Source organism: Vibrio sp. A37 (assembly GCF_059777565.1).
Genome location: NZ_JBLNLI010000002.1, coordinates 230685 through 346027, shown reverse-complemented (window position 1 = coordinate 346027; position 115343 = coordinate 230685). Strand labels below are relative to the sequence as shown.

Annotated in this window: 93 protein-coding genes, 2 tRNA genes and 1 pseudogene (2 of these 96 cut by a window edge); 30 read left to right on the top strand and 66 right to left on the bottom strand. The window is 40.0% G+C overall.

Annotation, left to right across the window (positions count from 1 at the left end; genetic code table 11):
- Window positions 1-1494, bottom strand: the beginning of a protein-coding gene (locus ACM2FC_RS05150) for an efflux RND transporter permease subunit (protein ID WP_498479792.1). The gene continues 1593 nt to the left of window position 1, outside the view; 1494 of the gene's 3087 nt are visible here — the first part of the coding sequence; it begins with the start codon at window positions 1492-1494; the stop codon falls past the left edge of the window.
- Window positions 1481-2890, bottom strand: a complete 1410-nt coding sequence (locus tag ACM2FC_RS05145) for an efflux RND transporter periplasmic adaptor subunit (RefSeq protein ID WP_498479791.1) — start codon at window positions 2888-2890, stop codon at window positions 1481-1483. The genes ACM2FC_RS05150 and ACM2FC_RS05145 overlap by 14 nt, the downstream gene beginning before the upstream one ends.
- A 625-nt stretch (window positions 2891-3515) precedes the next feature.
- Between ACM2FC_RS05145 and ACM2FC_RS05140 the strand changes: the two genes are divergently transcribed.
- A complete protein-coding gene (locus ACM2FC_RS05140; RefSeq protein ID WP_498479790.1) occupies window positions 3516-5627 on the top strand; it encodes an FUSC family membrane protein in 2112 nt (703 codons plus the stop codon).
- A 22-nt stretch (window positions 5628-5649) separates the two neighbouring features.
- Here ACM2FC_RS05140 and ACM2FC_RS05135 read toward each other — a convergent pair whose 3' ends face one another.
- From ACM2FC_RS05135 to ACM2FC_RS05125, 3 genes are all read right to left on the bottom strand, one after another.
- Window positions 5650-6450: a PhzF family phenazine biosynthesis protein gene (locus tag ACM2FC_RS05135; RefSeq protein WP_498479789.1), complete on the bottom strand. Its 801-nt coding sequence runs from the start codon at window positions 6448-6450 to the stop codon at window positions 5650-5652.
- Entirely contained in the window at window positions 6425-6709 is a 285-nt protein-coding gene (locus tag ACM2FC_RS05130; RefSeq protein ID WP_498479788.1) for a GNAT family N-acetyltransferase, read from the bottom strand. Before ACM2FC_RS05130 ends, ACM2FC_RS05135 begins: the two co-directional genes overlap by 26 nt.
- Window positions 6710-6909: 200 nt before the next feature.
- A complete protein-coding gene (locus ACM2FC_RS05125; RefSeq protein WP_498479787.1) occupies window positions 6910-7206 on the bottom strand; it encodes a DUF6559 family protein in 297 nt (98 codons plus the stop codon).
- A gap of 128 nt (window positions 7207-7334) precedes the next feature.
- Here ACM2FC_RS05125 and ACM2FC_RS05120 point away from each other — a divergent pair, with 128 nt between their 5' ends.
- The 4 genes from ACM2FC_RS05120 (at window position 7335) to ACM2FC_RS05105 (ending at window position 10485) form a co-directional block, all read left to right on the top strand.
- Entirely contained in the window at window positions 7335-8378 is a 1044-nt protein-coding gene (locus ACM2FC_RS05120) for a Gfo/Idh/MocA family oxidoreductase (RefSeq protein ID WP_498479786.1), read from the top strand.
- A gap of 413 nt (window positions 8379-8791) precedes the next feature.
- Window positions 8792-9505 carry an AEC family transporter gene (locus ACM2FC_RS05115; protein ID WP_498479785.1) on the top strand — a complete coding sequence of 238 codons (714 nt, stop codon included), beginning with the start codon at window positions 8792-8794 and terminating at the stop codon, window positions 9503-9505.
- A gap of 125 nt (window positions 9506-9630) precedes the next feature.
- A complete protein-coding gene (locus tag ACM2FC_RS05110) occupies window positions 9631-9855 on the top strand; it encodes a hypothetical protein (protein WP_498479784.1) in 225 nt (74 codons plus the stop codon).
- A 51-nt stretch (window positions 9856-9906) separates the two neighbouring features.
- A complete protein-coding gene (locus tag ACM2FC_RS05105; RefSeq protein WP_498479783.1) occupies window positions 9907-10485 on the top strand; it encodes a thiamine phosphate synthase in 579 nt (192 codons plus the stop codon).
- Window positions 10486-10533: 48 nt separating this feature from the next.
- Here ACM2FC_RS05105 and ACM2FC_RS05100 read toward each other — a convergent pair whose 3' ends face one another.
- Window positions 10534-11913 (bottom strand): NCS2 family permease, encoded by a 1380-nt coding sequence (locus ACM2FC_RS05100; protein ID WP_498479782.1) that lies wholly within the window; start codon window positions 11911-11913, stop codon window positions 10534-10536.
- 588 nt (window positions 11914-12501) lie between these two features.
- Here ACM2FC_RS05100 and ACM2FC_RS05095 point away from each other — a divergent pair.
- Window positions 12502-13320, top strand: a complete 819-nt coding sequence (locus ACM2FC_RS05095) for a 5'-nucleotidase, lipoprotein e(P4) family (RefSeq protein WP_498479781.1) — start codon at window positions 12502-12504, stop codon at window positions 13318-13320.
- A 51-nt stretch (window positions 13321-13371) separates the two neighbouring features.
- Here ACM2FC_RS05095 and ACM2FC_RS05090 read toward each other — a convergent pair whose 3' ends face one another.
- The 7 genes and pseudogenes from ACM2FC_RS05090 to ACM2FC_RS05060 form a co-directional block, all read right to left on the bottom strand.
- Window positions 13372-13542: a DUF2986 domain-containing protein gene (locus tag ACM2FC_RS05090; RefSeq protein WP_498479780.1), complete on the bottom strand. Its 171-nt coding sequence runs from the start codon at window positions 13540-13542 to the stop codon at window positions 13372-13374.
- 114 nt (window positions 13543-13656) lie between these two features.
- A complete protein-coding gene (locus ACM2FC_RS05085; RefSeq protein WP_498479779.1) occupies window positions 13657-14526 on the bottom strand; it encodes an amidohydrolase family protein in 870 nt (289 codons plus the stop codon).
- Between the two features lie 171 nt (window positions 14527-14697).
- Window positions 14698-16146, bottom strand: coding sequence for a Na+/H+ antiporter NhaC (nhaC, locus tag ACM2FC_RS05080; protein WP_498479778.1), 1449 nt, complete (start codon window positions 16144-16146; stop codon window positions 14698-14700).
- A 404-nt stretch (window positions 16147-16550) separates the two neighbouring features.
- Window positions 16551-16907, bottom strand: a pseudogene (locus ACM2FC_RS05075) (transposase).
- A gap of 196 nt (window positions 16908-17103) precedes the next feature.
- Window positions 17104-21858 (bottom strand): beta strand repeat-containing protein, encoded by a 4755-nt coding sequence (locus ACM2FC_RS05070; RefSeq protein ID WP_498479777.1) that lies wholly within the window; start codon window positions 21856-21858, stop codon window positions 17104-17106.
- 521 nt (window positions 21859-22379) lie between these two features.
- Window positions 22380-23648 carry an HlyD family type I secretion periplasmic adaptor subunit gene (locus tag ACM2FC_RS05065; RefSeq protein ID WP_498479776.1) on the bottom strand — a complete coding sequence of 423 codons (1269 nt, stop codon included), beginning with the start codon at window positions 23646-23648 and terminating at the stop codon, window positions 22380-22382.
- A gap of 52 nt (window positions 23649-23700) precedes the next feature.
- A complete protein-coding gene (locus ACM2FC_RS05060) occupies window positions 23701-25413 on the bottom strand; it encodes a type I secretion system permease/ATPase (RefSeq protein WP_498479775.1) in 1713 nt (570 codons plus the stop codon).
- A 702-nt stretch (window positions 25414-26115) separates the two neighbouring features.
- On the opposite strand from ACM2FC_RS05060, the gene ACM2FC_RS05055 reads away from it, so the two are divergent.
- Together ACM2FC_RS05055 and ACM2FC_RS05050 are read left to right on the top strand one after the other, a co-directional pair.
- The gene (locus ACM2FC_RS05055; RefSeq protein ID WP_498479774.1) at window positions 26116-27675 is read left to right on the top strand and encodes a response regulator; all 1560 of its coding nucleotides are present in this window, start codon (window positions 26116-26118) and stop codon (window positions 27673-27675) included.
- A 9-nt stretch (window positions 27676-27684) separates the two neighbouring features.
- Entirely contained in the window at window positions 27685-28032 is a 348-nt protein-coding gene (locus ACM2FC_RS05050; RefSeq protein ID WP_498479773.1) for an Hpt domain-containing protein, read from the top strand.
- Window positions 28033-28118: 86 nt separating this feature from the next.
- Here the strand turns inward: ACM2FC_RS05050 and ACM2FC_RS05045 are convergent, their stop codons facing one another.
- The 11 genes from ACM2FC_RS05045 to ACM2FC_RS04995 form a co-directional block, all read right to left on the bottom strand.
- Window positions 28119-29393, bottom strand: coding sequence for a glycosyltransferase family protein (locus ACM2FC_RS05045; protein ID WP_498479772.1), 1275 nt, complete (start codon window positions 29391-29393; stop codon window positions 28119-28121).
- A 98-nt stretch (window positions 29394-29491) separates the two neighbouring features.
- Window positions 29492-30244: a family 16 glycosylhydrolase gene (locus tag ACM2FC_RS05040; RefSeq protein ID WP_498479771.1), complete on the bottom strand. Its 753-nt coding sequence runs from the start codon at window positions 30242-30244 to the stop codon at window positions 29492-29494.
- Between the two features lie 87 nt (window positions 30245-30331).
- The gene (locus ACM2FC_RS05035; RefSeq protein WP_498479770.1) at window positions 30332-31261 is read right to left on the bottom strand and encodes a hypothetical protein; all 930 of its coding nucleotides are present in this window, start codon (window positions 31259-31261) and stop codon (window positions 30332-30334) included.
- On the bottom strand, window positions 31258-32640 hold the full coding sequence (locus ACM2FC_RS05030; protein ID WP_498479769.1) for a DUF3131 domain-containing protein: 1383 nt from the start codon (window positions 32638-32640) through the stop codon (window positions 31258-31260). The genes ACM2FC_RS05035 and ACM2FC_RS05030 overlap by 4 nt, the downstream gene beginning before the upstream one ends.
- Window positions 32641-32650: 10 nt before the next feature.
- Complete coding sequence (locus ACM2FC_RS05025; protein ID WP_498479768.1) at window positions 32651-34051, bottom strand: DUF3131 domain-containing protein; 1401 nt, start codon at window positions 34049-34051, stop codon at window positions 32651-32653.
- Window positions 34052-34070: 19 nt separating this feature from the next.
- Window positions 34071-35393 (bottom strand): DUF3131 domain-containing protein, encoded by a 1323-nt coding sequence (locus ACM2FC_RS05020; RefSeq protein ID WP_498479767.1) that lies wholly within the window; start codon window positions 35391-35393, stop codon window positions 34071-34073.
- On the bottom strand, window positions 35383-37248 hold the full coding sequence (locus ACM2FC_RS05015) for a glycosyltransferase family 2 protein (protein WP_498479766.1): 1866 nt from the start codon (window positions 37246-37248) through the stop codon (window positions 35383-35385). The genes ACM2FC_RS05020 and ACM2FC_RS05015 overlap by 11 nt, the downstream gene beginning before the upstream one ends.
- Window positions 37249-37295: 47 nt before the next feature.
- Window positions 37296-37790, bottom strand: coding sequence for an ATP-binding protein (locus ACM2FC_RS05010; RefSeq protein ID WP_498479765.1), 495 nt, complete (start codon window positions 37788-37790; stop codon window positions 37296-37298).
- 18 nt (window positions 37791-37808) lie between these two features.
- Window positions 37809-38933: a nucleotidyltransferase family protein gene (locus ACM2FC_RS05005; RefSeq protein WP_498479764.1), complete on the bottom strand. Its 1125-nt coding sequence runs from the start codon at window positions 38931-38933 to the stop codon at window positions 37809-37811.
- A 14-nt stretch (window positions 38934-38947) separates the two neighbouring features.
- A complete protein-coding gene (locus ACM2FC_RS05000; protein WP_498479763.1) occupies window positions 38948-39280 on the bottom strand; it encodes an anti-sigma factor antagonist in 333 nt (110 codons plus the stop codon).
- Window positions 39232-40488 carry a PP2C family protein-serine/threonine phosphatase gene (locus ACM2FC_RS04995; RefSeq protein WP_498479762.1) on the bottom strand — a complete coding sequence of 419 codons (1257 nt, stop codon included), beginning with the start codon at window positions 40486-40488 and terminating at the stop codon, window positions 39232-39234. Before ACM2FC_RS04995 ends, ACM2FC_RS05000 begins: the two co-directional genes overlap by 49 nt.
- A 162-nt stretch (window positions 40489-40650) precedes the next feature.
- Between ACM2FC_RS04995 and ACM2FC_RS04990 the strand changes: the two genes are divergently transcribed.
- The gene (locus ACM2FC_RS04990; RefSeq protein ID WP_498479761.1) at window positions 40651-41679 is read left to right on the top strand and encodes a hypothetical protein; all 1029 of its coding nucleotides are present in this window, start codon (window positions 40651-40653) and stop codon (window positions 41677-41679) included.
- 518 nt (window positions 41680-42197) lie between these two features.
- Here the strand turns inward: ACM2FC_RS04990 and ACM2FC_RS04985 are convergent.
- Complete coding sequence (locus tag ACM2FC_RS04985; protein WP_498479760.1) at window positions 42198-42824, bottom strand: hypothetical protein; 627 nt, start codon at window positions 42822-42824, stop codon at window positions 42198-42200.
- Window positions 42825-43137: 313 nt separating this feature from the next.
- On the opposite strand from ACM2FC_RS04985, the gene ACM2FC_RS04980 reads away from it, so the two are divergent.
- Window positions 43138-44448 carry a DUF3131 domain-containing protein gene (locus tag ACM2FC_RS04980; protein WP_498479759.1) on the top strand — a complete coding sequence of 437 codons (1311 nt, stop codon included), beginning with the start codon at window positions 43138-43140 and terminating at the stop codon, window positions 44446-44448.
- A 12-nt stretch (window positions 44449-44460) separates the two neighbouring features.
- Here ACM2FC_RS04980 and ACM2FC_RS04975 read toward each other — a convergent pair whose 3' ends face one another.
- Both ACM2FC_RS04975 and ACM2FC_RS04970 read right to left on the bottom strand, forming a co-directional pair.
- Window positions 44461-47142, bottom strand: coding sequence for a glycoside hydrolase family 3 protein (locus ACM2FC_RS04975; RefSeq protein WP_498479758.1), 2682 nt, complete (start codon window positions 47140-47142; stop codon window positions 44461-44463).
- Window positions 47143-47352: 210 nt separating this feature from the next.
- Window positions 47353-49377 carry a glycogen debranching protein gene (locus ACM2FC_RS04970; RefSeq protein ID WP_498479757.1) on the bottom strand — a complete coding sequence of 675 codons (2025 nt, stop codon included), beginning with the start codon at window positions 49375-49377 and terminating at the stop codon, window positions 47353-47355.
- 592 nt (window positions 49378-49969) lie between these two features.
- Here ACM2FC_RS04970 and ACM2FC_RS04965 point away from each other — a divergent pair.
- Entirely contained in the window at window positions 49970-50560 is a 591-nt protein-coding gene (locus ACM2FC_RS04965; RefSeq protein WP_498479756.1) for a hypothetical protein, read from the top strand.
- Between the two features lie 528 nt (window positions 50561-51088).
- On the opposite strand, the gene ACM2FC_RS04960 is transcribed toward ACM2FC_RS04965, so the two are convergent.
- The 7 genes from ACM2FC_RS04960 to ACM2FC_RS04930 all read right to left on the bottom strand — a co-directional run bounded on the left by ACM2FC_RS04960 (window position 51089) and on the right by ACM2FC_RS04930 (window position 58357).
- Window positions 51089-51165 (bottom strand) — tRNA-Val (locus ACM2FC_RS04960).
- Between the two features lie 37 nt (window positions 51166-51202).
- A tRNA-Val gene (locus ACM2FC_RS04955) sits at window positions 51203-51279 on the bottom strand.
- A gap of 123 nt (window positions 51280-51402) precedes the next feature.
- The gene (locus ACM2FC_RS04950) at window positions 51403-53367 is read right to left on the bottom strand and encodes an ATP-binding protein (protein WP_498479755.1); all 1965 of its coding nucleotides are present in this window, start codon (window positions 53365-53367) and stop codon (window positions 51403-51405) included.
- A gap of 195 nt (window positions 53368-53562) precedes the next feature.
- A complete protein-coding gene (locus ACM2FC_RS04945; protein ID WP_498479754.1) occupies window positions 53563-55527 on the bottom strand; it encodes a PAS domain-containing sensor histidine kinase in 1965 nt (654 codons plus the stop codon).
- Window positions 55528-55668: 141 nt separating this feature from the next.
- Window positions 55669-56334: a DUF2726 domain-containing protein gene (locus ACM2FC_RS04940; protein ID WP_498479753.1), complete on the bottom strand. Its 666-nt coding sequence runs from the start codon at window positions 56332-56334 to the stop codon at window positions 55669-55671.
- A gap of 256 nt (window positions 56335-56590) precedes the next feature.
- Window positions 56591-57571: a chemotaxis protein gene (locus tag ACM2FC_RS04935; RefSeq protein WP_498479752.1), complete on the bottom strand. Its 981-nt coding sequence runs from the start codon at window positions 57569-57571 to the stop codon at window positions 56591-56593.
- A gap of 9 nt (window positions 57572-57580) precedes the next feature.
- Window positions 57581-58357, bottom strand: coding sequence for a substrate-binding periplasmic protein (locus ACM2FC_RS04930; RefSeq protein ID WP_498479751.1), 777 nt, complete (start codon window positions 58355-58357; stop codon window positions 57581-57583).
- Between the two features lie 341 nt (window positions 58358-58698).
- Between ACM2FC_RS04930 and ACM2FC_RS04925 the strand changes: the two genes are divergently transcribed.
- The 3 genes from ACM2FC_RS04925 to ACM2FC_RS04915 all read left to right on the top strand — a co-directional run bounded on the left by ACM2FC_RS04925 (window position 58699) and on the right by ACM2FC_RS04915 (window position 63912).
- Window positions 58699-58929, top strand: a complete 231-nt coding sequence (locus ACM2FC_RS04925) for a hypothetical protein (RefSeq protein WP_498479749.1) — start codon at window positions 58699-58701, stop codon at window positions 58927-58929.
- A 311-nt stretch (window positions 58930-59240) separates the two neighbouring features.
- Window positions 59241-60278 carry an HD domain-containing phosphohydrolase gene (locus ACM2FC_RS04920; protein WP_498479747.1) on the top strand — a complete coding sequence of 346 codons (1038 nt, stop codon included), beginning with the start codon at window positions 59241-59243 and terminating at the stop codon, window positions 60276-60278.
- A 16-nt stretch (window positions 60279-60294) separates the two neighbouring features.
- Window positions 60295-63912 (top strand): hybrid sensor histidine kinase/response regulator, encoded by a 3618-nt coding sequence (locus ACM2FC_RS04915; RefSeq protein WP_498479746.1) that lies wholly within the window; start codon window positions 60295-60297, stop codon window positions 63910-63912.
- A 50-nt stretch (window positions 63913-63962) separates the two neighbouring features.
- Here the strand turns inward: ACM2FC_RS04915 and ACM2FC_RS04910 are convergent, their stop codons facing one another.
- From ACM2FC_RS04910 to ACM2FC_RS04870, 9 genes are all read right to left on the bottom strand, one after another.
- Window positions 63963-64733: a substrate-binding periplasmic protein gene (locus ACM2FC_RS04910; RefSeq protein ID WP_498479745.1), complete on the bottom strand. Its 771-nt coding sequence runs from the start codon at window positions 64731-64733 to the stop codon at window positions 63963-63965.
- Between the two features lie 144 nt (window positions 64734-64877).
- Window positions 64878-66158, bottom strand: coding sequence for a 4-aminobutyrate--2-oxoglutarate transaminase (gene gabT, locus ACM2FC_RS04905; RefSeq protein ID WP_498479744.1), 1281 nt, complete (start codon window positions 66156-66158; stop codon window positions 64878-64880).
- Window positions 66159-66195: 37 nt separating this feature from the next.
- On the bottom strand, window positions 66196-67623 hold the full coding sequence (locus ACM2FC_RS04900; protein WP_498479743.1) for an NAD-dependent succinate-semialdehyde dehydrogenase: 1428 nt from the start codon (window positions 67621-67623) through the stop codon (window positions 66196-66198).
- Window positions 67624-67654: 31 nt separating this feature from the next.
- Entirely contained in the window at window positions 67655-68737 is a 1083-nt protein-coding gene (gene aguA, locus ACM2FC_RS04895) for an agmatine deiminase (RefSeq protein WP_498479742.1), read from the bottom strand.
- Between the two features lie 13 nt (window positions 68738-68750).
- A complete protein-coding gene (gene aguB, locus ACM2FC_RS04890; RefSeq protein ID WP_498479741.1) occupies window positions 68751-69617 on the bottom strand; it encodes an N-carbamoylputrescine amidase in 867 nt (288 codons plus the stop codon).
- Between the two features lie 90 nt (window positions 69618-69707).
- A complete protein-coding gene (locus ACM2FC_RS04885; protein WP_498479740.1) occupies window positions 69708-70985 on the bottom strand; it encodes an NAD(P)/FAD-dependent oxidoreductase in 1278 nt (425 codons plus the stop codon).
- A gap of 64 nt (window positions 70986-71049) precedes the next feature.
- Window positions 71050-72534, bottom strand: coding sequence for an aldehyde dehydrogenase (locus ACM2FC_RS04880; protein ID WP_498479739.1), 1485 nt, complete (start codon window positions 72532-72534; stop codon window positions 71050-71052).
- A gap of 41 nt (window positions 72535-72575) precedes the next feature.
- The gene (gene puuR, locus ACM2FC_RS04875) at window positions 72576-73133 is read right to left on the bottom strand and encodes an HTH-type transcriptional regulator PuuR (RefSeq protein ID WP_498479738.1); all 558 of its coding nucleotides are present in this window, start codon (window positions 73131-73133) and stop codon (window positions 72576-72578) included.
- Window positions 73134-73142: 9 nt separating this feature from the next.
- Complete coding sequence (locus ACM2FC_RS04870; protein WP_498479737.1) at window positions 73143-73901, bottom strand: gamma-glutamyl-gamma-aminobutyrate hydrolase family protein; 759 nt, start codon at window positions 73899-73901, stop codon at window positions 73143-73145.
- Between the two features lie 293 nt (window positions 73902-74194).
- On the opposite strand from ACM2FC_RS04870, the gene ACM2FC_RS04865 reads away from it, so the two are divergent.
- Both ACM2FC_RS04865 and ACM2FC_RS04860 read left to right on the top strand, forming a co-directional pair.
- The gene (locus tag ACM2FC_RS04865) at window positions 74195-75538 is read left to right on the top strand and encodes a glutamine synthetase family protein (protein ID WP_498479736.1); all 1344 of its coding nucleotides are present in this window, start codon (window positions 74195-74197) and stop codon (window positions 75536-75538) included.
- A gap of 10 nt (window positions 75539-75548) precedes the next feature.
- Window positions 75549-77024 (top strand): Na+/H+ antiporter NhaC family protein, encoded by a 1476-nt coding sequence (locus ACM2FC_RS04860; RefSeq protein WP_498479735.1) that lies wholly within the window; start codon window positions 75549-75551, stop codon window positions 77022-77024.
- Between the two features lie 44 nt (window positions 77025-77068).
- Here the strand turns inward: ACM2FC_RS04860 and ACM2FC_RS04855 are convergent, their stop codons facing one another.
- Window positions 77069-78268 carry a Bcr/CflA family efflux MFS transporter gene (locus ACM2FC_RS04855; protein WP_498479734.1) on the bottom strand — a complete coding sequence of 400 codons (1200 nt, stop codon included), beginning with the start codon at window positions 78266-78268 and terminating at the stop codon, window positions 77069-77071.
- Between the two features lie 395 nt (window positions 78269-78663).
- Here ACM2FC_RS04855 and ACM2FC_RS04850 point away from each other — a divergent pair, with 395 nt between their 5' ends.
- Window positions 78664-78867, top strand: a complete 204-nt coding sequence (locus ACM2FC_RS04850; protein WP_498479733.1) for a hypothetical protein — start codon at window positions 78664-78666, stop codon at window positions 78865-78867.
- On the opposite strand, the gene ACM2FC_RS04845 is transcribed toward ACM2FC_RS04850, so the two are convergent.
- From ACM2FC_RS04845 to ACM2FC_RS04805, 9 genes are all read right to left on the bottom strand, one after another.
- The gene (locus ACM2FC_RS04845) at window positions 78864-80252 is read right to left on the bottom strand and encodes a vWA domain-containing protein (RefSeq protein ID WP_498479732.1); all 1389 of its coding nucleotides are present in this window, start codon (window positions 80250-80252) and stop codon (window positions 78864-78866) included. The two genes, ACM2FC_RS04850 and ACM2FC_RS04845, sit on opposite strands and share 4 nt — an antisense overlap.
- An 11-nt stretch (window positions 80253-80263) precedes the next feature.
- Window positions 80264-80830 carry a TadE/TadG family type IV pilus assembly protein gene (locus ACM2FC_RS04840; protein WP_498479731.1) on the bottom strand — a complete coding sequence of 189 codons (567 nt, stop codon included), beginning with the start codon at window positions 80828-80830 and terminating at the stop codon, window positions 80264-80266.
- A 9-nt stretch (window positions 80831-80839) separates the two neighbouring features.
- Window positions 80840-81427: a TadE family protein gene (locus ACM2FC_RS04835; protein WP_498479730.1), complete on the bottom strand. Its 588-nt coding sequence runs from the start codon at window positions 81425-81427 to the stop codon at window positions 80840-80842.
- A gap of 376 nt (window positions 81428-81803) precedes the next feature.
- Window positions 81804-82970, bottom strand: coding sequence for a tetratricopeptide repeat protein (locus ACM2FC_RS04830; protein WP_498479729.1), 1167 nt, complete (start codon window positions 82968-82970; stop codon window positions 81804-81806).
- A complete protein-coding gene (locus ACM2FC_RS04825; protein WP_498479728.1) occupies window positions 82967-83599 on the bottom strand; it encodes an energy transducer TonB in 633 nt (210 codons plus the stop codon). The genes ACM2FC_RS04830 and ACM2FC_RS04825 overlap by 4 nt, the downstream gene beginning before the upstream one ends.
- A complete protein-coding gene (locus tag ACM2FC_RS04820; protein WP_498479727.1) occupies window positions 83600-84004 on the bottom strand; it encodes an ExbD/TolR family protein in 405 nt (134 codons plus the stop codon). It lies immediately after the preceding gene.
- Window positions 84001-84567: a MotA/TolQ/ExbB proton channel family protein gene (locus ACM2FC_RS04815; RefSeq protein WP_498479726.1), complete on the bottom strand. Its 567-nt coding sequence runs from the start codon at window positions 84565-84567 to the stop codon at window positions 84001-84003. The genes ACM2FC_RS04820 and ACM2FC_RS04815 overlap by 4 nt, the downstream gene beginning before the upstream one ends.
- Window positions 84567-85949, bottom strand: a complete 1383-nt coding sequence (locus tag ACM2FC_RS04810) for a MotA/TolQ/ExbB proton channel family protein (RefSeq protein WP_498479725.1) — start codon at window positions 85947-85949, stop codon at window positions 84567-84569. Before ACM2FC_RS04810 ends, ACM2FC_RS04815 begins: the two co-directional genes overlap by 1 nt.
- Complete coding sequence (locus tag ACM2FC_RS04805; RefSeq protein ID WP_498479723.1) at window positions 85946-86719, bottom strand: DUF3450 domain-containing protein; 774 nt, start codon at window positions 86717-86719, stop codon at window positions 85946-85948. The genes ACM2FC_RS04810 and ACM2FC_RS04805 overlap by 4 nt, the downstream gene beginning before the upstream one ends.
- A 381-nt stretch (window positions 86720-87100) precedes the next feature.
- Here ACM2FC_RS04805 and ACM2FC_RS04800 point away from each other — a divergent pair, with 381 nt between their 5' ends.
- The 5 genes from ACM2FC_RS04800 (at window position 87101) to ACM2FC_RS04780 (ending at window position 93325) form a co-directional block, all read left to right on the top strand.
- On the top strand, window positions 87101-87658 hold the full coding sequence (locus tag ACM2FC_RS04800) for an outer membrane protein (protein ID WP_498479722.1): 558 nt from the start codon (window positions 87101-87103) through the stop codon (window positions 87656-87658).
- Between the two features lie 211 nt (window positions 87659-87869).
- A complete protein-coding gene (locus ACM2FC_RS04795; protein ID WP_498479721.1) occupies window positions 87870-88580 on the top strand; it encodes a glycerophosphodiester phosphodiesterase family protein in 711 nt (236 codons plus the stop codon).
- A gap of 250 nt (window positions 88581-88830) precedes the next feature.
- The gene (gene norR, locus ACM2FC_RS04790; RefSeq protein ID WP_498479719.1) at window positions 88831-90375 is read left to right on the top strand and encodes a nitric oxide reductase transcriptional regulator NorR; all 1545 of its coding nucleotides are present in this window, start codon (window positions 88831-88833) and stop codon (window positions 90373-90375) included.
- 176 nt (window positions 90376-90551) lie between these two features.
- Window positions 90552-92213, top strand: coding sequence for a hydroxylamine reductase (gene hcp, locus ACM2FC_RS04785; protein WP_498479718.1), 1662 nt, complete (start codon window positions 90552-90554; stop codon window positions 92211-92213).
- 59 nt (window positions 92214-92272) lie between these two features.
- Entirely contained in the window at window positions 92273-93325 is a 1053-nt protein-coding gene (locus ACM2FC_RS04780) for an FAD-binding oxidoreductase (protein WP_498479717.1), read from the top strand.
- Window positions 93326-93334: 9 nt separating this feature from the next.
- Here the strand turns inward: ACM2FC_RS04780 and maiA are convergent, their stop codons facing one another.
- The 4 genes from maiA to hppD are packed head-to-tail and all read right to left on the bottom strand — an operon-like array spanning window position 93335 to window position 97255.
- Complete coding sequence (gene maiA / locus ACM2FC_RS04775) at window positions 93335-93985, bottom strand: maleylacetoacetate isomerase (protein ID WP_498479716.1); 651 nt, start codon at window positions 93983-93985, stop codon at window positions 93335-93337.
- A 42-nt stretch (window positions 93986-94027) separates the two neighbouring features.
- The gene (locus ACM2FC_RS04770; protein ID WP_498479715.1) at window positions 94028-95038 is read right to left on the bottom strand and encodes a fumarylacetoacetate hydrolase family protein; all 1011 of its coding nucleotides are present in this window, start codon (window positions 95036-95038) and stop codon (window positions 94028-94030) included.
- 17 nt (window positions 95039-95055) lie between these two features.
- Window positions 95056-96195, bottom strand: coding sequence for a homogentisate 1,2-dioxygenase (locus tag ACM2FC_RS04765; protein WP_498479976.1), 1140 nt, complete (start codon window positions 96193-96195; stop codon window positions 95056-95058).
- Entirely contained in the window at window positions 96188-97255 is a 1068-nt protein-coding gene (gene hppD, locus ACM2FC_RS04760) for a 4-hydroxyphenylpyruvate dioxygenase (RefSeq protein WP_498479974.1), read from the bottom strand. The genes ACM2FC_RS04765 and hppD overlap by 8 nt, the downstream gene beginning before the upstream one ends.
- A gap of 653 nt (window positions 97256-97908) precedes the next feature.
- On the opposite strand from hppD, the gene ribA reads away from it, so the two are divergent.
- Window positions 97909-98961 (top strand): GTP cyclohydrolase II, encoded by a 1053-nt coding sequence (gene ribA, locus ACM2FC_RS04755; protein ID WP_498479714.1) that lies wholly within the window; start codon window positions 97909-97911, stop codon window positions 98959-98961.
- 75 nt (window positions 98962-99036) lie between these two features.
- On the opposite strand, the gene ACM2FC_RS04750 is transcribed toward ribA, so the two are convergent.
- On the bottom strand, window positions 99037-99795 hold the full coding sequence (locus ACM2FC_RS04750) for a substrate-binding periplasmic protein (protein ID WP_498479713.1): 759 nt from the start codon (window positions 99793-99795) through the stop codon (window positions 99037-99039).
- 91 nt (window positions 99796-99886) lie between these two features.
- Here ACM2FC_RS04750 and ACM2FC_RS04745 point away from each other — a divergent pair, with 91 nt between their 5' ends.
- Complete coding sequence (locus ACM2FC_RS04745; RefSeq protein WP_498479712.1) at window positions 99887-101827, top strand: ATP-binding protein; 1941 nt, start codon at window positions 99887-99889, stop codon at window positions 101825-101827.
- A 100-nt stretch (window positions 101828-101927) separates the two neighbouring features.
- Here the strand turns inward: ACM2FC_RS04745 and ACM2FC_RS04740 are convergent, their stop codons facing one another.
- The 4 genes from ACM2FC_RS04740 to hisD form a co-directional block, all read right to left on the bottom strand.
- Window positions 101928-102644: an alpha/beta fold hydrolase gene (locus tag ACM2FC_RS04740; protein ID WP_498479711.1), complete on the bottom strand. Its 717-nt coding sequence runs from the start codon at window positions 102642-102644 to the stop codon at window positions 101928-101930.
- Window positions 102641-103648: a cupin domain-containing protein gene (locus tag ACM2FC_RS04735; protein WP_498479710.1), complete on the bottom strand. Its 1008-nt coding sequence runs from the start codon at window positions 103646-103648 to the stop codon at window positions 102641-102643. Before ACM2FC_RS04735 ends, ACM2FC_RS04740 begins: the two co-directional genes overlap by 4 nt.
- A gap of 62 nt (window positions 103649-103710) precedes the next feature.
- Complete coding sequence (locus ACM2FC_RS04730; RefSeq protein WP_498479709.1) at window positions 103711-104445, bottom strand: SDR family NAD(P)-dependent oxidoreductase; 735 nt, start codon at window positions 104443-104445, stop codon at window positions 103711-103713.
- A complete protein-coding gene (gene hisD, locus ACM2FC_RS04725) occupies window positions 104442-105743 on the bottom strand; it encodes a histidinol dehydrogenase (protein WP_498479708.1) in 1302 nt (433 codons plus the stop codon). Before hisD ends, ACM2FC_RS04730 begins: the two co-directional genes overlap by 4 nt.
- A 158-nt stretch (window positions 105744-105901) precedes the next feature.
- On the opposite strand from hisD, the gene ACM2FC_RS04720 reads away from it, so the two are divergent.
- The 5 genes from ACM2FC_RS04720 (at window position 105902) to ACM2FC_RS04700 (ending at window position 111693) form a co-directional block, all read left to right on the top strand.
- Window positions 105902-106654, top strand: coding sequence for an HpcH/HpaI aldolase family protein (locus ACM2FC_RS04720; RefSeq protein WP_498479706.1), 753 nt, complete (start codon window positions 105902-105904; stop codon window positions 106652-106654).
- 35 nt (window positions 106655-106689) lie between these two features.
- Window positions 106690-107658 carry a LacI family DNA-binding transcriptional regulator gene (locus ACM2FC_RS04715; RefSeq protein WP_498479973.1) on the top strand — a complete coding sequence of 323 codons (969 nt, stop codon included), beginning with the start codon at window positions 106690-106692 and terminating at the stop codon, window positions 107656-107658.
- Between the two features lie 238 nt (window positions 107659-107896).
- Window positions 107897-108871 (top strand): nuclear transport factor 2 family protein, encoded by a 975-nt coding sequence (locus ACM2FC_RS04710; protein WP_498479705.1) that lies wholly within the window; start codon window positions 107897-107899, stop codon window positions 108869-108871.
- A gap of 97 nt (window positions 108872-108968) precedes the next feature.
- Window positions 108969-109964: a nuclear transport factor 2 family protein gene (locus tag ACM2FC_RS04705; protein WP_498479704.1), complete on the top strand. Its 996-nt coding sequence runs from the start codon at window positions 108969-108971 to the stop codon at window positions 109962-109964.
- On the top strand, window positions 109957-111693 hold the full coding sequence (locus tag ACM2FC_RS04700; protein ID WP_498479703.1) for a sodium:solute symporter family transporter: 1737 nt from the start codon (window positions 109957-109959) through the stop codon (window positions 111691-111693). The genes ACM2FC_RS04705 and ACM2FC_RS04700 overlap by 8 nt, the downstream gene beginning before the upstream one ends.
- A 124-nt stretch (window positions 111694-111817) precedes the next feature.
- On the opposite strand, the gene ACM2FC_RS04695 is transcribed toward ACM2FC_RS04700, so the two are convergent.
- The 4 genes from ACM2FC_RS04695 to ACM2FC_RS04680 form a co-directional block, all read right to left on the bottom strand.
- Window positions 111818-112585: a ferredoxin--NADP reductase gene (locus ACM2FC_RS04695; protein ID WP_498479702.1), complete on the bottom strand. Its 768-nt coding sequence runs from the start codon at window positions 112583-112585 to the stop codon at window positions 111818-111820.
- Window positions 112586-112639: 54 nt separating this feature from the next.
- A complete protein-coding gene (locus ACM2FC_RS04690) occupies window positions 112640-113380 on the bottom strand; it encodes a chromosome partitioning protein ParA (RefSeq protein WP_498479701.1) in 741 nt (246 codons plus the stop codon).
- 21 nt (window positions 113381-113401) lie between these two features.
- On the bottom strand, window positions 113402-113560 hold the full coding sequence (locus ACM2FC_RS04685; protein ID WP_498479700.1) for a hypothetical protein: 159 nt from the start codon (window positions 113558-113560) through the stop codon (window positions 113402-113404).
- A gap of 132 nt (window positions 113561-113692) precedes the next feature.
- Window positions 113693-114601, bottom strand: coding sequence for a LysR family transcriptional regulator (locus tag ACM2FC_RS04680; protein ID WP_498479699.1), 909 nt, complete (start codon window positions 114599-114601; stop codon window positions 113693-113695).
- Between the two features lie 104 nt (window positions 114602-114705).
- Between ACM2FC_RS04680 and ACM2FC_RS04675 the strand changes: the two genes are divergently transcribed.
- On the top strand, window positions 114706-115343 hold the 5' portion of the coding sequence (locus ACM2FC_RS04675) for a fumarylacetoacetate hydrolase family protein (protein ID WP_498479697.1). The gene runs 214 nt beyond the window's last position; the window shows 638 of its 852 coding nt (coding positions 1-638); the start codon lies at window positions 114706-114708; its stop codon lies off the right edge, out of view.

Here is a 115343-nt window from a genome sequence, read left to right as displayed (position 1 = left end):
TTCGGTCGGTTTCAGCATGTGAGCACTCATCATCGGTGAAAGTGTTAATGCAACAAAACCAGAAATAATGACCGCAGCAGCAAGTGTAAAGGCAAATTGGTGGAACAAGTCAGCAGTGAGTCCCGACATCAAGCCAATTGGGAAAAACACTGCGGCCAAAGTCAATGTCATTGCTATAACAGGAAACACAATTTCTCTGCTACCCTGAATTGCTGCGTGCAGAGGCTTTTGTCCTTGCTCTATATGACGATAGCAGTTTTCAACCACGACTATGGCATCATCAACCACCAGCCCTATCGCCAATATAATCGCTAAGATTGTCAACACGTTGATGGTAAAGCCCAACGCAGCCATAACAGCAAATACACCAACGACACAGACAGGTATCGTAATCAGAGGAATAGCCGCTACACGGAACGAACCCAAAAACAGCACAACCACCGCTGAAACCAAAACGATGGCTTCAATTAAAGTTTTAAACCCTTCATCGATAGAGGCTTTAATGAAGTTTGATTGGTTGTACACCATTTTCATTTGAATGGTATCGGGCACATTCATTTTAGCCATTGCTTTTTTAACGCGCTCAGCAACAACTACTGGATTAGCACTTTTTAATGGTAGTGTCTGAATTGACATACCTAGCTTGCCGTTCACCCTTAATATAGAGGGAGTCAAGCTGGACTCACCCATTACGACATTCGCAACATCACCAACACGTACAATCTTGCCATTATCGTCGCGAATCACTAGGTTTCTTACACCAGCGACACTATTGACAGGGTTGACTGGGTTAATTGAAAAGTCGCGTGCTTGGCCTTTAATCGTTCCAGCGGTAAATGTCGCGTTATATTTACTTAACGTGCTGACTACATCCGTTGCACTGATCCCTAACGCCGCCATTTTATCGGGTTCCAGCCAAACTCGAACCGACTTACTACTACCACCATATGGTCCCCATACAGCTCCGACTCCTTGGATATGTCTAAACTGTGGGATTAATTGCTGGCTGATAAAATCGTACATTTGCTGCTTAGTTATATCCCCTTTAGCAACAAAGGTAATAATGTTACTTGGCAATGACTTTTGAGAGGAATCATCCGTTACCACGGGTTTGTCGATCATACTGGCAGGAAAGTCGGTAATTGACGCGATTTTACTACGCAAGTTGTTCATCAGACTCGCATATTCTACATCAGATACATTGTCGTCAAAGTAAACCTGTAGAGTACACGACCCTTCTTTACAATCCGTGTTCATACTCTTAACAGAGCTAAGCCCAGTTGCAGCAGAAATCAACTTATTCGCCACGTTATCGGACATAAACTCTGCGCTTGCACCTTGAATATTGGCTGTCACAGTAGCATTAGGAGCACGATGATCTGGGAAATATTGAATTGGTAGATTTTGTATAGCCAAAGCCCCTAGCAGTACAATGGCAATACTAATTACGCTAGCAAAAACTGGATGCTTAATGCATACCTCAGGCAGCTTCATTCTTTACTTCCTTTTTTGCTTTAGCAACAACCTGCTTCGTTTTTTTGTTTTCTACTTTGGCTTTATGATCAGTTTCCGTTACTGGTTTCGTCACCTTCTCTGAAGGTTTCTTGTCTACTGGAGGCTGAACTTTAGCGTCTTTTATCTTACTAGTTGAATCTTGTTTAGCTTTTGGTGCTTGAGTCTTATCGGGTTGAGCTGTGCTACTCACCTTCGGAACGCTTGCCTCACTTGGCGCTTTGGTTGGAGGAGTATTCACCAAAGGAGTTTGCTCAGCGGCTGCGACACTAGGTTTGACAGCTGGACTTGTTTCTTTTTCAGTCGCAATACTTGTTTCTTGGCTTGGGTGGTCATATTTAACAACACCTTGCACTTTCACTAAAGAGCCAATTTTTAGATTTTGTTGCCCTGCTACTACAACTTTATCACCGATACTTAACCCTTTCTTTATAATCACGTATCCGTCATTGGTGTTTTCACCCAATGTCACTGGTTGCTGCTTAACGCCAGTCCCGGTGTACACCCACACATAACGTTGGTCCCCATTAACAACAACTGCATTTTGAGAAACAATTGGATACGTTACTTTCTCTGAAGAATATTGTGTCACGTTGGCAAACATACCCGGCACTAATAACTTATGTTCATTTTTAATGCTTGCATGAACTTCTATCCGACCTGACTGATTATCAACTTGGGGCGCAATATAATTTACGTATCCGGTAAATGTTTTGTTTTTAAACGCATCAACTTGAACGGTCACTTTCTGATTGAGTTTTGCTTCACCCAGTTCTTTTTGGCCAATTGAATAGTTAACTTGAACCGGATCGGCTTTGATGATTGAAACTACGACATCTGAGCTATCCAAGCGACTGCCTATAGAGTAGTTGAAGCTAGTAAGACGACCGTCAAAAGGTGCGATTAACTGATAGTTTTGCATATCCGCTTTTTTCTGCTCAACGTTCACTTTAGCGAGGTTGGTTTGCAGCTTCTGATTTTCAATATCTTGCTTGGAAATAGAATCAGGTTGCTTCTTAACAAGAGCGAGCATACGAGTGAGTTTCGACTGATCTATCGCATACTGAGTTTCTGCTTTATCTAGCTCACCTTTTGCTTGTGTATTATCGAGCTCTGCAATCAAATCGCCTTTTTTCACGTAGGCGCCATCTTTAAAACATTTTGTTTTTAGCTTGTCTGATGCACTAAATGTTAGAGCCGTTGAATCTACAGGAATAATTTTTCCTACTTCTTGCAGCTGATCGGTAAATTCTCGGTTTGCAACAATTTGAACCTTTATTGGTATCGCTGTTTTTTGCGGTTCTTGCGCCCAAGAGGCAGGAGCAATTAGGAAAGGTATTCCCAAGATAACCAACAAAGCTTTAAGTTTAAAATTCATGACAACACTCTACTAGGGCAATTCTAGACGCTATAGTAGTCATATAAAGCTAGCAAGCGTTAGTATATTGTCAGATCTATGTATATTTCCTCTCAATCAGACATTTTTTATCCATATACAGATTAAGTTGTCTTAAAAATGATATTTTTTCAATCTTATTTGACTCTAATAAATCAATCTTGTCATCTTAATCATAAGGTTAGTGGCATTACTCTAAAAAACAAAAATTAAACAGGTATATGCTTCGAAAGCTCTAAAAACAGACCAATAACATACTTATATTTCCCTATTAATATCTATTTGTTATACATAAATGAAGATTTATAACCAAAGCGGAATTCCATACTGTATTTCTATTATACCTATCTAGACAGGCAATAATTTTTAGACGAAAATTCTCTATTAAATCAATTGCGTAATCTTACCCAGCAGCATATTTGGTTTATTCAGATCCATATGCACCTCACGTCGTTCGTTCCGCTTTCAATACTGCACAATCCCTTGTAGCTAAGAGTAAGCGAGATATCGAACGATCACATATTGGGGTATCTCGATATGAGAATTGAGTATAAGCTACCTGTATACCCACTGCTTTTATCCAGTAATGCTTTCTTAAGGTGTGTGAATGTCCGGTTATACTAACCCAACAGCTTTTCAAAAATTTACTCATTTATTTCATAGACTTACCCTACTTAATAAGCCAAACTTGAATTACGGCTTTAAATCCGGATTGTCACTGCTAATACTTCTATTTGGCAGCTTATTGATTGGCCACAGTGCGCTTGGGCTCACAGCAGCATTGGGTATGTTTGCTTCCCTCATTAGCGGTGCAGATGAACCGAGGCAAAACTTTTTGTTTGTAGCTGTCACACATACACTTCACTTTTTTGCCACGACATTACTGCTTTTAATCTTATTTCAGTTAAATACACCATACCTTTTAGTGATCAGCTTTTTTACTTTTGTTTTCGCTATGTATTCTGCGTTTGGCATTAGCGCATCAAGGCTTGGCGTTGCAAGCCTTTTACTCGTTATACTGACGCATCAAAATGATTTGCAACATGGTCTTTGGCAAACACCGCTACTCTACTTGCTGGGCTCAACCCTTCATTTAATAGTGTCACGTACTTGGATAAGTATATGGCCCTATAGAGGACTTAGAGAAAACTTAGCTGCGTACTATTTGAACCTTGCGAAGTATGTTGAGTTAAAGTCTAAACTAATGACAAGTAAGCCTTTTGATAATCGAGAATTATTGCCATTGCAACAAACACTTACAACTCTCATTTTAGAAGGTGAAAAGCTCGTAAAATCAATCAAAAGTCCAGTCAAAGATGAACTCGTTCAACTACGCGAGTTATATTTTTTAGGCAAAGAACTACATGAGTTATTTAGCTCCACAACCCACGCTCCGCAAAAGCTTTATCCAATATTTCATGACAATAAAGTAAAACCGATATTTGCGTCTTTAATGAGTTCGTACGCAACCCAATTAAGAGAAATTGGAGAAGCGACAATTAACCATCGCACTCCTAAGCATGTCATTGATAGTAAACTAATTTTAGAGTTGCGAGTGCAATTTTTTCTCACTCCTACCCCTCATTGTGAATTGGTACAGCTTGCAAATGAGCACTTTACAAAACTTACCACTAGATTGGCCAGTCTTAAACCGCACCACCACCATGACATACCTAAAACACCTCAAAACCGTTGGCAAGATAAATTGAAAGCAAGCCTCTCTTGGCAGTCAACAGTTCTTCGGCATGCAGCCCGTTATACCCTTTGCATGGCAATTGGCTATGGTATCGGAAAATTACTTAATTTAGACAATAGCTATTGGATACTCATGACAATCTCTATCGTCATGCAAAGCGACTACGTATCAACTCGTGCGAAAGCATTAAGCCGAGTCACTGGGACAGTCGTCGGACTTGTCGCCGCTTACATCATTCTGTCATTGTCCCCAGAAGAATGGGTAATGCTTCTAATGTTAGTCATAGTCGTACCAGGATTATTTTGCTTCATTAAAAGTAACTATTCCATCGCCGTGATTGGTATTACTATATTTGTCATATTAGAATTTCAGATGCTCGCGCACTCTGGAATTAGCGCTATTGTCCCACGGCTATGGGATACACTCATCGCATGCTCTATCGCGCTCGTAGCAAATATAATTCTTTGGCCACAATGGAGTACCAATCGAATTGGCCAACAAATTAAGATAACTCTTTCCAGTTTTGATCACTTATTTACCACTCTATTGGAAAGTTATTCCATAAAACACAACACTAATAGCGACCAAGTTGACGCTGTTCGTGTTGCTGCTTACCAAAGCCAGCATGAATTAATCAATAGGTATCAACAAGCATTACGTGAACCACTACATAGTGAAGAATACTTGGAGCTAGTCAAATCAGTGCGTCAAAGCACTCATACCCTGTTAAATCAAGCAACGAATCTATCCGTGTTAGCCAAGCAAGAGACCGTTTTACCAGAAGAGCTGATAGGTGAATTTGAGCGAATAAAGGACGTTGTATTTCAGTCCTGTTATCAACTCTTAGAAGGTAAGGATTTGTCATGGCCTGCTCCATTAGTAGAAGCCTCATTTATGGACAAAATGAGACTATGCGAGCCGAAACAAAAGCAGGTAGCTCATCAGTTTATTGTCATTATGCAAATGCTAGGACAAGTTTTTGACCAATTGAAGACTATCAATTCACGGTATCGTCGGTCCTAGTGGAACATCGGAGCAACTCATTTCAATACGTCATCGTTGCATCCAAGGTTGTCACTGCAGTTCCTATAAGTTTAACCCGACAATTAGGTAAGACTTCTAACTGCATGTGCCCCCCTCGCTTTGAAGCTTGGTATGCACTAAGCCTATTCTTTTCAAACTGCTTCTGCCAGTAAACGGCTAAACCACAATGTGCAGACCCTGTCACAGGATCTTCGTCAATTCCAACCCATGGCGCGAAGTAACGTGTTACGTAATCCAACTCTGTTGCATCACTTTTCGCCGTCACTGCAATACCTCTCCCCTCACAGCCTAATAACCCACTATAATTGGGTGACAAAGATGAAACTATGGCCTCATTTTGGACTTCGATAACAAACTTTGAATCAAAGCTAGCGATACATTTTACGTCGCTGTCGCGAACACCTAAGTGCTTAAGAAGTTGAGAATCAAACTGAGGGTTATAGTCTAAGTCTGGAGTTGGGAAATCCATTTCAAAATTGTGTTCACCTATCAAAGCCTTCAACTCACCAGAGAGGGTGTTGAATGTAACCGTTTGTCCCACCTCGACCAATCCTGATTCTTTCAAAATATGAACAACCGCCAACGTGCCATGCCCGCACAACTCGACTTCGACTTTGGGAGTAAACCATCTCAGGTTATAGTCCTTCAAACACAAAAACGCAGTTTGGGAGACAGCCATTTCATCGGCAATCGACAACATCAAAGCTCTTTCCATAGGTTCATCCAAAATGCATACTCCGGCAGGATTACCTTTAAAAGGTTCACTCGTAAACGAATCAACTTGATATATCTTTATCTTCATTTGAACTCTCCAATGTGCGGTACAAGCTAAAAAAGTGAGAATCTTCAGATACTATCTTATATTCCAATCGCTTATAAAATGAAACGGCTATATTGTCCTGTTTGAAACAACTTAGAGTGACATTGTCACACCCAAGCTTCGCTGCATAAAGGTGAATCTGAGTAACAATCGCCTTTCCGAATCCTTTATTTTGAAACTTAGGAAATACGATGAGGTAATGTAGATGCAAGGTACGGGCTGAGTATTTATAACAAATCAATCCTACTTTTGTTGAGCCTCAATATACCCAATAAAACCATTCGACTTGATAACTTGAATTAAACCTTTCTCGTTGAAATTGCTCATCCCAGCCAAAGGCTAGCGATATCTGAGAGTAAGTGGCGAGCTTGACGATCTCAAATATCTCGCCGACATCACTACCTTTAACGGTCACGAAGAAGAACTTATGTCCCATGTAGTTTATGAGTTTGTAGGAAAGTGACCAAACCTTTTAGGTCGACTGGATTTTTTTGAAAGGTATCTTTTTAAGCCAAGCTGGCGAAGCGACACTGAACGACGATCGTCACTACAGAATATTGCGTACGCGAGTTCTTTATATTTATCTTTGATTTTTGTGCGCTCTAAAGCGTAATCAACATCTTGTTTACTATACACCGACTTTTCACCGTTAATTTTAAGCCAAGGTGTTAACTTTGATGCAATTTGCTTAGTTTTTCGCTCGAGATACCATTGGGTTATTTTTTGTTTAAGGTCCATCTAATCCCCTGATTTTTATTCCTTTGACTAGCCTTACAATTTCGCTCTCTAAACCAAGTTTAAGCGCAGCCATCTGATAGTATTGTGACACCAAATAGATGGGTTCGAAAGTATTGTAAGGAAAGTTCATGAAAATTGCATTCATTGGTTTTGGAAAAAGCGCTCATCGTTATCACCTGCCATTTATTGACCATTGTGATGAATTTGATGTTATTGGCTACTACAACCGTAATGGGCTTACATTCGAAATGCCCTACCCAAAGTATAAAGACATTAAACGCTTTGATGATATAGATAGCTTACTCACAAGTGATGCCGACATCATATGTGTCACGACGCCGGCACACTCTCACTTTGAGTATGCAAAATTAGCCTTGCTCGCTGGCAAACACGTTATTGTAGAGAAACCATTTTGCAACTCCCTTTCGCAAGCAACCGAGTTATATGATTTGGCCGCAGAGAAAAACCTCAAAATTACGCCCTATCAGAATCGGCGTTACGACAGCGACTTTCTGACTGTAAAAGAAATTTTAAATACTCCGGAAATTGGCCCTTTGCTTGAAATAGAGTCGAATCACACACATTTTCGACCAGATAAAGCACTTGTTCGAGGTAGCCGTGTGGATGGTAGTGTTTTTGGCCATGCTGTACATTTCATTGACCAAATCGTTGCCTTATTTGGTCAACCCGACCAAGTTATTTCTGATGTGTGTAACCAAGTAAACTATCTACTCGGTGATGGCAAAGGAATGGACGACACACACCCTGAAGATTACTACGATCTAAAATTCATCTATGGCAATACCCGTATTCGTATTCGTCATTCACAACTCATCGTGAACGACCCACCGCGTTGGATTATCAACGCATTAAATGCGACTGCGGTTAAGTTCGATATCGATCAGCAAGAAAGATATCTAAAAAAAGGCATTTACCCAAACAACAAAAATTTCGCTAATGAAACTGAAGATCGTTTATTTAAGATTTATTTTACAAATAAGACAGAGCGAATAAAGCCAATAAATAAATACTACACTCAATTTTATATTGATTTTAAAGATTGGCTCAATGGTGACGCAGCTGAACCTGTAACAAGAGAGCAAACTTTATCTGTGATCCACCTATTAGAAACCATTGCTAACAAATCAACATATAAAAAATTGACTTTTTAGCTTTAAAAGCCATACATAAAATGAATAAGATTGAAAAAATTCGTGTTATTTGCTATAAACTACCTCATCCCTATATTTCCCCTCCCACCTAACTTTTCGTTAGAAAAACTAACCAACTCGTAAGTTTAACTAACTGGACAGAATCAGCACGACTCTTTAGCCTAAACGATATTTTGTATCGACAATTTAGCTTATTGGTCATGCGACCGATGCCGTAAGTATTTAGACATGGGCTTTTTATGGAACATATTTTCTATCATATTCTAAACATTATATTACCTGTCCTATTATGTATTCTTGTAGGTTTTTTACTCGGAAAATTTAATAAGCCTTTTGATACAAAAGTTGTCACAAGTATCATGGCAAATGTTGGCTACCCTTCGCTCATACTTGCTCATCTGGTCGGAAAGAATGTGGATTTAGACATTTTTTTTAAAATGTTATTGTCTGGTGTTTGGGTCATTTTCGTCTTTTTAGCTCTTACTGCAATATTATTAAAGTGCACAAACCTATCATTTCGAACCTACCTATCACCACTTAGTTTAAGTAATGTGGGCAACACAGGACTGCCAATTTGCGCATTGGTTTATGGCCCAAAAGGTTTGATATATGGGCTTGCACTTGTTGTCGCAGTGACGGTATTTAACTTTACAGTTGGACGATGGATTAGCTCTGGTAACTTTACATTAAAACAACTACTTACTAGCCCAGTGATTTATTCGGTTGTTATTTCTGTCGCTATGTTACTAACCAATACGCATTTTCCTAAGCCTATAGCTTCAGGGCTTAATATATTAAGCGGACTTGCTATCCCTTTAATGCTACTGACGCTCGGTCACAGCCTATCGACAATGAAGCTGGGAAACTTAAAGCTGGGAGCTGGACTGGCGATCTATCACTTAATTGCGGGCATCTTTATTACTTGGATTTCATTGCCGATATTTGGATTTGAAGGGATCGCCAGAGGAGTATTTATACTGGAAGGTTTGATGCCCGTAGCTGCTAGCACTTATTTATGGGTTTCGATCTACCGAAAAGAAGAAGCCCCAAATGTAGCCAGTGTAATATTGATTTCTACCCTAATGACCATCATTGTCATTCCGGTTGCATTAACGTATTGGGTATAATCATTAATTAATCACTTACTCACCATACAAACTACTTATTTAACCTCAGTATCGAGCATATATATACTCTTGGGCTCCGACAGAAATACTTCTTCATAAGGAGCCCGTCATGACACCTTTATCGAGTGTTCAATCAGTCATGGAAAAACTATGCGCCTTTTCCTACTGCTTACTGTGACTGTGAACAACATTGGGCTTCCGAAGCATTTACAGAGCTCGTTGAGCAAATTGAAAGTATGGTAGACAAACAAATTCATCATTTAATAGACATTGAACTGCCCCAAAACACTTTTCTTCAAGTATTAAAGCATGAGATGCATTGCTGGGAAGCGGCAAGCAGTTTAAGCTAGCGCTTTAAGTGATAATCAAAAAATGTAATCGTTACTCAAAGTAGGCTAGCTATGACATACGATAAGCTCAATCTTTATTTAATCACACCAGATTTTGAGTCAGATTTGGATCAGTATCTGAAAGGGTTAGAAAATAGTTTGAACCATGGAATCAAATTGATTCAGCTACGTTCAAAAAATCTTTCTATAGACAAATATCTGACACTTGCCCATCCAGTCATAGAGCTTGCTCATCGTTATGATGCTAAAGTTCTTCTTAATGGCTCAGTGGATTTACTAGAGACAACTAGGGCAGATGGAATTCACCTTCCAAGCTTTGAAGCTGAAAAATACTCCTCTCGGCCAATAGAGGGTGACAAGTTACTTTCTATCGCCTGCCATACTGAGTCACAATTAGCGAAGGCAGAAAGCCTATCTGCTGACATAGCAATAGTTTGCCCGATATTTAAAACCCCAAGCAGTCCACGCGGAATACCAATGGGTTGGCGCACTTTTTCGAAATTTGCAAGCCAAACTCATTTGCCAGTTTACGCATTGGGCGGGTTAGATATTAGTCACTATCAAGACGCATTAAGTAATGGTGCACACGGTGTCGCTGCAAAAAGAGCATTTTGGAATATAGCCGGATAAAAAAGCCCACAGGATTCTGTGGGCGATAGGTTAAGTCAAGTGGTTGGCTTAAATTGCCCAACCACCTGCATAAAATGCAACTAGAACAATGGCGATGATAACGGTGCCAACATTGAGTTTCTTCCACTCACCAGCAATAACACGACCAATCACTAGTGAACCAAACCCTAACATGATACCAGTTACAATATTGCAGGTTAGGACAATAAACACCGCGCAAATTAGGCCAGACAAAGCGTCCACTGAATCTGACATGTCTAGCTTGGTGACATTGCCTAACATTAACAGTCCAACATACATTAAGGCGGGTGCCGTAGCGTAACTAGGGACTAAATAGCTAACAGGTGATAAAAACAGCATAAACAAAAATAGTACGCCGACTACGGTTGCTGTTAAGCCTGTTTTACCACCAGCTGCAGTTCCAGCAGCAGATTCAATGTAAACTGCAGCAGGAGCACCACCGACAAGCCCCGCGACAACACTTGTCATGGAGTCTGAAGTAAGAGCTTTCCCACCATCAATGATTTGCCCATTTTTGTCTAATAGATTCGCTTGGCCAGCGACAGCGCGAATCGTACCTGTTGCATCAAAAATAGCAGTGGTAACCAAAGCGAGTACACTTGGAATAACCACCGGCGATAAAGCGCCCATGATATCCAGCTTACCAAATAAAGAATCTTTTCCACCAAATGTTGGCATTGCGAACAAACCCTTATAAACCACATTTGGATCAAATATTAGCCCTACAATCGAAATCGCAATTATCACAAGCAAAATACCACCAGGCACTTTACGTTTTTCTAGACCAATGATCGCCGCTAGCCCAACAATCGACATGATGACAGGGAATGACGTGAAATGACCTAGTGAGACTGGCAAGCCAGCTTCTGTGTTTTTGATTACTAGACCAACCCCATTAGCCGCGATCAACAGTAAGAATAAGCCGATACCAATTCCTGTTCCATGCGCGACCCCAAAAGGTAAGTTCTTCAAAATCCATTGTCTAATGCCGGTAACGGTAATAATGGTGAAGACAATACCCATTAGGAAAACCGCGCCCAAAGCAACAGGAACACTGACGCCCTGCCCTAAAACTAAGCTAAAGGCAGTAAAGGCCGTCAGCGAAATTGCACAACCAATTGCCATCGGCAAACGTGCCCACAACCCCATGACTAAAGAACCAAATGCTGCAATTAAGCAAGTAGCAATAAATACTGCACCTTGGTTAAAGCCCGCTGCACCCAGCATATTCGGAACGACTATAACCGAGTAAACCATCGCTAAAAACGTAGTCAACCCAGCAACAAACTCTTGTTTTACGTTACTACCACGTTGGGTAATTTTAAAAAACTTATCAAAACCACTAATGTGATTTTCGCTGCCACCCTGTGAAGCTTGCTTTTGGGTGAATGAGGTCTTTTCAGACATGTTGATAGTTCCTTAGGAATACCTGTTCAATTTATTTGTGAAGTGGATATGTTGGGTGTTGATAAAACTGATTATCAAACTTAATTCACATACATTTAACCATTCACAAAACGTATAAGATTTTAGAGCGGCACAGCATACAGCAAACGTTTGCGTTTGTAATACTTTAGATCAAAGATTATCGAGATTTAATTCTGTGAATTTAACTCGCATTTTTTATCTATTTGTTTTAAAAACAATTAATCAAAATTGCCGGTTCGTATGATTTTTTAAATAACTCACCAATTTTTTCACTCACCTTTAGGCCATATCGCTTTACCATCCATCAAATAAATGGCTCCACATCTCAGATAGTTGCAACATGTGCAACCTTTACTCTCATGAGATCGTGATCTCAATTGCGAAAACCCGTTTGAAGTCGTGCTTGCAGTTCGGAATGGAGTTAATCGACAATGCACACGTAATATTTGATAACGAAATATTACGTTTATATATATTTTTTACTTTGAATGGGCATTTATCTCATTAGATTAACCCATACTCAGGTTTACTTGGGACGATCCTCGACGTTATTTACGGGAGTGTAAAATGAAAAAAACAGCTTTGGCCGTTATTGCTACAGCAATAATTTCTGCTACTTCATGGCAAGTTGCAGCCAAAGAGCAGCCAGTGACAAGTGCTCAACTACAAAATCAAGCAGTATTAGCCGTCGATTGGGTGCAACAATCTGGAGAATATCAGGCGCTAGCCTACCAAGCTTTTAACGTAGCTAGAATGTCATTCGACCATTTTAAAGAAGAAGCTAAGCCAAACGAAAAGCTTGCTGTTGTCGTTGATCTCGACGAAACCATGATAAATAACAGCGCTTATGCGGCATGGCAAATTAAAAATGGTGAGGGATACTCCTCTAAAACTTGGAGTAAATGGGAAAACGCTGGCAAAGCAAAAGCCATTCCTGGCGCTGTAGCATTCTCAAAGTATGTGGACTCTCACGGTGGCACAGTATTTTATGTTAGCAACCGTTCTGAATCTAGCCTAACAGAAACCATGAAAAACCTCGAAAAACTTGGCTTCGCGGGAGTAAACAAAAAAACGGTACTTTTAAAAACCACGACCTCAGACAAGAAAGCCCGCCGTAACATAATTACAGGCGAAGGCTATAAGATTGTAATGCTCATAGGTGATAACCTAGACGACTTTGATTCTCAAGTCATACACAAATCAAATAAAGATCGTCGTGAACATGTAAAAGATGATCAATTGCTGTATGGCACTCGCTACATTGTTCTACCAAACCCAACCTATGGCGGATGGGAAGGCGGTATGGCGAAAAACTACTTCAAATTAGATAATGCAGGCAAAAGTAAAGTACGTCACGATGCACTACACGCATGGGATGGCAAATAAAATCGTTTCTTTGCGTTAGTCACACTCAGTCAAAGGAGGTCACTCCTTTGACTATTCAACACTTTCTTCACTATTCCCATTTTCAACATTTTCTTGCTCCAATGCCATCTTCTCACGCTCAGCTTTCGAGATATATTTAGGCTTATTGCTTTTATGCAGCTTCGCATTTTTCTTTTTCTGCTTACTCTTAAGAATTTGATTTATCTTCTTTTTTCTATTCATATGTAGACAGCCACATATTGTTAAAAATGGCCAACGAGGATATAGAGTTTTCTCAAGGATCGCAAATTTAACGGCAATTCACTCTTCTTGGTAACGACGTTGTGCGCAATAAAATTAAAATCCGTAAAGTCGACTCGGGTTATCAACAAGTATCTTCTGATACAATGCCGGATCCCTCAACCAATGCCACAAACTATCAAGTAAGTCCCCATCATTAGGCATTCTTGACTTTACTCGTGGATGAGGCCAATTGGAGCCCCATACACATTGTTCGTGATTGGCTTCAAGCAAAGCGTGAACAAAAGGTATCACCTCCTCGTACGGAGGAGCTTGCATGCAGAGCTCATATGGAGCAGACAATTTCGTCCAAACCTTACCCTCACACATGAGCTTTAGTAGCTCTTGAAAGCCTAAGTCGCTCACCTTTCTTTCAGTTGTTAGTTGACCAAAGTGATCAATCACCACGGGGACAGGTAGCGCTTTAAGCTTCTGATATAACCCATTGAATCTCGATACATCGATGAGGCATTGCAGATGCCAACTACGCTCAGCGAGGCGAGGAGCTAACTTTTCGATTTCTCGCCAATCGAGCCCTCCTTTAAACATGAGATTCATTCGTACTCCACAAAAACCAGCAGATTGCAACTCATCTAAAGTTCGCTCTGATACATTCGCGTCAACAACAGCAACACCTTTATAGTTATAGCCATTGTTATTCAAATAACGAAGTGCATCTAAATGCAATCGGTTGTCGTTGCCATAAACGCTTGGTTGAACAATCACACCATGCTCAATGCCTAAACGTTTATGTAAATGTAAATAAGCTCCAACACTTGCTTCGAGTGGGTTATATGTACGGTTATCAACATATGGGTATCGAGAGGAGAACAAATGCGCATGGCAATCGACTGCACCATGAGGCGTCAGCGTTTTTGGGTTGTTGACAAATGGATCATAAGGTTCAGCTGAAGGTAGTATTGTCATAGTGTTGCCCTGCACGCGTAAAATACTTGATACTCAATAAGTAAGAGCAAAGATTCTATGTAACAGAGGGGCTAAAGGTAAATGACCTTGACCACATTTTTCAATATTGTATTACAATATCGTTCAAATACGTATTGTATCCTCATCTCAATCTGATTCAAAACAGACTCTTTATAGATTTTCGGCTTTGTGTATTTTTGAAGCCTTTTCTGCTTTTGCTGATCTTGTATTCACTTTAAATAACGCAATACCTAGATAGGCGAAAACTATAGAGAGAATTGGGTTAATCCAGTTCAGTAAAGCCCAAGGAGCGTAGTCGAATACGTTCACCCCTAACGCCGATGCAAAAAAAGCTCCACCAGTCGTCCACGGAATCAGTGCGGTAGTTAACGTTGCACCCTCTTCTAAAGAGCGAGACATTACAGAACGGTCGATTCCATGCTCATCATAAGCGTCTCCAAACAACTGCCCTCCTAAAATAATGGACATGTAAGCTTCACCCATACTCATATTACCCACTAAACAAGAGACGATAGTTGCTGTAACAAGACTAGCTCCTCGTTTAACCACACGTAAGATTCTAGTAATGATTGCGCGTAAGAAACCAAAATTGTTTAATATCCCACCAAGCGCAAGCGCCATTAACGCCAAAGAAAGCGTCCACATCATTGAAGATATGCCGCCACGACCGAGCAAAGAATCCAGTGAATCTACGCCTGTTTCGAAAGTCCCACCGCTATACAATGCATTTAACACCGACGTGAAATTAGCACCTTGTAATGTGACCGCAATAACCACAGCAACGATTGCTGCACTGAACATTGACACTTCAGCACTGACTTTTTTAAAGCTCAATACCAGCATCACGGCAAATGGCAACAAACACACTGGATTAATAGTGAACGTATTGTGTATGCCAGTTAACAATGTTTGTAGTTCTTGAACGGGTATTGATACTTCGGTGTAACTTAGCCCAACAATGGAAAAAATAACGAGAGAAATTATGTAGCTCGGACCGGATGTATACAGCATACTTTTTATATGGCTATATAAATCAGTATCTGAGGCCATAGACGCCAAATTAGTCGTATCTGATACAGGAGACATCTTGTCACCAAAGCATGCACCAGATATCACAACTCCCGCAATCAAAGGGGACGGAATGCCAATTAGATTGCCAATACCCATGAGTACCACACCAGCCGTACCCACCGTTGCCCAACTTGTGCCAGTCGCAAGTGACATAAAAGTGCAGAGTAGTAAACTGGCGGGTAAGAAGATGCTTGGGGAAATGATCTCAATACCGTAGTAAATCAGCGCGCCAATCGTACCACTTTGTATGAACGAAGCGATTAGAACACCGATTAAGATAAAAATGTAAATAGCAGGTAACGCACCACTGATGCCACTATTCATAGCGTTGCGGATTGACTTAAATCCGTTTTCACTTAATTTCCAAGCACTAGTGCCCGCGATTAGTAGGCAAATCAACAACAAACTATGTAAACTTGCTTGGAGATAAAAAATCCCCACACCAATAACCGTTATTATTGACACAAAAGTTAGCAAAGATTGTAGAAAGGTAGGGAGTGGCCTACATTGCTTTTTTACGATATCCATATTCTTGATAATTGTATCTATTTAACCTGAGCTCGAGATAAGAAAGTCGACAAAATCTAAATATTCAATAGATTAATCCATTAAAAATATCAGTGCCGATATTTTAGATGGATAACTAGGCAAAACCAACGCAATAGCGAGTCTATTGCGTTGGTTTTAAGGACGTTAGACGCTAAAATAACGGTGCTGATAGGCTTAAATTATCCCGAGCTCAGGTTATTTAATTGATATTAAAAACAAATTAACAGGTAAAGTGCTTTCAATCCATTCCAACTTTGTAATAGTGCCATCAGATCACGCAGTTTGCGTAAATGGCAACTACAAATAACGACGTACCCAACAGGATAAAGGCTGATAAATCGATTAAGGAAGTGTCGTATTTATTGAAGAGACTAAATTTATTTCTAGGTGCAAATAACCTTCCTGCAAATGATTTTCTCGTTCATATCTAACGAGTCTACGAAATGCCTGCAGTGACAAAATGGTTTCCCCAGAGCTTCTTCTTTATTAATACGGAAATTAAACCTTCTAATCGCTGTTCAGCCTTTAAAACAAAGCCTTATATTTCGAAATACTCAAGCGATGAGGCAACCTCACGACTAAGTTGACATGATTCTACTTGCACATTCAACTCTATGACTTTACAACTTTTCATATTACTGAAAATGTAAATACTACGACAACGCTCTTTACCCAATTTTCAATATCTTTAAACGATGTTTAAGCGTCCATCCTATATGGTACTGACACCGATAATACACATGCGACGCGAATTAATATTTGCTCATGTTCTTTTTTCCCCTCATTTGCTAGCTATAAAATGGGACGATTTTAAACATAGGCGTCCTTCAAGCATAACCGCTACTAGACTACCATCACCTTCCTAGAAGGAGGTGGTTTAGGAATAGAAAAGAAAATACCCGCATCATAGGCGGGTATTTTCTTTAAAACTACGAATCAGACATCAGATGAGTCTGGGAACTGCATACCACCGCTATCTAAGTCACTCCAAATAACAACTTCTTGTCCAGAAGCATTTTCGAATCGATAACCTAGTAACGAACCAGTATCAATATTGCTGGCTTGGTAAATTTCTTGTAAATCAGAGTTCATCTCAACATGGCTTTCAGTGAGCTGCCAGCCCCACCCAGTAACATCGATGCTGCTTGCACCAGTACAAACAAACTGTCCAGCGGTATCACCGGCCGTGTTATTCGCCGCTATCTTATCAAGTGCAAGGGATAAAGCGGTATCACTCGAGCTAATTTTAACACCTTCCAACTCTTGAAACGTGTTTCGAGTCATGTCAATCATCTGAGTCTGGTTATCGTTATTGACCAACAGAACGTCAAAGTCAGAACCTCCGCTAAAGTGAACCAAGTTGTCTTCACCCGTGTTAAGTTCGCTAGAATCGAACACTAACTGGTCATTACCTGCTCCACCATACAGTCTGTCAACTCCTTCACCACCATCCAAGACATCATTTCCAAGTTGACCGTATAAGGTATCGTCTCCTGAATTACCCCAAAGCTGATCATTCCCAGTACCGCCATCCAGGGTATCCGAATTATCATTGCCACTCAGTGAATCGTTGCCTTCACCACCAGAAATATAGTCTTCGCCACTACCTCCTGATATCGAGTCATTTCCTTCTTCACCATAAACCATATCATTGCCTCCGTTTCCTGATAACAGATCGTCACCCTTTTCCCCAAATAGGATGTCGTTGCCGCTTCCACCTTGAAGGGTATCATCACCATCTCCCCCGAAAAGCGTATCTTGGCCTGAATCGCCTTTTAATGTATCGTTACCATGGTCACCGTACAGCTTATCATTACCAGACCCTCCTGATAGGTAGTCATTGTCATCGCCACCTTCGAGGTTGTCATCACCTATGCCACCAGAAAGCTTATCCTTGCCCAATCCTCCAAACAGGCTATCATCACCAGAGCCTGCAATTATGGTGTCATTGCCCTCATCTCCATGGAGTGTATCCGAACCACTTCCCGCTGTAATTTTGTCATCACCTTCGTTACCAAAAACGGTGTTGGATCCAGAATCAACAGTAATCACGTCGTTGCCGAGGCCACCACGTATATTATTTAGGCTACCTACAGCATTGATGGTGTCATTACCTTCGCCGCCATCCACTTTGTTATTCATTCCTGTTAAGTCGATAGTGTCGTTATCACCGTCTCCACTTATGATATTAAAGTCAGAGTCTTCTATTTTAATTAGATCTTCGCCGCTACCGCCATGAACTGTATTATTAGTTCCAGCGAGTTTTATTATGTCATCGCCTTCACCACCGTCAATACTGTTAGAATCAGAGGTGTCTTCGATATAGTCAGATCCGGCTCCTCCTAATATGGTATCAGCACCTTCACCTCCAAGAAGGATATCGTTACCCATTTCCCCTGATAACGTATTTGTACCTCCTTCAGCCGTTATCTTATCGTTTCCTTCCCCGCCTGATAAAGTGTCGTTTCCGCTACCTGAATAAAGCAGGTCATCACCTTTATCCCCTGTGATTGTATCGTCACCAGCACCACCAAAAATTAGGTCATTGTCATCGCCACCAGAGACTGTATCGTTACCTTGACCAGCGTCGATGAAGTCTTCACCTTCGCCTCCTGACAAGTCGTCATTACCTTCCGCACCATAGAGCGTATCAGCTCCTTCTCCACCAGTAACGGTATCCGATCCTAAACCACCATAAAGCGTGTCTTCACCATCACCTAGAGATATTTGATTAGCTCCAGCCTCACCGTAGACAATATCGTCGCCTGAACCTGCATTTACGGTATCATTACCCGAGCCTGCATATAAAGTGTCCTCACCTTCTGCGCCAGAAATCGTATCATTGCCAGCACCGCCATAAAGCGTATCACTTGCGTTGCTACCTATGATGCTATCGTTACCTTCGCCGCCAAAAATATTGTGGCTACCTGTTGCTGCAGCAACTAACGTGTCGTTGCCCGCTTCTCCCAGTATCGTATCTTGCCCATCATCAACTATGATATCGTCACCTTCACCTCCAGCTATAAAGTCGTAGCCCTCACCACCAATTAATTCATCGTCACCCGCACCACCAAAAAGGGAATCGTCTCCAGCTCCACCTTTGACAATGTCATCTCCAGCCCCGGCATCAATATGGTCATCTCCAGCTCCAGCATCTATGTTATCTTTGCCGTCTCCTGAGAATGCTTTATCATTTCCAGCGCCGAGGGTGATCGTATCAGTATTAATACCGCCATAGACAGTATCATCGCCTAGACCTGTTGAAATTGTGTTTGAACCTGATTCTCCGTAAACAGTGTCTGAACCTTCACCTGTTTCAATCCTATCGTCGCCTGAACCGGCAAACACAATGTCGTCTCCTTGCCCAGAAGTAATTGTGTCGTCACCTGAACCACCAGAAAGTAAGTCATCCTGAAGAGCTCCAATGATATTATCGTTACCATCTCCGCCGTAAATTTCACTGCGACCAGTACCACCATCTAAGAGATCGTTACCTTTTCCACCGATTAGAATATCGTCCCCAGCATCACCTAGTAGTACGTCATCCCCTGAATCACCAATAAGTGTATCGTTACCTTCACCGCCAGAAATATGATCGTGACCTAACCCGCCAAATGCGACATCATGACCGAGACCCAAATTAATGCGATCATCACCGTCATTGCCTTCGACAACATCATCTCCAGCATTCGCATTGATGATGTCATTGTCACTACCACCATAGATTTTATCACTCTCAACTGAACCAACTAGGGTATCTTCACCAGCTCCCCCGAAAAGCTCACTGGAGTTCAATCCAGCTGTAATTGTGTCGTTTCCTTCTTCACCAAAAAGCAGATTGTTTCCTGAGTTACCATATATAGTGTCATCGCCATCGCCAGCATAAACCTGGTCATTTCCTGCTCCTGACGTAATAGTGTCGTTGCCACTGCCAGTAAAAGCTTTGTCATGACCTTCCCCTAGTTCAACTTTATCTTCCCCACTACCAGAAAATACTGTGTCGTGATCGATACCTGTTTCGATCGAGTTGTTGCCATCACCAGCATAGACAGTATCGTGACCTTCAGCTGACTCAATTGTGTCGTTATCGGATCCACTGTAAATGAGGTCATTACCTGCACCAGATAAAACTTTGTTTTCACCGTCGCCAGCATAAATAGTGTCATCTCCGGTACCAGCATCGACATAGTCATTTCCAGCATCGGTATAAATGGTGTCATTATCAGCACCTGCTGATATCGTATTGTCGCCAGATTCTCCGTAGATAGTATCAGCACCTTCACCAGTGTCGATGATGTCATCTCCTGAACCAGCGAAAACTTGATCGTCTCCTAGACCTGTTGTGATTTTATCAAGGCCTTCATTCGCATGAACAATATCATCACCTTCGCCACCATGGATCGTATCATCACCTTCACCACCGAACAGTTGGTCATTTCCCGATCCTCCAATTAGCGAATCATTACCAGAGTCGCCAAACAAGGTATCGTTGCCATCTCCACCAGAAAGTGTATCGTCTCCTAATTCACCAACGAGAACGTCGTTATCTTCACCACCAATTAGATCGTCATTACCATCACCACCTAGGAGTAAGTCTTTACCTTGGGCACCAGAAATTGAATCGTTGCCTGCGCCGCCGAGCACCAAATCATCACCTTCGCCTCCAAGTATATTGTCATCACCTTCTTCTCCGTGAATCTCATCATCACCAACATTTCCTTCGATATTATCGCTTCCTTTACCACCAAAAAGCTTATCTTGGCCTTCCCCGCCGAAAAGTTGGTCGTGACCATCATCCCCTAAGAGTACATCATCGCCTATACCACCATGCAAAGTGTCGTTACCAAGCTCACCCATAAGGAGGTCATCCCCTTGACCACCATATACCTCATCATCCCCATCAGAACCCAGAAGAGTATCGTTTCCGGCATCACCAGCTAATAAGTCATTTCCGCTACCTCCGATCAGAGTGTCATCTCCAGTGCCACCATGTAAGTTATCGTCATTGATATCTCCATCTAAGAAATCATTACCTTCTCCACCATAAATTGTATCGTTGCCTTGTTGTCCTTTTAAAATGTCATCACCCTTACCACCATCAATTGTATCGTCATAAATATTTCTTACAGCAACACTCATTTCATCGATTTCGTTGATGGGAGTATTATGAGCGTCTAAAAAGGTGATGGTAACTTCGCCATTGTCTCCAATAGAAGACTCTTCAATATTGATATCTACGTTAATGGCTCCGTTACTTTCAACTTTCACTACTTGAGAAGAGATGATGTTCCCGTCATCATCCTTAAGCTGAACCGTAATAGAGCTGTTTGGCGAAAATCCCGATGCGGATGTGGTGGTACTCACAGATTGATTGACAACGAAATTATTGAGCTTAATAGAGTGAGCGGTCTGGCTATCATTGTTCTCGTTAACAAACTCGTAAACGGTTTGAGAAGTTCCCCAGGAATGATCCGAAGGATCCTGATTTGGATTTGCTTCTGTAAGCTCATATTCGACATCACCTAACACCGTATCAGCACCGTCACCAGCTAGGACATTATCGTTACCTTCACCAGCAACAACAAAATCATCTCCTGAACGGGTTTCAATGACATCGTTTCCAGAGCGACTGTTTACTGCATCGTTATTATCTGTTCCAACAATAACATCGTCTAGCTTTGAACCTTCCATTAGTTTTCTCCGTTGCTAAAGTAAGTTTATAAAACTAACAATATTTGAAATATCAACATTAATGCGCTTTGTTTCATATTAATCTTGTAGTAAAAGCGTAGCACTTTTGGAAAGAAATACCATTATGGTTGGCTATTTAGTAAATGCTTCATGAAGCCAAAAAGCAATTACTAGTATATGAAGTTCCATAGCAGCAGAGCATCGATATCAGGCTCTGTTTTTTCTGGTTTTTCTTAACGTACTAGATCATGTCATCATAGAAGCTAAGACCGTTGCCTTTCTCTGTCTCACCATATTGTAAAGCGTGTAAGAATGAGAAAATAATTCTCAGGAATGTCAGACATCAATATCGTGTGAGATGAGAAAGGGAGAAGAGCACCAGATGCTTTTACAGCTAGAAAGCTAACATTAAGCCCCTTATAGGGGCAATTCAAAGCTTCTTTGTACTTGATTCAACCTTGTCGAACTCGTTATATCAAGCTTCTGACACCAACACAGCAGAACTAAGAATGCATGCCCTATCACTGTTCTCTCATTGCTTTTCCTATACTAGTTGAAATTGGGTCTATGAGATAATCCCAAAGCGTTCGACGTTCAACCAATATAAGTACTTCGGCAAGCATTCCTGGATACAATTCAATATTTTTAGAAGCTTTAATTTTTTTTAAGTTATCAGGGTCAAAACGGATTTTTACCAGATACCCTTTATCGGATTGCTCAACATCACCACCTTGAACAACTCTATCCGCTGAAACACTTACTACCTCACCAACTACCGGTGGCACTTCTCTAGTGCTATATGCTGTCAAACGAACCCTAGCTTGTTGCCCTTTTCTCACAACATCGATGTCTTTTGGTGGAACAACTGCTTCAACAATTAACTCGTCGCTTTCTGGGACAATTTCCATCAAAACTTGGCCAGGTTTTACAACACCACCCACGCTTGATATATTTAAGCCCACTACTGTCCCGGCAAACTCACTGCGTATTTGAATCCTATCACGAGCATCTTGAACTCTATTCATGATTTGCTCAATATCCCGTAACTCATCGTTAATCTCTTTCAATTGGTTAGAATAGTCACGTTTTATCTCAAGCAATTGGCTTTCATGCGTTTTACCCAGTGTTTCAAGCTCTCTTCTCGCTACATCTATAGTTACGTTAATTTCTGCCAATTCCGCTTCAATACGGGCATAGTGACGTTGTAACTCCAACATTCTAGTTCTAGTTACATATCCTTTTTCAACTAGCCCTTTCGTCATGTTGATCTCTTGCTCTATTAAATCTCTTTGTGATGTAATCGCTTTTCTTTGAAATTGATTTCCTTGAATTTTTTCTTTATACAAAGATGTTTTTTGTTCATAAAGTGAATGAACTAATTGTTGACGGATAAGGCTTTGTTGATACTGCAAAAGTTCACTATTTAGAATAGGTGAGACGATTAGAAGGTCATCTTCTTCCACGTTCAGTTCCTTAGGCCAAACTAAATCTTTACCGTTTAGTAAAGCGTTCAGTCGGACCTTTTGAGCCAGCAGGGAGTACTTTCTGTATAAATATCTCTTGTAATCAGATTCTGTCTTAGCGTCGGAAAGCTCAAGAAGCAACTGTCCAACCTGCACTTTTTCGCCATCGGTAACAAAAACTTGTTTCACCCACCCCCCTTGCAAGTGTTGGATTTGCTTTCTTTTACTTTTGACAACCAAATGTCCTTGTGTCACCGAAGCAGAGCTTAAAGGCGTAGTCATGGACCAGAAAAGAAAACCTCCCACAACCAGAACCATCACTAACATTCCTGCCACAATTAATTTGTTAGTATTAAACGTAGTATTCATAGGCCTCCAGCTATGCACGATGTTTATCTGCCAATGACTCAGCAGAAATTGGATTTGGCGCAGAATTATTACTAGCATTCAAACCTAAAAATTGCTCACATTTCCCTGCTTTATCGATGCGACCATCTTTGAGACTAATTACCCAATCCATTTGTCTTAAAAATCCCGGCCGATGAGAAATCATTACGACGGTAATTAGGTTTTCTTTGCAATACTGTAAAACTATTGCCAAAGCAGACTCACCTTCCGGATCGAGGTTTGAATTTGGTTCATCCAATACAAGTACTTTTGGGTTCGAATAAATCGCTCTAGCTAAACCGATTCTTTGTTTTTGACCACCAGATAATAGTACCCCACCCTCTCCGATGTAGGTCTCGTAGCCATCAGGTAATCCCATAATAAGTTCGTGTATGCAAGCAAGTTTGGCAGCGGCAATGACTTCATCGTCATTAGCCTCGGTGAAACGCGATATGTTTTGTTTTACAGTTCCGGCAAGCAAGCCGACATGTTGTGGTAAGTAACCTATGTATTTTCCAAATTGAACATGATCCCATTTTTCAACCGTGGCACCGTCTATCTTAATCTCACCTACTGTGGCTTTGTGGATTCCCATCAACAGAGATGCAAGACTTGATTTCCCAGAACCAGAATTCCCCATTATCGCAAGAGCGTTACCAGCACCGAGCTTAAAGTTTATGTTTTGCAATATAGGTGCCTGGGATCCAGGAAATTTGAGAGCTACGTTATTAAATTCAATATCGCCTTTAGGTGTTGGCAACATTGTTCTTTTGCCGCCACTTTTATCCGCATATTCCTTACTTAACCTATTCCAAGCCTGATAGGCGCTATACCATGTTTTCCATCCGCTTACAGCACTTTCAAAAGGGCTTAATACACGCCCTATTAGTATCGTACTTGCAATCACTGCCCCTAGGCCTATCTGTTGTTGCAAAGCTAAGTAAACACCACAAGTCAACACTACGATTTGCAACAGTGTCCTAAAGTAACGACTGAGCGACATCAGCAGCCCAACTCTTGAGTTGACAAGCCACTGAAGCTTCAAAACAGAGTGATTCTTATTCTCCCAGAGATTTCCTATACTCTGGCTCATACCCATAGCTTTTAATGTAGGAGCATTACGTAAATAGTCATTGAGTTCCATCGCTACACGGCTACTTTCTTCTTGAGCAAGAGTATTAAGTTTACGTCCACCTAACATCATAGCCAAAGTTAGCAATGAAAAAATCACTGCGCCAATCAATGCAACAAACCCTATGTATGGATGCAGAAAGAAAAGTAGGAGAAGAAAAAAGGGTGTAAATGGTAAATCTAATATAGAGAGAGTCGAAGGTGAAACTAAAAAGTTTCGTATAGTAGTCAGATCTTGAAGGGGTTGCTTTTCTACTCTATTGGTTTGGCATGAACTTCCGATACTTGCGGAGAGCAAGCGACCACTCAATGTGGTATCTAATTTAAGAGCCGATCGCTGAAGTAACAACGTTCTAATGTACTCTAGTACAGCCTGTGACGTAACGAGAAATAAAGTAATAACTAGAAGTGCTATTAAAGTATCTATACTGGCGCTATTCATAACACGATCAAAAAGCTGAAGACTGTAAACAGGTACAGTGAGCACCAACAGGTTTATCCCAACGCTAAACCAGAGAGCCGAGGAAACTTCTTTGCGGACCGCTGTAAACGGCCCATCACGCATAATAAACATAACAACACATAACAACTTGTTTCATATAAATATAGTAGCAAGTATAGATGGGGTTCTGTCTAATTTATTTAGTAATTCACCATGAGCTTCACATTTCTTAAGATAAAATTTTCTCCTTCACCAAGTAAATATAACCAAGGTAGAAGGAATGAAAATCGTGGCAAAAATCCACTATTATTGTCACAATTTTGGGCGGAATGAGCTGTTTAGATAAAACTAACTAACATGCCAGTGACGCTTTTTTTAGATATAGCGCGAAAAACACGACCTGCTTTCAGTAATATGTATAAATGAGGTTCAGGCGCACTATTGTTCCCGCCATAAATTGTACCTTATAGATAAAGTGTGAAATTTCTTATGTAGGACGACAACGCTCAGTGATTACGGCAGATGAAATTACTAACAAGTTACATCATGTAAAAATGCTAACACGCTCTCACCGTATTCGCTCTACCTTAAAAATTGAAACCTCAAGCTTTAAAGTTAGAATATTCTACTTTCCTATTTTTGACATTTACAGCTCAGCCAACCAAAGCAGAGTATCTAAAATCACATATTTCTAATTACTGCAATAACATAGGTATACTTTTCGTAACGTTATGCAATGTCAATCACACGATGTAAAGTCAAACAATAGAATGTTCTATTGCACATGAATAACTAACCACCTATGATTAAGACGCTAGGTATGGAAATTTAATCATGAAAAAATGTATCAGTGAATTAAGTATTTTAATTATTGATGATTCCAGTACATCTATATTATTTATCAAAAGTCAGCTTATATCTCTAGGCTTTAATCGGGAGAATATTATAGGGAAAAATAGTATTGCAACTGCTATTGAGTCTATTGAGAATAACTGTTTTGACATATTGATAGTCGATTATCACTTGGAAGAATCGATCACAGGCTTCAACTTAGTTTCAGTATTAAATGTAACTAGGCTAATAGGCCGTAAGACTGGCATATTGTTTATATCAGGTGATACTAGACCAGAAACGGTCTTGACAGCTTTATCTGGTAATACAGGGTATTTCATTTCTAAACCAATTCAAACAAAGCTACTTGGTGATAAGCTTGAATACTTGCAGGATGATTTATATAAAAAAGACGCTCTTTCTGCACTATTTCCTATAACTGACCAAGGAAAACTTGATATAGCTATAAAGATTATCAATGAATATCGAACATCTATCGAAGCTGAAAGTTTTGTATTACATCATTTAATTTCCTGCGGTCAATGGAGCCTTTTGGGCGCACTGATATCCTTCTCAGGTAGTAATACTCACCCAAACAAAGCTATCGCTATGTCAGTTTATTTTGACAATAACGATAGCAAAGACGAGGCTCTAGAAGCATTACATACATATCTAATTGAATCACCTTTATCCACAATAGTAATTGACCAATTGAGCCTCTTATATTTCAAGTATGGAAACTTAAAAAAATCTTTCCATTATGCGATAAAAGTCTTTGAGTTAACTCCAAGCATTAGTAAAAGAGCACTATTTGCTAGTAGTTTAGCAGTCAAACTTGGACATAAAGACGCTCTCGTTAAAATTGGCTACACATATGCTTATAACGTAAACTCAATTGAAGTCAATTGGATAGAAACTATTAGCTCTTACTTCTTAGACCTAGAGGAGTTATATCTTGCCAGTTCACAAACTAACACTCGCAGCTTTTTATTGAAACACCTAAACAGCTTTAATATACTGATAAGTAGGAAGTTAAGTCGCCAAAGGATTTTGCACTTAAAGGCATTAATAACCTTATTTCAATGTCATATTTTGATTCACGAAGGAAATGATCAAAAAGCACATATCAAACTCTTTTCTGGTATTTCCCTCTTGTATGATAAATTTTCAGACATTCCTTCTACATTATTATATAATTATTTACCTGCATTACATTACTTTGGTGAATACACTATAATAAACTTAATTGAATTTTCACTAAAAAAGGGTAATAGGGATTTTATCTTTCCCAAAAACATAAGAAGATTATTTAATTATAGTAGAGAATACTATAATCCTTCCAATTATATTGATATAGAGAGCTACCTAATTAAATTTCCATACTCAATTTGCGCAAAAATTCATTTTCTTTATTATCTAGAAAACTATTCTAGCAATTCAAAAAAAATTGATAAATATATAGATGACTTATCTAGTTACAAATTACCAGATAGCTGGAGTAATTGGTTAATAGAATCAAAAACAAAAGGGTTCAAAGCATCACCCCTCCCCCCATTAATGTAGGATTAAAATATGTTTAAGATAGGAAATATTTCTCATTACCTAGGAAATGATAAAGAATTAATATTAACCGTATTAGAAACATATATTCAAGAACACTCAAATACCACAAAAAAAATGGCAGCCTTATATAGCAAACAAGACTGGGATGGACTATACAAAGAAACACATTTGTTAAAAGGTGTATTATCTAACTTTGGAATTTTTGACTTATTAAAAAGACTAGAAAACTTAGAGCTGCAATTATCTGATCACAAGAAACCTGATCTTGGAATATTTATAGGAACATTAAAGAAAATAAACATAATGAATAGTGAAATGAAGGTATATATAGAATCAAATGAAGAAAAACAGAGTTAACAATAGTGAGCCTTAATATTTTCGTATAGAAATCAATATTAACTCCTAATCATTTCTATACGAAAAAAATCAACATATAAATTTATTTACTTTAATATAGATTTTTCGTCCAGTAATTTTAAATTTCTAATCCATTTTTTTAAAGAATGAGGCGACATTATCATTGGGTTTCCTAAATCCTTATCCTTTGCCATAGTGAGCTCCGGTGGTAATACGTCAATGATAAGCTCTAGATCTTTGTGTGACATTATTTCACTTTTAAAAACTTGCGCCATTTCTTCGCTATATTTGATATTTCTAGCTTTAGCAGATTTTACAAGCCCATCAATAAGTACATACCATGTTGTCATTGGCCCTTGAACTATAGAGGCTGACTCGGCGGCTGAATCTATAAAAGCGAATGGGATAGATTCAATAGCCTGATTGAGTTCTAGTGCTGCAAAAATCCAATCTGTATCAAAAGAAAAGTCAAAAACAGTAGGAGCCTTCAATATTTTTTCTAGCACGCCCTTACCATAACATTTAAAAGCAGCTTGAGTATCATTAATTCCACGATCAAAAATAGACTTTCCAATCATACGTTGCATATGTCTTAAAGTTTTGATTCCTATACCCCAGCGCTCCTCTTGTTTAATTAATATTGAGTCTTTATGTTTTCTATTCCCAAGAACTACTTGCACTTTTCGATTACAAAATGGTTCAAGAATTAGCCCAAGTTGCCCTAAGTGAACAGAGTTGTCGGCATCTGTATATACGATACAATCGCAACCATTATCTAGAGCACTTTGCGCACCGTATATAATCGCCCCTCCTTTCCTAGAGTCTTCTGAAGATTTTAATTGCTTTAACGGGCCATCATTTGTTGGCAAAACACTATTTAACTCTAAAATCGAAACCTTATTTTTTATCTCTTTTGCCAATGTATCCAGAATATTACTTGCAATGCTGGCGCTTCCATAAGGGCAACCATCATCAACCGCATATAAATGCCAATCTACATTAGTCCCTTTAGTAACCCAATTAAGTTGAGAAATTTTTGTTCTTAAAGAATCTTCACCGTTGATATTAGAGTCGGATTTAGGTAGTAACCGATTCTGCTCTCCCCACATAGCATAAACAATGCCCACCTTGGTCGAATTTTTGAAAGATTTCATAAGCCTACGAGATTTAACGAGTTTAATTGCTAACTTAAATTCCAAAGGAGCATTAAATATATCAGCTAGTTTATCTAACTCTTCATTTTCCATGTCTTTAAAGCTAATAAGTTTGTCAGACAAAGAAATAAGACTTTCTTGGTGGCTTGCGTTTGTTAGGTCAAACTTTTTATTCGATTCTTTTAATAAACTTAAAACGTTGTCCATCGATGATTCCATAATGCCTTCCTCTGACAATTGCATAGCTAAATAAACACTAGTATGTAATCAATAGCATATCAATAAATATCATATTAATATGCGAGTTAACCCTCACTACAGTTTTTGTAAGCCTTATAATTGAAATTGCGATAGTGCGCTGAGTATGTTATTTTGCTTTGCGTATCAAATTTACCCGCCCAGTTTGAAATTTGAGGGTCTGTAGCCCAAAGGTTTGCCATAACTCGCAATTTGGAATTTAACGCGCTAGGGATAGGGTCATACTTGTTATCAAGTATTTTAAGGATTGACTTGCCATCAATATACCATTCAATACGATCTTCCCCCCAATATATACCGTACCGATGAAATTTCTTAGATGCATCGAAGTTCAAAAAGATCAAAGTTTCATGACTGTTAGTATATGAATCATCATCAGTCCAAAAATTAAGTTGAACCATATTCGTGTTTGAACCTAAAAACTCGATATCTATTTCGTTATGTAAACCACTATCACCACTCGCCTTGTCCTCGGGACCCGAGAATAAGAAAAACGAACTCACTACACCAGGAGCTTTGACTGGCTTAATATCTATTTCAAAACAACCGTATGAAAAAAAGTCTATACTTCTCAGCTCTCCCGAATATAAGGACAATTCTCCATTATTTTTTCTATAAGAATCGGGGGTCAAAGATATGGTCATTCCATATCGATCAAATGTTACCGCTCCACTTTCCCAACGGTTTAGAAAAGGATAGCCATTTTCCCATCCATCAGACAGCCACCATTTATCCGATTGCAATGTGGTCAAATCATCTGAAAAACTTTTCACAGAGTCTGAATATATAAGTGTTAGCATAAAGCTAAGAATCGTTCGGCATATCTTTATCATATTGACTATATCAATCGTGTTTCTATGTCACTTCCGCATTTTATCTAATTCAAATCATTTTTCTTTACTATCAATTGGTGAAAAAGATCTACGTTGAGTCGCTTCGACTGGTTCAGCCAAGTTAGATTCAACGTTCCCCCTTGATATTATTTTTGGCGTATGAGTTTCATTTTGATCAGATATTTCATCAACTTTTCCCTCCTTAATATTAGACAAATCACTTAATGGAGTAATTTCGACAATGCTTTCATTAAAGGTTTCTTTATTATCCGGTGGAATAGATTTGATATTAGAATTTCCATTCAGCTTTTCCTCAACTGTTACTTCGGGTATATCAGTAGGAGTCACTATAAATGATTGAGTTTCGGAAAAATTAGAACTTATGTTTAGTTTTTTATTAGGAGTATAACTTTTATATTCTTTATCTATGTTATTTTTACCATTTTGACCATGGCTATTTTTTTTTGTATTACTTCCCAAATTATGGCTAGGTGAATCATATTCAAAAATCTTTAATTTGCTATCCCATATACCTATGAGAGAATAAAGTTGCATCCAAGTTTCATCAACATCGAAGCCTACACTTGCATTTGTTCCTACCGCAGACATTCTGTAGTTAGATTTTTCGAACTCCTTTCTGAGATTAGATTTCATCTTTTCCCAAGATGTACCTCCCATCAAAAAGTATCGAACACTATTAGCCCAGTATTCGTATGCGATAGAGTCACCTTGTTTCTCGGCAGACAATGAAGCAAGCACCTCTAACAATCCTGCAGTACGCCACATTGTTTGGGTACCTAGAGAACGTTCTAGAGTAAGAGTCTTGTTTGCTTGTAAATGGAAAACATTTGAGCTCTGACTAAATCTCCCTTGAGACAATAATAAGGTGGGAGGATTAAATAGGTCAATTGAAGCTTTTTCAAATGCATTTAAAGGTAACGCCACGCAAACGACTAAGAAAAGAAAACTTATAGTTTTTTTCATCTAAAAGTCTCCACAAAACATTTTCCTGGATGTTCAAATCTAGAATTAAATTTTACGTCTCTATATTCCTTATTACTGGAAGACTTATATAATTTACCTCTAACTTTATATAATAAAGCCTCTAAAACACCAGCGTTAGTTTTTAAAGTTATACTTTTCTCGTAAGAACTTGATAATTCATACCTACCTTCATACCACCCACGATCTGAATCATAAAGCTCCTTCACTAATGTTAAAAGTCTACTGGTATAATTAGTTTTCCATAAAACCCACATTTGAAATGCAACCCTAGTGGAAACTAAAGCAAGAGAGTCATGTGACGACCCATCTTCTGCTAATGTTATCCATGGCGTACCAAGCCCATATATTGTGTCATACACAAAATACGGACTCTTAGAAGAAACATGCTCTCCTCTGGCAGTATATATTCTGTCATTTTGCCATCTTTTTTCTTGTACTAAATAAATTGCATCTGCCATTGCCGCCATAACTGCATTTGAATGAACAGCATCAGAAGTAGACTCGTCGTCTATTTTGTCCCAATTAAATTCTAACCCCATTCTTAAAAAAGGCGTGCTATATATTGGTCTTAATACGTTATAGACTCTTGGATCCCTAGCATCAAAAAGTAAATCAACCCCATAAATAGTGACAACCTGATAAGGATCAATATCCATTGCTTTATAAGGCACTATATGCCAATCTAAATAACCATAGGAAGTATACTCTTCGACACCTAAACGCCCCTCTTTATAACGAACTAACTTACCTTGCTCAATAGTAGAACCAAATAACTCTCCATCTTGAGTAACTAACTCACAAAAATTCCACCTCAGAACCGCTTTGTCGACATATTCAGAAAATTCTGGGGATTCTTGCTTAACGATAGCCAACGCTATTAATAATCTGCCAACATCGATAGAAGACCAACCGATATCTTCAGGTTGGTTCGCATAATTAACCATTTTACCACTTATAGTGCTATATACTTTATTGGGTGCAACGCCATAGCTTAGATCCATTTTATTTAGAAACCCCAAAACCAAACTAAGCCTCTCATCGTATTGCTTATTGTCTATAAAGTGTAAATCTTTTGCAGCAACAAGAGATATTAAATAGTCGGCAATACCGGACATATTTGTAGTAGGAAAGCCATCTAGGTTATTTACTAGGCCGGTTACCTCTTGTGTGTTGTTTTCAATATATTTCCAAGCAACTTTTCCCCAAAAAATTTCCTGTTCTGTTAAATCACCGTACTGACCTTGCCTAAAAAGTTGAGATTGATTTAGTGTGCTGAAACCATCATTTACCCCTCTATAGATGACACCACAGGAAGAAATTAAGATTGAAATCACTACAACGCTTAGCGCTTTTAGCATTATTTAACCTTTATTTTTTTAGGGCAAAGTTTTTACGTGGCAAACATTGCCCCTCATAGCCAAAAGGTGATTCCAAAGCCTTTTCCCAGATACTAGGGGCAACATCCTCTTTATAAGTCAACAACTTACCTTCTTTTTTATATAAAAGTATCTCAAGAGTAATACCATTATTGTTAGAAGTGAATGTATTTATAAGGCCAGTACCGTTTTCGAAAATGCCTTCATAGAAGCCTTTATCCCTATCGTAGGCAGTGGAAACATAGTCAAACAATAAATCTGTATAAGGCGTGTCCCAAAGTACCCACATCCCCATCGCTCCTTTGACTGCTACTGCCGAAAATTGAGGTAGAAATTCACCATTTTCTGAGATAGTATTCCAAGCGAAACCGTCAGTATAAATTGTGTCATATACAAAATAAGGCGCACCAGCCAATTGGTGTTCAGTTCGAGCAGTAATAATGCCTGTTTTTTTATAACGTTCCTCCTGAACTCTATAAATTTGCAATGCAAACTCTGCCATCCAATCATTAGAGTAGCTTTGATTGTGCCCTGAACGATCAGATGCAAGATCCCAACCTAATTCAATACCGTCTAGGACATAACTTTCTGTGACTACATAGCTATGCGCTTTCAGTTTTCTTGGGTCTCGGGTATCGTATGGCACGTCGTAGCCATACAAATTTATCGTCGCATATGGTTCAGGCATGGCTGCCTGTTTAGTGTTGAATCCCCACAGCTCGAAGCCTTTGGCCGCATACTCTTCATAACCTAATCGGCCCTCTTGTAAATATTGAACTTCTTTTCCCTTCTCCAAAAGTGCACCGAACATTGTTCCATTTTTGTCAATTACGTTACAAAAGTTCCAACGCAAAACGGCTTTATCAATACTATTTGCAAATTCTGGATATCGATGTTTTATTATGTAGAGCCAAATAAGCAACCTACCTAAGTCTAATGCAGAATAGCCAATTTCCCCTGGCTGGTTTGCGTAGTCCACTTCTGCAGCTGTAATTGTATTGTATGCTTTATTAGGCAATTCATTCATGAAAAGATCTATCGTATTTAACGTCGTCAAAAATCTCACCATGCGCCTATCAAATTCTTCTTTATTTATAATTCCGAGCTCATAAGCACTTGTCATTCCTGCTAAATAAGATGCAGCATCCCACCATGTAACTGACGGATAGTTGTTGACTGCATTGACAAGTCCCGTAGCTGCTTGATAATTATTTTCGAAATATTTCCAAGCAATTCGGGCCATATCCATTTCTTTTTCAGTTAAATCCCCATGTCGAGCTTTTGGGATAGTCCAATGTGTATTTCTATCTACAATATTGTCTGAAAAATGATTATATTTATTTCCACAGCCGACTAAGGACAAAGTTATGAGTCCAACACTAATTAATTTCATACGTCATTCTTCCCAGCTACTAATTTTGTTGGCCAATAGTCAGTAATGGACCATTTTCTAAATAAGCCAATGACTCTAATACAATTCCATTTGTGTTTGCGGTTATCGCTTTGTTAATGCGTCCATCTGACTCATAGCGCCCTGAGTACCAACCCTTTTTGTTTGACATCAACTTGGATGCATCATTAATTAGGAGCTTCGTATAACTGGTATTGTATAGTGCATACCATCCAAAAGCCGCCTTTGTAGATAGTGTTTTCAGATGAGACTGATCTTTCCCGTCATCAGAAATTGCGTTCCATTTTTTACCATCCGAAAATACGGTGTTGTAAACAAAATACGGTGGTTCATCAACATTATCTTCACTGACGGCTGTTAACATACCAGTCTTGTCATAACGGTTTTCTTGTGCCTTATAAACACGATATGCAAACTCTTTGGATACACTGTCAGAGCCAAACTCGATACCATCTAAAATATAAGATTCACTTACAACATAGTTGTGCGCATGATATTTTGCTGGGTCACGACGATCTGTTGGGATTTTAACCCCGTAAATATCAACCATTTGCAAATAATCAATATATTTCATAGAGTTAAAAACATCTCGCCCCATCAAAGCCAGAGATTTTGCCGCATATTCTTCGTAGCCTATTCTTCCCTCTTGAACCAACTCCATAAAATTATCGCTAGGAGCTGGACGAGCCCCAAATAAGTAGCCGTTCTTAATCATGTCACTTATTTTCCAGTGATTTAAAATGGAGTTAACTTGATGATTAAACTGAGGATAATGCCAAACTAAAATGTTCAAAGGGACTAAAATTCTACCGATATCTATCGCCGACCAGCCAATACCATTTTTTTTAGGATTATTAGAGTAGTCAACCATCTCCAGCGTTTGGGTGTTATATGCTTTATTTGGTAGTTTTCCGTCGACTAAAGGTAGTCGTGCCAATGTTTTTAGCACTTTCTCCATTCTTTGGTTAAATAACTCCTCAGTAATAATATTGAGTTTTTCTGCAGAAAGCAGTCCCATCAAATATGACGCGGTATCCCACATAGTTGTAGATGGATAGCCATCTACAGAATTTACTAAGCCCGTATTTTCTTGATAATTGTTTTGAAAATATTGCCAAGCTATTTTAGCCCAACTAAATTCTTCTTCAGATAATACTCGCGACTTTCTATAGGGAATATTATCTGATGGAGTGATATCTAATACGCCTAGTTTGTGATCTATTTGACGATGTTCGATAGAAAATGCAATGAATAGAGCAGTCGCTAGCCCGAGAATAAATACGATATGATGCCGAGCTTTGACTAATGATGTTTTAAACCCCATACTTTAATCCCTCCGGGTTTTCTCCTTGAGTGCTTGTTTCCTCAGAATTAGTCGGTTTCCAGAACGCCGCGGACATCATACCCCACATAGCCAAAATATTATTTAGAATCCAAAACGTGTTTAATACTAATCCACCAAAAGAGTAACTTCCCCAGTAACCTGAGTAATAACCTAGCCAAGCAAAAACCAAACTAAAAATACTAAGCAAAAAAATGACTAACTGAGGTATAACAAGTTTAATAAAATTCCCCTTCTGCCTTTCTTTCGGAGTTGTAGGAAAGCTTATTTTTTTACCTCTCAAAACAGTTATTAGTGCTCTAAGATTAACTGGAAAAAAAGATAAAAAATTGGTTTTTCCTTTATAACCTGCTACTCCCCATGTTCCTATCATCATTGCGATTTCCGCTGTTAATACATACGGTAAGAAATGAAGATAAAAATCTACATCGTATGCTTGTACAGGAGCTATAGATGTTAAGAAATATACAATAGGACATAATAAGAAGATAATATTCCAAATAGCGGAAAGGTTCGACCAAAAACTTGCTCCGTACATTAGTTTCTGTTTGAATGTTAAACCTTTTCTAAAAACTGGGTTATCATTCATAAATATATCAATGGAGCCTCCTGAATATTTAAAACGCTGAACTGTCCACGTTTGTAAATCCTGTGGTGACAACATTTTACTTTCTACTTTAGGATGCATGACTGAACGCCAGTTTTTATCTTTATCTGAATGTAAAACAATAGATGTATATAAGTCTTCGGAAACATGAAATTTATATGGTGTGAACTCTGTATCGAACAGAATTTCATCCCTCAGATTGTCAGAAATACTCTTGTCGAGAGATTTCTCTCTAGTCATTCTTAATATTTGTTTCTCGACTTCGTCTTGCTCTTTTGTTATCTGTTCTGCGTAAGCTCTCAAGGCTGCTTCCATTACAGCTTCACGCCGATGAATAGATCCTGCTCCACAACAAAATGATGCGTTAACCCAGTTGCGACGCCTCTGGATAACGTCGTAGAACATTTGGGGGTCGTTAACAAATGGGTCTTCCCCGAAAGTGATTGGGCCATAAACTTTTTCCACACATCTGCCAAATATCCTTGACCACCTTCCTAGTTTTTTCTCTAGCAAATCTGGTAGCCTTGTACCCTCTGGAATATCAAAAAACCATTGTGGTGTTTGAACCCAAGCAACCTCTGGATCACGGAAATACCCTAAAGTATTTTCGAGAATAGATGGGAAAGGTCTCGTGTCTGCATCACATATGACTACGAAGTCCCCACTAGTTTTCTCCATAGCATTGCGTAGGTTTCCTGCTTTGTAGCCAATGTTATTATCTCTAGTAATGTAACCAACGTCCATTTCCTTCGCCATTATTTCCATCTCATGACGATTTCCATCATCTAGAATATATATGTTGATGTCTATTGGGTGAGGATATTTTATTTTCTTCGCATCTAATATACTTAATTTTACAAGATCTGGTTCCTCATCATAGCTAGGAAAAAACACATCAACACTTATTGGTCTATCTTCATAGTGAGAGTTTTCAGGGGTGCATTCTTTTATTTTAAATGGTGGTGGCTTTTGTGGCTCATCTTTTGTTTTCCATAGATTAAACGTAAATAAAATAGAACCAACAAATGCACACGACTCTGCAAATGCGAGTGGAAGAGAAAACCAAAGTGCGTCGTAGTTCAAAGCATATACCCAACGCCAAACTAAATACCACAATCCTAAAGTTAAATTACAAGTAGCAAAATATTGATAAAGTAACTCTCGAGATATACTGTGAGGCACAGGTTCCGGTGGGACGCGGCTTTCATATTTTAGAAAATAATTATCCATCCTTTGGTTTCCCTAATTTCTAAATAATACTATGTAAGCTAATTAAATTAGTGACTTAAATCACTATCTAAAAGATCATTACTATTTAAAACCTTTGTCAAAATAAAGCAGTTTTCATTTCCATTTCGCTTCAATGTAATATCATCCATTAAACTACTCACGATTAAAAAGCCCCGTCCTGAAGTTTCCCAGGTGCTTTCATCACTAGGATCGGCCTCCATAAAGTCGTTAGACAATGCCAAGGTAAGTTCTTTAGGAGACATTGTTTCTCCAAAATCTATTATCTCTATCTGAACTATATTTTCACCAGATCGACATTCTAACTTACATCTAACAACAATTTTACGCCCGACCTCCTCTTTATATGCATGCAGAAATGTATTATTAACCATTTCAACAACACATAATTCTAACTGAGTGATTAAGCCTGGAGATATTCCGATTTCGTTCCAAAAAGTGTTCAACTTTTCAGCCGCATATCTGGAAGAATCTAAAGAACTTGAATAGGAAAACTCAAATTCTTTGCGCTCTGTCGTCGTCATTTGGGAGTCTCCTAATTATTAAATCGCCTTGTATAATTCGGACATGTTATTTCGCTCAATAGGAGCTCGTAAATTTTGCCAATCCAAATTGTTATTCTGAGTGCCATCATGACCAATACAATAGCGACCAAATATTGTCTGACTTTCTACATAGCTACCAGACTTTATGTGCGTATAGTCGAAAATGAGCGAGCGATCTACAGTAGCGTTAGAATCAATATGGCAGTTAGCTCCAATGAGAGCCGGTCCGCTAAGCTTTGCGCCTGGTTCAATTTTGCTACCACTTCCAATGACAATAGGAGGAGTAATATCACAGCTCGCAAGGTCTATAGAAGTATTAATACCTACCCAAACCCCTTTTTTGATTTGAGTACCTGGCATACAATACCCTGGTACCTTCCCATCTAATATTTCCTTGGTTACGCTCCAAATATCACTAATATTGCCCACATCAAGCCACTGGAATTTCATCTCTACTGCAAAAAACGGAACATTTTCCTCCACGAGCTTAGGAAACAACTCGCTACCGATATCAAAAGAACCACTTTTGGGGATAAAGTCAAATATCGCTGGCTCAAAAACGTATATCCCAGTATTGATTTGAGTAGACAGAGCCTCATCAATGGATGGTTTCTCTTGAAAACTAGTCACTTGACCTTTAGCATTCGTGACAACTACGCCATATTTTTCGACGTCTTCTGGCGCTACATTTTTGGTTATAATTGTAGCTATTCCACCTTTTTTCTTATGTTGCCTAATTGCCTCAGATAAATCTGCGTCAACCCAAGCATCTCCACACACAACAACAAATGTCTCATCAAAAAAACCAGAAAATTGCTGTATCTTTTGCATACCTCCTGCAGAGCCCAATGCTTTACTTTCAGCTTTTCCATTTACATATTCGGCTTCATATGAATATGACAGCTGTACGTTGAAATGATGACCGTCGCCAAAGTAGTCTTCTATCACCTCAGCTAAATGACTCGTATTTATAACTATTTTATTAATGTTATGCTGAGCAAAAAGTTCGATCATCGACTCCATAACTGGCTTACCCAAGATGGGTATCATAGGCTTGGGAATCATTTGTGTTATAGGACGTACTCGCGTCCCTTTACCTGCTGCTAAAATCATTCCTTTCATCTTCTAGTCCTTTTTTACGCAGTAGTCACTACAGCCTCTTCAACTGTGGGATAATTTTTAATTAGCCTGTCCATTCGAGTAAGTTTAAATAGGTCAAGTACGGGCTTTTGGGCATTAGCAACACAAATATTTTTATCTCGTAGTAACTTGTAAACACCCATAACAGAGCCCAGTCCACTGCTATCCATAAATTTCACAAATTCAATGTCTAGTATTATCTTCTCTGATAACTGAGGCATTAACGCCTCAATTTCGGCTCTAAACTCTGGCGCCAATTTCGCATCAAATCTTTCTTCCTTTATCTGAAGAATTGTGCTGTTGCCTTGTTGACTAAGTTCATATTGCATTGTTCATCTCCTGTGTTACTTGATCCTTTCCACTCAGCTACCAGTACACTGACATCGTCTTCAAATTCATCTGAGTTTTGCCAGTTTCGGACCTTATTAACGAGAAGCTCAGTCTGAAGCTCTGTTTTATATGGTCCCAATACTTCGATCGCTTCTTTCAAACCATTTTCTGAAAATTGCTGTTTGCCATTATCTGCCTCTGTTATCCCATCAGAATAAAACCAAACTTTATCGCCTGGATTAAGTTGAATATTAGCGGACTGGTATTCAATGTTTTCAAAAGCACCAACAACAAAATTGTCGTGGCCAACTAACTCTGCTTCACTGTCTGCACTATGAAACCAAATAAAAGGGGGGTGCCCAGCGCAGCAGTAGGAAAGCTTGCCTGTTGTAGTATTTAAAATCGCATAAATCATAGTAAAATACATGATGTTACTACCTGAACTCATATACATCTCATTCAAACGCGCGACAACTTCCTCAGGGCTGGATATTTGTTTATTACCATCGCTGTTATTTAAAACTATTGATGAGGAGCTATTTAATACAGATAAACTTGTTTGAATCGAGAAAGACATAAGTGCTGAAGAAACGCCATGCCCCGCAACATCTAGCAGATAGAATGCGATATTTTGAGAATCTAGCTGCATATACCCTAACATATCTCCACCAATTTGAGCGCTAGGCAGCGAGAAGTAACTGAGCTCTACATAGGTAAAAGATTTGTCCTTTGGAAGTATATGTCTAATTAGTTCACCAGCTGAGTCCAAATCCCTACGTATCGTGTCATAGGCCTTGTCTAAAGCGGTATTTTTTTTCAGCAAGTCATTGTGGAGATTCAATGTCCTGAATCCAGCTCTAATTCTAGCATCGAGCTCTTCTACTGAAGTTTTCTTATCCACAAAGTCATCGGCCCCAGAATCTATGCCTTGGATTATCGAACTTTGATCATTTTTTGTGGATAGTAGTACGAAGAAAATGTAACGATTGTAATCTGTTGCTTTTAATGTCATACATAATTCAACTCCGGTCATTTCAGGCATCATCCAATCGCTTAATACAAACTGGATATCTTGCGACGCTTCAAGTATGTCTAAAGCTTCACGCCCATTTTTTGCAATCAAGACTTCGTAGCCGCGTTTCGCTAACACAGAGCTCATGTAAGTGAGGGTGGTGAGACTATCGTCCACCAATAATATTTTACGCATTTCTAGCCTTTAAAACCGTTTTACTGACGCTACTTCACAAATCATGACTACCGTTTCGAATCGCGGCTTTTGAAATGACTTGTATTAGAATAGATTAGATTCAACATGTAGCATTGCAAGTAATTTCTTATTGTTTTTTAATTGTCTCTGGTGAAATGTGGTTTGATTATCATTATGTTGTATTGTGTTTTAAATTTTTCTTTAAGTATTGGGATTGTAATAGTTTCATTGATGTTCTCCATCAAAACTTATGCCGATAGTTATACAGCGAATACGGCTCCTTACGCACCAAAAATACTTTCCCACAAATCGCTTTCAGATAATGACCATTATAGTGATGAAGCAAACGGGAATGTTTCCAATAATGAAGAAAATGAAATTTGGAAAGGCGTTAAAAGTTCCTTCGACTTTCCTTATAAAGAATGGGAAAAGAAAGGCCTTTTAGACGGCCTTAGTGGGAATATCGGTTACAATTATCCTTTAGCGCAAACTGAATCTACCAATAGCCCAGCAGGAAGCACTCAAGGGCCTACTAATTACAATAAAACTTCTACCCTTTCGTTAAAATATACAGTTGCAGGAAGTTGGTTTATTTCAGGTACCGCATACTACTATTGGGACCAAAATCAACAACAGGCTTGGAACCCAGATTTTACGTATGTATTTGGCTACAGCGACTGGCGCCCTTACACATTTAGTTTGGTTTATTCTAATTATGGTGGAAATAGGTTTTCACCTGACCCAGGACAAAGAAGAACAGAGTTTTCACAAGGCACTTGGGCATTCGGGTGGAAATTTCCTATAAAAGAACCTTTAATTGATTGGTTAAGTGCCACCAAAAGTGGCGCAATTGGATGTCAAATAGACTACAACCTAACACCAACATATTTTGATTTAGAATCGACAACATATAAATCAAACCAGCAAACTGTAAGTTTAGGGTGTAAGTATTCTATCTGGGGAAACTGGTATGTAAATGCGACTGGTTTTTATTATTTAGATAAATCTCAACAACAACCGTGGAACCCTGATTATACATATGGTTTTGGATATTTTGATTGGCGACCAGGAACTATTACAGTACAGTACAATAACTATTCGGGTAACCGTTGGAGAAGTTCAGAGCGAGGAGAAAATACGGGAAGATTCAAAGATGGGAGTATAACAATCTCATATAGTTTTGCCTTCTAAAAGTGCTCAAATAAAGTCGAGGTTATAGTTAAATTTATTCAAGCCTTTAATAAAAATTTACTTCAACACAAAGCTATTCATTTTCTTTTTGTATATAAATTACAAAACACAATATTTAAATAAATTCTAAATTACTTTCCCATAACATTTACATTTGCACTTACAACATAAATATGATTTTTTAGGTATTTTTGAAAAACAATTTGGACATTTCCCATATTTTCGATCGAAACTTAGCAATAAAATCAGTAGTCCAATAGGACCAAGAACGTACCCTAATAAAACACCTGCAATCAAATTATTTTTCCTATATCCGACTATAACAGTTAGTATCAAAAAAATAATATAGAAGCTTAACCAAAATAGTAGCTCATTATCCAACATACTTGATTGCCTTTCTTCGTGCTATCCACTTATGCAGAACATACGAGGCAGTCTAGGATAAAAGCAATTTATTAAAAAGTAATAGCTATAAATAAATACTAGTTAATCACAGTTTCTAAAAAACTCTTTGAAATTTACATCAAATTAAACCTTTCACTTATTTCATATCCAGACGCTTCTTCTCGAAAACTTTCCTTTATTATCCAGTTGATTGGGTTTCTTACCCACGGTTGCGGATCATAAAATGCAAACTCATCGACACCTCTGTATGCGACTACATTGAAGCCCAAACGCTGACACTCTTCAATACAACGTAATGCATGCCATGATTGAGCAACAACAACTAAGTTACAAGGTCGTTGGAGCTCTAACATCGTCACTGCAACATCTGATGTTGTTTGGTACGACTCAGATTGTATGACTGTTGAGTTTTTTATCTGTATATGTTCTCCAACTTCCTTCTGTAAAAAGCAACGAACATTTGTTTGGCACAGATGTATGCTTTCAATCTCAAATGCTAGCTTTCTATTGACACAATGACTGTCACCAAATGAAAACGCTATGGCTGCATCGGCCACATCCAATTTACCGAAATTTGGTTGTTTCAAAAATCGAGTTAATAGATAGTCGCGAACTCGATGTTCAGCAGCACCATTTAGGTTATAGAGCTGTTTAACTAACGGTAGGTATTTAAGGTTAGAAGTGAAGTCTAAATTTGGGAAAGAGTCTAAATCAGGTAAGTCACAACGAAAGTCAAGCATATATCCCCTCGAACATAAATCAAAGTAAATATAGCCAAACAACGTAATCGTTTTTTCATCATTTTAACAGCACTCAACGCAACAGGCCAATTAAATTTTTTGAAATGGTTCGATTTATTTCTTCAAACTCTGTGCTACTTCATCGATTCTGTATTACTATGAGTTTAATAAAATTTGAATTAACTACCTAAATTTGTTTGTAAAAACCTATAATAAGCATTGCTTTCATCACTACTTTTTGGCCTTAGGAATCGTCTATTCAAGCTTCTCATTAGCAGATGATGGACCAAGTTTTTATGGCCAAAGGAATATAGTGTCAGAAGATAATAAGCAAGTTGCCGAACTAAAGTACCAAAGAAGAGCAATAAGCCCTGTCATAAACAGAACAGAAAAGATAGAGCAAAAAATTGAACCTAGTCTCCCCTTGTTACCTTCCCCTGTGAGAACGGAAACTTTTGCTAAAGAGCAAACTATAGTTAAGTTAACCAGAAATGAAATGCTTTTAGCTAAAAAAGCAAAGCTTTACTTTACGAAAAACTTTATAAAAAAAACAGGGCTGTGGAACTCAGTTCAAGGTTATCCGCACTCTACAATGTGGGATATTGCTAGTGGAATCGCTGCTACCTTAGCGATGGAAGCACTGGGAATAAAAACCAAGGAGCGAAGTTTATTTGAACTAGAAAAAACACTACACACGTTAAAAGTAATGCCTCTCTATAACGAGACCTTACCTAATAGGGAATACAGCACTCACACTGGCATGCCTTCAGGCAAACTCAGTTCTACAAAAACTAACGGAAACGGATGGTCTGCTCTAGATATAGGACGATTACTCATTTGGCTCAAAATTCTTTCTCAGCAACACCCTCAATTTGAAGCAAAAATTCAGGGGATCATAAATAAATGGAAATTAGACAAGGCTGTACACAACGGGACTCTTTATGGAACAAAGTTTCAAGATGGCAACGAGTTTTATCGCCAAGAAGGTCGTAATGGTTATTTACAATATGCTGCTGAAGGCTTTAGACTTTATGGCTATGATGTGGAACTTCCCGATTTAAATAAGTATCTTGCTACTGTAGAGATTAATGAGATAGAAATACAAATTGACACAAGAAACGTTCCTTTTCTAACTAGCGACCCCTATGTATTATCTGGATTAGAATACGGTGTGGACTGTAATTGGAATCAAGTGAATGCAGTTTACAATTTACACAAATCGTTATGGCTTAAAAAAAATATATTAACGAGCTATGCTGAAGACGCTATGAATAAAAACCCGTGGTTCGCATATAATAATATACAATATTATGGAAAGCCTTGGACTAGTGTCAGCCCTTCTGGACTGCCAATAGAAAACCCACAAATATTCAGTAACAAGGTAGCTTTCGCTTTCAGCGTATTATTTGATGATGAATTTAGTGAAGTACTGTATAACACTGTTTTAGAAAGTAGTATTCAATATAGAAACATTCCAACCGGTATTTACGAAAATGGAGCAATGAATTCAGCCTTCAACATTAATACTAATTCTTTAGTACTCGTCGCGCTTTGGTTTAAACACAGAGGCTATATTCCAATATTATCAAGATACAATTGCCCTATTCGTAAAGACTCAAGCTAAATAAGTTAAGAGCTATTTAAGGTTTCTAAATAACTCACAGTCCATCACATTTATTTGAGTCGTTGTAGGGGGAACATAACTAACCCTCCCGATATCAAACATAAAACTTTCATCTGAATAAATAAGAAATGGTGTATTTACCTTAGTAAAATCAACACCATGCTCAGCTAGACACTTCAATGGAACAGATATAGTTATCCAATCAGTACCTTGGTTTGGCTTGGCTTGGCTTAAAGCACCACCTATATTGGCCACTGAACCGCAGGGATAAGTACAATGAGACGAAAGCTTCAATGACTTAGGAATAGTTCCTTTCGGCTTAATATCAAATTCTAGAGAATAATTTCCATGTAAAAAACGGCTCAAGTTTTTTCCAGATTTGTCTGGAGTTTGAATATAAAATTGCATAGGAAATTTATTACCAAAATCAATATCTAACGCATCATGCTGGTGTTTATAGTTAATCGGAGTTATGTGTGCATTTCCTATTGACACACTTTCCTGTTTGTTTACGAAGATCTCCTTCCATTTATTTATTTTACCACTAAACTTTGGCACAAATAACGTTGTTGCACCTTTCCCGAACAAATCAAATTTTACAGTAGGTATTTCCCCTATCACACTCTCGCCACAACCAACTAGCCTTTTATCTAACGTTAATTTAGTCAACTCTGGTAGTTTATCTTTATAAGATAGACCGTACCCATATGGAAATAATACGTTTGAATTCAAGTACTCATCTTCAAAATCAGGTCTGATATAGTTTGGAATATTTAAACTTGCACTATTTATGGAAGATGCACATTTTTTATTTGGCCAAGAGTACGACAGCTTGCCTTTAAAGTCGTAGTTATTTATCGAAAATAACACATCGATAATACCCTCTCCTTGCGTACCAGGTAACCATGCTGCCACAAAAGCATCGGATAAATTAAGTTCTTCATTAACATATAAGGGTCTTCCCGAGAAAAGTATTGTTACTGTTTTAAAGCCTCTATTTTTTAGCTCCTTTAAAATAGATAAATCTTTTTTATCGTTTAGTTCTGCATAGCTCAAAGTTTGATACGCTTTTATATCACCGTACATTTCTGCATACGGTTCCTCTCCCATAACGACAATCGCTACTGCATCACGAGGAGCTTTATCCATATCTGTATAAACATTTTTTTTACCCACATGCTTTTGAAATGCTTGTAAAACTGTGGATGAATGATCGAAGTCACTATTATTAACATCACTCCCTTGCCACGTTATAGTCCAACCACCAGTCTGCTTCTTCAGCTCATTTACCGCACTTCCTACTAACAAATAACTTTGGCTTTTACTTTTCAATGGTAATAAATTCTTATTATTTTTTAGTAAAACAAGTGACTCCCTAACTGCTTGCCTAGCAAGTTTTCTATGCGGTTCAGCACCTAATACTTCTTGAATGCCTGCGAGAGCTCGGTATGATGGACGAGGTTTCTCCCATAAACCTGCTCTCATTTTTACGCGTAATATTCTCGTGACAGCATCATTAATACGAGACATTGGAATTAAGCCTGAATTTACTTGTTTGATTACATTGTAATAAAAGTTCTTCCAATCTTTATTATCAGTTACCATAAATAAATCGTTACCAGCATTTACCGCTTGAACGCAATTAGAAGCAGTACACCCTTTAACTTCCCCATGTCCATTCCAGTCAGTAATTACAATGCCATCAAACTTCATTTTATCTTTCAGAACTTCTTGAATTAAGTATTTACTTCCATGCAGTTTTTCTTCACTTATTTGGACATTTTTTTCTCTACTCCTTAAAGAGTTGTTTAACCAAGAGTTAAATGAAGTCATGACAACTTGGGCTCCTGCATCTAGAGCTGAATAATATCCCAGTGCATGTATATTTCTAATATAATCTTCAGTATACTTGGTAACCCCTCTATCTATACCTTTAAAAGTTCCGCCATCCCCTACCCAATGTTTTACGGTTGCTAAAACTTTATACTCGGATCTTAATTGTTTTGCGTCCCCTTGTAGTCCTCGGACAATCGAGTTGGCATATTTGTAAACAATATCTGGTCTTTCTGAATAACCTTCATAGACTCTACCCCACCGGTAATCTCGGGGAACAGAAACCGCTGGCGCGAAAGTCAAATCAATGCCAGTTGCAACAACCTCTGTGGCAGTTGCTTGACCAATCTTATAAATAAGTTCAGGGTCGTTTGCCGCCCCTAAACCGATATTGTGAGGAAACATTGTCGCGCCATGTACGTTATTATGCCCATGAACTGCATCAGTAGCCCACATAAAAGGTATTCGAAAACCTCGCCCTGCATAAGCCTCATCTAAAGCAAGCCAATATTTGTCCGAAGTTTTTGCCCACTCGAGTGCTGTTGAGTTTCTATTTTTATTTGGCCAGCTCCCACCTCCATTAAGTACAGAGCCAATTTTGAATTGTTTTGCTTCGTCTGGACTAATTTGATTAAACTCAGGCATAATCATTTGTCCAACTTTTTCTCCCAACGTCATTTTTGACACAATGTCTGCCACACGTTCCTCTATGTATGCCTGCTTTTCAATTTTACTATTTACAGCTTTCCACTCTTTTAAATAAGGCAAGGAATTCGATTCTGAATCAACGATCGGCTTTTCACTGAAAGCAATAGAAGAGCTACCTAAGAAACACGAAATAAACAAAATAAGTTTTTTCATTCCGAAACCCTCTATAAAATCGCCATATTCTAATTCATCAATCTAATAAAATTTCTTTAGTATAGAATAGGCTGTCTTTACTGTTTTTATGTTGTTCAAGACAACCATAGTTTTGAAAAAGTGAAGCAGGTTCGTTTATTAAGTAATGTACTATATTGTATACATAGAAAACTAACCAAAGAAGTGATCATTTTTCGTATCAAACAATATCTACTTTTCGACCAAAACGAATACACTTCTGGCTTTAACAATCAAGTCCGTAGTTAACACTTTTTTCGCATCTTCTAGAGAAAAGTTACTCTCTGAACTCGTATCTATTAAACCATACCACTCACCATCGGTAGGTTTAGGAATTTGGAAAGAAAGATCTTCCCAGTAAGCATTAAAGGCAACGTAAATACGCAAGTTTAGTATTGGGTGATATAGTGAAAGTGCTATAGAATGAGAAAAGGTCGATGTATCTGGCTCATATGGTTTTACCCCATGCCACATTATGTCTGCATTTCTGACCGTATCATGCAATGAAACATGCGTATTCCACTCTACAGATGGAGTTCTAATGCGCAACATAATTAAACTTTTGACAAAAGAGTACAATTCTTTGTATTCATCAAGGTTTTTCCAGTTCACCCAACTTATCATATTATCTTGACAATAAGCGTTATTGTTACCCATTTGCGTCCTTCTAAATTCATCTCCCATATTTAGCATTGGAGTTCCTAGCGATAGAAATAAAGTAACTAATATATTTTTACATTGTTGATTTCTAATCCCCTCAACAATTGGGTCACATGTTGGTCCTTCTACACCATAATTGCAGGATAGGTTATGCTGCTCTCCATCTCTGTTTGATTCACCATTATCAAGATTACGTTTTGCGTTGTAACTTACCAAGTCATTCAACGTAAACCCATCATGAGCGCAAACAAAATTAATAGATCTATTCTCACTGTGAGTTACTTCTTGGTAGATATCTGGAGAACCAATAAAACGTTGCACAAATGACTCAACACTACCTTCATCACCCTTCCAAAACGCTCGGACATCGTCTCTAAATTTACCATTCCATTCTACCCAGCGTTCTCCAACAAAACTTCCAACTTGGTACAATCCACCGGCATCCCATGCTTCAGCAATAATTTTTATTCCAGAAAGTATCGGGTCAGAATCTATAGACAACAAAAGGGGTGGCTCTAACATCGGAAACCCATTACTATCTCTGGACAATACCGAGGCTAAGTCAAAACGAAATCCATCAACGTGCATCTCAGAAACCCAGTAATGTAAAGCATCCATGATCATTCTACGAGTTACACTGTTATTTGCATTAACTGTATTTCCACAGCCGCTATAATTACAATGGCCGTTAGTATCCATTATGTAGTATGAATCAGGTGCGAAACCTTTCATATTCAATGTTGGACCTTTTTCTCCCCCTTCCGCTGTATGATTAAATACTACATCTAAAATGACTTCTATATCTGCTTTATGTAATGCTTTAACTAAGGTTTTGAATTCATGAATACCAGTTTCTGCCTTACCATCACTGGCATATCCAGCATGAATTGCAAAAAAGTTTATTGGGCTATAGCCCCAATAGTTGTATCTATCATTTGGTGCATCTAGTGAGTCAAATTGTTGGACTGGTAAAAGCTCAACTGCCGTAACTCCTAGGTTTTTCAAGTAGCCTATTTTTTCTATCAACCCCAAGTAGCTGCCGCGGAGCTTTTCACTTACCTTAGAAGTCTCATGCTTAGTAAAGCCTGCAACATGAAGTTCGTATATAACACTTTTTTTGTATGGATGACGCGGGGGTATGTCATCATCCCAGTCAAATAACGAGTCGTCTATGACTTGGCTTTTAATAGAATCAAGGTGAGTCTTAGATGTGCGGTTATAACCTTTTGGTATGACCATTGCCTTAGCATATGGGTCCACTAAAGAACAACACAGCTCGTTTGGGCAATCTTCATGAACGACACTAAAGCTATATAGTTGACCATGCGTTACATTTGATACCCATATACACCAGTAGTCTCCCTGCTTATGAATTGCAGTATCCAATTCAAGCCGGTGACTAGGGTTAATATCGTATTCGGAGTCATATAAATTTAAAATAACCTTAGTAGCAGACTTTGAATAAACACTAAAGTTTGTTCCTTGTCCTTTTACCGACGCACCTAAAGGATAAGGACTACCAACCCATGTATACAATTCTAACGCTTCACAATCCATGCTAAAACCCAACCGTTAATAATTTTCAATCTATGTTTAAAATAACACATTGCTAAGTTTTGTATTTCCCTCAGTTAACACTTTAATTACTTTCAATTAAAATATGTGGTTCATATAATAAAAGCAGCAAATACTATAAACAATATAGTTAATATTGATGTGCACTAGCCAGAGGTTTGATTTTCTCGGTCGCAAAGTTCAAAGATAAGTAGGTTCTCTCGGAATACATAAACACCTTGGAGTAAATGATCTTTTTCATCCGTTAAAAACTAAAGGCAATGACTCCTATCAGCTTAGTTTATAACAGATGTTGCGCTTAAAGCGACGGAGGACTCTCAATTGTAAAGGGTTTTCTTTTCATTCATCGTCAAGGTTAATCGGTTCTTTTCCTATAAAACTGCCATTTTTCTTTCAGAAATAAAAAATTAATAATTATATTATATATTACAAGAAATATCTTAAGTTTCATTATCAACCTATAAATTTATTATATTTATGATGCAAAAATTGTTAGGCATTTTATGTTTAATTAATGAATGATATTTAAGATATTAATTGACCGATTGAATTTTAAACTAATTGAGCCCAAACTATGAGTGAAGAAAAAAACCAAGCTCCCGGCGTAGAAATTACCACATCTGAAGGGATCAGCACGCAGTCTTCAGAGTGGATAAGTACAGTTATAGGGAATAAATCTGAAGTGACACTTGGGAATTACTTTAGCGTAGCATTTCCGTGTACAAATAAAATATATGCTTCAGAGTATACCCAGTATTATCCTGGTTATAAATTGGACGTTATATATAAGACAGATAAGTATGAGGGCTGGAAAAACACTTTGACAGGATGGTCAGATGACTTCTATCTTAGACGCTTTAAAGCTGCACAATCTGAATTGAAACTAAGCCAGTCTAAACTTGAAGCATGTCAGTCAGATGTAAAAGCTAAACAGCTGGCGGTAGAAGCACATGATACTGAAGTCAATCAAAGAGCATTACATGCAGCAAATTGGGAGTTATTTACAGCAAATAAACGTGTCGAGACTTCAAAATCTGAAATAGCTGTAGAGTACGACAACGTTAAACAAAGTATTTCTAAAGCCAAACTAAAAAAAATAGATGCATACATTGAAAAATCTAGTATTAAAATTATGAATGATATTATAAGTATTGGTTCAATCTAGACCTAATATTTCAGCTTAAAATGATGCCAGTCATACCAGACTCTTTTCAATTTCTATGGTATCGAACCAGTTCTTTCCGTGCTTTGATCGGATGAACATTAGCTGCTCCAGCTAGACTGGACACTGAACTTAGCGACATTTTGCTTTTCAAAGTCAATTGGGCTTAAACAGTTGTTTAGCGGGAGCAGCACCCACGCTTGAGAGTTTCTGCTTTCAATTTAGGAGAATGGAAAGTACGTTTTTCTTGTTTATCATAGTGTACTTCGTTGGTGATTTTACTCACTTAACTCAGTTCAATAAACTTATTCTGTGAATCAGATGGTTACAACCAAATTAACTTAACATAACTTCAGACTATAACCACTTTGCCTGTTTAGCCTCCCAGAGCATGGTCATACAAAACTATTATATAAAGTGGAATAGATATTCAATTCAAATTTTAGAATTCAAAGAAGAAAAACGAAGTAAATTTAAAAGGATTCCAGATACAACAAAGCCAAGCTAAACGCTTGGCTTTGTTGTTAAATTTGGTGGGTCCGGGCGAACTCGAATCGCCGACCCCCGCCATGTCAAGGCGATACTCTAACCAACTGAGCTACGGACCCAAATTTTTGTTCTTTTGCATAAGTATGCGTTAAGGAGTGGTGGGTCCGGGCGAACTCGAATCGCCGACCCCTACCATGTCAAGGTAGTACTCTAACCAACTGAGCTACGGACCCATTCCTTAAGAACGAGGAGGATATTAACGATTGTTTGGTGGCGGTGCAAGTACAATTTCTTGAATTATGAACCAACTGGTGAACATATCACCGAGCTGGGTATTTTTCGATCTTTCTATGCGATTATGGCGTATATGGAATAACAATATGGAAGCGCACGCCTTCATTGACTGCAGCATCACAATCTATTTTGCCGCGTAGCAATTGAACAACTAAATTATAAACGACATGTGTACCTAACCCACTCCCTCCAAGTCCTCTTTTGGACGTAACAAAAGGATCAAAAATGCGGTCGGCTATATCAACATCGAGTCCCCGTCCAGTATCTCGGTAATCAATATACACATTGTCACCGTTACGTTTGATCGTGATATAGATTTTCTTCTCACCTTCCCAGTCCTCGAAGCCATGAATAATCGAGTTAATAATCAAGTTCGAATAAATTTGAACGAAGCTTCCAGGGAAGCTAGTCATATTTAAACCTTTCTCACATTCAACAACCACTTCACAACGTGCTTTTTTCAATTTGTGATGCAGTGAAGCAATAACCTGCCCCAAATTTTCTGCCATATTAAAGTTGTAACTAGCCTCACTCGATTGATCAACCGCAACTTGTTTAAAGCTTTTAATTAATTCAGATGCTCTATTAAGGCTATTAGATAAGATATCAGAGGAATCATTTAAACATTCGATGAATCCTTGTACATCATTTTCGGTTAGTTTTTCATCTTTAAATTGTTGGTCAAAAATATCGGTTTGCTCTTTTAAAAACGAAGCCGCAGTGACACAAACGCCTATCGGAGTATTAACTTCATGAGCAACGCCAGCAACTAATTCACCTAAGCTCGCCATTTTTTCAGACTCAACCAGTATATCCTGAGTTTGCTTTAACTCGGTGACTGCTTTTGTAAGCTGCAAATTACTCTCTTCCAAGCTTGCTGTCCGTTCACGCACTTTTTGTTCAAGTTGTTCATTGAGTAACTTAAACTCCATTTGCATTTCTTTTAAGTCAGTTACATCGTAACCAAACCCAATGTAGTACTCTAACTGCTCATTTTTATGAAATGGAACGAAACTCCATACGACCGTACTAAGTTGACCTGCATGGTCGATCATGACAATTTCCAGATCTTTTATCTTCCCACTGTAGCGAATCTTATCAACTATACCTTGCTTGTTGTCGTCTCGAGCAAACAGATTTAGCCAATTCCTACCTAGCAGTTGCTTAGATGATAGACCTGTGATCGTTTCACCACTGGGATTAATGGTTTCTATCGTCATGTCTTCGTTAAGGCAACAGATGATCGTGCTGGAAGTTTTAATTATCGTATCGGAAAAATCTCGTTCTTGTTGGAGTTGTATATTTGATAGTTTCTTCGCTTCGAGTTCATCGATGATCTTTTCTCGCATATTATTAATGGTATCAGCTAACATATCGAGCTCGTCAGATACCCTTTTTGAGTTTGATCGTCCTTCTAGCAGCAAGGGTTTACCACTCGGTGTTAAGTCTAAGTGCTTGGTATAGTGAGCAAGCTTATTAATATGACGAATCACAATCATATAAATGAGCCAGAGAATGACTATAGATACGACAAATGTTTTAATTGCTTGGCTAACTAAAATGATTAGAGATTTATTTAAAATACGGTCATATACTTCGTCCAAGGTTGCTGCGACAAACAATTTCCCAACCATTTGACCTTGATAAACTAAATCAAACTCTCTACTAATGTCATAACTCTTTTGTAGTTTTCCTCGCTCAATAAGTGGCACTAAAGCATCACCCAATATCTCCTTTACAACCACGTACTGCATATTAGGTAATCGCATAATACCATCGAGCTGTACTTCGACCTGCGCTTGATCCAAGTTCCAATAGCTCGTTGCGATAGATTCTAAAAAGCTGATTTCAATCTGATCGATACTATTTTCAATTTGACCAACGTCTTGACGATAGTCCCAAAATAGCTGGATCGCAGTAATAAGCACGGCGAGTAAGCTACTGCAAAGGAGTATGTATGAAAGTAGGCGGAATGAAAGGCTATGCTGACCAGCGATTTTTTTGAAGCTGGGCTTGAATCTAGGCATCCACATTATCCTTGCTAAGGAACATCATTCTTTTCCCTTTATGGGTTTCGGCCATAAGTAAAATCCACTACTAACAAAGTATGGACTGAGGTAGAAAAATTGCCAATTTTGTCCATCCATTTCCTCCTACAAACCTTTAAATTTTCAACCAAATAACAATAGTTACGTGCCAAATATAAAATTCAACATCTTGTATTAGGCTTTATATGGTAAATCAATCAAAAATCTGACACCTTCAGACACATTTGATTCACAGACAATGTTTCCTTTAAGTAGCTGTACCACTAAGTTATATATTACGTGTGTGCCCAACCCGCTTCCTCCGGCACCCCGCTTGGTGGTAACAAACGGATCGAAAATTCTATCAGCCATTTCTTTGTCAACACCTTTCCCGGTGTCCCGATAATCTATAAACAGGCGATCTTGCTTTTGCTCTATGGAAATATAGATTTTTCTATCTCCCTCCCAGTTATCAAATCCATGAATAAGCGAGTTAATGACTAAATTAGAGTAAATCTGCGCAAAGCTTCCTGGGAAACTTGTTATCGTAATGTCTGGGTTGCAGTCTGTGATAACTTCTGCATTAGACTTTTTCAGTTTGTGATTTAGAGAAGTAAGAACTTGCTGTAAATTATCCGCAACGTTATATCGATAACAAGCTTCACTTGACTGATCGACAGCAACTTGTTTAAAGCTACGAACGAGTTGCGAAGCTCTATTTAAGCTACCAATTAAAAGATCGGTAGACTCATTTATTCCAGCGGTAAAATCTTCAATATCAGCATCAGTTAGATCTCGACTTTCAGACACTCTTGAAAGGTCTTTTGATTGATCACGTAAAAACGAAGCCGCCGTCAAACTGATTCCTAAAGGGGTATTTATTTCGTGAGCAATACCCGCTACCAAGCTACCTAAACTCGCCATCTTTTCTGACTCAACGAGTATTGACTGAGTTTGTTTCAGCTGTTCAAAGGCTTCTGCCAAGCGTTTATTACTGTTTTCTAAGCTTTCCGTTCTTTCCGCGACCTTAGTTTCCAAACTTTCGTTAAGAGTATTAAGCTCATTTTGGATTCTCTTCATAGAAGTGACATTGTAACCAAAAGCAATATACTGCTGTAATTGGCCTTGCTGATAGAATGGGACGAAACTCCAAATCAATGTATTAATGCACTGGTCAGGCGTCTGCATGTCAAGTTCTTGCTCGTGTAAACTCGCCGTGTTTTGGATTTGAGAAGCAAGCAAGTCGGCGTCAACATCAACAGTAAATATTTCAATCCAGTTCTTACCACTCAATTTATCCCTAGATAGACCTGTCAGCTTTTCTCCTGCGCTATTTATTGTCCGAATAGAAAGTTCTTTATCTACACAACAAATGACGGTGCTTGAAGACTCTATGACGGTTTCAGAAAACTCCTTTTCTGTACTAAGCTGCTGGTTCGCTGATTTGCGTTCATCAAGCTCAGTATGAATTTTTTCACGCATTCTATTTATGGTTGACGTTAAAACGTCTAACTCATCACGGTCTTTCTTTTCCGAATCCCTACCCTTAAGCTTTAAAGGCTTACCAAGCTCCTCAAAATCCAAGGCATAAGTGTAATTCGCCATTCGGTTTAGATGACGAATAAGAATTAAGTAAATAATCCATAAAATCGCTACTGAAACAATGAATGTTTTTATCATTTGGCTGATTAATAGCAGCGCGGACTTTTCTATTAAACGTTTGTAAACTTCATCTAGTGACGCGGCCACTAGCAACCGACCAACAACCTCCCCTTCAAAAATCAGCTCGAACTCTCGCTGAATATCAAAGCTATCGGTCAGTGTCCCTCTCTCAATCAAAGGCGCATCACTTTCTTCAGTCCCCTCAGAAACCATTACGTAAGTCATATTGGGGAAGTTCATGATTCCTTCGACTTGCACTCGGATTTGGTCTTCATCCAAACTCCAATAGCTGGCCGCAATAGGCTCGATAAAGCTAGCTTCAATCTGATCGATGTTATTCCGAATACGCTTAACGTCGTGCTGATAATCCCACAGCAGTTGAATTCCAGTAATGACAAGTGCTAGGACTGTACTACAAAGCAAAATATAAAACAGAATCCTATTGGACAGGCTTCTTCGGTTAAATATTTTGTTGGACTTAGCCAATAATCCCCACATCAAATAATCATCCTTGGGCTTTCCAGAGCATTACCTTTTTGCTTTATTCAGTATGGCTGTAAGGTTCAGAATTTCCAGTTATATTGGTTGATAGGCAAACAGCTTAATACTAGTGTAGCTACTACTTTATTCCCTCTAAACCTAATAGTCTCCTTCATCACTCTCATAAACTACGTTGTAGTTTTCGGTGTACGTACATTGAGGCTGACGGCTACAGGTGAAAAATCGTCGTCCTTTAAACTCCCCCGCACTAGCTGTTCTCACCACCATTGGGCTACCACATTTTTTGCAAAACCTAATATCTGCATCTTCCTCTATGAGATCGATATGAGCTGCCAACAACCTTCGAAGCCTACTAACCTGATAGCTATGTTTAATTGAGGTACCAATAAGAGGAATATTGGCGGATTTACATACATGCATAAGTAGTTTTTCACGCTCAACCTTCCCTTTATTTAGCTCTAATCCGTTGTCTAGCTCGATAACGACTCGAACTTCCATAGTGCGAGGGTCACACACTACAAAGTCAAAATAGCTTTTGGCTATCCGCTGATTTGCAACAAACCATTGTTTCTTGCTTCTTGCTTCTGGCCCAATAACGCTTGTCATGGCGACCTTCGTCATAACTACCCCATTTTCCCCTACAGCCGTTGTTAATGCGTTATAAAAAGCACCTTGTTTTAAGTTGAGTAACGGGCCTTTCTTTTTGTAATTACACTCATTGAGAGTATCTTGTTTAACCAGCTTCTTTTGCGCCAAAATAAAAAATATGACCAACAGGACAAAAATTATAATTACGCTTTCCATCTATTCGCCTGATATTTAACAAATTTCAACTAGTATATACACAAATGATATGAAGAGGCAGAATCCGAGGTAAAGTCGACTGATTCTGTTCTAGGAAGTCTGTATAAATCACAAATCTGGATCTACGCACATTTATTCTTTATATAAGCCCTGTTCACTCACTTTGAAACTTCGTTGAAGCGCAAGAATAGGTATTTAAGGTAAAAAAACGTTGCAAATCGAACAAGCTCCTACCAAGAAAAGAAAATAAACATTGTCACTCTTCACCAAAGATATAGTTATCCATCATTGCCACAATTTTACCAATTTCCGGCTTGGTAATCGTATCGTTGGCACCTAGAGCCAAAGCTTTTGCTCTATTGTCTTCACTCATTAACGAAGAAAACATAACTATCGGTAAATCGGTATAAACTTCATTATCACGCAACCTTTTAACAAGATGCATGCCGTCCATTTTCGGCATTTCTACGTCAGTCACTACGGCATTGATTATTTCTGAAATTGGAACATTTTCTTCCTCAGATACTTTCTGTATCTCAAGAAGTTTTTCATGAGCTTCTCCACCATCTTTACAAGCGATAATGTTAAAACCAGCCGATGACAGAGTGTCTTGAATTAAGCTACGAATGAAAGCAGAGTCATCAACTACCATAATGGTTTTAGCATTTCGTTTAGCCACCATTTTTTGATTAAGATCGACCGAGCGGTCAACAGTGATGTCATATTTTTCCATGCTCAATTCTGGGTTGATATCAGCAATAATTTTTTCAAAATCAAGAATCATAATGAGGTTTTCGTCTTTTCTCACGACGGCAACGACACAGTCTTGCTCCCCGGCTTCAAGAAATTGACTTGGAGATTCAACATCGTTCCAAGAAATTCTATGAATGCGGCTAATGCTGTCTATCAAAAAACCGTTGGTCATCTTGTTAAAGTCCGTCACTATCACAAACTTTTTCTCAATGTCTTTTGGGGTTGGAACACCAAGCCAACCACCTAAATCAACCAATGGAGTTAAAATGTCTCGCGAGGAAAACACACCAATCATATGGGGTTGAGCATTCGGATAGTCCGTTGTTTCCGGCACTTGAATCACTTCTCTAACCTTAGCTACATTGATACCGTAGTAACAAATTTTGGTTCCACCATCAGGTAGCTGCTTTTTTAAGTGAAACTCAATTATTTCTAACTCATTTGTGCCGCTTTCGGTCAATATTGTGCTGCTTGAAGTTGTCATAAAGTTTCTTCACCGGTATTTATTCAAAATCACTTGGTATTCCGTTAATCCGTTTTGACCAACATTCTCTTTGATGATATTCAGTGCTCGTTGTAGCTTATTAATCAAAACGCTATCTATATTCCTATTAAAAGCGTAGTACAATTCACCTTCCTGTAGCAGATAGACACTTTCGAAGTCTTGCTGCTCATAACCAGACTTTTCTAACCACCACCGAGCAACATTTTCTTCATAGGCCCAGAGGTCAATACGACCTTTTTTTAAGGATTTAGCTAAGGCTTGCGCATTATTGCGCTCTTGCATTGACTCCCTTGGTACTCCAAGTTCTAACAAGAGTTGTTCGCCCACATCGTCACGAATCACACCAATGGAGTAATTCATCAACTGCTCGGGAGAACTAATTGTGATGCCTTGTTCTTTTCTAGCCATAACGACAATCCGAGTTTTTCCAATAGGCCCTACCCATTGAAACAACGTCTCTCTAAGCTTAGTTCTTGTTGTCGAGAATAAAACGGTATTCTTGTTAACCAACGCCTCACGATACGCGCTCGACCATGCCAAGATTGAAATGCTTGATTTAGATATGGAATCACCAGAAATCTCAGAAGCTCTAAGTAACAAGTCAACTGCAATACCTGATAGCTCGTTACCAGAGGTGTAGTTGTAAGGAGGGTACTCTTCGGTCACATAACTTAACTTATCTAGTGAACTTGAGTGGCTGGCATCAACTAAGGTGGCACAGAAAACTAAGCCCACAGCTAACGCTGAACGGAGACCCCAATCCATTTGCACCTCAAATAACTACTAATCCATTTATCATTAAAATGTAGGAGCCCATTCAGTAATAGTCTAGCTCTCAGTCAGATATCACTCAGCTAGCAGGCAAATTTAATAGTCAGTAATTCATATAGTTTCATACATCAAGTTTTATGCACTACCTCACACAACAGACTGTACAATATTTGTGCAAGCGCAATTTCAAGGAGGTATAATCAGTATGTATCTAGTGAAAAATTATTAAGACTCTGTGTGGCGTTCGCGAGCAATAAAATACAATCATAATGCCGTGTTCCACACGTATAAAAAGTCAAAGGAACAAAAGTATGGCAAGGTTAAAGGAAAAAATAATGACACGCGACGTTTTTGGCATTTGCCTTTCAAAAGCAATGCTGTCAGAACGTCTAAGTGATACATTCACGCATATACGTGTTTATCGGGGCAACGCTCAGAACAAAGAGATGCAAATTATCGATTCGTACCCCCAGATGTCAGGGAAAGAGGTACTTAGCACGATGAAATGCTGTGGAGCTAGGAAGGTCCTTTGGCGAGCTGAATTTTGTTGTCCTTCGTTAAAATAATTTTATCAGAGGGTGCCAAAAGTATTTAGCCCCTCTGATTTTAATTCTCTTCTTACGTTAAGCCAGTAGTACTGTTTTCTAACTTGGCTTTGGTTTTGTGTTTTCTTCAGTTTCATCCCACCCCTGCCCTCCAAATATGGATCAAACGCAAATTATTCTATTTATGGATATAAACTCCATGATTAACTCACATCTCACCCAATAAAACATGGCATAAACGCCAGACAAAACTATCTTTCATAAAGACTTAGTCAAACTTTAAACGAACACACTTAATTAGTTACGGCGTCACTCAATGCGGAGGTTTTAGGATGCAACAAGAACAAAAAGAAAAACCTATCGTACTTATTGTTGATGATATCCCGGATAATATACATACCCTTTCCGGTATTCTTTCGGATGATTTCAGAATTAAGGCTGCGACAAATGGGCCAAAAGCAATACAAATAGCGAATACCATACCTAAACCACATCTAATTTTACTCGATATCATGATGCCAGAAATGGATGGGTATGAAGTATCGCAAAAGCTTAAGTCCAATCCATTTACAGAGAATATCCCGATAATATTTGTCACAGCAAAAACAGATACGGTAGATGAGCAGAAAGGATTTGAACTTGGGGCCGTAGATTATATTACAAAACCTGTGAGCCCACCGATTGTACTCGCTCGCGTTAAAACACATATTTCCTTGTATGACCAAAATTTAGCGCTTTCTAGTCAAGTTAGACTTAGGACAGAGCAACTAGAAAAAAGCCGTTTAGAAATTATTCAACGGTTGGGCCGAGCTGCCGAATATAAAGACAACGAGACAGGAATGCATGTAGTAAGAATGAGTCACTATTCGATGCTTTTAGCCCAACAACTAGACGTGAGTGCAGATTGGATAGAGCTACTATTTCATGCTTCTCCTATGCACGATATCGGCAAGATTGGCATCCCAGACCACATTTTAAGAAAACCTGGAAAATTAGATCCTGAAGAGTGGGAAGTGATGCAACAACACGTTCAAATTGGCGGAGATATTATCGGCAATAGTGATTCTGAGTTACTGCAAATGGCCCAAGAGATCGCTCTTTATCATCATGAAAAATGGGACGGCAGCGGATACCCTCACGGAACTGCAGGAGACGAAATTCCTTTGAGTGCTCGTATAGTGGCCATCGCAGACGTTTTTGATGCCTTGACCAGTGGACGACCATACAAGCCAGCTTGGCGCATTGAGGATGCAAAATCCTTTCTTAGTGAACAAGCTGGCAAACATTTCGATCCAGACTTAGTGTCCATTTTTCTCAGCAAAATGAGTGAAATTATAAAAATAAAAGAGTCTTTTAAGGACGACGTATAAAGGATTTCCCAATAATATGAAGCAACCCGTCAATTACTCGATCGATTCTAAGAGAATACTTTCTGGATTTATATTGGCCTCCGTCCTGCTAATTGTAGCAGGTGCCATCGCTTGGGGAAGCCTGAGCAACCGGTTTGATACGGTCGACCAATACGCCCACAATGCGCAAATTTTGTCCTCGATAGACAAAATGAAACTGCTTGAACAAAGCTACGTTAACCTTCCAAATACAGACACAGCAAACAAGATGTTAGCTGAAATTGCACAAGCTAAAAACCTAGCTCAGCTTACACCTTCAATTGAACGCGACAAAGTTGAATTATATCTAGATGAATATTCGACAGAATACAAAAAGTATGTCTCAACAGATACGCTCGCAGTTTCAATTCGAGCCAAAATGTTTGAGGCTGCGGAAGTCGTTGCAACAACTATTCATGAGATTCAACTTAAGCATAAACAATTGGTCGAAGAAGGCATCGCCCAAGTCAACCAAACAAGGGCTTATTTAGACTCAATTACCCAAAACACTCTTGAGTCACAAAAAATTATTGAGCATATCCATAATGCAACACGCTATTTAAAATCTTATATGGGGACAGGTCAACTTCGTGCATTTTCTCAATATCAACACGAGCTTTCGTACATTAACCTCATCATTAGCCAACTATTAAAAAAAACAGATGATGCTGAAACCAAGAGTAAAATTCTGCTGGTAAGAAACTCTGTCAATCGATACCTTACAACCAGCATACAATTGAAACACCTCGCTAAATTTTCGAACTCCCAAAAACGTCATATAACTCAAATAGTGGAAAGTTCAGGTGATGAACTCACTCGTTCCACATTGAGCTTAAAGGATTTTTATCAACAAAAAATCGTTGATATACAGGGAAAGCTAGCTCTTCAGCAACAGAATATAAGTGACGAGCTGACTTTCGGGACAATTTTGCTAACACTGCACACCTATATTAGCTCTGCTCAACAGTTAGATAGAGACTATTTCATTTCAACGTCACCTGTGCAACAAAAGCAACTGGCCGAAGAAGTCCTAGATCAACTAGATAATGCACTCAAATCAGTTCAGTTATTGAGTGAGCAAAAAGTGTCGCAAACTGAAGAAATATCGATCGAAAAAATCACTTTCAACAGTAGTCGATATCTGTCACTTTTTGAAGAACTGGTACGCAAAAAAACAGCGATTAACTCTCAGCTCGCTCAACTCGATAGCTCATACGAAACAATGGTTAATTATATAAAGCCAACCTATGACAAGCAGTTAGATATTGTCGAAAATTCAGGTGGTTTTATTAAATATATTGCTGTTGGTGGTTTGATGTTCGTTATCACCTTATTGCTGCTTGGTATCTTGGCAAATAAGTCTCACAACGCTTTAGAAAAATTTGCCAAACAATTAGCGAAAGCTAGAGACGAAGCTGATTCTGCAAACCAAGCTAAATCAGATTTTTTGGCCAATATGAGTCACGAAATTCGTACACCAATGAACGCGATTATTGGCATGAGCTACTTGGCATTAAAAACTGAGCTTTCGAAAACCCAGAGAAACTATATTAACAAGGTTAAGCTTTCAGCAGATAGCTTACTAGGTTTAATCAATGACATTTTAGACTTTTCCAAGATTGAAGCAGGTAAGCTTGATATAGAGTCGGTAGACTTTAATTTAGAAAATGTTTTGGATAATGTCTCAAACTTAGTCGGATTAAGGGCATCAGAACGAGGCCTAGAGCTTCTTATACATATTGAAAATGATGTACCGACAGCTCTAGTTGGCGATCCACTTAGACTAGGGCAAATCATCATCAACCTCGCTAACAATGCCGTCAAATTTACCGAAAAGGGCGAAGTTAAGATTCATATTGCTTTAGATGAAAAGGTCAATGATCACGTTACTTTACGGTGCAGTGTATCTGATAGTGGCATTGGGATGTCGCCCGAACAATGCTCAAAGCTATTTAATAAATTTACCCAAGCTGATACTTCAACAACAAGAAAATATGGTGGCACCGGACTAGGTTTAGCGATTAGTAAAGAGCTAAGCCTTCTTATGGGAGGAGATATATCGGTAACAAGTGAGCTTGGAAAAGGTTCCACATTTACATTCACGACTAAGGCCAAAATTAGTCAAGCGTTAAACCAATCGAACTCAATAGCTTCGGAAGAGCTTAAGAAGTTAACGGCGTTGATCGTCGATGATAATGCCAGTGCTCGTTTAATTGTGTCTGATATCCTTGACTCGATCGGTATGAAGAACGCCAGTGTTGATAGCGTTGATAAAGCCTTACAACTTTTTGAACAGAAAATAGACGAATCATCCCCTTACGACTTACTCATCGTCGATTGGCAAATGCCCAAAAAAAATGGTGTTGACTTAATTGCGCACCTACAAAAACGATACACACTTTCGGGGTATGGAAAAGTGATTATGATGACTGCACATGGCAGAGAAGAGCTGTCAGAAGCAATGCACAAGAGGGACTTACCCACTCCTTATATTGTCGATAAACCAGTTATCCACTCTAATCTATATAGCGCTATTGCCAATCTATTTGATGTAGAAACATCTCACATAAGCCAAAATGAACAAGATGAGCACGATTTAGTAGAGAACGTTAAAAAGCTCGCAGGTGCAAATGTACTCTTAGTTGAAGACAATGAAATTAATCAAGAAGTGGCCATTGAACTACTAGAGGGACAGCACATCCAAGTGACAGTGGCAGAAAATGGCAAAGTAGCTATCGACTTATATCAGCAAAATCCATTCGATGGAATCCTTATGGACTGCCAGATGCCAGTTATGGATGGTTACGAAGCAACTGAATACATACGCTCTGAGCTTTCTGATACCGAAATACCTATCATAGCAATGACGGCCAACGTGATGGAAAAAGACAGGGAAAATATTATCCAAGTTGGTATGAATGATATGATCGCCAAGCCAATTGATGTTAGCAGTATGTTCAGCACTCTAGCTAAATGGATAACTCCAAAAAATCCGATTTCCATCAGTGACACTGTTGACCATACCTCTGAGCAAGAAATTGAAATTCAAATTGACGGAATAGATACTGCCGAGGGCCTTAAGCGTACAAACGGTAATCTAGATCTATACATTAAACTAGTAAAACGATTCTTATCGAGTTACAAAGACATAGACCAAGTTAAAGGATTACTCAACAACCAAGATATATCTGCTAGAAAGATATATGTTCACACGTTAAAAGGCGTTGCTGGAAACTTAGGTGCGAATCAACTGCATGAAATATGTCAGCGCTACGAACAAAATCTTGAAGACCTACAGACCCAATTGCAATTAGTTTCTTCACTAGAGGTAGTTATCCAGAGTATAACTTCTCATCCAGATTTCAGACAAAGTGAAAGCACTCCAACAGTTGGAGATAACACAGACGCTCATATCAACTATGATCCAAATATATACTCAACATTATTTGAACTAATCAAACAAAGTGACACCAGCGCACTCAGTTACATTAGCACAATAAACAATAGCCAAATCATTGGTGTGAGCGACTCTGAGTTAAAAAGTATCAGCCATGCTTTAGAGGAATTCGATTTTGACTGCGCTCTGAAAATTTTACAAACCTCGCCCAAGAAATAAACAAGCCTACTCTCTAAAAGAGTAGGCCAAATGTCGCTCTATAGTTGAGCTTAATTTGAATCATTTAAGCTATACCTAGAAACAATTTCTGCATATTGATCTGAAGCTAGGAATTGCTTAATTTCCTGATTTATTTCAGGCATTTTATTAAGGTATTTAGATTTATTGGAGACCATGATTTTCATTAAATACGGATCAAAACCAACTTTAGTTTGAACTATCTTATCTTCCAAATTATGTTGTTTAACTTGGTAGTTAGCCACGATATCTCCACCAATATACAAATCCGCTCTTTTCGTTGCTAAGAATTGAATTGCAGGGGTAATATTATTGAGGTACGTTGTATTAATTTTATATTCAGAAAAATTCTTTTTGTACCAACCATTTCCCAAATATGTAACAACGGTAAAGTTATTAGTCGCAACATCTTTCGGCTCTTTAATACCATTTATTGCATCTAGTTTCTTGTTTCCTTTATAGGTATAAACACTGTTGTACATATCGTACACAGAGTAATCAGTGGCCGTAGAATATTTAGTCCGATCAGGAGTCTTAGTCGTTATCATAAAGTCAACTGTGCCAAGCTCTACATATGACTGACAGCGTTTCCACGGAAGTTGCACATATTCCACTTCCATGCCTAAGTTTTTTACGAACATCACATCGACTAAATCTATAAATAATCCGATAGGTTTACCCGTCCCATCTAGAGAATGAACGGGAGGCCATGGGTCAAAACAAAAAGATATTTTCTCTTTTTCAGCGTATGCGTAATTTACCCAAAGAACAGAAGCAATTAGAGCAATAATAAACTTTTTCATCGTGAATAATCACCGTAATTTCCTTTTACGTTTTTTAAATGTAGCACTTTCTTGAGGGTTGGTTCTAAAAAAGAAATAACCCTTACAACATATTATCGCAAGGGTTACCATTAACTACTGATAAATTAATAAGTTATGTATTTTTTAATAATTCATTGTCAATGATAAAATAATCTGCTCCAATCTACTTAGACCTTCGATTAAAACTTCATGCTCAATCGTTAACGGAGGCAATAGCCTAATAACGTTAGACTTTATACCGCAAGAAAGTAATATCAGACCTGAATCTTGAGCTTTAGCAATGACATCTTTAGTTAATTGCTGTAACGGCTCCCCTGTTTCGGCATCAGTGAACTCTATCGCTATCATTGCACCAATCGCTCGAACATCACCAATAACCGCGACCTTATGCTTTAAGTCAAGCATACGCTTGTTTACTTGCTCACCTATACTCAGGGCTGCATTGCAAAGTTGGTCCTGCTCGATGATTTTCAATACTTCTAATCCCGCTACACAGCCTAATGGTGAACCAGCATAGGTTCCACCTAAACCACCCACACCGGCCGAGTCCATGACTTCAGCTTTACCCACAACGGCTGAAATAGGAAAACCACCAGCAATACCTTTGGCCATGGTCATCATATCAGGTTCGATATTTAGATATTCAGTCGCGAACATTTTTCCCGTTCGAGCAAAACCAGTCTGTATTTCATCTGAAATCATCATAATACCGTGCTTATCACAAATCGCACGAACTGCCTGTGCCCATTCAGCTGGAGCTTGATAAAACCCTCCCTCCCCCTGGACTGGTTCGAAAATTATCGCTGCTACACGGCTTGGTTCTATGTCACAGGTAAATATATCCTCTAATGCGCTTACACTTCGCTCAACTGATACGTCGTGAAACGCGTTCGGATATGGCGCATGGTAGATTTCACCCGGAAACGGTCCAAAGCCAGCCTTATAGGGAGCAACCTTCCCAGTTAATCCCATGGCCAAATTAGTCCGGCCATGAAACCCGCCTTTAAATGCAATAACGCCACTGCGCTTTGTATGAGCGCGGGCTATTTTCACCGCGTTTTCGACAGCTTCGGCACCGGTCGTGAGAAAGATAGCTTTTTTAGCCGACTTGCCTGGCGCTATCTCTGTTAGCTTTTCTGCCAGCTCAACAAAGGATGGATAAGGCGTAACCATCGCACAAGTGTGCGAAAATTGATCGAGCTGATTCTTTACTGCTTCCGTAATGCGAGAGTTATTATGTCCTGTATTGGTAACAGCTATGCCTGCCGCAAAATCGATATATTGATTTCCTTCAATATCCCAAACGTGGGCATTATTTGCTTTAGCGACATAAAGTGGATAGGCAGCTCCCATACCATTTGCAATAACTTGACTTCTTCTTTCATGCCATGAGTTGTTTGTCATTGATTTCTTCCTCGCCGTTATAGTTTTACCAACCACTTTACATGCCACCAAAACATAGATATTTCACATCCATGTATTCTTCCAATCCTTGTTTCGCCCCTTCTCGGCCTATTCCTGATTGTTTGACACCACCAAAAGGGGCAACCTCTGTCGAAATCATGCCTTCGTTAATACCAACCATGCCATACTTTAATGCCTCGGCAACTTTCCAAACACGGTGAATATTCTGACTATAAAAGTAAGACGCTAAACCATAGATTGTGTCGTTGGCCATATCGATAAGCTCTTCGTCAGTCGAAAACTGAATGACAGGAGCGACAGGACCAAAGATCTCGGATTGCACCCCTTTCATTCCGTGCTTAACATCCTTCAGTATCACTGGATTCATAAACTGACCATCTAGATGCTTAAGCGAAGAAACAGGGGAAGCACCTTGCTCAATGAAACAATCAATTATTGCTTGTATATTCTCTTTCGCTTTAACGCTTATAATTGGACCAATATCCACATCGTTTTCTAAACCATTGCCTACCTTCAGCTTCTTCACTTCAGTATCGAATTTGGTAACGAATTTATCGTAAACACTGGAATGGACATAAAATCGATTGGCACAAACACACGTTTGCCCTGCATTTCTAAACTTGGAAGCAATAGCACCTTGAACCGCTTGTTCGATATCGGCATCTTCAAACACAATAAACGGCGCATTGCCACCCAATTCCATTGAAGTTCGCTTGATATCACCCGCACACTGTTTCATCAATATACTGCCAACGCGCGTTGAACCAGTAAAAGACAGCTTCCGTACCAAAGGATGTGTGGAGAAAATTTCGCCAATGGATTCTGGTGTCTCTCCCAGGACAACTTGCAGAATGTCGCGTTCTATCCCCGCTTGATAGGCAAGTTCTGCAATAGCAAATGCAGACATGGGAGTGAGTTCAGAAGGCTTAACAATAAAGCTGCATCCAGCAGCCAATGCAGGCGCAGCTTTACGTGTAATCATTGCGATTGGAAAGTTCCAAGGCGTAATAGCGCACGCCACACCAATAGGCTGATTGATGGTGACAATTCTTTTGTCTTGCGTCGGCGCGGGAATTGATTCGCCATAACTTCGCTTCGCCTCTTCGGCAAACCATTGGATAAAGCTTGCGCCATATAAGACTTCACCGCGAGCTTCTGATAATGGTTTTCCTTGCTCGCTCGTCAAAATTCTAGCTAAATCTTCTTGGTTTTCAATAATTAACTGATACCACTTATTCAGTTTTTCTGACCGTAATTTTGCAGGTAATTCAGACCAAGTGCGTTGAGCATTGTGGGAGCGCTCTATCGCATCGATAATGCCGTTTTCACTCTGAAAGGGTACATAACCGACGACTTCACCATTCGCAGGGTTAGATACTTGTATAGTTTGATTGGTTTCTTCTGTTAATACTGCTAGCAAACTAGAGTTGTTGATATCTTTCATGGGTGCAACCTTTTGTTATTAGTCTCAAAAGCTACGCGGGAATATGCTGTGTGATGCAATGGATATTCCCTCCTCCTAGTAAAACTTCTCGCGAAGGAATAGGTACTATTTCATATTCTGGTAAAGAAGATGACAAAATTTCGACAGCTTTCCGATCATATTTATCCCCAAATTGAGGCAAAAATATATGTTTGTTAACCATCAAAAAATTTGCGTATGAAGCACTTAACCTTTCACCTTCAGTTCTTTGCATACCGTCAGAGTGCGATATCGATTGTACTTCTTCACAGCTATAATAAAGTGGGCCCGGCAGGGGCAATTTGATCACTTCTATTTGTCTTCCGTTAGCATCCGTTTGTTTCTGTAGTTCTTGAAGCGTGAGCAAAGAACGCTGATATTGAGGGTCATTCAAATCATCTGTCCAACTCAACACCACTTTAGCTGGCCCAATAATGTGAATAAGGTTGTCAATGTGACCATCGGTTTCATCGTTGTACAAGCCATGAGTTAACCAAACGACTTTGCGTACGCCTAGGTACTCTTTTAAATACCCTTCAATCTGTTCAATGGATAGATCAGGGTTTCTACCCGAACTGAGTAAGCACTCCTTTGTAGTATAGAGTGTGCCCTCTCCATCAGAATGAATCGCACCTCCCTCCAGCACAAATGGCGCTTGGTAATAATCCATCCCTAACAAGTCGCAAACCTGTGATGCAACGAGGTTATCCTTTGTCCAATCTGAATAAAGTCCGTTGAATTCACCACCCCAAGCGTTAAACTGCCAGCTAACACCACGCTTGTTACCCAAATTATCAGTTAAAACCGTTGGGCCGATATCTCTCATCCATGCATCGTTATAAGACATCTCTACAATTTCAATACCGCTATCAAGTAATCTGCGTGCATTGAACATTTGTTCTCTACTTACAGCCACGGACACCGCTGTCACTCTGGCTATTTCATTAGCTACTCGAGCGAAATTCTTTTGTGCAGGTAGCGCATTTTCTCTCCAATTATCTGGACGCTCTGGCCAAGCCAACCAGACGTTAGAAATAGGAGAGAATTCTGCCGGAAAGGTAAATCCGTCTAGTTTTGGGGTTGAATCCAACTTCATACCACCTCCGGTCTTAAACGGACAATTTCATGATATCAGTGTACAGATCAGGTCTACGATCTCTAAATATCCCCCAAGACTGGCGTGCTTGTCTTGCTTCATCTAGATCTAATTTGGCGTAAATAATTTCTTCTTGATCTCGGCTTGCTTCGGTGATTTTTTCACCCAAATGGTTTGTGATAAATGACGAGCCATAGAAAGTTGTTTCTATTCCGTCATCTACTTCAGTTCCTGTACGATTTGACGCAAGTACCGGCACTAAGTTTGCCGCTGAATGACCTTGCATGGTTCTTTGCCAGTGGTCCCGAGAATCTAAGCTCGCATCTTGTGGCTCAGAGCCAATGGCCGTTGGGTAGAATATCGCCTCAGCGCCATTTAACACTAAACTTCTGGCCAGTTCTGGAAACCATTGATCCCAACAAATACCAGCGCCAAATTTGCCAAATTTAGTTTCCCACACCTTAAACCCTGTATCTCCAGGGCTAAAATAAAACTTCTCACTATAACCGGGGCCATCCGGGATATGTGACTTGCGATAATTTTCTAACACTGTTCCATCGGCATCAATCATGACTAGCGAGTTAAAAAATGTATTCCCACTGCGTTCAAAATAACTCACTGGAATCACCACATTGAGCTCTTTAGCCAACGCACTCATATGTTCAATGAGCTTGCTATTGTCACAAGATTCCGCCAATTCAAAATACTTAGCTTCTTGCTTCTTACAAAAATATGGCGCGGCAAATAGCTCCTGAGGTAGGATAACGTTCGCGCCATTCTTGGCAGCAGTGCGAATCGCTTCAGAGAATTTTTTTAAGTTATCTTGTAAATCCCAAGTGACTGAAAACTGGAGTACTGCGAAAGTAACGATTTTACTCATGAGAATTTCCTTATTTGTCGCACAGCGGCCTAGCCAAGCTTAAAACTCGGCTTCACCGGATAATCAATTAATGGAGTATTTAACGGAATATTAAACTGCTAACTTATCTCGCAAGTTGTAGTACGCAGCGCCCAATGCTGTTAGTGGAACTTGAAAATGCCTACCGCCAGGGAATGAGTAATGTTTTAGGGAAGCAAATGCATCGAATCGCTCAGAATGACCGGATAACGTTTCAGCGAGTAACTTTCCTGCCAAGTGAGAGCAGGTCACCCCATGCCCGCTATACCCTTGTAAATAATAAAAGTTGTTATCATAAGCACCGAATTGAGGCATACGGGAGTAAGTCAGCAAGAAATTTCCCGTCCAAGCGTAATCCACTCGCACACCTTTCAGTTGAGGGAATACTTTTTCCATTTTCGGGCGAATCATCGCTTCTACATTCTTCGGGTCCCGAGCTCCGTATACGACTCCCCCACCAAATAGCAACCGTTTATCGGCGGTGAGTCGGAAGTAATCGAGCAGATAATTGCAGTCTTCTACACAATAATTTGTCGGAAGGATTGTTTCTAATTGTTGGTCAGATAACGGTTCGGTCGCAACAATTTGTGTGCCACATGGGATAGCCTTATTGCTAATTTTTGGCTCAATACCTCCGAGATAAGCATTGCCAGCCATGACTACAAATTTAGCCTTCACTTGACCATGTTCTGTATGTACAACGGGGTGCATGCCCTTGTCTAATTTGACAACTTTTGAATGTTCAAATATTTGTCCTCCCAAAGAAACCATCGCTTTCGCTTCACCTAGCGCGAGTTTTAAGGGATGTATATGCCCACCACGCATATCGAGCATTGCGCCAACGTAAACTTGGCTACCAACCATTTTTGAAACTTCGTTAGCGTCTAATAAACTCAGCTCACTATGACCAAACCGTTCCCAGTTAAGCTTCTGATCTTCAAGCCCTTTAAGCTGCTTGTTATTAAGTGCCGCAAATAGTGCTCCAGCTTTGAAATCGCAGTCCACATTATATCGTTTGATAATATCGCGAATAATATCGCCACCTTCAAAGATCATGCTACAAAGCGCATTGGCCGTGTCAGCACTATAGCGATTTTCTAGTACATCTACGTCTCGACTATAGCTATTTACGATTTGACCACCATTTCTTCCAGTTGCACCAAACCCTACTTTCGTTGCCTCTAGAACAACAACTTTATAACCTTTTTCGCTCAGGTGAAGAGCGGACGACAAACCACTGAAACCAGCGCCAACAACGCAGACATCACATTCGATATTGTCTCGTAATTGAGGGTATTCAGGCATATCAACGACTGAGTCTGCGTAATAGGAACTAGTATGGGTATTCATCGTCTTCTCCTTTGCGTAATTACCGTTGTTTATGTTCTCTCACTTACTATAAAGAAGCCTTTCTCTACGGCTGTAGTCGAATCCAAGTGGTTTTTACTTCCGTAAATTTCTCGATAGCATGAATCGATTTATCCCGACCGTTACCACTCATTTTGAATCCACCAAACGGCACCGTCATGTCACCTTCGTTGTAGTTATTGACCCAAACCGTCCCTGCCGCTAGCTTTTTCGCCACTCGGTGAGCACGATTAATATTGTCGGTCCATATCGCGGCTCCGAGCCCATATATGGAGTCATTCGCTATTTCGATAGCTTGCTGCTCAGTTTTGAAAGAGATAACGCATAACACTGGACCAAATATTTCTTCTTGTGCAACACGCATACTGTTGTCAACATCATCAAGAATACAAGGTGATAAGAAAGCGCCCACTTCTAAAGTGTCTTCTCCACCTTTCACTGTGGCTCCTTCTTCAACACCTAACTTAATGTATTGAAGAACTTTATCTTTGTGTTCTTGGTCTATCAAAGCCCCCATACTTGAGCTGGGGTTTAACGGATCTTTAGGTTGGAATTGTTGCGCTGCAGAGAGAACTTTGTCGACAAACTCATCTTTGATGTTTTCATGAACTAAAAGCCTCGTTGCTGCAACACACACTTCGCCTTGGTTGTAGAAACAACCTGCTGCCGCAGCTTCAGCAGCGCGATCAAGATCGTGATAGTCTTCAAAGATGATATTCGCGTTTTTACCGCCAGCTTCAGCCCATACACGTTTTAGGTTGCTCTCTCCCGAACTTATCATCAACTGGCGAGCAACTTTCGTCGAACCAGTAAATGTAATGCAATTCACGTCAGGGTGTTTAGCTAGCACGTCACCCACTTCGTGCCCGAAACCGGTGATAACTTGGAAAACACCTTGAGGAATACCGGCTTGATTGGCAAGTTTACCGAGATATATAGCGGTCAAAGAAGATTTTTCAGATGGCTTTAACACCACACTACATCCAGCAGCTAAGGCTGGGCCTAGCTTCCAGCAAGCAATCCACAATGGAAAATTCCAAGGTACAACGGCAGCCACGACGCCAATCGCTTGATGTTCAATAAAGGCGTGGACATCTTTCTCGGTTGGCGCAACCTCGCCGTAACACTTATCAATCGCTTCTGCGTACCATCGGATAGCATTTGCAGAACCGGGGATATCCGTAGAATAGCTGTGTGCAATGGGCTTACCTGTATCTAGCGTTTCCAATAAAGCGAGCTCTTCTTTATGCGAATCAATTAAATCAGCAAACTTAGCTAAAACGTGTTTACGGTGGCTTGGCGAGGAATCACTCCATTCCCCTAAATCAAACGCTTCACGAGCATACTTAACTGCATCATTTACGTCTTCAGAAGTGCACCTAGTCACTTCTGCAATAATTTCGCCAGTGGCTGGGTTTACAGCCGAAAAGCGCTTACCCGCTTTAGCTTGACAATACTCACCATTGATAAACGCATTTGATTCAATTTTTAACCGATTTTTTGCTTCTAACCACTCTTGCTGAGTTTTCATATTGGTCCCCAAGTCTTCAGACATTAATTAACCGCAAAACATCAGAACGATGTCGGAGTATGTGCACTAATCAACTTGCACGGTTTATCAGTTCGATTGGTAAATTTATGAGGTAAAGTGGTGTCAATAATATAGGACTCTCCAGCTTTTAGCTGAAAAGTATCGCCATTATATTCGAGCTCAAGTTCACCTTGTAATATGGTGCCCACTTCCTCTCCTTCATGTTCGATTTGTTCCGTTCCAGTTGAACTATGTGGTGCATATTCTTCGATTAAAAAGCCAATAATTTGTGATTTATTCCCGCAACTTACCAGCTTCATTGACACCGCATCATTACCAATTTCAATAAGTTCTTCTGGTTTGACGACAACTTTCGCTTCGTCATTTTGTTCATGCTCAATGGTAAAAAACTCAGAAAGAGATAAAGAAAACACGTTCACTATCTTTTGCAACGAACTCACCGAAGGGCTTACTTTGCCATTCTCAATAGAAGAAATGGCGCTATGAGTAATTCCAGCTTTATCCGCTAACTCCCTTTGGGAAAGACCGTGCTCTTTTCTTAACCTACTAATACTTTTACCTATTTGTTCATTTTCCATGCAACTGCCCTAGTTATTATTAGAAGCAGCCATAATAAAATTTTTGAACAAAAGCTGAGAGAACGAATTGTGAATAGCGTTCCATTCTGGGTGCCACTGCACACCGATAAAATATTTGTGATCGGGAAGGCTAAAAGCTTCCACAAGTCCATCAAATGCTTTGGCTTCAATTGATAAGTTTGATGCCAAGTGTTTCACACCTTGAAAGTGCAACGAATTGACTTCGAGTAAACGACTATCCGAATCTAACTTGCTAGATTCAGATAACCAATTCGCCATCATGCTTTTTTCTTCGACAACAACAGAGTGCGATGACGCATATTTTTCGCTGAAATCTTCAGTCGCGCGTTCTCTGTGGTCACCATAACCAGCCTCGTGAACAAAAGGCTCTAAAGTTCCACCAAGTGCGACATTCATTTCCTGAAAACCCCGGCATATCCCTAAACAAGGTTTGTTCGCATCAAGAGCCATTCTTATTAGATTAAGGGATAGTTCATCTCTATCTCTATCGAGATACGTCTCTTCATGAGATGCGCCATAACGACTAGGCTCTACATTTGAATGGCTACCAGGAAACAGTAATCCATCACATAAATCAGCGTACGCTTTAACGTGAGCACTCTCAGTGCCACTGGGTAGCAATATCGGCAGTCCACCAAATTGTTTAATCGCGTCAATATAGAACTCATTTACAGCTTGAATATCATAGCCAGCCAACGTTTTAGAACACGTGACAATGCCGATTACCGGTGAAACATTAGCGTCCATCAAAATAACCCAATGACATTTTTATTTAACAAAAACACTACAACTCATGTTCGATATATTCAACATAATATTTTAAAAATAAGATTTTTAGAGACTTATGTCACATTTAATTGAACTGGCTTGATGAGAAATGGAATATATATTGAGCATTAACCATTCAAATGTTACTAGTTAGTTAAATTTAATGTTAGATATATCGAACACGATTACAAATTTTCATGACCTGAACGTGTACTTAATTGCTCAAAGCACGCTCACACATTTCGTTAGTTGATACGGCAAAGGAGAGATTCGTGGATTCGTTCTTAAAGGAAGTGGCAACTTTTAAAGAGAAGTGGCCAAACCGACAACATATTGATTTAGTTTTTACCGACATTAATGCTACTCCAAGAGGAAAAAGAATCCCAATTAGCGCGCTTACCAAACTCTCCAAAGGCGTTGCTTTACCCTTATCGACAATATCTCTAGACACGAAAGGGAATGTGGTTGAATCTGCGGGTTTAGGAGAAAAGTTAGGTGAGCCAGATCATCTTTGTTTTCCCATTCCAAATACGCTTATTCCTTCCACTAGCCCGAATACTGGTCAAGTACTCCTCACGATGACCAATGACAATACCTCAACTTCACACCCTTTATTTGCTCGAACTATTGTGGAAAACATGCTTCAAGAGTTGCACAACAAGGGGCAGTATCCTGTCATAGCGCTTGAACTTGAGTTTTATTTGGTAGATAAGAAAAGAGGGGTAAACGGTGAATTGCAAACAGCAATAAACCCGACAAAGCAAACCCGAGAAACAGAAACAGAGGTGTATCATCTTGACGGACTAGACGATTACTCTGAATTCTTGCAAGACCTAAATCAATTAGCCGATGTACAAGGTTTGAACACCTCTGGTGCACTTTCTGAGTCGGCTCCCGGGCAATTTGAAATTAACTTTAACCACTCTAGTAACGTATTAAAAGCTTGTGATGACATCATTTATGCGAAACGTTTAATCCGACAAGTTGCCCACCAACACGGCTTTGATGCAACGTTTATGGCGAAGCCATTTCATGATCAGGCAGGAAATGGACAACATGTACACCTAAGTTTGCTTGATAGCGAAGGCATCAACCTATTTTCACAGGCGGACGGCTCGGAAAGTGATCTGTTCTACCAAACGTTAGCGGCAATGCTGGCTCAAGCTAGCGCAACAATGGCATTACTCTGCCCCAATGTGAACTCTTATAGACGGTTTACCCCTGGAGCCTATGTTCCGACCGCTGCCAACTGGGGTGAGAACCACCGCGGTGTCGCTTTTCGTGTACCAATTAGCGATCCTAAAAATCGTCGTATTGAGCACCGAATAGCGGGTGCTGACGTAAACCCATATTTGTTAGTTGCAACAGTTTTGAGCGGAGTTCTATCTAGCTCTGTGTTTAGCGCTACAGATTGCCCCCCTCCATTAAACGAACCCACACAACCATTACCCATACGTATGTCTGAAGCTCTCCATGAGCTCGATAATAGTGAGTTGCCCAAGCAGTTTTCTCGCGACTTCATTGATTTGTATCTAGCCTGCAAACGCAGCGAACTTGCCGACTTCGAGCGAGTCGTTACACCACTAGAGATCGACTGGATGCTTCACTCTGCTTAAGGAGAACACTATGAACACTCTAATCTCGGTGCTAAATACACCGGATAAGTATCTCAATAGACACGCTATGCTAGTTTTGGCGGTTTTACTGACCTTCAGCTTATTCACCTATATCGGCTTTACTCATCCAAAAGGAGAAGAGTATGGCTGGCTTAGCCTGCTACCAACCGCTCTAGTTCTGATATTCGCCCTGACTACTCACCGGACCGTGGAAGCACTTTTCTGTGGAACGATCGTCGGAGCCTTGATGCTCAATCCTGACAACGCTGTTAAACAAATCGTCGATATTTCTATGGAAGTGATGGTTAACGATACCATCGCTTGGATTATTTTGGTTTGTGGCCTGATGGGCGGACTTATTGCAATTCTCGAAAAAGGGGGAAGTATTTTAAGCTTTAGTAACGTTCTTGTAACTAAAATCAAAAGCCGAAAGCAATCTTTACTCATGACCTTTATATTAGGCATTGTTATTTTCATTGATGACTACTTAAACGCTATTGCAATCTCGTCTTCAATGAAAAAAGTCACTGATAACTACAAAGTGTCTCGAGAAAAGCTGGCCTATTTAGTCGATTCTACCGCCGCCCCAATCTGCATCATTGTACCAATATCAACTTGGGCAGTATTTTTCAGCTCTCTTCTAGAGGCCAACGGTGTCGCCGCCTCCGGGCAAGGTATCAACGAATACATAAAGTCGATACCTTTTATGGCCTATGGCTGGGTAACGCTTATTGTGGTGTTTTTGGTCGCGACTGAAAAACTACCCGACCTAGGAGCAATGAAAATAGCAGAGCGTCGAGCGAGAGCTGGAAAACCAAAGCCAGACGGTGCTAAAGATATTGATTTTGGTTCGGATATTAAGGCACATTCGAACTCTACCATGGGATTAATCAACTTCTTGCTACCAATGGTTGTTCTTGTCTTGGCAAGTTGGTACTTCGATATTGATTTGCTCGCTGGGGTTTTTGTCGCGATAGCATTTACTATTTGTTTTTATGGCGTCCAAAAGTTGATCACCATGAATGAGATGTTTGATGCTATCTATGACGGAATAAAGGTAATGTTATTACCATTGGCTACTGTCATTGGTGGCTTCATGCTCAAACACGTCAACGATTCACTAGGCATAACACAATATGTAATAGAAACCGTCGGGCCACACTTATCAGCACAGTTTTTTCCAGCGGTGATCTTTTTGGTCACAGGCGCTTTGGTTTTCGCTACCGCGTCTTCTTGGGGCGTGTTTGCAGTAGCAATGCCAATCGTGTTCCCGCTCGCTGCACACCTTAATGTACCGTTACATCTGACAATAGGAGCGCTGCTTTCCGCTTCTGCTGCTGGCAGCCACTCCTGCTTCTTTAGTGATTCAACCGTTATCTCAGCACAAGGATCAGGTTGTACTGCCATGCAACATGCCATCACTCAGTTTCCATACGTAATCGTTGCACTTGTGGTTACCACTCTGTTTTTTCTAGTTGCAGCATAATCAAAGTCTCTCATTCGCAAAGAGCGTTCAATTATATGAGCGCTCTACCCTCGACACTCTGTATGTGCAACCGTTTTCTTCTCAATCCAAATAAACATGACAATTGCGAACAAGGTATTGATAAGTAGTAGAAATAAAAACGGCACAACACTATGCACGTTTAACATTCCCGCTAAGTAACTCAGTAGACCACTCATAAACCAAGACACAGAAAAGACGATTGAATTTGCAGTGGCTGCGATATGACCGTAAGGTGAGATCAACTCGCCCAAATAGATTGGAAACAGTATTGCGGCAGAAAAAATTACGACAACAAGTGGTGCTACCAATACAAATAGATTTAAAGTGCCACCGTAAGTCAAATAAGCAATGACGCCAATAACCGACAATAACGAAACCAAAAAACAACCGATCGTTTTTGTTACTCTAGATACATGAAATAATGCACGACTTAGTAAGTTACCAAGAAACCAACTCGCTCCAAGCAGCAAAGCAATTCTGCCGTAGTCTAGCGCAGACAGATGCATGACATCTTGGATAAGGAAAGGACCGATAGTATTGAATGCTGGCAATGAACTACTGAACGTTCCAGCCATCAACATCATTAGTACAAAACGCTTATGGGTAAACAATTCGATGTAATTGTTCTTTACATTACTCACGAGCAAAGTCGCATTGTCAGATTTAGTTTCGGGTACAACAAAGTAAATAAGTAAGCCCGCAATCAACACATAGACAAATAAAAACCAAAATACAGAGTGCCAACCAAGATAAACTGTTAATAAGCTACCTAAAAAAGGCGATAAAATCATGCCCATCGCAAAAGTCGTCGTCACCCAATTCATAGCTTTCTTAAATTGGTCGCCACTATATATATCTTTTATAATTGCTCGAGCAGGTATACATATTAAAGCGATTGATAGACCCTGAATTGCTCTTAGAAAAATAAATAGGTGTATATTACTTGCATAAACTAAGGCCAAAAAAAGAATAAGCTGAATGACTATTCCTGTTAGTATTATTTTTCGCCTGCCATAAATATCTGATAATGGACCAGATATTAGCTGCCCCAAACCAAAACCAAGGATGGCAACGGTAAATGTCCATTGGGTAAGGTTAGTTGTAGTGTGTAGAAATACTTTAATGTCCGGCAAAGCAGGGACATACATATCTATTATCATTCCCCCAAGAGGATTAACTATATATACAATTAACGCTATGAATATTTTTTTACTATCTGTCATCTTAGTTCGCCAAATAACGTCATATAGAGACGAAGATAATATCAAACTTGCTTAATTTGGGTAGCTAATAATATTAACTTAAGATCTTTACTGAAAAAGTTACATCAAAGAAAACTGAATCGAAGATTTAGGTAACTACCCTGAACAAATAATTATTCGACAATATGGAAAATAGACTTTTGACACCCGCTGTGGCTTTGCAGCAAAATCTCAGTTCTGACAGAACAATCACTAGTTGTCGCCTCTTCTCAAGACCACGTTGACGTGAGAAATAAAACTAAAATATCTATTGCTAAATATGAAATCAGTTTGTTATCGTTAGCAAAATACACTAGCTTATAAATATACTTTTTATCACTTTTAAATAGTCTTATAGACTCACTAGGATTTTTGACATGAAGTCAGACTCTCTCACTGAATTTGAAAGGTTAAAGCAGGACTTGGTGAATTTGGTAGATACCTTTAACAAGATTACTACCAATCAAGAAGATGTAGAATCCCAAGTAGAAGTGATTTGCGAAGACATTTTAGTACTTGAAGGAAATATCAGAAAGTACTTCATCAAATATTCAAACGCCAACAAAGGTAAGAAAAGTTAGAGTGTTAGTCTTATTATCACATCTAACATTTCATCGAAACAAGGCCCTAGTGCATCTTCATTGACCGCATGACAGTATACTCCCTGCAATTGATTCGCATCGAAATCAGCAGCCAAACCCGCATCGTCCAACATCGCAGGGTCATTCGCCATCCGTAGCAGTAAATCCTCACCTTGTTCATTATCAGGGCCAGATGCAGACGTTAACGAGGATCCTAATCCAAGAGTAAATACATAGATCCCCTCAGTTCTAGCGGCTTCCGCCATATCTTCAACCAAGTTGCGGGCAACGCGGTTCACTCTGGTGTATAAATCATTGGCTGAATGAGTAAAGCGATTATACTGGCTAACCGGTCTTGTTGGATGAAATGGATTTAAGACATTAAATTCGGTGGCGCCAGTATCATGCGCAGTATAATAATCTGGTAATGCTTCCAAGTTATCGTCAATATTACTACCGTGATAACCACTACCTGATAACCGTGTAGCTATGCTGTCGTGTTCCCATAAACCTCTTGGAGTCCCGCTTGAGCCATCACTTGAACGAATCGCACCAGCATAAGTATTGCTGTCGGTAAACTCGAAGTTCGAAGCAAACGTGTTTGGAGCGCCATCGGTAAAAAAGATAATGACCTGTAAATTAGCTGGATTAGTGACATTTCTTAATTGTTCCAACGCCAAATACAAGCCTTCGGAAGCATTGGTGTACTGGGGATTTGAAAGATCACCAAACTCAAACGCATCTATCTCCGTCGTAATTTGGTTTCGGTCATGACCTCTCGCAACCGTAAACCCCACAGGTACTTCAGCACCAAATGCGTATTTAACCAGTGAAATTCTATCGAAACCTTGGTGAAATTTGCCAATAAAGTCTTTTGAACGCTCTACCACATCGTCCGTAACATCCCCTATAGCCCCCAACCTTAAAGAAGTCGTGTTATCGACAACCAGAACTAAATCGACTGGCCTTCGAACAACTTGAGCCTGAGCAGCCAAATTAAATGAGCTGTAGCCAACGAAGCTTAAAAACGTGTTAGACATATTTGAAGAAGCGGAAATATCGATAGAAATATTGCCATCCGCATCATTAGTAAAACCAATTGTTTCTATTTGAGCACTACTTTTATGGAAACCACTGGGCATGTTTGCATTAAAATATTTTGTCGCTGCTGCGGCTGCGGCAGATTCACTATCCGCGACCGCTCTGGCGGCAGCAATACTAGCTGCATCAACTGCAGCGAACAATTTAGCTTGAACCAAATATGCTCGTCCCGTATCTATAGCCATCCCAGTGACTAATACAAGAAATGGCATAGCAACTACCGATGCTATCGCGACTAAGCCTTTGTTTTTGAGGGTTCTGAAGGTTTTCAATTTCTTAGTCATTTTAGAATCCCTCACAAGTAAGTAGTATCGCGAATAACAAAGTTGCTTTCATACACCCAATTAGAAAACGGAATATAGTCATAAAAAACTTCAACGACGTATGCCGTCTCACCATCTGCTAAGTCGATTGGGAAATCAGAAAGTATTGGCTTGCTTGCTACTTCGTCAGGCAGTTCACACTCACCTTCATCGTCCCAGCTAGAACACCCGCCCCACACACCGCTCGTTGAATTTAGGCCGAAATCTAACCATCGATGTTGAGCATTCAAGTAAGGATCAGCATCTGCCTGCCCAATGACTTGACTAATATAAATGATTCCATTTGAGTCGAGATCTAGCGGACTTGACGTCGTTGCAATGATGGTCATGACTTCCTGCGGTGTCTCAGAGCTGCTGCGAGCGACTAGGTTTGCCCCTTCACGACTTATGCTGGTTATGATGCTGTTTGCCTGAATCATTTCAGTCAGCTCCCACACGCCAACTAAATAAAGAAATATGACTGGTGTAACGAATGTCATCTCAACGGCAGCCATACCTTTTTGGCTTTTCTTTAAGGTTTTGTATTTGTAATTATTCATAACGTCACCTTAAAATGCCTCATTTTTCATGGCTGCACTGACGGTAAACTGATAGTGTCCCCCAGTAACCATCGGGTAAATAAACGGGCTTGCTGTCGGCCAAGTACAATCGATATGAATGGCTACAATCTCCCCTGCTGCACCAAAACCCGCAACCGCGTTGCCATGAATATCCTCCACCCGAATATCATCTTGATCACTAACTTTAGCTAAATATCCATTTGAAGAGTTAGAGATCTTTTCTAGTATCGCCGCAGATCGGTCATTGGTTCCGTCTGGGTCGAGGTCAGAACGTCCGGTTATTGCGTATCTTGCGCCTTCTCGAACCGCGTGTTGCATCGTAAGTTTTACATAACCGAAATAGGCAAGGTCGATGGCTGTCATAAGAGTTAGAAAAAAGACATTGGCGACAATAGCGAATTCTACAATCGTTGCCCCGTAAACCTTTTTACGGCAGATAGAGCGAGAAATATTTAGATGTTGAGTAGCGTGCAAGCTCCCTCTTTTCAGGTAAATACCATTCACAGGCGAATGAGAGATTTCACCCTTTAAGTAGCTTGTTCTATTCGGCGATTTGAGCCTTTTTATTCTGTCCATGGGGCTATCCACCTAATCATCAATTTCCCATACGCGGTTGATTGATAAAGAGATAAAGTCTCGCAATTTCTAAAAATCATTAAATGTCAATAACAAAACCAAATAATAACAATTTATTTACATTTAATTTACAATCTAGATATAGCCGCTTGAGTGATGGTTATCAAAGTTTTTTATGATATAAGCTAATTTCCAATTGATATAAAGAGAGGTTGGTCATGGCACAAATCTCTCCCTACCCATAGTTGCTTATTGCTTTACGAAGTGAGCTGTGGGGATAACCTTAAGATTAAATTAGAGTTATTGTACAATTGCTACGCGGAATTTGAGTATATACTGCCACACTACTTATTCATTCGATTCAAGGTATTTCCTATTACATATTAACTTGAGCAGACAAGTATTTTATCCAACTGCGAGCTTTCTCACTACCTTTCAATTTTTCCGAACGTTTCGCTTCTACTAACGCCAGTTTTAACTCATCCAGTCGGTAATAGGCTTGAGCCTTAACTAACGCCACTTTCGCTTGCTGATGGGAATCAGTTACCTTATCAAGCTCCGATATTGCTTCTTTGTCTTTACCTTGTTGAATCAGTATCTGGATAGCATTCCAACGATATTTATCGTCTTTGCGTGCAGCTAAAAGCCAAGCTTTTTCCGCTCTATTCCAATCTTTAGCAAGCTGCCAGTAGGTCGCTTGTTGGGTAAGAAGGTTTATATTTGAATCAAGCTCTTTAAGCTGCTGTAAGGTTTGGGCGGCTCGCAAAGGAATACCCACTTGCACATACAGTTGAGCTAGCAACTGTATGTCTTTCTGACTCAATGGTAGTCCTTTCAACTGAGCCAACGCCAATGTGCTCAATGCAGCTTTAGCGTTATTCTGTCTAAGCTGAATAGCCACTAGTTGGCGCCACCAATTAAGACTCGCTGGCTCTAAAGAAATCAGCCCTTTAGCACTCGTTTCAGCTCCACCCCACTGCTTGAGCTGCACCTGCGCGCCAAGTTTGAGTGACAACGGTGAAACGGCTGGCTGGGAACCATAGTCATCATAACGCTTCATAGCAATTAACACCTCGCTCCAACGGCTTAGCTGATAATTCGCTTGCGCGATTCTCAGCCATAACTCTTCTCCGCTCTCTTGCTTTGGAATGCTATTCGTTAGTGCATAGTAATACTGTAGAGACTTGCTATATTCGTGTTGCATCAAAAGAAGATCAGCCAACATTTTTTCTGTTGTCCAAGCTTCAGAATCTTGTAAGGCTTTGCTATTTACTGCATAAGTCAGTTGCTCGATTGCTAACTTAGTCTGGTTATTTTGCCAATAAAAGACACCCAACATTCTTGCAACATACGCTTTATCATACTTACGAGTTAACGCTAGTTTACTCAGCAGCTTAATCGCTTCAGGATATTTTTTTTCACCTGCCAAATGGTTCGCTTGCTGAACGTTATTGATTGTATATTGGCTTAGGGTTTCAGCGTAAACATTCGCGCATAGGCCCAAGGTTAACGTAAGAAGAAAGAAAACTAGCGGTTTTTTCATTTTGATATTTTGTACTCAAATTTTTGAGTGAGTCCCACTCGTTCGACAGGGTGTCCATCTACCAGCTTTGGTTGAAATTTCCACTTGCTAAGGGCTTGAATAGATCTTCTATCAAAGATTCGTTTTGGGTTCGCTTCTATTATTTTAATATCAGCTGTTCTTCCCTCTTTATCAATGCTATAGCTCAACACTACATAACCCTCCATCTTTCTTTTTCGAGCTTCCGTAGGATAAACCGGCTCTATTCGATAAATAGGCATTGCTTGTTGGTTACCGCCAATTCCTCCTAAAGCCGGTGCATTGATGCTAATTCCGTCAATTGAGCTCGTAATACCAGCAACTGCGAACGAAGGGGATGACAACGCTGGCTGAGATAAATGTTGATTGGGTGCACCGACTGACATTGATGTTTCTTTTGGTGGCGCAGGCGCAGCTTTTGGCGGTTTGGGCAAAGTTCTCTGCCGTCTTTGTACATGCTCTTCCTGCTGAGTCATAAATAGATTGAACTGCAGACTATCACTTTTCTTGGGGGCTCGATGGCCCCCATCATTGACCATCCATGCCATAAAACTAAACAAGCCAATAGCGACAACAATGGCTAGCGGAAATGCTATGATCCACCTAGACATTTAGGGTTTCTCCGCGGCCAAAGCAATGTTCTTTATTCCCGCTCCTTTCGCCGCATCCATCACTTCAACAACGGTGCCATTGTAGGCATGCTTATCTGCCTGTATTACCAAGGATGCATTGGGTTTATCGATAATTAGGTTTTCTATGGTTGCCTGAACTCTTTCTGGATCAATGATTCGCTTATCAATATAGATATCGTTAGAAGACGTTATCGCGACGAAAATACTGGAGCTTTTTTGATTGACGGCGTGAGACGCTTTGGGAGCGTTAACTTCCACCCCAGATTCTCGGACAAATGAGCTCGTAACGATAAAGAAAATCAACATGATAAAGACGATGTCTAGCATAGACGTTAGATCGATTTGCGCTTCATCGGTTTTATGATGACGTCGACCAAGTCTCATTGACGACTCCTTAAAGATTTTTCTAATTTAAGCTCTAACATACGACATTTTTTAGACAGACGAGCGTGCACGAACATGCCAGCAAGTGCTGCGACCATTCCCGCTAAGGTTGGTAGCGTTGCCAACGAAATTCCAGACGCCATTAATTTAGGATCGCTACTTCCTTGAGTAGCCATTACGTCAAAGACAGAGATCATTCCTGTTACTGTTCCAAGTAAACCTAACATTGGGCAAAGAGAAACAAGTACTTTTATGATGCTTAGGTTTTGCTGCAACTGAATATGTGCTTTACCTAGCCAACCATCACGAATAGACGTTGCGTACCAAGAACTATGATCTTCTCTGGCCAACCAAGCATTAATCCATACCTGCCTTTCCTTGGGAAAATTCAACAAAATATACAAATAGCGTTCAAGAATGAGTAGCCAGCAAACGAACACAACACCAGCTAGCCACCACAATACTTGACCACCTTGCTGCATAAAGTGATGCAAAGATTCTAGCCAAGGGTTTGATAGCAAATCGGAGCTAGCTAACCATTGAAAGAAGGTGGAAAAATTCATTATGCGACATTCCCAACGGAGTTTTCAGAGTTCTCTACATTCTCCAGATTGTCACCGTTTTTATCTAACTCTGCTTGCTCAGCAACAATACCAATACCTTGCTTTTCTAGTATCGTGCGGACTTTTTCAGCTTGTGAACTCAGCACGTTGTGCGCCAACAGAAGCGGAATAGCAGACACCAAACCGAGTACAGTCGTTACGAGAGCCATCGAGATACCACCAGCCATTACCTTCGGATCACCATTACCAAACTGAGTAATCACTTGGAATGTTTCTATCATACCTGCCACTGTTCCTAGTAAACCCAACATTGGAGCGATCGCTGCCAATAACTTTAACATCGACAAACCCTTCTCCAAATGGGCTTGCTCATCAACAATAGCTTCTAGCAGCCTGAGTTCTAACGCTTCAACGGAACGATTCGGTTCTTGATAGTAAACATTCAACACTCGACCAAGCGGATTGTCTGCAGGAGTTTTTAGGTTTTTTAGCTGGCTACGAATTTGTTTTTGCACTTTGAAAAGATACACACCTCGAACACCCGCAATAATTAACCCAATAGCGAGCAATACAAGAATGATTTCTCCGACGACCCCACCTTGTTGTAGCCTCTGCATTAAACTCGGCACATCGCCCAACTGATTTAAGATTTCACCTTTCGAAGGATCGATGACAACGTTCTCTATTTTGCCATTTGATAGTGCTGCGAGAGACGAAAGTGTTGGGCCGTTTTCGGGTTGTTTTGTGTAGTCCCTCGCTTCTTGCGAAGCTTCATTCCAGCTTACATATCCTTTATCAGTCACTAGGCCAAACGCACCGAGCCGAATGGCTGGAACCGTTTTCACCTCACCGCTACCCTCAATGTAAGGTACTTGAACATTTGCCAGCTGGCCACTCGCAACAATTTGCTCTTCGAAACTTTTCCACAATCCGGTTAGCTGATCGATTGAAGGCAAGGTTTTAGCCGCAACAATTTGACTGACCACTGTAGAATATTTATTTGCATCAATACTCGTCACGGAGTGTTTCAGATCAGAGTCTAACTCTTTGGCATTTTGTCTAACCACACCAAAAAGTTCACCTAAGCTGCCTGACTGCAACCTCAATGTATCTGATAATTTTGCCAGCTTTGTTTCATTAGAGCTAAACTGTTTGGTTAACTTGTCAGTTTGCTGCTGAAGCGTGTTCCTCTTTCTGAGTAGCTCAACTTTTTCCTGACGCAAAGCAAGTTCTGTTTGTTTGAATTCAACTTGACGCTTTTCGTCTAGAGCTTTTTGCTGCTGATTTTCGAGCTTAGCTTTGGATACCAGACTATCGCTTGCAAAAGATTGGAAAGAAGTAGCAACAAGGCTGAGGAGCAAAAACGTTTTCATCAGTCTCATTTCGTCTCTCCTTTTGCTACGTTGAGGGATACTGGCAACTCTAGCAGACTCGGCGTTTCTTGCTTATTCGCCACTAAATACGCCTGATTTAGCTTTTGAGAAATTGAACTATCAGCAGGCGTCCAGCTTTGTGTTGCATCACTCCACACCCAATATTGAGAGTGGTCAGGATTGCGTGCGATAAGGGAAACTCGACCTAAATGCAAAATTTGCGCTTCTATTTTTTTACCGGTAGGTAGCGTTATTTGAGATGAATACTGTTGTAGCTTATTCCCGTAGTCCAGCTCAATTTGGTACGCCTCTATGATTTGGCGATACTTTTCTGCATCGCTCACATCGGCTTGTGACATCAATGTTTGCAGCTTTTTAACGCGTGCTTCTCGTTGCTCGATTTGAATCGGTTTGCTCGAGGCAATAATTTGCTTTAAACCATCGATCATTTTGTACATCAAAGGCACTAAACCTTGGCGTGTTTGGTTAATTTCGCCAATTTGAGTATTAATACTTTTCATTTCTTGCTGTTGGCTTGCAATCATTGCAGATAAATGGTCTCTATAGATCGTCATATTATTTACTTGCTGCTTTAATTGCTCGATTTCAGCTCTCAGCTTGATGGATGCATCTGCACTAGAATCAACTTTTTGTTGGCTTTGAACAGAGTGAGTATTGGTTTGGTTTTGAATTGCTTGAGCAGAGTTAAACTCGTCGGCATAAGCGGTAGAAAACATGATGGTCATCCCGACCAACACTGCAGATTTGAAAAGTCTCATAATAGCAATCAATTACTCTAAATCTAAAAGACGTATGTTGAATGAGAACCAAGCTTAATGATAAAAGCTCTCATTATCAAGTAGAAAGTCATTGTAACTACATTAGCGATTGGAAACAGAGCAAAATCACTGAAATTTAACATAGAAAAGTATCTGCAATTTCTATGACATAAGGATTCAATAGCTCACGAAGATACAATGACTTACCCATATACTAACATAGATATTTTTCATTGAGTTTTCATAGAATTTACAATGAGTTATTTCGAATTCTATGCGCAAGATTTAAGCCTATTGAACTTTTCTCATTCCACTCTAATATCCTTTTAGAGCTGTCAGCAATGGTGTCGATAGTTCCTAATACAACACAAAGAGTGAAACATGAAAAAAGCATTAATCGTAGGTCTTGCAGTTGCTAGTTTCGGCGCCAACGCCGCAGAGTTTACTCCATACGTCAATGGTCATATTGGTGTTACCAACAATGACAGTGTTTTCTATAATGGCGGTTATTCCACCAGCACTGATGATACCGCTCTCGGTGTTTCTGTCGGTGCTCTCACCGAAACAGCTCCTCAAGTCCACGCAGGCTTTGAAGGCTCTATCAACTATTTAGGTAGTTCGAATATTCGAAATAGCAACAACACAGTGTACGCGACCGTTGATAACTATGGTTATGATGCAGCTGGCGTGGTGAAATTCGATCTAAATCCAGCGTTTTACTTATTAGGAAAAGCAGGCCTATCGTATCAAGTGATGCAAGACGCCAACTTTGGCGGAAGCAACACTGATCTCGTACCGTTGCTTGCCGCTGGCTTTGGTGTCAATCTAGCCCCACAAACCTCGCTTAACCTAACCGCCACAAAATACTTTGGTGACAATGGAACAGGAGGTACAGGCGACATCACTTCCTTGATGGCTGGCCTGCAGTATCGTTTTTAATTGAACCATAGTTCGTCTAACAGCAATTAGAAAGAAGTCAGCATCCCTGCATAGCTGTTGACTTCTTTTGCTCTTTCCATATCGATTTCATTGAAATGACATTTTTGTCCGATAGTATCCGCAGTTTAATACGCACAACGTTGATTTCGCATCATATAGACAAGTGTGCTGTAATATAAATCTAGGAAGTTTATATACTTAAGGTAAATCTATGTCACCATTAATTGTTGGCCACAGAGGTGCTGCGGGCACGCACCCAGAAAATACGAAGGCCAGTATTCAAGCAGCAGCAAGTATGGGAATTACTTGGGTCGAAATTGATGTACAACCAACAAAAGATCACGTGTTGGTTGTCAATCATGACCATACCATTGATCGTTGCAGTAACGGGCATGGTAGAGTGGATAGCCACACCTTAGAAGAGCTACGTCAACTCGACTTTGGTGGTTGGTTTGACGCAGAATTTACCAACGAACGAATCCTTACTCTCGACGAAATGTTGCAGCTAGTTGAAGAGAAAAACCTAGCCATAAACATTGAGATTAAGATTGATACTCAAAATACCAAAATGGTTGTCGACAAAGTGGTAGAAGCGCTCAACAAGAGCACATTAAATAAAGAGAATATCCTCTTGTCCAGTTTTAACCATGAAGTGATGCGTTTATTACACACCCATTGTCCAGGATATAAATTGGGCGTTATCGGGAAAAGACTTTCCGCATGTGTCTGGTCATTACTTGAAGAGGTTAACGCATTTAGCTGCCATCTCTATTATCGTTGGACAAGCGCAACACATATACAAAAGCTACAAGAAGCCGGCTATCAGGTTTGGTGCTTTACAGTTAACACGCCTAAGCAATTCAAGCATCTAAATAAAGTCGATGCTATTTTCAGTAACTTTCCTACTCGGTTTATCAACTGATAGCAACCAAGGGGAGCGTGGCCAGCTCCTCTTAATTCAAAAACGATTTTAGGAATATCTAATACAGCAATAAGTGCAAAGTTGCCCAATTTATTAGTACTTAATGCTATTGAATTCTATATAGATTTAAGCTCTACTTAACTAAGAATTGACTGTAGTCAATTAAACATCAATTATCTTTTCAACACGATGTACATCCGACAGCATCTTGTTAGTATTTTTTCCACTGCTTACAACCGTGGAAAGAATCATGAAAGTTGATTTTCAGCAAGTCTATCTAGATATATTGTCAAACCTGTCTTCCAACTTCTCTTGTGAAAAACAATACCAAAACCTTGTAGACGGTATCAGTAAAGTTTTTCCATGTGATGCAAGCGCTATTTTTATCTTTGATAAAAATGGTTTTTTAACCCCAGTTGCTGTCAAAGGGCTACCACACACAGTTTTAGGAAGACGTTTTTACCCTAAAGCGCACCCTCGCCTTGCTGCAATCATTGAAAGCGATAAACCCGTTCGGTTCGATGCTGATTGCGACTTACCCGATCCTTTTGATGGTGTTCTTGTCAGCGAGGAGAATTCGTTAGCTGTACACGACTGTATGGGAAGTAGCCTTTACGTTGAAGGTCAGCTGGTCGGAATCATCACGTTGGATTCCCTCACCGTGGGTGCCTTTGATGCTATAGAACCTTTTGCAATTCAAACCTTTACAGCATTAGCAGCAGCTTCACTACGCAATATCGGTCAAATAAAATCTCTGAAAGAGTTGAATAAAAGACAAAAAACGGTCAATCAAGCGTTAATTCAACAAGCTCGGTCATCTAAGGGAGAAATGATTGGCCTTAGCCCGCAGGTGACTCAACTAAGAACCAATATTTCTACGGTAGCTAAATCTGACTATGCGGTACTGATTACTGGTGAAACCGGTACAGGTAAAGAGCTGGTGGCTCACAACATTCACGCACAGTCGAATAGAAGTGACAAGCCAATGATTTATGTCAACTGCGCAGCCTTGCCAGAAACATTGGCGGAAAGTGAATTATTTGGTCATGTAAAAGGTGCTTTTACTGGAGCAAATAGCCATCGTACCGGGAAATTTGAATTGGCAGATGGCGGTACTTTGTTCTTGGATGAGCTCGGTGAGCTACCTTTATCATTACAAGCGAAACTACTTCGTGTGATACAGCAGGGTGAAATTCAACGAGTCGGCAGCGATAAACATCATATTGTAGACGTCAGGCTTATTGCAGCGACCAATAGAGACTTAGAAAAAGAAGTCGAACAAGGCGGTTTTCGAGCTGATTTATATCATCGCTTAAACGTTTTCCCTATTGCTGTACCACCACTAAGAAACCGGGAAGGTGACATTCCAGTATTGGCTGGGTACTTACTAGAAAAAGTTCGCCATCAATTCAACGTACCGAACCTGCACATCAACCCAAAAGCACTGTCAGCACTAGAACAATTCCCATGGCTGGGCAATATACGCGAACTAGAACATACATTAACCCGCGCCGCGCTTAGAGCGATTCAAGATGATAGCCATACTATTCAACGTGCGCATTTTGATTCACTAAAAACCAGCAATGATGTTAAAAAAACATCGAAACTTTTCCCTAAACAAAGCCAAAGTATGCGAGTTCTTGTTGAAGAATATCAAAAGAGCTTAATCAATCATGCGCTTGATAAGTCAGGGGGGATCTGGTCAAAAGCCGCTCAATTCTTACAAGTGGATAGAGGTAATTTGTATCGAATGGGTAAAAAGCTCGGTGTCAAAAGTAACAAAGAAAAACTTTGAAGACATGAAAGTGTTGTGTTTATAACAACAATCATGATGTTTAAACAACATCTAGTGCTAATTCAAGACAAACAAAAACCATTAAATATCAACAAGTTAAACTTTGGCACACTACCTGCAAGTTAGCCTTAACTATCTAATTCAAATAGAAAAACACTAACACTGGAGAATCTCTTATGTTCTGTATTCAATGTGAACAGACTATTCAAACAGCATTCGGCAAAGGTTGTTCTTACACGCAAGGTATGTGCGGAAAGACGGCTGAAGTGTCGGATCTACAAGATGTACTTGTTTACTGTCTTCAGGGTGTCTCATACTGGGCGAATTTAGCGAACGATATAGATATCATTGATGATGAAGTAAACCAATGGGCTCCAAAAGCATTCTTTTCTACTCTAACCAACGTAAACTTTGACCCAGAAAAAATCATCGAATTTGCAAAACAAGCAAGCGTATTTAAATTGCGTCTGCGCGAAAAAGTCATCGCAGCATACAAATTATCTGACAAAGCGCTGCCAGAGCTTCCTGCTGTCGCATTATTTGAATTACCAGAGACTGCAGAAGAAATCTTAGAGCTTGCTCCTCAAGTAGCTGTTAACCGCGGAAAAGAGACTCTTTCTGAAGACGTAATTGGACTAAGACTTCTTTGTTTATACGGTCTTAAAGGCGCTGCAGCTTATATGGAACACGCGCGTGTTCTACATCAAACAAACAATGACGTTTTTGCTGAATACCACCAAATTATGGCTTGGTTAGGAACTGATCCCGTTGAGTTGACTGAGCTTCTTGATTGTTCAATGCAAATTGGCCTGATGAACTACAAAGTGATGGAGATGCTTGACCACGGTGAAACCAGCACGTTTGGTCACCCAGAACCAACTCAAGTAAACGTAAAAGCCGTTGAAGGTAAATGTATTCTCGTATCTGGCCACGACTTGCATGACTTAGAGAAAATTCTTCAACAAACAGAAGGCAAAGGTATCAATGTTTATACAAACGGGGAAATGCTTCCTGCACACGCATACCCAGAGTTGAAAAAATATCCTCATCTAGTCGGTAACTACGGTAGCGCATGGCAAAATCAACAAAGTGAGTTTGCTCGTTTCCCGGGTGCTATCGTAATGACTTCTAACTGTCTACTGAATCCAAATATTGGTCAGTATGGAGATCGTATCTTTACTCGTAGCATTGTTGGTTGGCCAGGTGTTACACATATCGAAGGTGACGACTTCAGCGAAGTAATTGAGTGTGCATTAAACCAAAAAGGTTTCCCGTTCTCAGAGATCGAGCACAACATTACTGTAGGTTTTGGCCGCAATGCTTTAATGGCTGCTGCTCCAGCTGTTATTGAGCAAGTAAAAGAAGGCAACATTAAGCACTTCTTCCTAGTTGGTGGCTGTGACGGTGACAAAGAAGAACGTAATTACTACACTGACTTCGCGACAGAAGCACCAGATGATACTGTGATCCTTACTCTCGCATGTGGTAAATACCGCTTCAACAAAAAAGAATTCGGCGACATCAACGGCATCCCTCGCCTACTAGATATCGGTCAATGTAACGACGCTTACTCAGCTATTCAGTTAGCTCTTGCTCTTGCAAAAGAGTTCGACTGCGATATCAATGAGCTACCGCTAACACTTGTTCTATCTTGGTTCGAGCAAAAAGCAATCGTCATTCTTCTTACCCTGTTTGCTCTAGGTGTAAAAGGTATTTACACAGGCCCAACTGCGCCTGCTTTCTTAACTGATAATCTATTGGCTATCATTCAAGAAAAATTTGATATGCGTCCAATCTCTACTGTCGACGCTGACATGAAAGCTATTTTAGCCGCTTAATCTAGCGTTATGGCTCTCCACTATACGTGGAGAGCTTGTTTTCTAAGAGTATTGGCCTTATGCAAGAATCTTCTATTTTCTCTAATAACAATAGTTTTAAATGCGTCGACAAATGGCATGAAACACCCGATGCCGTAAGCGTCAAAATTGCCTGTAGTGACAAAACTGATGCTGGTTTTGACTTTAAACCGGGTCAGTTTATATCACTTGGTATTGAGATAAATGGTAAAACTGAATATCGCTCTTATTCGCTAAGCTCAACACCGAATGACGACTATCTTCAGCTAACGATAAAAAAAGTACCTAACGGTCTTATGTCGAACTATGTTGTCGACCAACTCAATATTGGTGACTCTGTATCAGTGTTAAAGCCCGCTGGAGAGTTTAACTGTATCGACCATCCACCAGTGACATTCTTTGGTCGGAAAAAAGCGCTAATGCTAAGTGCAGGGTGTGGCATCACTCCAGTCTACTCCATGGCAAAACACTTACTCAAAACCAGTGACGTTGACATCACTTTTTTGCACACTGCGCAAGATTTGACGAACACTATTTACTTTGATGAGCTTGAGACATTAAACAGTCACTATGAGAATTTCCATTTACAGCTGTTGTTACAAGATGCAGGAAATAGTGATTATCATGAAGGCTGGCTAGATCAAAATTGGCTTGAAATGCTTGTCCCAGATATTCGTGAGCGCAGCATATATCTTTGTGGCCCGAGCCAATTCATGCTCGACGTTAAGTCATATTTGCAAAATATGGCCGTTGACATGAGTCTATTTCACCAAGAAAGCTTTACTCCAGCAACGAACTCGTCACAAAACATTCCAGAAGTAAAAGAACGTAAAGTAACTGTTTCCATACCTAAATTTGGTGCTAACCTTTCAGCCGATGAAAACAGTCTTTTGGGGGATTCTCTCGAGCAAGCTGGGCTACCCGTGATTTTAGCCTGTCGCAGCGGTATATGTGGTTCATGCAAATGCAAAGTGATCAAAGGGAAAGTGACGAGTACTAGCCAAGCTCCACTAACTGCATCAGAAATTGAAGCTGGCTACGTGTTAGCTTGTTCTTCAACCCTCGACAGCGACGTAGAAGTCGAGCTCGGTTAATCAACAATTTTAAGAATTAGCATCCGGCGCCCTTTCGGGGGCAGCCTCTTCAAAAGCCGGATGCTTCCTTAATTTAGTAACAATCTGCGAAATTCTAGGAAACCTGTCCATATCTAGGTCAAATCTCTCGGCATTGTATACCTGTGGGACCAAGCAAACGTCCGCAAGTGAAATTGAGTCGCCAACACAATATTTTCCTGCCACTTTCGATACTTTCTTCTCAAATGCTTGAAAGCCGACATCTATCCAATGTCGATACCAATTCCCTTTTTCAGCGTCTGCAACATCAAGCTTTCCCGTTAAATACTGAAGTACACGTAGATTGTTTATCGGGTGGATATCCACCGCGATATCTTGAGCTAACGCTTTAACTAAATATTTTTGTTGCATATCATCCGGTATCAGCTCATGTCCTGAGTATCTATCTTCCAAGTAATCAATGATCACTAAAGATTGATTTAAAGTGATATCTCCATCAACTAAAACTGGCACTAACTCACTAGCATTTAATGCACCAAACTCCATAGAATGCTGCTCCCCACCATTTTTAACCAAATGAACGGGAACAGTGTCATAATCGAGATCTTTTAGGTTTAGCGCTATCCGAACTCGATATGCCGCCGATGAACGCCAGTAGCTGTAGAGTTTGATGTTTGCCATTTTTATTCCTTATTAGTTGTAGGACTAGAACGTGTGTATGGTCTAATACTTAACAAGCTTTTGGTCTATAGCTCCAAACAAGCTATGTCCTTGCAAATCAAACATTTCTAGTTTGATGGTATCGCCGAATTGCATAAATTGTGTGCTCGGTTTCCCATCGCGAATAGTTTCAATCATTCTGACTTCTGCGATACAAGAATACCCTACACCACCTTCGTCAATTGCCGTTCCATACTCAGTTCCCTGCTTATTTGAAACCGTTCCAGACCCGATAATTGAGCCTGCTGATAAAGGCCGTGTTTTAGCAGCATGAGAAATCAGTTTGGGAAATTCAAACGTCATATCAACGCCTGCGTTTGGGCAGCCGAATGGCTTTTCATTGTAGGTAGAAACAAGCGGTAAGTTGACCTTACCACCATCCCACGCATCTCCTAGTTCATCTGGAGTAATGGCTACAGGTGAAAACGAGGAAGAAGGCTTAGATTGAAAAAAACCAAACCCTTTACCCAGTTCGTTTGGAATTAATCCTCTAAGTGATACATCGTTAACAAGCATAAGTAAACGAATCGATGGTGCAGCTTGCTCTTCAGATACGCCCATTGGCACATCACCAGTTATAACAGCAACTTCACCCTCAAAGTCTATACCCCAACTTTCGTCCTCCATTCGAATCTCATCACGTGGGCCAATAAAAGTATCCGATCCACCTTGATACATCAAAGGATCTGTCCAAAAACTTGGCGGCATTTCAGCTCCACGAGCTTTGCGAACTAACTCAACATGATTAACGTAAGCTGAACCGTCAGCCCACTGGTACGCCCTAGGCAGTGGAGATTCACATTCGAAGGAATCAAACGCTTTCTCGTTGGCAACACTTCCATCATTCAGTGCGTGGTAGATCTCTTGTAATTGAGATTCAACATACTTCCAATTATCCAGCGCTTGCTGAAGTGTCTCGGCAATGTTCGTAACCGCTACATAGCGAGATAAATCTCGACTCACAACGACCAATTGCCCATCTCTTTGACCATTTTTTAACGTTGCTAATTTCATATCCTTTCCTTCAATATCTATTCTGCTTTTTGCTCACGCCAGCTATACACATATTGATCATTTTCTACTTTTTCAGCCTGCTGGGTAAATGAAAGCGCATTGCGTGTATCAATCATCACCGCAACTTCGTCTGTAAACTTTTTCTTATACTCTCTACCCGCTTGAAAAGCTTTAGGGTGAGGCCCGTGAGTAAACCCTGCAGGGTGGAAAGTCACCATTCCAGCTTCGATATTGTCTCGACTGAAGAAGTCACCAGCGTGATAAAAAAGCACCTCATCGAAATCATCGTTGTTGTGATAAAACGGGACTTTCAACGCACCTGGATCACTTTCAATGGGTCTTGGAACAAACGTACACACCACAAACCCTTCACCAACAAACGTAGTGTGCGCAGAAGGTGGGACATGATATCGGTGCGACATTAATGGGCGAATATCTCTCCAATTGAGTTTGACTACCGATAAATCACCATGCCAACCCACTGTATCTAGTGGGTTAAATGGGTAAGTCACTACGTTTACTTTTCCACCCCGTTTTAGGTGAACTTGTGTATCATTTTCAGAGTATTGTGCTTTGAACTGTTTATTAATATCTGGCACTTCTAGCACAGCAGGGTCGAAAACAGCATGATTGCCAACAATGCCTTTCTCTGGCAACGAATAACTCGCATTGGTATTTTCAATCATGAGTACGAACATTTTCTCATGTGGTTCCAATCGCCAATTAGTAGAACGAGGGATCAACACGTAATCGCCTTCCCCCACTTCCAAGTGGCCATAATCGCAATACAAATCCGCTTTACCCTGATGGATAAACAACAGCTCATCGCCATCTGCGTTGCGCACCAAAAACTCCATTTTCTGATCTATCTTCCATACTCGGATTTTACATTCCGCGTTATGCAAAAGGTTAGGCACCGACCAAGGAGAAAGCTGCGAAGCTGTCTCGACCAAATTAAAGTTAAACGCACGTGGGCGCAGTTCTCCTTCCCATTCACTCCAACCAGTCGGAGCATGCTGATGATGAAAGTGGGTCGCTGGACCAAAGAAGCCACTGCGCCCGACTTCTCTTTCATAAATCGCTCGTTCAGGAAAGTCCGCATGCGCTTGTCGAGAGCACTCGCCAACCCTTAGAGGGAAAGAAATGGACTTACGCATCATTCAACACCCCTCTACGAATTTGGTCTTCTTCTATCGACTCAAACAACGCTTTAAAGTTACCTTCGCCAAAGCCTTCATTTCCTTTGCGCTGAATGATCTCGAAAAATACTGGACCAATCACAGTCTGGGTAAAGATTTGTAGCAAGATACCGTCTTTCTCTGGCGCTCCATCAATGAGAATTCGTAGCTTTTTCAATTGCTCAAGTTCCTCACCATGGCCTTCCACTCTGCTATCGACTTTTTCGTAGTAGGTATCCGGTGTTGGCATGAAATCCATACCTCGATTGCGAAGCGTTTCTACTGTTTTATAAATGTCGTCTGTGGTTAGCGCGATGTGTTGAATACCTTCACCATTGTACTCTCGGATAAATTCCTCGATTTGAGATTTGTCGTCAGAAGATTCATTGATAGGGATGCGAATTTTCCCACAAGGTGCGGTCATCGCACGGCTCACGAGACCGGTCAACTTGCCTTCAATATCAAAGTAACGGATCTCTTTGAAGTTTCCAATACGCTCATAAAAACCAGCCCATGTGTCCATATGACCACGTTGCACATTGTGAGTAAGATGATCGATTTCATATAAACCGACGTCTTTTTCTTCTAACCTCTGTTTCGCATCATCATAAAAACGGAAGTCAACATCGTAAATGCTTTGACTGCCATATCTATCCACAAAATAAATTAAGCTTCCGCCTATGCCATAAATAGCGGGGATACTCAGCTCCATCGGGCCTATTTCAGTGACATAGCGTTTAGCATCTTGGCACATTGCGTGGTCAAGTGCTTGGGCTGCGTCATAGACACGAAACGCCATGCCACATACTGAAGGACCGTGGACTTTAGCGAATTCTTCCGCTTGGCTATGTGGCTGAGCATTGACAATAAAACTGATGTCTCCTTGTCGATATAACCAAGCATCTTTGGAGCGGTGTTTAGCTACCTCAGCAAACCCGAGTGAACTAAAAAGTGATTTTAATTGCTCTATTCCTTCAGCTGTCGCCGCCGTATATTCAACAAACTCAAATCCATCTGTCCCGAGTGGATTGCCTTTCATGTTTGGTAACGCTGACTGATTCATTTTTTTCTCCTTGTCACTACTACGTATGCTTGGAAATGTACTTACTTTTAAAATGTGCAACAGAATGACAAGAAGTTGTATATTTCAACGAAAATAAGAATAGTTCTCAACAACAAGTTAGCTGTAACCTTTTCGTTACATGTACAACATACTGAAAACAAATCTTCTGCTATCGCTTGAGTAATATGAACTATATAGCTGTAAACAAAGGACAAATAACCTAGAAACCCACCTTATTATAGATTAATTGATTATCTGTATATTTAGTTGAAAGATAGCTACTGAGTACGCTAAATTTGTTAGCTCCAGTAGTAAAAATTAAGCTTCAAAACATCCATTTCTAGTCGCAATTTGCAACAGCTCAGGCTTACAAATTTATTTATAAAATTGATATTTATTTTTGCTCATAATATGGAATTGGTTCCAAAACAATTCCATATTAATTACAAGGTATTAGTCTTTTCCTCACTTCTTATTGAAAACATTTCCCGACTTAAAGACACGACATTGATTCAGTTTGTGGTTTGACTAAGAAATATTGACTGGCTAAATTTATTCTTGTAGATGCATAGTAATTTGATGATGTGAAATCTAATGCATGCCTACATTTCTGCGTCAGGAGCTAAATTATGGACAATCCAATTCTTTTTTATGAACCATTTGAATCTCATGGATTTTTATCCAATTTTTACCCTGTGGATATTGAAATTTCAGGAGTGACTTGGCCAACGAGCGAACATTATTACCAAGCTCAGAAATTCCCTTGTTCGATCATTCAGCAAGAGATACTCAACGCCACAACCCCGGATATCGCATTCGCATTAAGTAGAAAATACGAAGAGCGTGCCCGTCCTGATTGGTATGACATTCGCGTCAGCGTTATGGAATCTATCGTAAAAGAAAAATTTATCCAAAACCCTAATTTGGCTCATCAGTTGGTCAACACTGGTCGAATAGAGCTAAAAGAACATTCACATAAAGATGCTTTCTGGGGGGATGGGGGAAATGGAAAAGGAAAAAATATCCTTGGGAGAATACTAATGGATGTACGTGAAACCTTACAACAAACCAAACCATATAATTTAGTTAGCTTTATTGATGCCTGTAAATTGCCCACTCAATGGGGTGAGTTTCAAATGAACGCTTTCATTGAACATGCAACGCAAAAAGAACACCTAGCGCTAGTATATGGTGACATTAACAATGTTAAGGCCCCATTAATCCGTCTTCACTCCGAATGTCTAACAGGGGATGCTCTATTTAGTGCAAGGTGTGATTGTGGATTCCAACTTTCAAAAGCGCTGAAGAATATTTCCGAAGAAGGTGCTGGAGTTCTGTTGTATCTTCGCCAAGAAGGCCGAGGCATTGGCCTATCCAATAAAGTGAGAGCTTATCACCTTCAAGATGAAGGGGCTGATACCGTACAAGCAAATGAACAACTCGGTTTTGCTGCAGACATGAGAAATTATGAGTTTTGCCAAGGGATTTTAGGCTACTTAGGGATCGAGCAAGTTCGCTTGATGACTAATAACCCTAGAAAGGTTAAAGCGCTACAAAGAGCCAATATTAATGTCGTAGAGCGAGTACCACTTCAAGAAGGCAATAACCCCCACAATCGCAACTATCTGCAAACGAAAGCCTCTAAATTAGGCCATATGTTTGATTCTACTTTCATAAAGTAATCATCCAATGAGTACCAAAAAAGGAGCTTGATATCTCAAGCTCCTTTTTATTTCATTTAAGACTGCCAAGTTTAGCTAGATATATTTGCTCACAATCGAATCAATTTCACCTGATTGAGTCATTTCTGCTAAACGTTGATTGATAAAAGCTTGGATTCTAGGATCCATATTTTTATCAAATGCTAGATAGATTTTATAATCGGGTATAATTGAACTAAAACCCTGAATATCATAGTCTTTTTCATTCAAACTCAGTTTGTCCAAATTGTATTTAACCCTTGAAGACATTTCAACAAACGCGGTTTCCCCTGGCGTACGGCTGACCACCCGAAACGCAGAGCGATAATTTTTAACGCGAATTTCCTCCACGTCACCCGATTTTATGTATGGAACTAACTGTGGATAATCAAAACCATGCAATAGCACAATGCCTTTTCCCTTCATTGACTTCATTCCTTCAAACTCAAAATCTCCGGATTTGCTTGTGACTAATGTATGTTTAACCGTATAAATAGGAAGATCTGATAAATTCTCAGCTTGCACTCGCCCCCAGCTTGGGCTGCCGTACGTAATCCAGTTTTTCTCGCCTCCAGCTTCTAATATGGTGATCATGCGGTTAAACGGATAAGTATGATAATTAAGCTGATACTCACCTTTCTCAAAAATTGCTTTAACTATATCTGTCACTATTCCAGAGTGTTTTTCAGAACCATCCTCAATTTGAAAAGGCTGCGCTTGTTTGGCTATTACATAGTAATTCACCGTCTCCGCTACGGCTAAGGTTGATACAAAACAGAGTAAAAAACCTAATGTTAAGTTAGTTATGTACTTCATAAACCTCTCCATTTGTTCATGCATTATTTTTACTAATCGTAAAGAACGTCTATCTTTAAAGTAGCAGCAAATTAAATAAAACACATTGCATATGAAGCAAACAAATAACAAGCGTTGGCTAGGGATAGACAAACAGTTAGTTATCGTAACTGTTATAACAAGTATTGTGCTGGCACTTGTGAGTGCATCAATAAACTTTTATCTCAACTATCAAGATGAGCTTAGCGAGCTAAAACAAGACGTACAGCAGCTTAAAGAAAGTAATATCAACAGCTTTAGTCAATCTTTGTGGGTAGAAGATAGAGAGCAGCTCACGAATTTGAGCCTCGGATTACTAAAAAATCCCAGTATTCAATATGTAAAAATTGAAGACCACTTTGGCGAGACCATGCAATTTGGTACTGCCATCGCGGATAACCGCATTGTTAGTGTATGGCAACTCACCCATAAAATGGGTAATAAAACCTATAACCTTGCAACGCTGACCATTCAATCGGACTTATCTCCAATTTATGCAAACTTGCTGTACAACTTTCTCCTTATCCTGCTCATGACTGTGGTAGAAACCTTTCTCGTTGTGTCGGTGTTAGTGTTTATCATTATTAAGCTTATCGTGAAGCCTATCAGTGGACTATCTGATGCGATGGCCGATTTTTCCGGCCCTATACCAAATAAAGTAGAAGCGCCAAAACGTTGGTTTGACGACGAGCTCACTCAGCTTACTAGTAAATACAATACGTGTGTGGGGCAGCTTGAGCAAAGCTATCATGAGCTCTCCTCAGCCAAGCACAAAGCGGAAGTTGCGAATCAAAAGAAAAGCGAGTTTTTGGCTAATATGAGCCATGAGATACGCACACCAATGAATGGTATTATTGGAATCGCTGCGTTACTTGAGGATATGGATACAACACCTCAGCAGAAGGAATACCTTCAAGTTCTAAATGCATCGTCACATAACCTTTTGGACATAATTAATGAAATACTGGACTTTTCAAAAATTGAAGCTGGGCATTTCTCACTTGAGAACACCCCATTCGATTTGCATCATGTGGTTCAGCAACAAGCAAACATGTACACCATCAAAGCGCAGGAAAAAGGTCTACAATTCTGTTGCTATATAGAGCCAAACATTCCATCTTTACTTAACGGCGACCCTACCCGATTAAATCAAGTTATCGGCAACTTACTTAACAATGCTATCAAGTTTACTGATAAAGGTTCGATCCACTTAGATATTAAGCAACAAGTACTGTCTGAAAGTGACGTTTCAATAGAGTTTTCCGTAAGAGATACAGGAATAGGCATAGCAAAAGACAAGTTGGATGATATCTTTGATAAGTTTCAGCAAGCTGATGGGAGTACAACTCGCAAATATGGTGGGACTGGTCTCGGGTTAGCCATCAGTAAAAAGATTGTCGAGTTAATGGGCGGTCAATTGAAAGTCGTCAGCCAAGAAGGTTTAGGTAGTCAGTTTTTCTTTGAAATCACACTGCCAATTGAAACCCAATCACCAGAGCAACCTCAAACGAAGCAAGAGCCCGTGCAAAACATTTGCGACTTCCCGAATACCAACCATCCTGAAATGCCAATCATTGATATCCACCCAACAACAGAAGACGAGAACGCACCACAAATCCTTTTGGTAGAAGATACATTGGTTAATCAGCAAGTCGTAACCATAATGCTTGGAAATATGGGGATGTCGGTAGAAATTGCCGAAAATGGGCGAGAAGCAATCTTGAAGTGTTTGGAAAATCAGTATGACGCTATTCTGATGGATTGTCATATGCCCATCATCGATGGTTATGAAGCTACGTTAAAAATTCGCAGCAACGGCAAGCCTTGGACAAAACACGTGCCGATTATTGCAGTTACTGCGAATGTGGTCGCGGAAGATAAACAACGATGTTTTGATGTGGGCATGAACGATTTCATCGCTAAACCACTGACCCCCGAAGGCTTGAAGGAAGTTCTGGTGAAATACCTTCCTATTAACAAGTCTAAAAGTGACGTGACGGGAGCACGTTCATAAAAGAGCCCTATCACGCTTGTACTAATCAATAGCCGCTTCTATTTTACCAATGTGAACAGAAGCTTAAGCCTCAAAAAGTAAACCTTAGATATGAGGTCAATCAGCCTAGCTCGCTCATTTTCAACCACCGGTTGATTAGCTTCGCGACTTTATCTGGTTGCTCTAAGGTGGATAAATGCCCACACTCAGGTATAACCTCTAAAGTCGCAGACGTGATACCCTTTGCTATCAATAAATGATTTTCTATTGGACACAGTAAATCGTCTTGTCCGCAAATAACAAGAGTAGGAATATTAATTTCACTCAACAACTTCCGAGCATCTGGCCGCGTCGCTAATGCCTGAGCATGAGGGATAAATTTGTCTATGCCTATTGCTTCTGCCATAGCGCAAACTTGCTCTACTAATAATTCGTCTTTCAAACTTTTTGGGTGAATAAGGTTCGGCATCAAGTCACAACGAGTAATAGAAGAAAACTGCCCAGATTTCGCCTTTTTTACCAATGTATTTCGTTTTTGGGTGACTTCCAGCTTTTCATCAGCGGCATTGGTATCGAGTAAAATCAGTCCTTGAACTCGATTTGGGGCTTGTCGATAAACCTCAAACGCTAAGATTCCCCCCATTGACAACCCACCTAAGATAAACTTTTCAGGTGCGTTGTCCAAAATGTCACTTGCTAGTGACGTCATTGAGTCATACGCTTTCAAATCAGCGCAAATTGGGCTGACCTTTTCGGAGAGCAGTCTATTGACAGGAGTATATAGCGATTCATCGCAAAGCAAACCTGGAAGCCAGACTAATGGTATTTTAGGGCTCATAGTTGAATCTCAGGTTTAGATGGTGTGTCACTACCTAAAATTTGGTAGATGAAGCTTTCTCCTCGCGTATTTTCTAGCTTTACTGATACTCCCTCTGGAACATTAAATACATCACCAGAAGTGAGTAAAATTTGGCTGGTTTCCTTGCCATTAGATACCGAAACTAACGTATCCCCACTAAAATTGATTAAGACCTGCTTTTCTTCACGCTGATATTTCGGCAGTCGTGCTCCTTCGGATAGCCTGAAACCATGAATGCTCACTCCATCATGACTTTTTACTTGGAAGTCGTAGCTAGAGTTGGGACTTCCTGTCAAAGCATATTGATCATAACCTACATCAGGAAAATCTTGGTTGACCTTCCTATAATCGGAGAGCTGAACCACATATGACTGCATTTGTTCCGCAGTATAAGTATCGAACTTCTGCATTTCTTCGTTTGATAGCATTGGCAGAAGGTGCTCATCTGCTGGAATGGAATCACCCGACTGTATATCAACCAAACTTTTATCCTTACATAGATACAAGCCGTGTCCTCGGCTTTCCTCTATAACGTTTGGATGCCACGTAACACCGCCACCAGAATCATCACCACCAAGCACGGAATACATAAATCCATAATCACGTCCTATAACCTCAAATCCTCTGAATAAATTAGTAGGAATTGAGATGATGTCGCCTTTGGATAGCACAGCTTCATACTCTCCCTCATTTCCCCAATAAAGGCGGAAACGGCCTTTGAAAACGATAAATAACTCCGCAGTTGTATGTGAATGCAACGAATTTTTAATCCCTGGGGGTTGCCCAGCAGCCCCGATATTAAAGCCAGCTGTTTCACGAATATGAACATGCTGACGACTGCTCTCTGCAACCCCAGCGCCAATAATACAAAAGTTATCTTTAAGATGACTACCAGGAGTACGAGCATCAATGAAAGCTTGAGTACCCGGAATGAGCTCCATGTAACGAACCAACTGTCGATTTATCTGCTGTTGTAAACTCATTTTAATTCCTTTTAATTGTGTCGAATTGGTATGCTCTGGTTCGACTGTACTGAGATAAAAAATTAACCAACTAATGGTCTACCACCATCGACACTAATTGTTGTACCTGTAGAGAAAGTGAGGTGTTCCGCTGCGATATAAACAGCTTTCGCGACCTCTTCTACATCAGCGAGCCTTTGCAATGGTGTCGCCTGCTCTTGCTTATCCCGCCATTCTGCATCCAGGCCTTTAACGAAGTCAGTATCTATAAGCCCTGGAGACACAGACAACACACGGACATCTGGAGCAAGAGCCCTCGCTAGAGAACAAGTCATATTTTCCAATGCAGCTTTGCTTGCACAATACGCTATGTTACTTCCCATCGCGGTTTTCGCCGCTATCGAAGTAATGTTGATGACACAGCCTCTTTTGGCTTTCAGCGCTGGCAAGAATGCGCGCGTAATTGCAAAAGGCGCTCTCACGTTAACAGAAAGTATATTGTCGATAAGTTCATCATCTAGAGATTCTAAATCTTCATGAGCGACGAACTTTGTCATACCAGCACAGTTCACCAACAGATCAATATTGATACCATCGTCTACTAAAGATTGGCTCATTTTTTCGATAGCCTGACTATCGACGACGTCAAGCTGATAGCAAGAGTGCCCCAATCCATTCAGTGAGTTCAGTACCTGCTCAGCTTTAGTTTTACTTGAGTGATAGGTAAAGATGACTTTATAACCATTGTGAGCTAACGTGGAGCATATGGCGGCTCCTAAGCCACCACTTCCACCCGTTACTAAGGCGTGTTTATTCATTGTTCCAACCCCTCTTCTTCCAGCGAAGAGTAACGGCGAACTCGGATATCAGCTTGCTCTTTATGGCCTGCAAACCCTTCTAGTTCGCATAAGCGAGAGCAGTATTCACCGACATACAAAGACGCTTTCTCAGTAACACGTTGGTAAGTACACGTTTTGATGAATTTTCCAACCCAGAGCCCACCGGTATAACGTGCTGCTTTTTTTGTCGGTAATGTATGGTTTGTACCGATACATTTATCACCGTAAGATACGTTGGTTTCTTTACCTAAAAACAGTGCGCCATAGTTCGTCATATTGTCGAGAAAATACTTAGGTTCTTCCGTCATAACTTGAACATGTTCAGAAGCGATTTCGTTGGCTACCTCAACCATTTCATTGTAATCATCGCAAACGATGACTTGCCCGTAATCTTGCCAGGCTTTTCCTGCAACCTCTGCAGTAGGTAAAATAGTGAGCTGTCGTTCTATCTCTTTAATTGTTTCATTGGCAAACTTCTCACTATTTGTTAGAAGTACGGCCGGTGAATTGTAGCCATGCTCTGCCTGACCGAGTAGATCAGCGGCTGCAAGCTCCGGATCGCAACCTTTATCGTCTGCAATAACTAAAGTCTCTGTAGGCCCTGCAAACAAATCAATTCCAACGCGACCAAATAATTGCCTTTTCGCTTCAGCAACAAAAGCATTGCCCGGCCCAACAATCATATCAACAGGTTTGATTGTTTCTGTCCCTAGCGCCATAGCACCCACCGCCTGAACACCACCAAAGCAATATATTTCATCAGCACCAGCCAAAGACATTGCGGCAACAATCTCAGCGTTAGGTTTTCCATTAAATGGTGGAGCACAGGCTATAACACGCTTTACTCCAGCCACTTTTGCAGTCAGAACGCTCATATGAGCAGACGCGACAAGTGGATATTTACCTCCAGGCACGTAGCAACCAACACTTTCAACGGGTATATTCTTATGCCCTAGAACTACTCCTGGCAGTGTCTCAACTTCGACGTCATGCATTGAGTCTCTTTGTATCTGAGCAAAATTTCTTACTTGCTGTTGCGCAAATTTAATATCAGTAATTGTTGCTTCATCTAGGCTATCAATACACGCTTGGATCTCTTCCTGCGAGAGCCTAAATTGCTCAGGAGACCAATTATCAAACTTCTCAGATAACGCACGTACAGCTTCATCGCCTTTAGATTGGATGTCCGTGAGTATTCCTTCGACGACACCTCTCACCTTTGCATCATTGGATTCAGACACTTCGTCATTGATACCATGCTTGAGATAAGTAACCATTATTGCTTTCCCTCTTATTGACTACGTATGCATTTATGTTTCAAAAAATAGCGAAAACATCTGATCGCTTTCACTAAAGGCAACTTCATATTTGACTACGAATGCAAAATACCATAAACAACTTGTTATCATCATGCAATAAAAATTAAAGAGAGAATATGAATTTCGCAACACAGCTTTCACAACAAATAAATCTTGGTACTTTCGTAAAGACACCTCACCCACACATTATTGAAGTACTTCAATACTGTCCATTAGACTTTATTATCCTTGATGCAGAGCATTCACCCTATGACCGTACTACACTGGATCTCTGTCTTATGGCTTCAAAGCTCAATAATATTCCCACTTTAGTGAGAATTCCTGATAGCGAACCTTCAACTATTTTAAATTCTCTGGACTGTGGCGCAACGGGTCTGCTAGTCCCACATGTATGTAGTGCGAAACAGGCACAAGATATTGTTCAAAAGAGTCATTTTGGTCCTGCAGGTCGAGGATATGCAGGCTCTACCCGCGCTGCACACTACGCGCAAAAAGCGATGCATGAGCACCTATCTTCTAGTGCTAATCAAACGACAATTGTTGTTCAAATAGAAGACATAGAAGGCGTTGAAAATGTATCTGAAATCGCAGCTATTGACGGTGTAGACGCTCTATTTATTGGTCAGGTAGACTTGGCTGTTGCTTATGGTGAGAGCTCTACACAGGGCCAAGCTGTGACCGACGCCAGTTTAAAGATAATCGACATCGCAAAACATTATGAAAAGCCAGTAGGTATGTTCGTATCAGGTGCAAAACACATTGCCCAGTGGCAAAAGTTAGGTGTATCCTTTTTTGGCTTGGCGTCGGAGCACAAAATGATAATCGATGGATTCAAACATCAACGCGATTTAATTCAATCCATTCTATAGAGCCGGAGGCAAATATTAAAAGTAAGATAACGTCGATTGATGTTGCTAAAGTACTTGGCGTTTCACAGTCAACTGTCTCTAGAGCATTCAACCCTAAAGCGAGTATAAGCGATAAAAAGCGCCAAATGGTCATTGATGCCGCGAATAAACTTGGCTATACACCCAATGCAATAGCTCGCAGCCTCATTTCCAATCGCTCAGGCTTGATAGCAATTGCTCTCGACAGCGAAAGCAACCCAATGTACGACTTATTAGCTCGTACGCTCACCAGTATCATCCAGAAAAAGGGGTGCCAAGGCATACTTTGTCCGATAGATGAAAATAACTTGGATCTGGCGATCTCTAGAGCAATTGAATACCAGGTTGACGGGCTCATCATTGCTACAAGCCGCTTATCAAGTAAAGCAGTCGCGCAATGTGATAATTTTGGCGTTCATTTGAGCTTTATCAATCGCTATGTCGAAGGACTGACAGCAAATAGCGTAGGGCTTAATAACCTTGATGCAGGTATTCAAGCAGCACACTACCTAGCGAGTCGAAACTACTCAAGGATGGCATATGTCAGTGGAGACGCGGGCTCGATGACGAGCGAAGAACGTTGGAAAGGCTTTTCCAAAGGGCTGAGCGAATTGAGTCTATCACCCCCAGAATTTATCGAAGCGCGCTACAGTTTTGAATCCGGTATAGAGGCTGCTAGCCATATTTCCAATAAGATACCAGAGATTGAAGCAATATTTTGCGCAAATGATATTCTCGCACTAGGCCTTATTGATGGATTCAGGAAAATTGGAAAACGTGTACCAGAAGACTACGCGGTAATGGGTGTAGACGACATACAAATGTCTAGCTGGCCTGCCTATCAGCTCACAACCATACAACAGCCAATTGAAGAGATTTCAACCCTTGTCGTCGATGATCTTTTAGCTAGGATACAGAGTAATAAAATGGCATCTGGTGAATATTTAATGCAAGCAGGAAAGCTTATCGAGCGCGCAAGCTGCTAGATTCCATTCAGTAATCACTCTTTATTAATACGCCTTGATAAGAGGCGTAATTCCCTCAGATTACAAGCTCTGGACGTGAATTTTTGACAATCTAAATTTACGTCACTCAAACTTAACCCCACCGCAACTTATCACACAAAAATGAAACATCTTGTTGACAAATAATAAACTCAAGGTAATTTGAATACGTATCCAATTTGCTAGTAGATAGAAACAATAACGTAATAAGGAGTTGGCAATGGCCATGACAGGCTTTGATCAGAAGTGGCGAGATTTTCCTGACTACATATTGGGAATAACTAAGGAAATATGGGAAGAACGTGGATTACAAACTTTAGATAACTATTATTCGCCAGATATTGTTGTTCGGACCCCCAGCTCAATATCTACCGGCAACAAAAATGTTGTCAACGCAACAATGTCAACACTGGCAGAGTTTCCAGATCGAACGTTACTAGGAGAAGATGTTATCTGGTGTGGTACTCCAGAAACTGGCATGCTCTCTTCCCACAGAATTATTTCAACAGCAACACATCTCAATAATGGCGTATATGGCCAAGCCAGCAACAAAAAATTGCGTTACCGAATTATCGCTGACTGCCATGCAATCAATAATCAAATAAATGATGAATGGTTAATTCGCGATCAAGCATCAATTGTTCACCAGCTGGGTTTAAACTCGCGCGAATACGCTCAAGAGCTAATAAATCAAGAAGGAGGAGTCGAGGTCAGCCCTTTCCCATTTACTCCAGAAAAAGATATTCAAGGGCCTTATCTAGGCGTTGGAAACGACAGTGAGTGGGGCCAAAAATACGAAGCGATTTTAAACCAGATTATGAGCGCCGAGTTTTCTGTCATTCCTAAGCAGTATGATAGAGCTTGTATCGCAGAGTATCCCGCAGGAAGGAGTGCCCTATCTCATTCCGACGTCGATCAGTTTTGGATGCAACTACGTTCTGCCTTTCCAAACGCCAAGTTCACCATTCATCACCGAATTGGACGCGAAGATCCAATGATGTCACCACGCGCAGCAATACGCTGGTCACTGCAAGGCAAGCACGAAGGGTTTGGATTATTTGGTGCCCCAACAAATACCCAAGTCTATGTCATGGGTATCAGCCATGCAGAGTTCGGACCATGGGGACTTCGTAGAGAATTTACGCTTTTTGACGAAACTGCAATTTGGAAGCAAATCCTCTTGCAACAGGGTTAAAGTCAGCCCATTCCTATATTGCATTGACCCAAAAGTATTGACCAAAAACTATAAACAGCGAATAACAAAAACAGCCGTTCATCTAAGGAAGCACAACATGAAAAACAACGTCGTCGAACAATTTTTCCTAGACTACTTTGCCGCATCAGAAAGCTCCCAAATTCAAATAGCTAAAGATAAACTTAACCCTGATATCAAATTTTCTGTTGCTCACCCAATCAATGATTTGCAAGGACCAGAGCAGGCTCATAACGCTTTCCTTTCTGTTCTAAAAAAGTCTTTGCCTGATATCGAACGCCGCCCTCAAATCATTGTTGAGGGTGAATACGGAGGGAAATATTGGTATAACTCAACAGGCTATTTTGTTGGCGTATTCGCCGAAGACCTTCTAGGTATTCCCGCCACAGGCCGAACGCTATACCTCAGATATACGGAAATGGTTTGTGTTGAAGACAATTTATTAACTGAGTATTACCTTATCCCCGACTTCATTGATGCAATGGAACAATCTGGAGTCAATCCTCTTAGAAAAAGCCTAGGGCATGCTGGCTTAGTTCCAAGTCCAGCCACTCACGATGGCGCATCTCTACAAGATATCTCCCCTTTCGCTAGCGAGAAAAGCCTAAACCTTGTCAATGATATGCTGTCCTGCCTTGGCAGGTTCGATGGTAAAGACCTTCTGTCTATGGACTTGGAAAATTACTGGCACAATGATTTCATGTGGTATGGCCCTGCTGGCATCGGCACAACTCGTGGAATAAAAGGTTTTAGAAACCATCATCAAGGTCCATTTGTATTCGCATTTCCAGACCGAAGTGTGGATATAGAACTGAATATTTTAGCCCAAAATGACTACGTATCCACTGGTGGTTGGCCACACATGCATGGTACTCATACTGGCAATAGCGGCTGGCTTGGCCTTGCACCGACCAACACAAGTGTAGAAATGCGCGTTATGGATATCTGGCGCAGAGAAGGGGATCTATTGAAAGAAAACTGGGTCGCAATCGATATCATCCATATCCTCAAACAGCTAGGATTTGATGTATTTTCCCAAATGGAAGAGCAACTAAAGGGGTCGACATATGCATGATTTCGGCTTACTTAATTGGACAATCTTAGGTGGTTACGTCGTTATTACTCTCATATTAGGAGCGGTAATTGGTACGAAAGTCACCTCTTCGGATCAGTTTGCTTTGGGTGATAAATCAATACCATGGTGGGCCATTGGAATATCAGTAGTCAGCACCTATGTAAGCGCGATGTCTTTCTTAGGTGGGCCTGCTTGGTCATACACCGAAGGGCTATCGGTCCTTGCAATTCACCTCAACTACCCTCTTGTTATCTTTTTCATCGTCACGGTATTTATGCCTTTTTTTTACAACAAAGGGCTCACTTCAATCTACGAATATCAGGAGCGAAGGTTTGGTAAAGCATCTCGACTTACACTGTCGGTGATCTTTCTAATGAAGCAATCACTAAGTTCCGCTGCGGTTTTATACGCAACAGCCATCATCCTAGAATTTATTACTGGTATTGATGTTGTGTACTGCATCGTTATTGTGACTACCATTGCGCTGATATATACAGTGATGGGAGGAATTAATGCGGTTATATGGACAGATGTCATTCAAGCTTTAGTTTTGTTCGCTGGTGCATTTATTATTATCCAAGCGGTTTGGAGTGGCATTCCAGAGCCTATCACACAGGTAATGTCAGAAATGAAAGCCAAAGGCATGACCGATGCCTTGAAAACAAGCCTCGATCTTAGTCAGGTAACGACCATTTGGGCCGGGGTTATCGCTATGACCATGTTCCACACCACTGTCTACGGTGGTAGCCAAATGATGGTTCAACGTTGCATGGCTGCCAAAAGCATGGGAGATGCTAAAAAATCAATGCTGATGATGGGATATGTCGCCTTCTTCATTTACTTCATCTTTATCTTCCTTGGTATTTTATTCAATGCTTATTATGGTGGAAAGTCCTTTGAAAATGGCAACACCATTATTCTTCACTTTGCGAGTGAATATGGTATGCCCGGCTTAATGGGTCTGATTGCTGCAGCGATTCTCGCCGCCAGTATGTCCAGCTTGGACTCGGCCTTCAATTCGATGGCTACGGTTTCTGTCGCGGATTTTTATAAACGACTGTATAAGCCAAACGAAAGCGAAAGACACTATTTGATAGTGTCAAGAGTATTTACCGTCACGTGGGCTCTACTAATTATCATTCCAGCAATAATGTTTGCTACCAGTACTGGCTCTGTATTGGAAGTACTGAGTAAAGCAGGCTCATACTTTGTTGGCGCTAGCTTCTGTATGTTTGTACTTGGCTTTTATTCGAAGCATATTACGGAAAAAGGTCTGCTTATTGGTGTTGCGGCAAGCTTCATATCCATTTGGTATGTAGCCATGACAACAGATATTGCTTGGCCTTGGTATTGTGTTATCGGTGTCGTTGTCAATGCGGTTGTCGCTTGGGTTGCTAGCCTAGCTTTAACAGGTAAACAAGACACAATGCACCTTTATACGGTCAAAGGACAACAAGCTGAGTACCAACGCTTAAACAAACCTATCAAAGAGAATGGTTGGTATGTCATTCCAGGCAAGATAGATAAAGCAAGCTACGGCCTCCTTGTTATGTTTGCCCTGTCTATTTTATTTCTCTACCTGTTGAACCTATGGGCAGACGACGCCAACGCATTAACCGCTCTCGCCAAAGTATCCTTGTGGTTGATAGCCTCAGCGATTGGATTATGGATTGCAAAAGTCTGTTGGGACATAGCGAAAAATAAAGCTAGAGTAAGTATTACCCAATAGTGCTATGGCGCAAATCGCGATGTTACAGCCGCGACACCCTTCCTTGGTTTTGGATAAAATATCATCAGTGACCTATTGATTTATCCTTAACCAAGGTTCAAGAACCAGTGGCCTATCTATTACATCACCAATAGTTTTCACTACTAAACTGCCCGGGTTTCCTTCTCAGGTGCTTGGTCAAGCCAAGAGCTTTTAATGTTTCAGCAGTGTCACGCACCATTTGCGGGTTACCACACATGTAAACCCAAGAATAATCGGGAGAGATATCTAAAGCCGCTTCTGACTGGATTTCACCATGCATTAATAGGTGTGGAATTCGACCAGAAAGTGCACCATGATCTTTTTCTCGGCTAATGATAGGCACATGAAGCAGTTTTCCAGCATATTGATGAATCAGTTGTTGAGTAAGTTCTGGATAGACCAGTTCATTTTTATAGCGAACAGCATGAACCAGTACAATTTTTCTAAATCGCTTAAGTGCATCTGGTTCGCGCAATATTGACAAATAAGGGCCAACGGCGGTGCCGGTTGAAAGCATCCATAAATCTTTCGCTGCCTCTGGAATCTCATCGGTTGTCATAAAACCAGACACTGTCGTCCCCACATAAACGTCATCGCCAATATCCAAGTTTTTTAATCTAGGAGTTAAAAGGCCATTTTCATCAGTGATGACCAAAAATTCAAGCTCGTTTGGTGTAAGTTGATGGCTCGAAACCATCGAGTAAGCGCGCTTAGTCCATTCACCTTGTTCATCCGGTAACGCCAGTTTAGTAAACTGACCAGCTTTGTAGCTACCTATATCGGCTTTCACCCAAATCGTAAATATTTTATCTGTCCAATCGACTCGTTTAGTTACTTGTCCAGCTATTACATCTCTTGGAATGGACTGCATCGTTCACCTCCTATATTTTGAAGATCCCAATTGCTGATCTGGCTTTTCGTTATATCACTTAGACAAACCTATTTCGCTAGTTAACTCGTTAATTTGTTTGAGATCGAGCTTATGAACTTGAATGAGCTGATCAACTTGACTGAGTCTAGAGTTGGCTTCATCTCGCTTACTGCAAGAATCAGAAGTTGCATTCCATGACGTCCCAGCCAGATACAAATCACATTCTTTTTTCAGTGCTTCAATCGTAGGAACTAGTTGCTCACGTTCCTTTTCTAACGAGGCCAATTCTTGTTTAACTTTCATTTCTTTTTGGAAAAGCTCTTTGGAGTGTTCAAACATTGTGGTTTGAATTTCAGCCTGTCTGTCTAACTTACTGATGGTCTTTTGAGAAGCGTCTATTTTTTGTTTTTGTGTTGCGACCTGCTCTTCCAACGACATGTTCACTTTTTCGACCTCAGTGACTTGTGTTTTTAACTTAGCAATCTCCGCTAAATATTTATCCGCTTGTTCTTTTAAGGCTTGAGACATTTTTTCTTGCGACACTTTGTCAGCATCCGCTACTTTGTTCTTGGCTGTGGTAACAAGCTCAGAAGTGCGTTGCTCCAAATTTTGGTATTCACTCTCAACTTTATGGAACGTTTCCTTCCATTTATTTGCTGTCACCGTTGAGCCAATCAACCCTCCAATGGCTAATCCAACCACCAATGCGATACCAATATAAACATAGGTTCGTTTATCTCGCTGCTCAATTACGACAACGTCTTCCTGATCATCCAATTCATTCGGTGTATTCACAATATTTTACTCCCCAACCCTTTAGCGAAATAACTCTGACACGACAATAGATGCGATATAAATGGCAAGAGCTGAGCCTAAAACAATAACTACGCCCTTTTGTAGTTTCTCATTTGTACGGTAGCGAAATAGCAAATAAGCCAGTATAGACAACAATACTATAGCGATTAATCTGGTCATGGCAGCTCCTTTGCTGGCTCTGTTCCGTATCGTTTAAAGATACTATACTACTTTGCGCAGACAAATAAGGTTTTAACTTCAGGGTTTTGCAATAACTTAACCAAGTTAAAGCCTTCATTTGACCGATGCAATTTAACTAGAATGTATACCTAGCTCAGCTAAGATTGCGTCCACCACAACTCTGCACTTTGGTTCTTGAGTTTTGCCTTTGGCGTACACCAAGTGAAGAGAAGACTCTTGAGGATAAGGGCTGCAACGAAAGCCACCCAATAGCTGAATGAGTTTTTTTTCGGCGACATCATTTTCGACCATTTTTCTCGCTAACATTACAATACCAGCATGGTGTAACGCAGCTTCTCGTAGAGCAAATGACGCGTTACTTGAATACCAACCGCTTGACGTATCGATGTGCACACAGCGTTTATTGTCATAGAAAAACCAACCTTGATATCCAGTTGGAGCACTTTGCTTGAGTAGTTGGTGCGACGATAATTGGGAAGTATCGTTTACCATACTATTTCTCTCTATATAACTAGGGCTAGCGCACAACCAATATTCAACCGATTTTAGTGGCCTAGCGATCAGCAATGAGTCTTTCGGGTTAATGATTTGCACGTACAGATCATACTCTTGTTCGTAGGGGTCACGCGCCTTGTCGTTGTAATCTACTTGAACTGATAGGTTTGGCCACTTATTTTTTAATTTGACTAAGGTAGGGCCAACCATATGAGAACCAAACCAGAGTGGCGCGGTCAACTTTACTTTACCCTGAACTTGGTGTTTCTTTTCCGCAACTGAATCCCCTAACCGTTCAATTTGCGTGCATATTTCTACTCCTTGCTGGTATACCATGTTTCCAACTTCAGTGAGAGTGATATGGCGAGTATTACGTATGAATAAAGTGCTGTTTAACTCACCTTCAAGCAGCTGCACGTAACGTGACACTGACGACACAGCCATATTCATTTTTTTTGCTGCGTCAGAAAAACTGCCTGCTTCGGCAACACAGATAAAACAGCGTAAAGGCTCTATAGATTTCATTTTTCAACTTTTTCGAAAATATAATTCAATTATTGTCTATATCGCAAACCAAACCAAGTAGCTACTATTCCTACCATCAAGTCATTAACAAATCGAGATGAAAAATGAAATTTATAAGATTTTTAAACGGTTCATCAGAGAAAATTGGTTTTGTCAAAGATTCAATGGTTTACGACATTACCGAACATCTACAATCACAAGATGTTGAGACATTAAGTCTTCACTTAGATAAGTTAAACAATCTAGGTTTAGAGAACTTAGTGTCAGTTCATATTAATGATGTTGAGCACGTTTTGGCCTGCGTCGCTAATATTGGCAAGGTGATTTGCATTGGTGCTAACTCTAAAACTCATAACAAAGAAATTGGAGTCGCACTGCAAGAGCCAATGTTTTTCTTCAAGCCTAATTCCGCTGTGAGTGGGGCCATGGATCCCATCCCATATACCGACCTAAATAGAAAAGTGGATTGGGAAGGAGAACTGGCTGTCATTATTGGGGTCTCTGGAAGAAACATACCTGTCGCGCAAGCAATGGATCATGTCTTTGGCTACGCTTGCTTTAACGATCTTTCTGATAGGCACTGGCAATTTAAAGATGGGGGCGCTGAAATTGGAGGGCAAACTTCAATGGCTAAATGTTTTGACGGTTTTGCACCAATTGGACCAGCACTTGTTACCAAAGATGAAATCGAAGACCCAACTAACCTTGCGATGACCTTAAAAGTTAACGGTGAGCTTAGACA

What these genes read in the sequence shown, in the direction of transcription:
- aguB (WP_498479741.1), bottom strand. Translation starts at nt 69,617, where the DNA reads ATGAGTAAAATCGTTACTTTCGCAGTACTCCAGTTTTCAGTCACTTGG.
- ACM2FC_RS05050 (WP_498479773.1), top strand. Translation starts at nt 27,685, where the DNA reads ATGTTTAAGATAGGAAATATTTCTCATTACCTAGGAAATGATAAAGAA.
- ACM2FC_RS04685 (WP_498479700.1), bottom strand. Translation starts at nt 113,560, where the DNA reads ATGACCAGATTAATCGCTATAGTATTGTTGTCTATACTGGCTTATTTG.
- ACM2FC_RS05000 (WP_498479763.1), bottom strand. Translation starts at nt 39,280, where the DNA reads ATGCAATATGAACTTAGTCAACAAGGCAACAGCACAATTCTTCAGATA.
- ACM2FC_RS04740 (WP_498479711.1), bottom strand. Translation starts at nt 102,644, where the DNA reads ATGAGCCCTAAAATACCATTAGTCTGGCTTCCAGGTTTGCTTTGCGAT.
- ACM2FC_RS04780 (WP_498479717.1), top strand. Translation starts at nt 92,273, where the DNA reads ATGCAAGAATCTTCTATTTTCTCTAATAACAATAGTTTTAAATGCGTC.
- ACM2FC_RS04815 (WP_498479726.1), bottom strand. Translation starts at nt 84,567, where the DNA reads ATGAATTTTTCCACCTTCTTTCAATGGTTAGCTAGCTCCGATTTGCTA.
- ACM2FC_RS04820 (WP_498479727.1), bottom strand. Translation starts at nt 84,004, where the DNA reads ATGAGACTTGGTCGACGTCATCATAAAACCGATGAAGCGCAAATCGAT.
- hcp (WP_498479718.1), top strand. Translation starts at nt 90,552, where the DNA reads ATGTTCTGTATTCAATGTGAACAGACTATTCAAACAGCATTCGGCAAA.
- ACM2FC_RS04930 (WP_498479751.1), bottom strand. Translation starts at nt 58,357, where the DNA reads ATGGATTGGGGTCTCCGTTCAGCGTTAGCTGTGGGCTTAGTTTTCTGT.
- ACM2FC_RS04710 (WP_498479705.1), top strand. Translation starts at nt 107,897, where the DNA reads ATGGCCATGACAGGCTTTGATCAGAAGTGGCGAGATTTTCCTGACTAC.
- ACM2FC_RS04970 (WP_498479757.1), bottom strand. Translation starts at nt 49,377, where the DNA reads ATGGATTGTGAAGCGTTAGAATTGTATACATGGGTTGGTAGTCCTTAT.
- puuR (WP_498479738.1), bottom strand. Translation starts at nt 73,133, where the DNA reads ATGGAAAATGAACAAATAGGTAAAAGTATTAGTAGGTTAAGAAAAGAG.
- aguA (WP_498479742.1), bottom strand. Translation starts at nt 68,737, where the DNA reads ATGAAGTTGGATTCAACCCCAAAACTAGACGGATTTACCTTTCCGGCA.
- ACM2FC_RS05060 (WP_498479775.1), bottom strand. Translation starts at nt 25,413, where the DNA reads ATGTTTATTATGCGTGATGGGCCGTTTACAGCGGTCCGCAAAGAAGTT.
- ACM2FC_RS04910 (WP_498479745.1), bottom strand. Translation starts at nt 64,733, where the DNA reads ATGAAAAAGTTTATTATTGCTCTAATTGCTTCTGTTCTTTGGGTAAAT.
- ACM2FC_RS04695 (WP_498479702.1), bottom strand. Translation starts at nt 112,585, where the DNA reads ATGCAGTCCATTCCAAGAGATGTAATAGCTGGACAAGTAACTAAACGA.
- nhaC (WP_498479778.1), bottom strand. Translation starts at nt 16,146, where the DNA reads ATGGATATCGTAAAAAAGCAATGTAGGCCACTCCCTACCTTTCTACAA.
- ACM2FC_RS04915 (WP_498479746.1), top strand. Translation starts at nt 60,295, where the DNA reads ATGAAGCAACCCGTCAATTACTCGATCGATTCTAAGAGAATACTTTCT.
- ACM2FC_RS04770 (WP_498479715.1), bottom strand. Translation starts at nt 95,038, where the DNA reads ATGAAATTAGCAACGTTAAAAAATGGTCAAAGAGATGGGCAATTGGTC.
- ACM2FC_RS04850 (WP_498479733.1), top strand. Translation starts at nt 78,664, where the DNA reads ATGAAGTCAGACTCTCTCACTGAATTTGAAAGGTTAAAGCAGGACTTG.
- ACM2FC_RS04855 (WP_498479734.1), bottom strand. Translation starts at nt 78,268, where the DNA reads ATGACAGATAGTAAAAAAATATTCATAGCGTTAATTGTATATATAGTT.
- ACM2FC_RS05070 (WP_498479777.1), bottom strand. Translation starts at nt 21,858, where the DNA reads ATGGAAGGTTCAAAGCTAGACGATGTTATTGTTGGAACAGATAATAAC.
- hppD (WP_498479974.1), bottom strand. Translation starts at nt 97,255, where the DNA reads ATGAAAGGCAATCCACTCGGGACAGATGGATTTGAGTTTGTTGAATAT.
- ACM2FC_RS05040 (WP_498479771.1), bottom strand. Translation starts at nt 30,244, where the DNA reads ATGCTAACACTTATATATTCAGACTCTGTGAAAAGTTTTTCAGATGAT.
- ACM2FC_RS04845 (WP_498479732.1), bottom strand. Translation starts at nt 80,252, where the DNA reads ATGACTAAGAAATTGAAAACCTTCAGAACCCTCAAAAACAAAGGCTTA.
- ACM2FC_RS05140 (WP_498479790.1), top strand. Translation starts at nt 3,516, where the DNA reads ATGTCCGGTTATACTAACCCAACAGCTTTTCAAAAATTTACTCATTTA.
- ribA (WP_498479714.1), top strand. Translation starts at nt 97,909, where the DNA reads ATGGACAATCCAATTCTTTTTTATGAACCATTTGAATCTCATGGATTT.
- ACM2FC_RS04795 (WP_498479721.1), top strand. Translation starts at nt 87,870, where the DNA reads ATGTCACCATTAATTGTTGGCCACAGAGGTGCTGCGGGCACGCACCCA.
- ACM2FC_RS04920 (WP_498479747.1), top strand. Translation starts at nt 59,241, where the DNA reads ATGCAACAAGAACAAAAAGAAAAACCTATCGTACTTATTGTTGATGAT.
- ACM2FC_RS04835 (WP_498479730.1), bottom strand. Translation starts at nt 81,427, where the DNA reads ATGGACAGAATAAAAAGGCTCAAATCGCCGAATAGAACAAGCTACTTA.
- ACM2FC_RS04935 (WP_498479752.1), bottom strand. Translation starts at nt 57,571, where the DNA reads ATGACAACTTCAAGCAGCACAATATTGACCGAAAGCGGCACAAATGAG.
- ACM2FC_RS04965 (WP_498479756.1), top strand. Translation starts at nt 49,970, where the DNA reads ATGAGTGAAGAAAAAAACCAAGCTCCCGGCGTAGAAATTACCACATCT.
- ACM2FC_RS04870 (WP_498479737.1), bottom strand. Translation starts at nt 73,901, where the DNA reads ATGGACGCTAATGTTTCACCGGTAATCGGCATTGTCACGTGTTCTAAA.
- ACM2FC_RS04840 (WP_498479731.1), bottom strand. Translation starts at nt 80,830, where the DNA reads ATGAATAATTACAAATACAAAACCTTAAAGAAAAGCCAAAAAGGTATG.
- ACM2FC_RS05015 (WP_498479766.1), bottom strand. Translation starts at nt 37,248, where the DNA reads ATGGATAATTATTTTCTAAAATATGAAAGCCGCGTCCCACCGGAACCT.
- ACM2FC_RS04985 (WP_498479760.1), bottom strand. Translation starts at nt 42,824, where the DNA reads ATGCTTGACTTTCGTTGTGACTTACCTGATTTAGACTCTTTCCCAAAT.
- ACM2FC_RS05005 (WP_498479764.1), bottom strand. Translation starts at nt 38,933, where the DNA reads ATGAAAGGAATGATTTTAGCAGCAGGTAAAGGGACGCGAGTACGTCCT.
- ACM2FC_RS05125 (WP_498479787.1), bottom strand. Translation starts at nt 7,206, where the DNA reads ATGGACCTTAAACAAAAAATAACCCAATGGTATCTCGAGCGAAAAACT.
- ACM2FC_RS05095 (WP_498479781.1), top strand. Translation starts at nt 12,502, where the DNA reads ATGAAAAAAACAGCTTTGGCCGTTATTGCTACAGCAATAATTTCTGCT.
- ACM2FC_RS04700 (WP_498479703.1), top strand. Translation starts at nt 109,957, where the DNA reads ATGCATGATTTCGGCTTACTTAATTGGACAATCTTAGGTGGTTACGTC.
- ACM2FC_RS05020 (WP_498479767.1), bottom strand. Translation starts at nt 35,393, where the DNA reads ATGGGGTTTAAAACATCATTAGTCAAAGCTCGGCATCATATCGTATTT.
- ACM2FC_RS05135 (WP_498479789.1), bottom strand. Translation starts at nt 6,450, where the DNA reads ATGAAGATAAAGATATATCAAGTTGATTCGTTTACGAGTGAACCTTTT.
- ACM2FC_RS04680 (WP_498479699.1), bottom strand. Translation starts at nt 114,601, where the DNA reads ATGAAATCTATAGAGCCTTTACGCTGTTTTATCTGTGTTGCCGAAGCA.
- ACM2FC_RS04745 (WP_498479712.1), top strand. Translation starts at nt 99,887, where the DNA reads ATGAAGCAAACAAATAACAAGCGTTGGCTAGGGATAGACAAACAGTTA.
- ACM2FC_RS05105 (WP_498479783.1), top strand. Translation starts at nt 9,907, where the DNA reads ATGACATACGATAAGCTCAATCTTTATTTAATCACACCAGATTTTGAG.
- ACM2FC_RS04900 (WP_498479743.1), bottom strand. Translation starts at nt 67,623, where the DNA reads ATGAAAGATATCAACAACTCTAGTTTGCTAGCAGTATTAACAGAAGAA.
- ACM2FC_RS05045 (WP_498479772.1), bottom strand. Translation starts at nt 29,393, where the DNA reads ATGGACAACGTTTTAAGTTTATTAAAAGAATCGAATAAAAAGTTTGAC.
- ACM2FC_RS05100 (WP_498479782.1), bottom strand. Translation starts at nt 11,913, where the DNA reads ATGTCTGAAAAGACCTCATTCACCCAAAAGCAAGCTTCACAGGGTGGC.
- maiA (WP_498479716.1), bottom strand. Translation starts at nt 93,985, where the DNA reads ATGGCAAACATCAAACTCTACAGCTACTGGCGTTCATCGGCGGCATAT.
- ACM2FC_RS04765 (WP_498479976.1), bottom strand. Translation starts at nt 96,195, where the DNA reads ATGCGTAAGTCCATTTCTTTCCCTCTAAGGGTTGGCGAGTGCTCTCGA.
- ACM2FC_RS04945 (WP_498479754.1), bottom strand. Translation starts at nt 55,527, where the DNA reads ATGTGGGGATTATTGGCTAAGTCCAACAAAATATTTAACCGAAGAAGC.
- ACM2FC_RS04940 (WP_498479753.1), bottom strand. Translation starts at nt 56,334, where the DNA reads ATGGAAAGCGTAATTATAATTTTTGTCCTGTTGGTCATATTTTTTATT.
- ACM2FC_RS04830 (WP_498479729.1), bottom strand. Translation starts at nt 82,970, where the DNA reads ATGAAAAAACCGCTAGTTTTCTTTCTTCTTACGTTAACCTTGGGCCTA.
- ACM2FC_RS04995 (WP_498479762.1), bottom strand. Translation starts at nt 40,488, where the DNA reads ATGCGTAAAATATTATTGGTGGACGATAGTCTCACCACCCTCACTTAC.
- ACM2FC_RS05085 (WP_498479779.1), bottom strand. Translation starts at nt 14,526, where the DNA reads ATGACAATACTACCTTCAGCTGAACCTTATGATCCATTTGTCAACAAC.
- ACM2FC_RS05035 (WP_498479770.1), bottom strand. Translation starts at nt 31,261, where the DNA reads ATGAAAAAAACTATAAGTTTTCTTTTCTTAGTCGTTTGCGTGGCGTTA.
- ACM2FC_RS05145 (WP_498479791.1), bottom strand. Translation starts at nt 2,890, where the DNA reads ATGAATTTTAAACTTAAAGCTTTGTTGGTTATCTTGGGAATACCTTTC.
- ACM2FC_RS04885 (WP_498479740.1), bottom strand. Translation starts at nt 70,985, where the DNA reads ATGAATACCCATACTAGTTCCTATTACGCAGACTCAGTCGTTGATATG.
- ACM2FC_RS05010 (WP_498479765.1), bottom strand. Translation starts at nt 37,790, where the DNA reads ATGACGACGACAGAGCGCAAAGAATTTGAGTTTTCCTATTCAAGTTCT.
- ACM2FC_RS04825 (WP_498479728.1), bottom strand. Translation starts at nt 83,599, where the DNA reads ATGTCTAGGTGGATCATAGCATTTCCGCTAGCCATTGTTGTCGCTATT.
- ACM2FC_RS04950 (WP_498479755.1), bottom strand. Translation starts at nt 53,367, where the DNA reads ATGCCTAGATTCAAGCCCAGCTTCAAAAAAATCGCTGGTCAGCATAGC.
- ACM2FC_RS04805 (WP_498479723.1), bottom strand. Translation starts at nt 86,719, where the DNA reads ATGAGACTTTTCAAATCTGCAGTGTTGGTCGGGATGACCATCATGTTT.
- ACM2FC_RS05025 (WP_498479768.1), bottom strand. Translation starts at nt 34,051, where the DNA reads ATGAAATTAATTAGTGTTGGACTCATAACTTTGTCCTTAGTCGGCTGT.
- ACM2FC_RS04975 (WP_498479758.1), bottom strand. Translation starts at nt 47,142, where the DNA reads ATGAAAAAACTTATTTTGTTTATTTCGTGTTTCTTAGGTAGCTCTTCT.
- ACM2FC_RS05055 (WP_498479774.1), top strand. Translation starts at nt 26,116, where the DNA reads ATGAAAAAATGTATCAGTGAATTAAGTATTTTAATTATTGATGATTCC.
- ACM2FC_RS05120 (WP_498479786.1), top strand. Translation starts at nt 7,335, where the DNA reads ATGAAAATTGCATTCATTGGTTTTGGAAAAAGCGCTCATCGTTATCAC.
- norR (WP_498479719.1), top strand. Translation starts at nt 88,831, where the DNA reads ATGAAAGTTGATTTTCAGCAAGTCTATCTAGATATATTGTCAAACCTG.
- ACM2FC_RS04730 (WP_498479709.1), bottom strand. Translation starts at nt 104,445, where the DNA reads ATGAATAAACACGCCTTAGTAACGGGTGGAAGTGGTGGCTTAGGAGCC.
- ACM2FC_RS04705 (WP_498479704.1), top strand. Translation starts at nt 108,969, where the DNA reads ATGAAAAACAACGTCGTCGAACAATTTTTCCTAGACTACTTTGCCGCA.
- ACM2FC_RS04750 (WP_498479713.1), bottom strand. Translation starts at nt 99,795, where the DNA reads ATGAAGTACATAACTAACTTAACATTAGGTTTTTTACTCTGTTTTGTA.
- ACM2FC_RS04925 (WP_498479749.1), top strand. Translation starts at nt 58,699, where the DNA reads ATGACACGCGACGTTTTTGGCATTTGCCTTTCAAAAGCAATGCTGTCA.
- ACM2FC_RS05065 (WP_498479776.1), bottom strand. Translation starts at nt 23,648, where the DNA reads ATGTTAGTGATGGTTCTGGTTGTGGGAGGTTTTCTTTTCTGGTCCATG.
- ACM2FC_RS04880 (WP_498479739.1), bottom strand. Translation starts at nt 72,534, where the DNA reads ATGAAAACTCAGCAAGAGTGGTTAGAAGCAAAAAATCGGTTAAAAATT.
- gabT (WP_498479744.1), bottom strand. Translation starts at nt 66,158, where the DNA reads ATGACAAACAACTCATGGCATGAAAGAAGAAGTCAAGTTATTGCAAAT.
- ACM2FC_RS04735 (WP_498479710.1), bottom strand. Translation starts at nt 103,648, where the DNA reads ATGAGTTTACAACAGCAGATAAATCGACAGTTGGTTCGTTACATGGAG.
- ACM2FC_RS04810 (WP_498479725.1), bottom strand. Translation starts at nt 85,949, where the DNA reads ATGAGACTGATGAAAACGTTTTTGCTCCTCAGCCTTGTTGCTACTTCT.
- ACM2FC_RS04800 (WP_498479722.1), top strand. Translation starts at nt 87,101, where the DNA reads ATGAAAAAAGCATTAATCGTAGGTCTTGCAGTTGCTAGTTTCGGCGCC.
- ACM2FC_RS04860 (WP_498479735.1), top strand. Translation starts at nt 75,549, where the DNA reads ATGAACACTCTAATCTCGGTGCTAAATACACCGGATAAGTATCTCAAT.
- ACM2FC_RS05090 (WP_498479780.1), bottom strand. Translation starts at nt 13,542, where the DNA reads ATGAATAGAAAAAAGAAGATAAATCAAATTCTTAAGAGTAAGCAGAAA.
- hisD (WP_498479708.1), bottom strand. Translation starts at nt 105,743, where the DNA reads ATGGTTACTTATCTCAAGCATGGTATCAATGACGAAGTGTCTGAATCC.
- ACM2FC_RS04720 (WP_498479706.1), top strand. Translation starts at nt 105,902, where the DNA reads ATGAATTTCGCAACACAGCTTTCACAACAAATAAATCTTGGTACTTTC.
- ACM2FC_RS05030 (WP_498479769.1), bottom strand. Translation starts at nt 32,640, where the DNA reads ATGCTAAAAGCGCTAAGCGTTGTAGTGATTTCAATCTTAATTTCTTCC.